The sequence below is a fragment of the Cutibacterium nasicola genome (assembly GCF_051303185.1).
In the GTDB taxonomy this organism is placed as follows: domain Bacteria; phylum Actinomycetota; class Actinomycetes; order Propionibacteriales; family Propionibacteriaceae; genus Cutibacterium.
This window is the reverse complement of the sequence record NZ_JBPPGE010000003.1, coordinates 1-115,343: the sequence shown is the minus strand read 5'-3', so window position 1 is coordinate 115,343 and position 115,343 is coordinate 1. Positions and strand designations below refer to the sequence as shown.

Below are 115,343 nucleotides of genomic sequence, written 5' to 3'. Positions count from 1 at the left end.
TTGGGGTCGAAGGCGTCCTGTGCCGCCTCGCCGAGGAAGATGAACGCCAGCACCGCCAGGGACAGGAACAGTGACGGGAACAGCAGCATGAAGGGTGCCGACCGGACATAGCCCAGACCGGAGGCGTCGGAGATCGACACACCCCACGAGATGGCCGGTTCCTGCAGGCCGATGCCCAGGTAACTCAGCGTCGCCTCGATGGCGATGTAGGCGCCCAAGTTGATGGTGGCGACCACGACGACCGGTGCGATGGCGTTGGGCAGGATGTGCTGACGGATGATTCGCCACGACGAGGCACCCAGCGCCCGAGCGGCCTGGATGTAGTCGTGGGGCAACACCTGCAGCACCGACGACCTCATGAGTCGGGCCAGGGACGGCCAACCCAGGATGACGATGGCTCCCACCACTTTCAGCACCATGACGAAGTATGGGGTGCCGGGCTGGTTGGGGAAGGTGTACAAGATGATGATCCCGCCGAGCAGTAGCGGGATGGCGTAGAAGACGTCACCGGTTCGGCTCAGCAAGGTGTCGAGCCAGCCGCCGCGGAATCCGGCCACCAGGCCGATGAAAGCACCGAGGAGGGTCGTTCCCACGGTGGCGAGCATGCCGACGAGGATTGACGACCTGGCTCCGTAGACTGTCCGGGCGTAGACGTCACACCCTTGGATGTCAGTGCCGAACCAGTGCACCCCCGAGGGGATGTGTCGGGCTGTTGACAGGTTGCAGTCGCTGGGGTCCTTTGACGTGAAGATCGACGGGGCTGCCGCCATCAACAGGAAGATGACGATGAGGGTCACCGAGATCCAGAACAGCGGGTTGCGTTTGAGGGAGTCCCAGGCGTCATTCCACACCGAGCGCGGCTTGGAGCTGTCCATGACGTCGTTGTCGCTGGGGGAGGGCTCGGTCAAGGCCTCTGGCCCGCCCGCTCCCAGCGGCGAATCGGGAAGGTTCGTGCGTGGTTCAGTCATGGCTGATCCTTGGGTCGAGCACCCCGTACAACAGATCGACGAGGAGATTTGCGAGCAGGTACACCAACACCAGGCAGGTCACCGAACCAACCACTGACACACCGTCACGCTGGTTGATCGACCGGTAGATGTAGTTGCCGATCCCGTTGATGTTGAAGATTCGCTCGGTGACGATCGCGCCGCCCATGAGTGCACCGAAGTCGTACCCGATGAAGGTGATGACTGGGATGAGGGAGTTGCGCAGGGTGTGCACGGTGACGATGCGCGACGTCGACATACCTTTGGCCTTGGCGGTGCGCACGTAGTCGGCACGCTGGTTCTCCAGCAGGTTCGACCGGGTCAGACGTGCCACGTAAGCCACTGACAATGCCCCCAGTACCAGACCGGGCAGCACCAACTCGCCCCAGGAACCGGCACCGGCGGTCACCGGGAACCAGCCCAGTCGCAGGCCGAGGACCAGCTGGGCCAGCGAACCGATGACGAAGATCGGGATGGAGATGACGATGAGGGAGGACACCAGGACGAAGTAGTCGATGAACTTGCCGCGTCGCACGCCAGCCCAGACACCGGCGACGATGCCGACCACGATCTCGACGGCGATCGCGATGAGGGCCAGCTTGATCGTGACGGGGTAGCGGGCGCCGAGTTCGGAGACAACGGTGTTGCCATAGTAGTCAACGCCGAGATTGCCGTGCACCAGCTTCTCCAGGTACAGGCCGTACTGGACGAGGAGGGGCCTGTCGAGGTTGTACTCGGCTCGGAAGGCCGCGACATAGGCGGGAGGACAAGGACGTTCACCGCATCGACCGGCCGTCGGATCGCCCGGCAGGGCGAAGACCAGACAGAAGATGATGAACGTCGTCCCGATGAGCACCGGGATCATCTGAAGTATGCGTCTGACGATGTATCTGAACATGGTGTACCTCACGACACCGTCGGTCCGCTGGGCAATTCCAGCGGACCGACGGATGCGTCATCAGGGATGGATCACTTCACGCTGACCGACTGAAGATCAATCGTGCCGAACGGGGTGAGCTTGACGTTGGCGACCTTGTCGGACCACGCGAACGGGGTGGAGGTCGTCCACAGCGGGATGGTCGGCGGGTTCTCCGCCAGCATCTTCTCGGCCTCCTGGTAGAGCTTGTTGGCCTCCGGGGCGTCCGTGGCGGCAGCGGCTTCTTTGAGCTTGGCGTCGAAAGCCTTGTTCGAGTAGTCGTTGTCGTTGCTGGAGGCGCCGGTGGCGTACATCGGGGTCAGGAAGTTCTCGATGGACGGGTAGTCCATCTGCCACCCGGTACGGAAGAAGCCCTCGAGGGAACGCTTGTTGACCATGTCACGCAGAGTCTTGAAGTCCGGGGTGACCTTGAGCTGGCACTTCAGACCGAGGTCGTTCTTCCAGCCGTTGCAGATGGCCTGCGACCAGGCCTTGTGGTCGCCGTCACCGTTGACCGCAATGGTCAGGGTGCCCTGATAACCACCGGCTTTCTTGTAGAGCTTGAGGGCCTTGTCCTTGTCGTAGGTGCACATGTCGCCGCACTGGTCCTTCGTGTACCCATCGACGACGGGGGAGACCCAGCCGTCAGCGGGGGCGCGGGAACCGGCGAAGATCTGCTTGGTGACCGTCTCGCGGTCGATGTCCATGGCAAGGGCCTTGACGAGGTCCTTGTTGTCGGCCAGCTGCTTGTCCTTGCTGGAGTAGGTCAGGGTCTGGGTGACACCGGACTGACGGATGCCCCAACGGTTGGCCAGGTCGTTCTTCCACTGGTCGTTGGTGAGCTGGTCGGTCGGGATGAGGTCGTTGATGTCGAGGTTGTTGGCGACGGTGTCGTTGTAGGCCGGGCTGGCGTCGTTGTAGATCTTGAAGGTGACCTTGTCGACGTGGCCCTTGTACTTACCGGCGTAATGCTCGTTCTTGGAGACGGTGATGGCCGTGGCAGTGTTCTCGGTGACCTTGTACGGCCCAGCGCCGACCGGCATCTTCTCCCACTTCTTGGCCGTCGGATCCCTGAGGAAGGCGTCCGGCAGCGGTGCGAAGGCGGTGTAACCCAGACGCACCTCAAGGTTCGAGATCTTCTCGGTGGTCTTGATGGTGAAGGTGTGATCGTCAACGACCTTGAGACCGCTCATCGTCGTGGACTTGGGTGTGGTCTTGCAGGTCTCGTCATCACACTGCTCGTCGGCGTAACCCTCGATCGGCTCGAAGAAGTAGCCAGACTGCTGGGCGTTCGGCCCATAGGCTGCCCAGTTCCAGCCGTCGACGAAGTTTTTCGCCTTGACCTCGGTGCCATCGGAGAACTTGTATCCCGGCTTGATCTTGACGGTGAAGTTCTGGTTGTCCTTGGTCTCGATGGCCTCGGCGATGTCCATCTCCGGCTTGGCGGTGTCAGAGTTGTAGTGGATGAGACGGGCGCTGACGGCGTCGAGGACGTTTCCGCCGCAGGTCTCGTTGGTGTTGGACGGAATGAGCGGGTTCTGTGGGGTACAGCCGCGAACGGTGATCGAACCACCGTCCTTGGCGGGGGCGCTGTTGTTGGCCCCGTTCCCCGACGAACCAGCGGCCGATTCATCCTTGGCCGCAACGTCCTCGCCGCAAGCTGACAATGCCATCAAGCCCGCGAGGGACAGCGCAATGAGTGGCCTCATTCGACGCATGGTGTCTCCTTCTCACGTCACGTCGGCAGGTACCCGACGATCCCAGGTTGTTCGGGACACCATGCCACTGTTCAGAAGCTTTCGTCACTCGTCTCAGGGGGTTGAGACGACATTGTGATCAAACTGCAGCATATGTAAAGCCGTCATCGTGGGTGGACATTGGTCTCACGATGTGGAGATGCCTGGGTGTGTGCGGCCCATCCTGACGCGGTTTCGGGGCGTCGCGGTGCTCTCGGAATGAACGCAGCAAGGGCTCTCCCCCGAGGGTGAGAGCCCTTGTCATGACGCTGATGCGAAGGTCAGGCGACCTCGTCGACCAAGGCCTTGGTGAAGGCCGGGAGGTCGTTGGGATTGCGCGAGGTGATGAGCACCCAGTCATGACCCGGGCAGCGGACGAGCTCCTCGTCCACCCAGGTGGCCCCGGCGTTCTCAAGATCTGGACGGATTGAGATGTAGGAGGTCATCTTCTTGCCCTTGGCCACGCCGGCGTCGATGAGAACCCACGGCCCGTGGCAGATTGCTCCGAGTGGCTTGCCCGCGGATGAGAACTCCCTGACCAGACGACGACCGTCCTCGTCGACACGCAGGGTGTCCGCGTTGACGGTGCCACCAGGGATGACGAGCAGGTCGTAGTCCTCGGCCTTGACGTCAGCCAGCGTGGAGTCGGCGTCAATCCTGGACGCCCAGTCCTTGTCGCCGGTGACGGTCTGGATGGCTTCGCCGCTGTTGGAGGCGACGGTCACCTCGATACCAGCCTTCTTGAGGGCGTTGATGGGCTCGACGATCTCGGCCTCCTCAACTCCGAAGTCCGTGGCGGCGATGAGCGCGCGTGCCATGATGATTCCTCCTTCGATGGGGTTCGGTGGTGTAACGGCATCCACGGTCGAGGTATTCCGGACATGCGGCACCTGGGGCGCACGGATCTGGCGGCGTCGGCCCTGGTTCCAGCGCCGTCACCGTAGATCTTGACGGTATTGGAGGTCACGGTGATGACACTGTTCGTGGGGCTGCAGACTGCCGCACTTGACACCGCACCGTCGTCGCTGTGGGCATGGTCCTATACACATCAGATCAGCCTGGTGTGTGCTGTGACACTGGCGACAACCGCCATGTGAAGAACCGAATGGTCGGGGTGACAGGATTTGAACCTGCGACCTCCTCGTCCCGAACGAGGCGCGCTACCAAGCTGCGCCACACCCCGCGACCACGGTTATTTTCCTCAACGGAAGGATCGACGGACACTTTAACGCAGCTTGAGCGAAAGCGCCAAGCCGCCCCTGTCATGGCCGTGGGACCAGCGTCAACAGTGTCACTCCCGGTCGACAGAATGTCCGGTACGGGGCGAAAGGAGAGGACCCTAATCCGGCCGAGACATGTAGCCATCCGGTGCGTGCACCGCTGCTGTGCTGTGAGAGCCCCTTGACGCGGTCGGTGTCGAGATCACAGTTGGTGATGATGGCTCCCTTGACGGGCAGACACACCTGTCCGCCATGGGTGTGGCCCGCGAAGATGATGTCCATCCCGTCCCCGACCATGGCGTCAAGGATCTTGCGGTAGGGCGCATGGGTGACGCCGATGTTGAGGTCTGCGTCATCATCTGCAGGTCCAGCAACCTCCTCATAATGGTCACGGTCGTGGTGGGCGTCGTCAGTACCGCGGAACGCCACTTGCTGGCCAGCCACCTCCAACGTCCCTGACTTGTCGTTGAGGTCCAACCACCCCGCCGCGGTGAACGCTTGGCGCAACTCCTCGTGGGGGAGCTCCGGTATCGGCTCCTCCGACGCGTGCGAACGGCCCCGCAGCAGATACGAGAACGGGTTCTTGAAAGCCGGCACCAGGTAGTCGTTCGACCCGAAGACGAAGGCTCCTGGGCGCTTCAGCAACCCGGCCATGTCGTCAAGGAGGGGTTGCAGGGAGTCAGCCGAACAGAAGTTATCACCGGTGTCGATGACGAGGTCCGGCTCGAGGTCGGCGAGTCCACGGATGAACTCCCGCTTGGCCCTCTGGCGAGCCAGCATGTGGAAGTCCGAGATGTGCAACACCCTCAGCGACGAGCTGCCGGGCTCAAGCACCGGCACCTCGACGCAGCGGACAACGAACCGACGCGCCTCGATGACGCCATAGGTCAGCCCGGCGACGCCGACTCCAACCAACCCGGCGGCCGCCTTCATGAACGCCTTCATGTCAGCGAGGCCTCGTCGTGCCAGGTGGGTTCTGCTGGCCGCCACCATGTCCTCGGCCAGCGTTGCCACCGGTGTTGCTTTCGGGCTGATTCTGAGCGCTCGGCGCGTTCTGCTGATTCCCAGGCTGGTCGTCGCCCGGGTCGTTCGGCTGATGTTGTTGCGGTGGCAACGGAGCATAGGTCGGCTCGGGCTCGGGTTCGGGACCCTTCGAGATCTTGAGCACGACTGCTGCTCCGGAGCGAGCCGACCCTTCCGGGTCGGTGCCGAGATAGGTGCCGGGCTCGGAGTCGTCCCAGACGTGCCACACCTTTGTCCGGAATCCGGCCTTGCGAATGGCGGCCCTCGCCTGCGAGTAGGTCATGCCGTCAGTCTTCGGAATCTTGATGAGTTTGCCGAAGCGGGTCTCGTCGGTGGGCGACACGAAATCTGTCCTGGGCTTGTCCTTGAGTGCGCCTGCCATAGCGGCGCGATAGATCTTGCCGGCGTCGCTACCACCGGAACCATTGAGGTACACCCCGGTGGAGGTTCGGATTCCTCTGATGGAACGCGACCTGTCCCCGCGGAAGTAGGCGTTTCCGCCGTCAGCAGCGATCATCGCCACGCCAGCGGCCTGCGGGGTGTAGCCGTCGAACCACGCGGCCTCGTGGGCGTCGGTGGTACCGGTCTTGCCAGCCTGCGGATATCCGCCGGGGATGGTTGCGGGGATACCAGTGCCGTTCATGACCTCCTTCAGCACCGAGTTGACGCCGTCGGCGACCTTCTGCGGCATGACCCGCTTGCAGTTGCCGGTCGGCACCTTGATGGCAGAGCCGTTACGGTTCTTGATCGATTTGAGGATGATCGGATCGCACCGGACACCTCGAGACGCGAAGGTTGCGTAGGCCGTGGCCATCGACAGCGGCGAGACATAGGCGGTACCCAGGGTGAACGAGGGGACGTTCTGGAAGGCGGTCACGATGTCCTTGCCGCTGGAGAGCTTGACTCCTGCGTTCTGGGTCATCTTGGTGACGTCACACAGGCCGACGTCCTGTTCCAACTGGACGAAGTAGGTGTTGACCGACCACTGGGCGGCCTCGCGCATACCGATGTCCCAGGAATGGCCGTCAGCGTTCTTGACGCGGAAGGGTCCTGATTTGAAGGCACCCTTGCAGTTGGTGAACCTCTCACCGGTGAAATCCATCGGGGAGGAGGCGACGTAGTGCTTGTTGATCGGCACACCGGAGGCCAGGGCCGCTGCCGCCGTGAAGGCCTTGAACGTTGAGCCTGCCTGGAACCCGGTGGCACCACCCATCGAGGCGGGAGCCATGTAGTTGTAATAGGTTTGGCCGGATTTCGCGCCCATGACAGGACGCGACTGGGCCATCGCCAGGAGCAAGCCGGTGCCAGGCTGGATGATCGCGGTTCCGGCGAGAACTGGATCCTTCGGGCCGACGACGTCGGAAACAGCCTTCTGGGCAGCGTCTTGGACCTTCGGGTCGATATTCGTCTGGATCGTCAGTCCGCCACGCTTGACCATCTTGGCTCGCTCGGAGGGGTTCTTGCCCAGGCTCGGCATCTGCAGCAGGCTCCGGTAGGCGTAGTCGCAGATGAACGGATACTTTGAGGAGATGCAGCCGTTCTTCGGGTAGACGACCTTCGACTTGTCGAAGATGACCGCCTCCGCCTTACGGGCCTGGTCAGTGGTGATGAGGTTGAGTTGAGCCATGCGGCCAAGCACGATGTTCCGGCGGTTCATGGCGGCCTCAGGATGGTTCACCGGGTCATAGGCGACTGGGTTCTGCACCAGGCCGGCGAGCATCGCCGACTGTGCGAGGTCGAGGTTGGCGGCCGTCGTCCCGAAGTAGTGACGGGCCGCGGACTCGACGCCGTATGCGCCGTCACCGTAATAGGCGATGTTGAGGTACCGCTCCAGGATTTGCTTCTTGGAGAGCTTCTTCTCCATCGCCACCGCGTAGCGCAGTTCCTGTACCTTTCGGGTGATCGTCGGCTCCTGGGCAGCTTGCGCGCCCGCCTCGTTGCCAGCTGCGACGGCGGCCTCGATGCGGATCTGCTTGACGTACTGCTGGGTCAGGGTCGAACCGCCCTGACGAGCTGATCCGGCGACATTGCCCACCAGGGCTCGCGCGGTGCCCTTGAGATCGATCGCGCCATGGGAGAAGAAGCGGTTGTCCTCAATGGCCACCTGGGCGGTCTGCATCTCCTTGGAGATCTTCGACAACGGGACGTACTCGCGGTTCTCGTCGTAGAAGGTGGCCAGTACCGACCCATCTGCCATGAGGATGTGGGACTTCTGGGCCTGCGGGGTACTCATCAATTCCGCAGGCAGGTCGTCCATGCTGTCAGCCACCATCGTCGCGGTGCCACCGGTCAGAGCAGCGACGGGCACGACGAATCCGGCTACCAGCAATCCGGCCAGGATGCTGACGATTCCGAACATGGCCAAGGGATAGAGCTTGCCGTGCCTGTCTGAGCGCATGGTCCCAAGGATACGTGAGGGTCCGGACATACCCGAGCGGCACAGGCCGTGGCGGTGGTGTTGACGATGTGGTGAGGCTGTGAATTGTGACGTTGCGGACTGCATTGGAGGGGGGCTTGGGACACGATGCCGCTCCACAGGCCGGTCCTTCGCTGGTTTTCCCCGCGCCCCTACTATCGTGGCAGGCGCGCCTGACGGTCCCGGTCACGTCACGGTGTCCAGCAACAGGCCGGGGTGCTCCCGTCCTGACCACGGACGGGTCGCCATCTGACGCCGGTTAGACTTTGGTCTGCCGAACCTGGCAGGAGGGTTGATGACGCGAGTCGTCCAGAAATTCGGTGGGTCCTCGGTGGCCGACGCCGCATCGATCAAGCGCGTGGCGCGCCGGATTGCCGCAACCAAGCAGGCCGGCAACGACGTCGTCATCGTCATCTCAGCCATGGGTGACACCACTGACGACCTCATGGACCTGGCTCTTGAGGTTTCCCCGCAGCCGGCACCGCGAGAACTCGACATGCTCCTGACGACCGGTGAGCGTCAGTCCGCGGCCCTGCTGGCCATGGCCCTGTCCGACCTGGGTATCCCAGCGCGCTCGTACACCGGGTCCCAGGCTGGCGTCATCACGACCGCCGCCCATGGCAATGCCCGCATCATCGACATCACCCCGGGACGCATCGAGAAGTCCTTGGAAGCCGGGGACGTCGTCATCGTCGCGGGATTCCAGGGCGTTTCGCAGACGACGAAGGACGTCACCACCCTCGGGCGTGGCGCCTCCGACACCACTGCGGTCGCGCTGGCGAGCTCCTTGGGTGCTGACTTCTGCGAGATCTACTCCGACGTCGACGGGGTGTTCACCGCAGACCCACGCATCGTCCCGGGGGCTCGCCGCATCCCCGAGATCTCCTACGAGGAAATGCTCGAGATGGCCGCCTGTGGCGCCAAGATTCTCCACCTGCGGTGCGTCGAGTACGCCCGCCGTGAGGATGTGCCGGTCCACGTGCGCTCCTCGTTCTCCGACAAACCCGGCACATGGGTCAAGGACCTTGCCGACATCACGAAGGGATCTGACATGGAAGAGGCCATCATCTCGGGTGTGGCCCACGACCGCTCGGAGGCCAAGATCACCATCGCCGGGATCCCCGACGCGGTGGGTCGGGCTGCCCAGATCTTCGACATCATCGCGCGTGCCGACATCAACATCGACATGATCGTCCAGAACGCCTCGCGAGTGATGAACGGCCGCACCGACCTGTCCTTCACCCTGCCCATGAGCGATGGCCCGACCGCTGTCCGTGCGCTGACGGCTGTCAAGGACGAGATCGGCTACGAGCAGATCCTCTATAACGACCAGATCGGCAAGGTGTCGGTCGTCGGCGTGGGCATGAGGTCCCACCCCGGCGTCACCTCGACCTTCTTCCGTGCCTTGGCTGATTCCGGCATCAACCTGCAGATGATCTCGACCTCCGAGATTCGGATCTCTGTGGTCGTCGATGCTGATCAGGTCGACGCGGCCGTCCGCGTTGCTCACACTGCTTTCGGTTTGGACGCTGAAGGTGAAGCCGTCGTCTACGCCGGGACCGGCCGCTGAGGCGACGATGCCCAAACCCCAGGACGACGACGTTTACGACCTCCTTCACCTTCCGGAGGGAGCCCCACCAGTCGACGTCTACGACTCCCTCGACATCGATGCCGTCACCTTCGGCGTAGATGTCTCGGCCCATGCGCTGACCTGTCTGGATGCCGACGAGGACTTCGATCGCACTCGGGTCATTTCTCGGGTCGACGCCCAGGTCCCCCCTACCGCTGGCAATGTCCCCGCGGAAGGGTCGCTTCGTCGCGCCAGCATGGTGATGGCGACCGGAACGATGGTCTCGCGAATTCTCGGATTCGTGCGCACCTACCTGCTCACTGTCGTCGCCGCTGGTACCTCACTGGCCCTTGACGCCTTCCAGGCCGCCAACACACTGCCGAATGTGGTGTTCATCCTGCTCAGCGCGGGAGTTCTCAACGCCATCCTCATCCCGCAGATCACCAAGGCCATGAAGCAGCCGGACGGTGGCCAGGAGTTCGTCGACCGTTTGTTGACGGTGTCATTCGCGTCGGTCCTCGTCGTCACAGTGTTGGCAACCGTGGCTTCGCCGTGGCTGCTGGATCTCTACTTCTCCTCCAGCGGGGCGACTCGTCACCTGACGGTCTTCTTCGGCTTCATCTGCATGCCGCAGATCTTCTTTTACGGCCTTTACGCGATCCTCGGACAGGTCCTCAACGCGCGAAACCAGTTCGCCGCGTTCATGTGGAGTCCGGTGCTGGCGAACGTGGTACAGATAGCCGGTCTGGTGTGGTTCCTGGTGCAGTTCGGTGCTCACCCGGATCCGGCCACCTGGACGTCGGAGATGGTCTGGGTGCTGGCTGGTACGACGACCCTGGGCATCGTCATTCAAGGGTTGTTCCTCATCGTGCCGCTGCGCCGTGGCGGTTTCCGTTGGCGTCCTCGCTGGGGTATTCGCGGTTACGGCCTGGGAGCGGCCGCGCGCATCACGGTGTGGACCTTCACCGCTCTGGTGATTGCCCAGCTGGCTGGCATCATCATGAAGAAGATGCTCTCCCACGTGCGTATGGTGCACCCCGAGGTCTCGTCGTCGATCAGTGCCTACGACAACGCATTCCTCATCTTCATGCTGCCGCAGAGCTTCATCACGACGTCGATCCTCACGGCCCTGTTCCCGCGAATGAGCCGGGCCAACGCCGACGGCGATGACAGCGCTATGAGGAAGTTGCTGCGTCAGGGCCTGGAGACCCCAGCCCTGGCCATCATCCCGTGTTCCCTGGCCATGGTGGCGTTGGCTCGTCCGGGCGTTCAGACGATCTTCTCCCTGAAGAACGGTCAGGTCGACGCCCTTGCCTGGGCTGTTGCCATCATGGGCCTTGGCCTGTTGCCATTTGGGGTGGCAACCCTCCAGCAGCGCTACTGCTTCGCGCGTGAGGACGGCAAGCTCAACCTCATCATGCAGTCGATCACCACCGGCACCCAGCTTGGGGTGCTGGTTACGATGTTCGTCCTCCCCCCAGAGTTCGCCCTCCTCGTCGTCGCTGCTGCCCAGACCATCGCCAGCACCGTTGGAGCTACGGCGTGGTTGTTCGTCGCATCACGACAGCTCGGTGGCCTCGGCATGGGGAAGGTCAACCGGCTGTGGATCAAGCTGATCGTGGCCTCGCTGGTCGCCGCCGTGCCGACCTTCTTCGCCGGTCACGCCATTGACGCCGCCGGGAACGGGGCCTGGATGGGGCACGCCGGTGGAACCTTCGTCGGTGGGGTGCTCTTCGTCGCGATCTTCCTGGTCATGGCGAAGCTGCTGTGCATCGACGAGGTCATGGGTCTGGTGCGCCCCATGGTCCGAAAGGTGGCGCGGCGCGGCTGACTGACCCGACGGGCACCGGGCTGGGAGCATCGACCGGGTTCGTGGTTTCCTTGATCAGGAAGCTTCGCAGCCGATTCCGCTCTGGTTGACGGCAGTGCCGCGGCAGTAGGTCTTTCCGGCCTCCATGCCACCCGTGTTGAGCGTCAACTCGGAGACCGTCACCAGCACCATGCCCTGCTCGTGGAGTCCCTCGATGAGGTTGGTCGTCGCATCGGCGGTCGAAGGGTAGGTGTCATGCAGCACGATGATTGGCTGGGTGTACGTGGTCGCGAAATCCGTCACCGTGTCGATGATCTTGGCCGCGTTGCGGTCCTTCCAGTCGTTGGAGTCTGCAGTCCAGTTGATCATTGCCAGATTGTGCTTGGCCATGGTTGCGTCGACGTTCTCGTTGTGCGCGCCGTAGGGAGGACGGAAGAGCATGGGCGGACGACCGGTGAGCTTGGCCAGCGAGGCGGCAGCTTCGGTGATCTCGGCGGCACGTCCCTTGGGGCCGAGCTTCGTCAACGTCTGATTGGTGGCCGAGTGACTGCCGACCTCAAAGCCTGACCCAGCGAGCAGCTTGGTGGTTTCCGGATGGGTGTCAACGCTGGTCCCGAGCTGGAAGAAGGTAGCCGCCGCCCTCGTCTTGGAGAAGCCCTCGATGATCTTCGTCGTGGTGTCGGCCGGGCCGTCATCGTAGGTCAGCGCCACGCACTTGTTGACGATGCAGTCGACGCCCACCGCGGTCGACGGGTGAGCGGGTTTGCCATGCGACGTGGTCGCCGGATCGCCTGGCAGCGGTTTGGTGTTCGGGGAGTCCGACGCCTTGGGGCTGGTCTTGAGCTTGGCGAACCATGTGACGTCCGTGGACGGGGTACCGGTGAAGGAGGTGGGGTGAAGGGATGCACCCAATGCCTTCTGGCCGAGCCCGCTGAGCATCGGTGAGATGGTGGTGGAATCAATCATGACGGTGCGCTGTACGGTGTCGATGGCTCCCGCCGGGAAGCGGACGAGCATGTCTCCCTTGCTGTCGAAGGACAGCGCCGGCCCGGTGCCGTAAGGCGTTTGGGGCTGCTGGAGGGCGGCCTCGGCCTTCTTGGCGTCGAGCCCATCAGCCTTGGCGGTCTTGACGACCTGCTGGCTGAACCGTGGCCAGCCGGGCCACGAGATGAGGGCACTGGCGGAGAGGGTCTGCTTCATCGTGGCGTCGTACCACAGGGTCGTCGTCGCTTTGGAGGACTTCTTGTCCTTGGTGACCTCAGCCTGGAGCTCCACCCCGAGTAGGTCGGTCGTTGACGAGGTGAAGTGGCCCGTCATGGCGACCTTGGTGGCTGACTCCCATGCGGCACCGCGCAGGGTGCGTTCGCGGACGACCTCGATGGCCTGGGTGAGGTTGCGCTCGGAGGTGATGGTGGGCACCGTGACGGAGATGTCAGAGGGTTCCTGCAGGGACGTCGACGTCATGGAAGCCCCCGACACGTTGCCGGAGGGAACTGAGGTGGACTTCAGGTTGGAACGAATGTCCGAAGGGGCGGCGCCGGGCGCGTCGTCATTGTGAGAGCAGGCTCCAAGAGGGAGCAGGGCCACCAGGACAATGGCCAGGGCTCGGATCGAGCGACGCGGGGAGACACTCACAGTCATAGGGTAAGGCCGTACTCACGTGGGAACGAAGCACAACGCCGGGTACGCCTGACATTCTGGGCGACTTCTTCGGATTCTCAGGAGAGGGCCGGATGGTGCACAGCTGGACAACGCAGAGGGAGTGGCATGGGCATGGGTGTACGCCGTTCATGAGGAGAGCAGCAGGCTCCCGACGAGCAGGGCCGAGGCGACGCAGCAGCATGCCGCCAAGGGCACGAATCGCTTGAGGAATCCGACTCCGAAGGCTCCGCCCTCCATTGCCATGAGTTTGACGTCGACAACCGGTCCGATGGCGAGGAAGGCCAGCTGGGCGGTGGGGGAGAAGTTGGTCAGGGAGACTGCCATGAAGGCGTCGGCCTCCGAGCACAGCGCGACGATGACGGCCAGTAGGCTCAGCACGGCTGCTTCGAGCAGCACGTTGCTCGTCAGGGCCTGCATCCAGGCGGTCGGGACGAAGACCTTGACGGTGGCGGCGATGGCGGCGCCGATGACGAGGAATCCGCACGACTGGATGAAGTCATGGGCCAACTCGCTGCGGAAGGTCTCGGTCATCGTCGACAGTGTGCGACGTTCCGGGGCATGGCCATGGATTCCGCAGGAGGCTTCCTCCACAGCTGATCCTGCTGACCCGTCGTCGACTCCGCGTAGTGGACGTCCCAACCAGATCCATCCCAGGCCGATGAGGACGGCAGCCAGCAGTCCGGCCATGAATCGAGCCAGGGCCATCTTGGGGTTGACGGTGTAGGCAATCGCGGTTGCGGTGATGACCACTGGGTTAATGGCTGGGGATGCCACCATGAACGTCAGCGCCGCCGCCGTCGGGACCCCTGCCCTCACCAGGGATCTGGTTGTGGGTACGGAGGCGCACTCGCAGGCGGGAAGGGCAATGCCAGCCAGACCGGCCACCGGCACGGCCACAGCGGTGCGACGTGGCAGGAAACGGGCCAGGGCGCGAGGTGTGAGGAAGGCCGTCAGAGCTGAGGAGATGATGGTCCCCAGCAGCAGGAAGGGCAGCGCCTGCAACCAGATACCGACGAAGACGACGAGCCAGGCGTTGACCTGGGGCGGCAGCTCGCTCATATGTAGGGGTCTTCCGGGACGGGGATCTTCTGAATGTGATCCACCTTGAAACGAGTGTCACCGTTGGCCGAACTGGGCAGATAGGTGCCTGTGACGCGAATCCACGAGCCGCCGACGGGGCGTGACGAGGTGTCGACCATGGTCGTCATGAAGGGCAGGGCGTCGGCCACGCAGCACCACATCTTGAGCCGGGCGAGGACCCAGGCGTGGTCGGGGTCCTCAGGTGCGGCGCTGACGAAGCCGATCATCGTCAGTTCGCGACCCTTGAGAGTGGCGATGCCGCGAGAATCGTCAGCCCGTTGCACGTAGTCATAGATTGTGAGCTCGGCCGGATTGCCCTTGAGGGCAGGCCAGTGCTGTGGCGGTGGGCCCATCGGACCGTTACGGTCCGAGCCGATGTTGTCGCCGCCGTTGTCGTGGCCTCCGACGGTCTTTCCGGTCTTGGGATCGATGGCCACCGGGGACACCGATTTGGGTGCCTTGGGTGGTCCGTCGTTCCACGAGTCCGAGAAGTCTTGGTCCGGGGACGGGCTGGCACCGCGGACTGCCGGACGGTAACTGGCGGCCCCCAGCAAGGACAGCGGCTGCAGCGGGACGAACATCCCCAGCGCGACGGGGGCGACGATGAGTATGCCGATCCGATTTCTGTGGTGCCCGGCAGTGTTCGGGTGGCGCACTGCCCGGGCGAGGGTCCACAAACCCATGATCGTCAGGACGGGGCATGCGATCCACAGCAACGTGGTGATGATGGTGCCCACGAAGAGGTGCACCCGGCCACTGATGAGCAACTGGAATCCGAGCGCGGCACAGGCTAGCAGGGCCAGACCCTCCCAGAGGACACCCGCTCCCGGTCGGATCCTCATCCCTTGCAGTTGTAACCGTCCTGGGCAATGATCGTGCCGTTGCAATAGGCATGGCCGGCCTGGTAACCGCCCGAGTTCAGGGACAGCTCGCTGGCGCTGACGATCGTTTTGCCCTTGGCCTCCAGGTCCTTGTAGATCCTCGGGGCCGCGTCGATGGACGCCTTCTGGATGTCATGCTCGAGGATGAGCGGAGCATGGTACGGCAGGGCCGTCATGACGAGACGGTGAGTCTCGTCGGGATTGCGGTTCTTCCAGTCCTCGCTGTCGATCTGCCACTGCATGATCGCCATGCCGTTCTCCTTGGCGATCTCGTCAACGGTGTCATTGTGGGCACCGTAAGGAGGACGGAAGAGTAGCGGGGTGGCCCCTGTGAACTCCTTGATGAGCTGGGAGTTGTGTTCCAACTCACGACGAATGCGGTCAGGAGTCTTCACCGGAAGGTTCGGGTGGGTCACTGTGTGGTTGCCGATCTCCATGCCAGCGGCGGCCACCTTTTGTGCAGTTTCCGGGAAGGTCTTGATGCTGTTGCCCATCTGGAAGAAGGTGATCGAGAGCTTGAACTTCTTGATGGTGTCGAGGAGCTCCGGGGTCATCGCGCTGGGGCCGTCGTCGTAGGTGACGGCGACGCAGTGCAGTACCCGACAATCTGGGCCGACGGCCGTAGAGGGGCGAGTCGAGGTGTCGGTGGACTTGAGGGACTCGTCGACTGGCTGCGACGTCGTCCCAGTGAACTTGCCGGGATTCGTCGATGCCTTTTGGGCCTGGGTACCGAAGCTGCTGAGCATTCCTCTGGCCTTGTCAGACGGTACGGCGAGGGTGATGGGATGGTCGCTGAGGACGCCCGAGGCGAAGGTGGCCAGGAGGTCACCGTCATGGTCGAAGCCGAGGGCGGGGCCGTTGCCGTACGGGGCGGACTTGGCCTTGGCGGCCGCGGCGATCTTGCCGCCGTCGAGGGACTTGTCCTTGCCAGCATTCTGCAGGGCCGTCGTCAGGTTGGCCCACTGGTCCGCCTTGACGAGGGCTGGGGAGGAGTACGACTGCTTCGCCGCCGTGGAGTACCAGACGGTCGCCGGGATCGTCTGCTTCTTCCCCCCGATGGTGGTCGTGTTGGTCAACAGCACGCCCAGGACTGCATCGCTGGAAGCGATGACCTGAGAGGTGACGCTGACGTCAGAGGCATCCTGCTGCCACGAGTCGCGAAGCATACGTCCCTTGACGACCTCAACCGCCATGCTGAGGTTTCGAGCGTTGGCAAAGCGCGGGAAGGTGGCCTGGACCTTCTCCGGGGTGGCCTTGAACGTGATGTTCGTTGCTCCAGCCTGGGCGACGGGGACCTTCGTCAGGGTGGTGCCGATCGCGCCGGGGCCCGAGGAGCCACCTGACTTGTCGGATCCCTTGGGGCCGTCATTCGAGGAGCAGGCGCCAAGCGCCAGACAAGCCGTGAGTGCGACGGCTGCGACTCGCCGAGGAAGGTTAGGCTTCAGCAACATGAGGGAGACCTTACCTTGTGTGTTCGGCTCTCCGAAAACGAACGTGCCGGCTGGGGGAGGCAGCGTTCGGGCCGCGCTGTGAAGCCACTGTGGTGGCGGCGAGGCGAATGTGATTCGTGGTTCTCCTGGCAGCGGCTGCCATCCTGACGGTGTGCGGACAGGTGCGGGGCAAGAACGAACTACTGGGCCGGGGAATTCATCCCCCGGCCCAGTAGTTCACGGATGTGTGGCTCACTTGTTGTGGGCGTCAATCCAGTTGATGATCGTGTCGTCGACCTGATCCTTGACGGGCTCGTTGATGGTCTCGTGCATCAGGCCCTTCCACTGGATGACCTTCTTGTCCTTGGAACCAATGGCGTTGTACCAGTTGGTGTCGAAGTAGGCCGGGACAATGCCGTCATTCGCGCCGTGCATGATGAGGGTCGGCTCGGTGAAGGACGGGGCGTTGAAGGCGTTGTAGGTCTGGGCGACGCCCATCTGCTTGACCATGCCGAGGCTCATGTACTTGTTGTTGTAGGGATCCTTCTTGTAATCCTCGACGACGGCCGGGTCAGTGCAGACGCCGCCCGACAGCGGGTTCTTGAACTGGATGAAGGCCTCGCTGACGGTCGAGGGCAGATGAATCGCCTTCGGGTTGCGCACCGCCTGGGTCAGCAGGATGCCGTTGAAGCTGGTGAGCTTGTCCATCGGCAGCTTCTGGCTGATGGTCGGGTCGGCGTTCTTCTCGGCCTCGGTGAGATCGTGGGCCGTGATGATTTCGGGCTTCTCGGTGTCACGACCCCAAGGGTTGACGGCAATGCCGCCACCGTTGCTCACGATGCCGTCAACGGTTCCCGGGTACTTGGAGCCGTAGGACTGGACGGCGAAGCCACCCATGGAGTGACCGAAGAGGAAGACCTTCTTGCCGTCGTTCTCCTTGTGCGCGATATTGACGAACTGGTGAACGTCATTGACAAGGTTGTGCCAGTCGTCAATGTTGCCGCGCGGGATGGTGTTGCTGACGTACGGGCGAGCGCTGCGTCCGTGTCCGCGGTGGTCGAAGCGGTAGGTGGAGTAGCCGGCGTCATTGAGACGCTTGGCAAGGTAGTCATAACGGCCGGAGTGCTCAGCGGCGCCATGAACGATGACGACAGCTCCCTTGGCGTTCGGGACGATGTTCTTGCGGAAAAAGAGTTTGGTGCCCCAGTGATCGGTGCTGGTGACGTATCCGGTGACCAACTTCGGCTGGGCGGAGACCGCAGCAACCGGTGCCGAGGCGTTGTCGGAGGCGAGGGCGGGAGACGCCGCCATGGAGACTCCGGTGATGGCCATGGTGCCGGCGATGGCCAGTGCGCTCACTTTCTTCGTGAAGATCATGTTCAAGCTCCTTTGCTCTGAAATGGCTAGCCGTACGGCTCGTGTCGTGAGACTAGGTGAGTGTGGGGCCAGTCGGCAGGCATATGGGCGTGTGTACATCTGGATCTGGTCAGATGCTCGCGAATCGAGAAAGGTGCCTGCACAACTGTGCGGACATCGGAAGGCTGACCTCGGGGGCGAGGTTGCGGGTCGACGATGCTGTCCGAGTGCGTCAATGGGGCTGCAGGACAATCCTGCAGCCCCATCCGTGCCAGACGACATGATTCACACGGTGGCCTGGCTCAGATCTGGTCGGATTCAGCGGACCTGGCTGGCGGGAACCCAAGCGGTGGTCGGAATGTCACCGAGGTGGCCGACGTGCCCAGTCTTACCGGGCAGGCCGGGCAGGTTGATGGTGAAGCAGACCTTGGCGTCCTTGAGGTTGGCGACGATCTCCTTGGCCAGCGGCTTGAGGTCGCCGAGGCCGGAGGTGTCCTTGAAAGCCTTCCGTGCGTTGTCGGAGACGATCTTGACGATCTTGGTGACGAGAGCTCCCTTGTCCGCCAGCAGGGCCGGGTTCTTACGGACGGTGTCAATGATGTCCTTGGCGGACTGAACGGCGACGGCCTTGGTCTTGGCGGTGCCATCCTCAATGAGGATCTTCGCGATCTTGCGCTCGACCTCGCGACGCTGCTGGGCATTGTTCTTGAGGCAGTCGAAGTCGATCTGGATCGGGAGCTTCGAGGTGTCGATGGCGGGGGCGGACGGAGCAGGGGTCGGGGCGGGGGTGGCGTCGGCCGCGTGGGCTGGGACGGCCATGAGGGCGGTTCCGGTGGCGAGGGCCGCGGCTGCGCCAGCGGCGACGAGGCGATTCTTGATCATGGGGGGGTTGTCCTCCTTGTAGTGATCGGCACCTGGTGGGGTGCTTGTGCCGGCTGAGTCCGGCAGACACCAAAAAGGTAAGGAGTCTCGTCCTGGCGGGTCCACCTCGCGGCGTGGTTGTTGTACTTTCGTCTGGTGATGGGAAACGAATGGGCATCGAGATGGGTGGAGAGCCTGGACAAGTGGCCGTCAGGAAGGATCCTCCGACCCTGAAACGAGAGCCGCAAGGTGTGCCTGGCCAATGGGTTCGCTGGCGAGGGCTGGTACGACAGCCCAGCGGGCGGCCTGTGCGGTCACGTTCTCAATCTGGGCCACTTCGTCTCGGGCTCGACGTCCCAGGAGGGCGCTCGTGGGGTGGGCGGCTGCCAGCGAGTTGTTGACGACCCATGCCCAGGGGCGGATGTCGGCGCGAGCAAGATCCGTCACGAGAGATGTCGCCTCGAGGACAGGTGTGGTGTCCGGCAGGGTGACGATGATGATCTTGGTGTGCTCTGGATCCTGCAGGCACATGAGTGGGGTCGTCGTATGGAGACGCTGGGTGGAATCCATGTGACGCAGGACATCCCGGTGGTACGAGCCGGTGGCGTCCATGAGGAGAAGGGTGTGGCCGGTTGGGGCGGTGTCCATGATGACGAACTGATGACGGGCCGTGTTGACGGCGTGACTGAACTCCTGGAACACCGCTATTTCCTCGGTACAGGGGCTGCGTAGGTCCTCGGCAAGTGCGGCTCGTCCCTCCTCGTCGAGGCTGCTTCCTCGGGTTGCCATGACGCGCTCGCGATAGGCCTGCGTCGCCCTTTCTGGGTCAATGGAGTCAACCGTCAAGCCAGCCGCCTCTCCATCCAGTGTCGCGGCAAGGTGAGTTGCTGGATCACTCGTCGTGAGAAGGACCTTCTTCCCGCGACGAGCCAGTTCCGTCGCGATGGCGGCAGCGATTGTCGTCTTTCCGACACCGCCCTTGCCCATCGTCATGACGAGGCCGTGATCCTGGTCGGCGAGATCGTCGATAAGTTGGTTGAGACTTGGCTGTTCGGGCAGGTCGACGATGACGTCATCGTCACGGTGATCTGCCTCGTCCCCGGCAAACATGTGGGACAGGGCATCGACGCCGATCATGGTCGTTGCCTTGAGGGGTATGTCGTCGCGTCGAAGGGCAGCGAGGTCGGCTGGCATGGCCTCCAGGGCAGCGTGTTCGCGTTCCTCAATGGCGCGGTGGAGGGGGTCAGCGTCGTCGGCATGGGGGAGAAGGCCGTTGATGACGAGGTGAGAGGCCTGGATGCCGGTCTCGGTGAGCTCTGTGAGAGTGCGGTTCACTTCGTGCAGGCTCGACGGCTGGGCCCGTGCCACGAGAACGAGTCGGGTGACATCGGGGTCCGTGAGGGCTTCGACTGCAGCTCGGTAGGTGTTTTTGCTTTTGTCCAGACCAGACATCGGGCCCAGGCAGGAGGCATCGCCCTTGCCGGCATCAAGGTAGGCGGTCCAGTCGCCGGGTAGCTGGAGGAGGCGAATGGTGTGACCGGTGGGTGCAGTGTCGAAGATGACGTGGTCGTAGCCGGCGGTACGAGACGGATCAGCCAGCAGGTTGGTGAACTCGTTAAACGACGCGATCTCGACAGTGCATGACCCGGAGAGCTGTTCGGTGATCGTGGCGATCTCGCTGGGGGGAAGGATGGCGCGCACCGGGTCAATGATCCGATTGCGGTAGGCCTCGGCCGCTTGCTCCGGATCAATCTCGAGGGCGTCGAGTCCGGGGACGGCGTCGATCGGGGTCATGCGGTTGCCGATCGTCTGGCCAAAGACGTGACCGACATTGCTGGCAGGGTCAGTGCTGACGAGGAGGACTCGTTTGCCGCGGCGCGTTAGTTCGACCGCGGTGGCACACGCGACGCTCGTCTTTCCCACCCCGCCCTTCCCGGTGAAGAAGATGTGACGAGGGGCATCGTCGAGGAACTGGACCATCGTGACCTCCTGACGTTCTGGTGCGGTCAGCAGCAACCGGAGGACTGCTGGGAACCCCCGCAGCAGGACGTCGATGCGCCTTGATCTGAGCAGCAGTCCTCGATGACGGGAAGCTCGGTACGCGGCGAGGCGTCGGTGCGACCGGCCCATCGCAGCATCTCGTCGCGGCTGGGGTGACGGCCGGTGAGGACGGTGACATCGTCGACGAGGGTGAGGGGGAGGGCCTCGGAACCGGCGGTCTGGAGGAATGCGACGACGACCGGGTTTTCGGCGAACCGGGTTGGGTCGGTGGCGAGGTTGGCTCGCTGGACGTCGATTCCCTGCGCTTGGAGAGCCCTGGCGTCGGAGGTGAAAGTGACGAGTTCCTGGTCGACGTCGGAGCCGCAGACCCCGGTGTTGCAACACAGTGCGGGCTCGTAGACACGGATGGTGGACATCTGGACCTCCTGCGATCACATTGATGAGCGTCTATACGTTGATAGTAGGAGGTCGTACTGATGGGCGTCAATATGGCGACGGTAGGATTATCGGCATGAAGACGACGCTTCCAGTTGTGTCGGCCGATGATGAGTGCGAGCCTGACTCGTCACCTCTGCCGGTTTCGCGTGCCGAGGAGCTCTCCGTCGTGGCAAAGGCGTTGTCGGATCCAGTGCGGTTGCGGGTCTTCCACCACATCGCGGCGAACAGCGGCGCCAGTGTGTGTGCCTGCCATCTCGACGGCCTGTTCGGGGTGAGTCAGCCGACGCTGTCCCATCACCTCAAAAAACTCGTGGAAGCGGGACTCGTCGACAGGGAAATGCGGGGACGCTGGGCTCATTTCACGGTGCGGCCAGAGGGGTTGGATGCCTTTCGTGCCTTTCTGGCTGATCTTCCCTGATTCGGCTCCCGGCTAGGCGCGAGTCACGCTGGCCTTGGCTAATCTCGTTCGGAAACGCTTGGGTTCGCTTGCAAGCTGATCTCGATCTCACCGAAGCCAGGCGCGTGCGTCGTGATGCCGTAGGCGACAAGCCTGTCTCCGGCAAACACTGTTGAATCCATGCCCAGCAGACACGTGCCGTTCGGCACGTTCAGGAGGTTGGCTGTCTCGTCGCTCGCCTGCACGATTCGAATCGTAAGGTCGTTTCGAGTCAGCAGGATGTCATGGGCGGAGCGCAGGTAGTCGAACAGGCTCGCGTCGGTGAAATCGTGCTGGGCCACATCCCCGAACGTGACGGCGTCGAGCCATGTGACCACATGTTGATGCAGTTGCTGGTTGACGTAGCGCAGGCGTTCGAGGCGAACCAAGGGCTGGCTTGGTGCGAGTCTGAGGAGTTCAGCCTTACGGATGTCAAAGACCACTTCATTGCTCACCACTGTGGAAGTCACCGAATGGCCGAGTTCGGTCTGCTGTCTATGAAACCCGGTCACATGCTCCGACAATGTCTCGCGAAAGACTTGGGGTAACGCGGGGCGGGAGGCGAAGGTGCCCCGGCCCTGTTCGCGGACGATGAGGCCTTCCTGCTCCAAGTCGGCCATGGCTCGCCGGACGGTGATTCGGCTCACGTTGAGTTGTTTGCACAACTGCGCCTCGGTTGGCAGCCGGTCGCCGGGGGACATGCGCTCGATCTGTTGAGCGAGCAGATCGTGGACGGCTACATGCTTGATCGTCCCAGCAGTCATGCGTTCGCCTCCTCGTGCCTGCTTCAGGCTAGACCCGTGACGTGGGGGCTACCCACCCCAGGGGGACGCAGGCATAGTATGCTGAAAATAGGTCATAACAACATGATGAATGTGGGGATGTATGACTACCGGCAATGAAGCCACGGGGCTAACCCCTGAACGCATTCAATTCACCGCTGAACCTCTGCAGTGGACTGAGGCCATAGCACGGGTCGCAGCTCCGTTGATCGCCGATGGCTCGGTTGAGTCCGGCTATGTCGACGCGGTTGTCGAGACGGCCCGCAAGATGGGGCCGTACTTCGATTTCGGTAAGGGCATTGCGGTGCCGCATGCCCGTCCCGAAGCCGGGGTCAATCGCATTGCCCTGTCGTTCTTGCGCACTCGGACACCAGTCCTGCTGCTTGACGATGAGGAGCACCCGATCGATCTGTTCATCATGTTGGCCGCAACGGATTCCTCGTCGCACCTGCAGGTGCTCCAGGGACTCGCCACGGTCCTGACCGACAACGCTGCGGTCGAGGCCCTCAAGGCCGCGCAGCACCCCGAAGAAGTACTCGCCATCTTCGGCGAGACAAACAAGTCCTAGGAGTCCAGATGAAGTTCATGGCCGTATGTGGATCGGGGCTGGGTTCCAGCTTCATGGTCCAGATGAATATTGAAAAGATCCTCAAGGAGCTGGGGGTCTCCGGCATCGAGGTCCAACACTCTGACATCTCGTCTGCCAGCTCGAACGATGCCGATGTTTTCTTCCTCGCGCGCGACGTCGCCGAGGGCGTGCACTACGACACGAAGACCGTCGTCCTCAACTCGATCATCGACATGGACGAGCTGCGCGAGAAGGTCACAGCGACCTGCCGCGAGCTGGGTCTGATCTAGGAAAACGGAGGCAACCATCATGAAGTCCGTTTTGGATCTGCTGCAGTCGATTGCAGCTACGCCTGCGCTCCTAGTTGCGCTGATTGCCTTGCTGGGCCTCGTGCTGCAGCACAAGTCTGCTGGTGACACCATCAAGGGCACCGTCAAGACGTTCGTCGGCTTCTTGGTTCTGACTGCCGGTGCCGGCGTTGTCCAACAGGCGCTCGCTCCGTTTGGCGCGATGTTCCAGCAGGCCTTCGGCGTGCGCGGCATCGTCCCGAACAACGAGGCCATCGTCGCTGTTGCGTTGAAGCAGTACGGCGTTGCCACGGCGTGGATCATGCTGCTCGGCATGGTCGTCAACATCTTGATCGCGCGTTTCACGCGGTTCAAGCACATCTTCCTGACCGGCCACCACACGTTGTACATGGCTTGCATGTTCGCGGTCATTATGGCCGTCGCTGGCTTCCACAGCTTCTGGCAGATTCTCGTCGGAGCCTTGGCGCTCGGCGCCATCATGTCGCTGTCTCCGTGGATTCTGCAGCCCTTCATGCGAACCATGACCGGTAGCGACGATGTCGGCCTGGGCCACTTTGGTGGCGGCGGTTACTGGCTGGCCGGTGCCATCGGTCACCTGGTGGGTCGCAAGGGTGACAAGAAGCCCACCTCCACCGAGGAGATCAAGTTCCCCAAGGGCATGGCATTCCTGCGCGACTCCACTGTCGCGATCGCTCTGACGATGATCGTGCTCTACGTGATCGTCGCCCTGTTCGCCGGCCCGCATTTCGTGGCCAGCAAGTACCCAGACGCGGGTAACTACATCATCTACGCGATCACCCTCGGCGGCACCTTCGCCGCTGGTGTCTTCATCATCCTCGCCGGCGTCCGCCTGATCCTTGCCGAGATCGTCCCGGCTTTCAAGGGCATCTCGGAGCGCTTGGTCCCCAACGCGATCCCCGCTTTGGATTGCCCGATCGTCTTCCCGTTCGCTCCGAACGCGGTGCTGATCGGCTTTCTGACGAGCTTCGTCGGCGGCCTCGTCTCCATGCCGATCATGGCGCTCACCAAGCTCCCGATTGTGCTGCCCGGCGTGGTGCCGCACTTCTTCTGTGGTGCCACCGCCGGTGTCTTCGGTAACTCGCGTGGTGGTTGGAAGGGTGCGGTGCTCGGCGCCTTCGTGCAAGGCATCGCGATCAGCTTCCTGCCGATTGCTCTGATGCCGGTGCTCGGCTCGCTCGGCTTCGCTGACACGACGTTCTCCGACTTCGACTTCACAACGATGGGTATCTACTACGGCCTGCTCGGCCGCCTGGGCCAGGTGGGTGTGATCATCGGCCTCGTCGTGATGTACGCCGTCACGTGGCCGGGTCGGTGGTCCTCAGCCGCCGCGCGAAGAAGGCGGTCGCGGAGGGTGCGCCCACCGGGTCCGGATCGACTGGCGCCACCAGCGTCGGCGCGCACTAATCCAGTGAGGGGGGGAGTCGCATGGCTCAGGAACGGGATCTGAAACGACTGGCACAAACGATCAGACGTCTGACCCTGATGGAGTTGCTTCACGCGGGGTATGGCCACTTTGGCGGCAGTTTGTCGATTGTGGAGGCTCTGGCGGCCCTGTACGGGCACGCCATGAAGGTCGATCCGGCACATCCCGATTGGGAAGACCGGGACTACTTCGTCCTGTCCAAGGGCCATGCGGCCCCTGCTCTCTACGCGACGCTGGCCGCTGTCGGGTTCTTCCCGGCCGAGCGTCTCGACACGTTGAACGCGAACGGGACTAAGTTGCCTTCGCACGCCGACCGCAACAAGGTGGAGGGCGTCGAAATGACCACGGGGTCCATGGGGCAGGGAATCTCCGCTGCTGCCGGGATGGCCTACGGGCTGCGTGTCGCTGGCAAGTCGAATCAAGTGTATTGCCTGGTCGGTGACGGCGAACTCAATGAGGGACAGTGCTGGGAGGCGACCCAGTTCATCGCGCATCAGCAGCTGACCAACTTCGTCCTCTTGGTCGACGACAACAAGCGTCAGTTGGACGGCCCGACGGCCGACATCTGCCAGACCTTCGATCTGGTGGCCAAGTTTGAGGCTTTCGGGCTTGCCGCCGAGCTCGTCCCGGGGCAGGACGTCATGGCTATCGCTGCGGCTCTTGACCGGGCGCGCGAAGCGAAGCGGCCCACGTGCTTGGTGCTCGACACGATCAAGGGCGCCGGGGTGGATTTCGTCGCTAACGCGAAGGACAACCACCACCTCCGGTTGGACGGTGCTGGCAAGGAAGCGATCGCTCAGGCGATCTCCCTGCTGGAGGCGGAACTCAATCTTGACGTGGCGGCCGTGGAAGAAGGGACCGATCGATGACGTCGCTTGCTGGTTTGGAGATGCGGAAGGCTTACGCCGCCACTGTCGAGGAGCTCTACCACGAGCACCCCAATGAGGTCTTCGCGTTAGAGGCGGATCTGTCCAGCTCCATGAGCACCCTCGGGCTCAAGCCGATCATGGGCGGGCACTACCTTGACGTCGGCATCATGGAAGCGCACATGATCGGTACCGCAGCGGGTCTCAACGTCGTTGGAGGGTACGCATTTGTGCACTCGTTCGGGCAATTCCTGACGCGTCGCGCCATGGACCAGATCTTCGTGTCCTTGGCCTACGCGAAGCTGTCGGCTTGCCTGGTCGGCTCCGATGCTGGCGTCACCGCGGAGCACAACGGCGGCACTCACATGACCTTCGAGGACATGGGAATCGTCCGAGTCATCCCGGGCATTCACGTCTACGACGTCTGCTCCCCGGTGCAGTTGGGGTACGTGTTGCGTCAGGCCTACGACCGCAAGGGCCTGACCTACATTCGGACGCAGCGCAAGAAACCTGCCGCTGACGTCTACGAGGACGGTATGGATTTTGGTGCCTCCGGGGCGCACGTGCTCCGCGAGGGCTCGGACGTCACGCTGCTGGCCTGCGGCATTGAAGTGCCGGAAGCCCTGGTGGCGGCTGAGCAGTTGGCCGCCCAGGGGATCCAGGCGGAGGTGGTGGACGTCTTCCGGATCAAGCCGCTCGACGCCGACGTCATCCTCGGCAGCGTGGCCAAGACCGGATGCGTGGTCACGTGTGAGAACCACAATGTGGTCAACGGCCTGGGGTCCGCCGTGTCGGAACTGTTAGCGGAACAGCTGCCGGCGCCGCTGTGGCGTGTGGGCGTCAGGGAGGAGTTCGGGCAGGTGGGTGCCACCCGGTATCTCATGGAGCAGTACGGTTTGGAGGCCGACTCCATCGTGGCAGCGGCGTCTGCGGTCGTTCGGCGCCGGAAATCGCGATAAGGGCGGGGGAGGAGCGCCTCAGCATCTTTCCGGGTTGGTTTCGGAGGTGTTGAAGCACTGTTGTGGGCGCTCGTCCCCCCATCTACTCTGGGCTCACAGATCACGGCTTGCTGACGAAACGGCTTCGGGGGGCTCTTCGTGGCCATGATTCCGGCCATTTCCCGTCCTCCAGCTCGTGCTGGATTTCACGTGCCCACGCGCCGGTGTCAAGGTCTTATCACCCACTACGTCGTCCGGCCCCTTCTCGAAGCCGGCGGGCTCAGACCCCAATTGCACCTTCGATTGCGAAGAGCCCCCACGCCAACCGTTCACAGGTTCACGATCATCTTTCCGGTGTTGGCGCCATCGAGCAGGTCGATGAAGGCCTGAGCTGCGGCGTCGAGGCCCTCGCGAGCGGTCTCGTCCCACTGGACGGAGCCGTCGGCGATCCACCCGGCCATGTCCTTCTCGAAGTCCGCTCTCGCCTGCTCGGCGTACTTGGCGATCACGAAACCACGCAGCGTCAGGCGCTTACCGATGGCCAGCGCCAGGTTGTGCGGCGCGGGCGTCGGCTCGGTCGAGTTGTACTGGCTGATCGCCCCGCACATCGCAACCCGGCCGTCGGTACGCATGTTTGCGATCGCTGCCTCCAGATGGTCGCCGCCGACGTTGTCGAAGTAGACGTCGATGCCCTCGGGGGCGGCCTTCTTGAGCTGCCCGGTGACGTCGCCGTCGTGGTAGTTGAAGGCGGCGTCGAAACCGAGCTCTTTCAGACGGGCGATCTTCTCGGGGGTGCCGGCCGAACCGACCACTCGGGAAGCACCCTTGAGCCTGGCGATCTGTCCGACGGCCGAGCCGACCGCTCCCGCCGCGCCGGAAACGAAGACCGCGTCGCCCTGGTGCATCTCACCGGCCAGCAGCAAGCCTGCGTAGCCGGTCAGGCCCGGCATGCCCAGGACACCGAGATAGGCGCTGTCCGGCACGCCCTGAGCGGTGAGCGGACGCACCGCGTCACCAGCCAGGATGGCGTGTTCGCGCCACCCCAGACCGTGGGTCACCTTGGTGCCCACAGGAAGTTGCTCCACACGCGACTCGATCACCTCGCCGACGGCTGCGCCGTCCAGCGGCTGGTCAATCTGGAAGGGGGGCACGTAAGACTCGACGTCGTCCATCCGGCCGCGCATGTACGGGTCCACCGACATGATGGTGTTGCGGACAAGGATCTGGCCGTCGTCGAGATCGGGTAGGTCCACCTCAACGGTGCGGAAGTTGTCCAGGGTGGGTTTCCCAACGGGACGGGATGCGAGGTGGATCTCGCGGGTTCGGGTGGTCATGTTTCTCCTTCTGCTAGGCAGAGCGCTGATCAGTGGGTTAACAGGTCGAGGAGTCGTTGGGCGGCATCAGCCGACGAGGCCGGGTTTTGCCCGGTGACCAACGTCCCATCCGTGACGACGTAGCTTTCGCCGTCGGCGCCCTTGCTGTAGCGGGCGCCCGCCTCCGTGAGGGAGTCCTCGACCAGGAACGGGACGACGGAGGTCAGGCCGGCGGCTTCCTCCTCGCCATTCGTGAAGCCGGTCACCGAACGGTCGACAATCAGCGACGTTCCATCCTGCTTCTTGACGGCGTGCAGAACACCGGGAGCGTGGCAGACCAGCCCCAGTGGCCTGCCGGCAGCGTCACTGTCGAGGATAATCTGCTTCGAGGCGGGGTCGTCGACGAGATCCCACAGCGGGCCATGGCCGCCCGGGTAGAAGACGGCGTCGAACTGGGCCGGGTCAACCTCCGACAGACGGACAGTGGCCGCCAGCGCGGCCTTGGCGGCATCGTCGGTCTCGAATCGACGGGTCGCCTCGGTCTGCATCTGTGGCAGCGCGCTCGTCGGGTCGACCGGGGGCTGTCCGCCCTTCGGCGAGGCCAGAGTGATCTCGTGTCCGGCATCACCGAACACGTAGTAGGGAGCGGCGAATTCCTCAAGCCAAAAGCCGGTCTTACGGTCTGTGTCGCCAAGCTGATCGTGTGACGTGAGGACCATCAGGATACGGGCCATGACGGGTGTTCCTTTCAACATGGGTTGTTGCGCTGGACATGGCGGATTGACGGATCGCCTCCGATCCGAGGCTGAAAGTCAGTGGGCGCCCGTCACCGAATCGGACACGCGCACCAGGCGCTTGTTGACGAATTCGTCAACGCCGTAGCTCCCCAGTTCTCGGCCGAAGCCGGAGCGACGGACGCCACCGAAGGGCAGCCCGGCGAGGCTGGTGCCGTGCTCGTTAACGTAGGCCATGCCTACGTCCAGACGTCGCGCTGTCTGCTCGGCAAGCTCGAGGTCGTCGGACCACACCGAGCCGCTCAGCCCGAAGTCGCTCTCGTTGGCCAGCGCCACGGCTTCATCAACATTGGCGGCCCGGTAGACGACCGCGACCGGCCCGAAGAGTTCCTCTGACCACGCGCGCATCTCACGGGTCACGTCGGTCAACACTGTCGGTTCCATGAAAGCGCCGCGTCCGGAGCGAGGATGTCCGCCCATGACGACGCGCGCACCGTGGCTCACAGCGTCGTCAACCAACGCCATGAGTTCGTCACGGGCTTGTGTGCTTGACATCGGGCCCACGGTGGTGGCCTCGTCGCGGGGGTCCCCGACCACCGCCGCCGAGAATGCGGCCGACAAGCCGTCGACGAAAGCGTCGTAGAACTCGTCCAGAACGATCATCCGTTTCGGCGAGTTGCAAGCCTGTCCGGCGTTACTCAACCGAGCTTGGGCGGCGCTGTTTGCCACCGCGTCGATGTCGCCACCAAGAACGATCAGCGGATCGGAGCCACCCAACTCCAGCACAGCCTTCTTGAGGTGCTTGCCGGCTGCGGACGCGACCGAAGCGCCAGCCCCCTCACTACCCGTGAAGGAGACGCCGCGCACACGCGGGTCGGCGATGATGCTCTCGATGTGGGAGCTATCCACGAGAATCGTCTGGTACACACCCTTCGGCAGACCGGCCTCATCGAGGATTTTGGCCATCTCAAGCGCCGAGGCGGCGCAGATCGAGGCCGGCTTCAGCAGTAGCGTGTTGCCCAACAGGAGGTTGGGGGCGATGAAGCGAGCGAGCTGGTAATAGGGGAAGTTCCACGGCATCACGCCGAGCAGTACCCCCAACGGCTCCTTCTCCACATGGGAGGAGTTTGCGCCTTGCTTCGGAAGGATGTCGCCGGCCATCAGCTCGTCGGCGTGCTGGGCGTAGTAGTCGAAAATCTGGGCGACAAGTTGCGCCTCGGCGACGCCCTGGGCGACGGGCTTACCCATTTCGGTGGCGGCGATCACGGCGAGTGTGTCAGCCCTCTCCTCGAACAGGCGCGCGGTCCGAGCCAAGATGTCGGCCCGCTCCCCGACGCTTCTGTGTCGCCAAGAAGCGAATGCCTCGTCAGCGGCGTTGATCACACCGCTTACCTCGCTGGGGTCGAGAGACTCCCAGCTGTCGATGAGTTCGTCCGTCGAAGGGTTCTGGGTGCGGTACGTATTCGTGGATGCCTCCATTGTCGTGACTGCGGTCGTTCAAAACGGCGAGACGGTGACGTCACACCGCAGTGCCGGCTAGGGGATCCCCCTAGCGCCGCGTTGGAGTCAGTCGTCGACGACAGTGACGTCGACGCGGATGTTGCCGCGGGTGGCGTTCGAGTAAGGGCAGACCTGGTGGGCCTGGTCGGCCAGTTGCTGTGCCTCGTCATGGGGCAGGGCGGGGACGACGACCTCCAGGGCGACGGCCAAGCCGAAGCCCTTTCCTGCCTGGCCGATCGAGACTCCCGCGCCCACGGAAGAGTCGCCCAGGTCCTTCTTCGCCTGACGAGCCACCATCTGCAGTGCAGAGTGGAAGCACGCGGCATAGCCGGCGGCAAACAGTTGCTCTGGGTTCATCCCCTGGCCGCTGCCACCCATCTCGACCGGGACGGCCAGGTCCTGGGACAACCGGCCGTCAGCAGTTTGGACGTGACCATTGCGGCCAGCTCCGGTGGCGATGGCCTCGGTGGTGTAAACGGGCTCGATCTCAATCATGGTGCCTCCTGGCTGGCGTGATGTAGCTGCGAGACCACTTGTGGTTCGCGGACGTACCAACAACGTAGCGCACAACTAAATTGTGCACAATCCCCAATCCTCGATACTCTTGGGACGTGAGCGACCCGACCCTCGACCTTGATCATCAGCTCTGCTTCTCCCTGTATAGGGCCAGCAGGGCAGTGACGCGCGCCTATCGGCCACTGCTTGAGGACATCGATCTCACCTACCCCCAGTACCTCGTCATGCTCGTCTTGTGGCGTGCCGACGAGCCCGTCGGCGTCAATGACATCGGAGCTCGGCTACACCTTGACAGTGGCACCCTGACCCCCTTGCTGCGGCGGTTGGAGCAGGCTGGCTTCATCACCCGTAAATGGAGTGACAATGACGAACGACGTCGCCTGATCAGCCTGACGCAGGAGGGGCGATCCTTGCGTGTCAGGGCAACCAGAGTTCCCGAACAGGTGCTCGCGCTGTACCCGGCTCCACCAGAACAACTCGCCCAGGTCAAGGCATTCCTGGACGACCTGTCCACCCAACTGGAGTGACGACTGCCGCTCCACCATCCAGAAGGGCCATTTCCATGTCCACATCCCCACGCCGCTCCCAGACCCTCGCACGACTCGGGCTCGGAGGCCTGATGGTCTACGCCGGTGTCTCCCACCTGTCTTTCAAGCGTCAGGAGTTCCAGGCCCAAGTGCCCGACTGGTTCCCCGGCGACAAGGACCCCGTCGTCATTGGTTCTGGCGTCGTCGAGATCCTTCTCGGGGGCGCGATGCTGGTCTTGCCGCGTCATCGCGAGCTGACTGGCGTTGCCCTGGCCGGTTTTTACGCCGCCGTCTTCCCCGGCAACATCGACCAGTATGCGGCGCGTCGAGACGGTTTCGGCCTCAACACCGATGGCAAGCGCCTCGCACGGTTGTTTGGCCAGCCCGCTCTCATCGCCGCCTCGCTCTGGTCCGCTGGGGTGCCGCGATCGTAGCACTCGCCGCAGTGTGCTCGATCGTGCATGGGACGGCCTTCGCAGGGAAGGCCAACTCTTGATGAGTCCGCTCTGTTTCAACCCATGCACCTACCGATGAACCGTGCACGAATGTCCACTGATTCCTGTCCATTGGTGCAACCGATGACGTCGCCGGGGAGGTTTGCCCCCCGGACGGCAGACTCAACCCCCGGCAAAGTCCTTGGTGGATTGGAGGGGGCGAGAATGATCGCTGCGGTTGGAGTGTCCAAATCCTTCGGTGTTGGTGCGGGTCGGGTTGAAGCACTTCGAAGTGTAGATATTGAGTTTTCGTCGTCAGGTCTACACGCCCTCATGGGGGAGAGTGGATCGGGGAAGAGCACGCTGATCAATCTGCTCGCCGGTCTGGACGTCCCCGATGCCGGGGAAATTGAGGTGAACCGTCAACGTGTCTCCGAATTGGATGAGGCGGCACGGGCTCGGTATCGACTGGAACACGTGTCCGTCATCTTCCAGGACAACAATCTCATCGCGGAGATGACGAACATCGAGAATGTGGCATTGCCACTGTGGGCGCGTGGCCAAAATCGTACCCAAGGTCGCAGGGCGGCTGAGGATGCCTTGGTACGCGTCGGGATTGACCAACTGGGTGACCGTCGCCCGTCGGAGGTGTCGGGAGGCCAGCGCCAGCGCGTCGGCGTCGCGCGTGCGTTGGCTGGCGGGCAAAAAGTTCTGTTGGCTGACGAACCAACCGGGGCGCTGGACTCGGCTAACTCGCAGGAGCTCTTCAAGCTCTTCGCCGCTCTGGCGCACGAGCAGTCGATGTGCGTGGTGGTTGCCACCCATGACCCGATCGCGGGCCGATTCTGCGACTCAATGACAGTGCTGCGCGATGGGCAGGTCATCAAGTGAGTCACAGTCTGAACATCGCACTGTTGAGGATTTGGAGTCGTAACCGCAGCCGCTTCACCGCGGCCGTACCGTTGCTGGCTGTGGTGGCAGCGTTCGTGGCGTTGTACATCGCTGTGTCGTCTTTCGCGCTCAGTGGTGCTCAGGTTGCGGATCGCGAGCTTGGCCCAAGTGGCGCCTCCGTGGTCGTTCATCAACAGCAGGCCACCCGCTACCCGGATCGCGCCGTTCTGGAGGCGATGACGGCAGCCGGTGCCAAGAATGTGCGCGTTGCCGTGTACGGATCAGATCTCCAGATCGACGGCTTTCGCTCCACGGGTCTGTCCACCGGTCCGCAGGATCGTCTCGAATACATGGAGTGGCAGCAGGGGAGCAAGCCCTCCCGCTACGCGCCCGCGGCGGGACGGTGGCCCAGTCGATCCGGTGAAGTCATGCTGTCGGAGACGCTCTCGGTGCGTCTTGGTAATCCCTCCACCATCAGGGCCTTCAGCAACTCCACTCGTCTCGCCGTGGTCGGAACCTTTCGGGATGTCTATGCCACCAAGGGGCTGGAGGTTGTGGGCGCACCGGGGACTTGGCGGCAGATGTCGGCCGCCGCGTCAACGGGGTACCCCGACCTCACCTCTACAACCCAGTACCTGTGGGACGGGGTTGAGCTGGACGCCATGATTCCTGTGATCGCACAAGCGTCTGGTACGCCAGTCGATGACCTGCATGCGGGGGCTTTGGATCGTGCCTTCCTGCAGGGCCGCGCCCAGCGGTCCTTGTTCGCGCATAGTTCATACCTGATCGTGATCCCCTGTCTTCTCCTGTGTGGTGCCGTTCAGCTGACCACGACCACTCGACTATCGAGGTCCCTCCAGGTAGAGCGTGCCGCAATGCTTCGCATGGGTATCCCCATGTCGGCGACCCTGCTCCCCACTCTCGGTGTCGTTCTACTCGTCTGTCTCGGAGCCTGCTTGATTGGCGTCGGGATCGGCTGGCTCGCCGGGCAAGTGATACGGTCCGCAGTTTTGCCGCACTTCATGACTCAGCCACTCAGCCCCACAGTCCCGGTGATTCTTCTGGGATTGTCACTTTTGGGGCTCACCGTCATTCTTTCGCTGCTGAGTATCGCCATCTTCCAGAACGTGTCGTGGCGTCCGGGACAGGGGTCCGCCCGATTTGCCTCGCTCTTGAGTTGGGGCCGACGGATTGGGGCGGTGGGCCTGCTGATGGCTGCCTTGATCACTGTCTATGGTGCACGTCAGCTCGATGGTGCCGTCAAAAGCGTTGTCCTCAGCGCCCTGGGTCTGGCTCTGGTCGTGCCCGACATCCTCACAGGACTCATCGCCGTGCTACATCTGCCATCCCTGTCCGGGCGGCTGGCGCTGACCAATGTGCGCGCCGATCGGCCCAGGGTCCGGGCCCTGGGATCAGCTCTGTGCATGTGCCTTGCGATCCCAGCGAGCGTCACTGTGATCATGGCGTCCTACCTGAGCTCCAGCGCCGCGCTCAGCATGGCGATCCCCGGACAGTTGGTTGTCCAGTCTCCCAGTGGCCAACCGTTGCCAAAGAATCTGCCGCAGCGGATACAAGCCGGTGCGGGGCTCCCTGCACCCCTGGCGGTCCACATCCTGGAGGGCCAGATTTCCCCCACCGGAACTCCGGGGGCGCAGGGGGTCATGGTAGTTACCCAGCCATCAGAAGCTGAACGTGTTCTTGGCATCACGTTGGACCAAGGGCAACGCGCCGCATTGCAGGACGGTACGATGTTGGGCTTCGATGAATTCCCCGACACCGTGGAACTCTCCTTGGACAGCGGGCGTCGCGTTGGCGTGCCGACTCGGCATGTGGCGGTTCCCCCGACATGGAGTTTCATATATGGCGGAGTCTTGCTGGAGAGTTCTGCCAAAGCACTGCATGCAGCATCCATGCCCGACCGGTGGGTGTATGCCGGTGTTGACGAGGCCCAGATCGCGAAGGCAATCGAGTTCGTTCACACTCAGAAGTTGGACCCGCGTGTTCTGACTTACTACAAAGTCCCGCCGAAGCCGGAACTTCCACCCAGTTTGTGGGCGGTGTGCTTGGCGCTGCTTGTCATCGGAGTCACCATCACCATGGGTGTGTGTTCTTCCTTTGGCGAGACGGCGCGTGGTCAGAGTCGACAGCTCCTGGCCATCGGCCTGCCACCAAAGTTCTGCCGTACGGTTCCCATCATCCAGAGCCTGCTACTGGTGGTGACCTGCGGACTTCTTGCGAGCCTCGTAGCTGTTGGCCCCGTGATCCTCGCGCATGGCATGTCCCACTCGCTTCACTTGTCGGTCCCACATGACTGGGTCCTGGGTTGGGTGGCTGTCCTCGGTCTGCTGGCATTGATCGGTCCGTTGACGGGGTTACGGGGTATCCGCGCCAAGGATCGCCTCGCCGATGACTTGGCATGATGTGCGTGCGCAGGGGTCGGTCCCCTTGGTGGGCGGCGACCTCCCCAAGTGAGCCTGCGCCCCCAGATCAATGGTGGAGGTTTCGGTGAACAGAAAATCCACCCAGAACGCGAAAACTCCCGGTCAGATGATCTCTGGCCGGGAGTTGCGTGAAGCAATCGGGCTCACGTGCGTGAAGCACCTGTTGTGCGCGAGAGAGGAGTTGAACCTCCACGTCCCAAGGGACACTGGCACCTGAAGCCAGCGCGTCTGCCATTCCGCCACTCGCGCATCAGGCCCCTTCGGTGGACCCAACTCGTTGACGATAGCACGGTTGGGGCATCTAAGTGAAATCGAGGGCTTTGAGCCGTGTCATGACGGGCCATCACATGCGTACCGAGTAGCCTGTCCCCGTGCTGTCCTTCCTCGCCGCGGCCTTCGCCCTGGGTATTGCCGGTTTCGACCCGCTGGGTTCCTTCGTGCTGCTGGCAGCGCTGGGACTAGGGGTGCGACGTCGCGGCGTTGTCATCCTGGTACTCACCTCGGTGGGAACCTCCGCCATCTTCGGGGTTGCCGGAGTGCTCGGTCTGGGAGCCTTGCTTGCCCGGCTGGGCATTCATGGACTACATGTTCCTCATCTGGTCTGGGTGTGGCTGGTGGCCATCTTGGGTGTGGCTTTCGTGAGCTGGGGGGTATGGCGACTGCGTCCAGGGGCAGCGACGAAGGAACTTGACGAGAACACCTCGGCCGCTCCCCGCTCGACGGAGCCCGGTGCGCTTGCCGTCAGTGGTCTGCTGGTGGGACTGTCCTCCCTCGTCGACCCGGCATTCTGGGCGATGCTCGTCCATGCCGCCCACCTGCCGCACGCCAGCTGGGCCGTCGTCGAGTCCCTCATCTGGGTGGCCTGCAGCCACAGCCTGCTCATCGTCCTTGTCGCTGCCTACCTCGTCGGCGGGCCTGACCGAGTCACTCGGGTGGTGACCAGCATTCGCGAGGACCACGCCGTCGCAGCCCATCGCGGGATCTCTGCGCTGCTGGCGGCCTTCGGGGTCCTGCTGCTCGCCGACGTCATCGGCGTCCTTGCCACCGGGCAGTGGTTCTTCGAGCTTTGAGTACTCAGTGCCAGTGATGGCGACGCTGACGCCGTTGCCCGGTTCGGCCGAGGAACCACCCCAGTGCCAGACCGAGCACTCCGGCACCGACGGCGACGCCGATCTGCAATGGACCCCACTGGCGAGTCGACACCGTCACCGGCTGTCCGTGGGGAAGTGGCGCGCCCTTGGCCTCGGCGGCGCCCACGGCATTGGCGCGCTGGGCGATCCGGTCCAACGAGGCGTCCAGGATGGTTCGGGTGTACCCCATGTGGATGGGGCGACCCTGGTTGAGCTCGTCCTGCCAGGTTGACTGCAAGGTGAGGATGCGCGTCAGGGCGGGGGCGGCGTCGCAGACCGGATCGCCTTTCATGCACACCGAATAGGTCTCGGGATACGCCTCCGCGGGGATGGCCGCGCCGACCTTGACCATGTCGGCGTCCAGGGCTTCATGATCGATGGACTCCTGGCTCAGGCCGAGGGCGGCCTTGATGACTGCCCGCATCTGAGAGTCGCGATCGGCTCCGGGAGTCGCGTTGGCTCGTTCACGCAGGTAGTAGAGCATCGCAGCCATTCCGATGGCGGACTGGTCGGCATCGCCGCTGAGCTCCTGAACGTTCTGTCCCGGGTAATGGTCCGGATTCCCGGCCAGGAGGGCGCCTGCCAGACGTTGCGGGGTGTCGGTCTGGGCGAGGGCCTGGGTGATGGCCTGGGACCCCTGCGAGAATCCGGCGAGCACCACCCATTCCTTCGGGCACTGTTTCTTCTCCTCGTTGAGGAGGGTGGTGAGTTTCTTCGCTCCCAGAGCCGCCGAGTCGAAGTACTCGGTCGACGGCATGGTCGCGTCAAAGAGGAGACTGCTCATCGATGCTCTCTGCAGGGTGTGAGGGTCAGCGGCGGGGTAGTCCAGGTAGACCTGACGAACTGTTCCCCTGCCCTTCCACTTCTGGGCCAGGGCGTCACGAACCGACGTGATGGTGCTGCCGAACGGAGGGGTCTCGCCCGACCCTCGGACGCCGACGAACATCACCGAGGCGCAGCCCATCCGAGAGGCCAGCTCCGAGGACACCGGGTCCGAGTCCCAGCCCATTCCTGCCCCTGGGGTGAGGGTGGCGGCGGACGTGAGCGTTGTTGTGGACCCGCTGGCGTAGCCGGTGCTGGCTGTCGTCGGGGTGGGCGCTGATGGCTCGGCGTTGGCAGAAAGCGGCAGCGTCACCAGGCCGGCGATGACGAGGAGGATGAGCAATGTCTGCCGAAGCTTCACTACGTCAGTCAAGCAGGGGTCGCCGACACCGGACGGCTCGTGTGTCCGTGGTCAGGACTGCTTGAAAGTTCCGGTGATCGACGCGGAGTCCAGCTCGCTGGTGTGGATGACGAAGCGGACCTGGACGTTGGCGGCGTCGTCAGGAATGTCGAGATGCTCGCTCGGCATGGCATGGACGGTGTGGATGTAGCGGTGGGCCGGTCCGGGCGGCGGGCAGGCTCCGGAGTAGCCGTCCTCCTGGTAGTCATTGGTCCACTCGCGCACACCGGAAGGCAGCGGGCCGCCCTCATCGAGGGAGGTGACGTCGGCTGGGATGTCGGCGAGGATCCAGTGCCAGAAGCCGGAACCGGTGGGGGCATCGGGGTCGTAGACGGTGATCGCGTATGACGCGGTGCCCTCCGGGCCGGGCGTCCAGCTCAGCTGGGGGCTGATGTTCTTGCCACCCGCATCTGCATGGGCGTGGGCCAGGTCAATCGGCTGGCCGTCGGTGATCGACGTGCTGGTGATCTCCATGGGTTGTGTCCTTTCCCTGGGTGTGTGTCCATGATGCCAGCCTGATGCGCGATCCGAAGGGGTGTCACGACCGGTTCCGAACGCGGGGAAGCCCACCCCTGATGACGAGGTGAAGGGGTGAGTGTGCAGATGTGATGAGATGCGTATACCCTTCATCTTGTGCTGGTTCTCATCGCCAGACACCAGATGTAGGGGTTGTATCCACATCTGGTGGCGATGGGAGGAAAGAGGGAATCCGGTGGGAAACCGGAACTGCCCCGCAGCGGTGACAGGGAACGACGGCGACATACGCACTGGCCATCCGGTTGGGAAGCGTCGCTCGGTAGGAACTCGTCTGACGGCGAAACGCCCTGAAGTCCGAAGACCTGCCAGCGCCCGGGTCGGCGACCCGGTACGACAACGGGCGTGCGAGACGGCCCGGGGTGAACCTGCCCCACTCGTGCGCTGCTTCGAGGAGAGAGCATGTCGACGATTGTCCAGCCAGACGACCTGACCACCCCACGCACGGTTCCCACGTCCATCCGCAAGAGGGACGGCAGGGTGATCCGGTTCGACTCGACGAAGATCGTCGAGGCCGTCCGCAAAGCCTTCGTCGCCTGTGGCGGCGACGCCCCCGAACTGTTGGCCTCCGAGGTTGCCCTCGAGGTGCTCTCCCGACTGAGCGAGATGGGTGAGGACACCCCTGATGTCGAGGCCATCCAGGACCTCGTCGAGAAGACCCTCATGGATCAGGGACACGACGGCGTCGCCAAGGCCTACATCCTCTACCGTCAGCGTCGCACCGTTGCTCGCGACCAGCAGTCCGCCCTCATGCGTACCTTGCGTGAGATCACCTTCGCCACCGCCGAGGAAGCCGACGCCAAACGGGAGAACGCCAACGTCGACGGCAACTCCGCGATGGGGTCGATGCTGCGCTACGGAACCGAGTCGGCCAAGCAGTTCAACCTGCTCGAGGTGCTCGACCCCTCCCATGCCGCCGCCCATCGTGACGGGGACATCCACATCCACGACCTCGACTTCCTCACCCTGACGACGACCTGCTGTCAGATCAACCTCACCGACCTCTTCGAGCACGGTTTTTCCACCGGCCACGGCGTCCTGCGATCCCCGCAGTCCATCGGTTCGTACGCCGCCCTGGCCTGCATCGCGATCCAGTCCAACCAGAATGACCAACACGGCGGCCAGGCGGTGCCGAACTTCGACCGGGACATGGCCCCGGGGGTCGCCAAGACCTTCAGCAAGGCTGCCCAAACCGGTTTGACGAGGATTTTCGAAGTTCTCGGTGGCGACGAGGACCGTCTTGACCAAGTGCGCCAGGTGGCGTCGGGATGGGTGCTGGAGCCGGACGCGGCCGCGCTGGTCCATGAGAAGGAGCAGGTGGCGGAACTGTTTGCCGGGCTCGTCGACGACACCGACCGGGTCGCCGACAGAATTCGTCGCCAGGCCGTCGAGGAGACACGTCGTCAGACCTACCAGGCGATGGAGGCCCTCATCGCCAACCTCAACACCATGAACTCGCGAGCCGGGGCACAGACCCCGTTCTCCTCGATCAATTACGGCACCGACACCAGCCCGGAGGCGCGGATGGTGATGCACTGCCTGCTGGAGGCCACCGAGGCCGGTCTTGGCGGTGGGGAAACCGCGATCTTCCCGATCCAGATCTTCCGGGTGCACAAGGGCGTCAACCTCGACGACGGTGACCCCAACCATGACCTGTTCCGGCTGGCCTGCCGGGTGAGCGCCAAGCGCCTCTTCCCGAACTTCTCCTTCCAAGACGCCCCGTTCAACGCCGAGTACTACGTGCCCGGCCATCCCGAGACCGAGATCGCCTACATGGGCTGCCGCACCCGGGTGATGTCGAACGTCCACGACCCCTCGCGGGCACAGACTTGGGGACGCGGGAACCTGTCCTTCACCTCGATCAACCTGCCGAGGTTGGCGATCGAGGCCAACCACGACGTTGATGCCTTTTTCGCCTCCTTCGACCGGATGATCGACCTCGTCATCGACCAGTTGCTCGACCGGCTCAAGATCCAGTCCCACAAGCTGGTGCGAAACTTCCCCTTCCTCATGGGCCAGGGGGTCTGGATCGACTCGGAGGACTTGGGGCCTGACGATGTTGTCGCCGAGGTACTCAGGCACGGAACCCTGTCGGTGGGGTTCATCGGGTTGGCCGAGACCCTGACGGCCTTGATCGGCGTCCATCACGGCGAGTCGGAGGAGGCCCAACAGCTCGGTCTGCGGATCGTCGGTCACCTGCGAGAGAGGATGGACGAGGCCGCCGAGCGCACCGGGTTGAACTTCTCGGCCCTGGCCACCCCGGCCGAGGGGCTGTCGGGGCGGTTCGTGCGGATGGACCGTCAGCGTTACGGGTCGATCCCGGGAATCACCGACCGGGAGTACTACACCAACAGCTTCCACGTGCCCGTCTGGTACCACATCGGTGCTGCGGACAAGATCCGCATCGAGGCTCCCTACCACGCCTTCACCAACGGCGGTCACATCTCGTACGTCGAGCTGTCGGGGGATCCGGCACGCAACGTCGACGCCTTCGAGGCCCTCGTGCGGCACATGGCTGCCAGCGGAATCGGGTACGGGTCCATCAACCATCCGGTCGACCGGGATCCGCAGTGCGGCTACACCGGGATCATCGATGACGAGTGCCCCAAGTGTGGCCGTCATGAGGATTGTGGGCCCTTCGACCGGATTCGCCGCATCACTGGTTATCTCGTCGGTGGGCTGGATCGGTTCAACGACGCCAAGCGTGCCGAGGTCGGCGACCGCGTCAAGCACGGGTGAGATCGGAGCGAGGATGAGGGTTGCCGGGCTCGAGCCGGAGTCGATCGTCGATGGCCCCGGCATCCGCTTCACGGTCTTCGCGCAAGGATGCCCGCTGGGGTGTCCCGGGTGCCAGAACCCTGGAACCTGGGACCCCTGCGGTGGCCACGAGATCGACGCCGAGGAGATCATCACCGCGATGAGGTCGTCGGTGTTGGCGTCTGGACTGACGCTCTCGGGCGGTGAGGCGAGCCGTCAACCTGGCGATTGTGCGAGGCTGGCCCGTGCTGCCCACGAAATGGGGTGGGACGTCTGGGCATGGTCCGGATTCACCATGGATGCCCTGCTGCGTCAGGCCCGTCACAACCCAGAGCTGGCCGAGATGCTGGACCAGGTGGACGTCTTGGTCGACGGACCTTTCCAGCTGGCACGACGCACCCTCACCCTGCCATGGCGGGGAAGCGGAAACCAGCGGATCATCGACGTCCCTGCGACCCTGCGCGAGGGGCGAATGGTGGAGTGGGTCAATCCAGCCGGCTGAAGGCCCTTGTCCGAAGTACCAGGTCCTCGGCCTCGTCGCACTCGTCGAGGTCGACGGTCGCGGTGATCGACCAGTCGTGGTTGCCGGCAGGGTCGTCGATGATCTGACGGACCAACCAGATTCTGTCGTTGCGGCGTCCCGACTCCTTCTCGATCAGGAACAGACCGGGGGCGCGGGCGTCCGGGCCGTCGTTGATCTCGTCGTGCTCGTCCCAGTAGTCGCCCAGGGTGTCCTCCCAGGCATTGGTCGTCATGGCAGAACTGTCGGGCTCGAGGGCTCCCAGGGCCTCGAAGTCGTCGTCTGCGGCCAGGATCACCTTGCGGAACATGGCATTGCGCACCATGACGGTGAAGGCCCGCTGGTTGGAGGTGAAGGTGCGTACCGGACGGACCTGTTCGGGTTCCTCATCGACGGGATGGGTGAGTTCTTCCCATTCGTCGATGAGGGAGGAGTCGGTGGAGCGGACGACCTCGCCAAGCCAGGCGATGACGTCGGCAAGCTGCTCGGTCCGCTCGGACTCGGGGACCGTCTGACGCAGCGCACGGTAGGCGTCGGTCAGGTAGCGCAGCACCAGCCCCTCGCTGCGTTGTACCTTGTAATGAGCGCAGAACTCGCCGAAGGTCATGGCGCGTTCGTACATGTCGCGCACGACCGACTTGGGCTGCAGGGCGTCGCAGGGAATCCACGGGTGGCTCGGGGCGAAGATTTCGAACAGGGCGTCGAGGGTCTCCTCGAGCGGGCGTGGCCACTCGATCTCCTCAACGGCGGCCATTCGATCCTCGTAGTCGTAGCCGTCCTCCTTCATGCGCGCTATGGCCTCGCCACGCGCGGCATGCTGCTGGGCGATGAGGATGCTCATCGGGTTGTCGAGGGTGGCCTCGATGACGCTGACGACGTCAAGGGCGTGGGTGGCAGACTCCGGGTCGAGGGTTGCGACGGCCTCGCTGGCGAAAGCCGACAGCGGCTGGTTGAGGGCGAAGTCGTCCTGCAGGTCCTCGTTCATGGCGAACCTGCGGCCACCGGGGGTGGGCTCGTCGAGACGGTGGACGACGTCGGAGCGCAGCAGGGACAGTCCGATTTGCACGGCGCGACGGTAGAGGCGACGCCGCTCGGCGACGACCGGGGTGGCGGAATCGACGAGGTGCTGGACCGCCCGGGCGGTGTCCTCGTCACGCTGCAGCAGATTGAGCAGCATCGCCTCGGTGATCCTCATACGTGCGTGCAGAGTTTCCGGGGTGGACTCGACGAGTTTGGTGAAGGTCTCCTCGGAGTAGTTGACGAACCCCTCCGGTGGCTTGTGACGCTGCACCTTGCGACGCTTCTTCGGGTCGTCCCCAGCCTTGGCAAGAGCCTTCTCGTTGGCGATGACGTGCTCGGGTGCTTGGGCGACGACGTAGCCGACGGTGTCGAATCCGGCCCGACCCGCGCGACCGGCGATCTGGTGGAACTCACGGGACTTCAGGACTCGGGTGCGTCGACCGTCGAACTTCGTCAGGGAGGTGAACATGACGGTGCGGATCGGCACGTTGATGCCGACCCCGAGGGTGTCGGTGCCACAAATGACCTTGAGCTTGCCCTGTTGGGCGAGGGTTTCGACGAGGCGTCGGTACTTCGGAAGCATCCCGGCGTGGTGGACCCCGATGCCCGAGGTGATGAACTTGCGCACCGTCGAGCCGAATCCCTTGGAGAAGCGGAAGTCGGCGATCTCGGCGGCGATGCCGTGACGCTCCTCGGTGCTCACCAACTTCATCGACGTCATGGACTGGGCGCGTTCCAGAGCCTGCTTCTGGGACGGATGGACGATGTAGACCGGGGCCTTCTGCTCCTCGACGAGCTCCTCGATGGCCTCGTGGTCGGGTTTCATTGACCAGGAGTACTGCAGCGGGACGGGGCGGACGACTCCGGTGATGACGCTGGTGGGGCGTCCGGTGATGGTGGTGAGGCCCTCGGACAGGTCGGTGACGTCACCGAGGGTTGCGCTCATGACGATCTGCTGGGCCTGCGGGAGTTCGGACAGCGGCACCTGCCAGGCCCAGCCCCGGTCGGGGTCGCCGATGAAGTGGAACTCGTCCATGACAACCTGGTCGACGTTGGCATGGCGACCCTCGCGCAGGGCGATGTTGGCAAGGATCTCGGCGGTGCAGCAGATGATGGGGGCATCGGAGTTGACGGAGGCGTCGCCGGTGACCATGCCGACATTGGTGGCTCCGAAGATCTCGCAGAGGCTGAAGAACTTCTCGCTGACGAGGGCTTTGATGGGGGCGGTGTAGTAGGAGCGTCCTCCCGCAGCCACGCAGGCGAAGTGGGCTGCGGTGGCGATGAGGGATTTCCCGGACCCGGTCGGGGTAGTGACGATGACGTGGTTGCCCGACAGGATCTCGAGGATCGCCTCCTCCTGGTGCTCGTACATGGAGATGCCGTCCCGGGCGACGGCTCGCTCGATGTGGTCCAAGGCCATGTCGGCGTCGAGAGGACGGGCACCGGGGGAGTCCCAGCCCGGTTGGCGCTCCCCGCGGTCGGTGGTGACCGGGGCACGACCGTCGACCATGCCGTCAAGGGCTTCGGCCAGGTGCACGGTGTCTCCTCGTATCGGGGCGGCCAGAACGGTTTCCAATGTAGTGGTGGGCTCGGACGTGACCGGTGTTGGTCGTGTTCGCCCGTGGTTGATTGGCTATTGCTGTCGTCCCAGCTGCGCCAGCTGTGTCTCACCCGCATGGATGGCCAGGACCGCTGATTCACACCCCCACATGACACACATCACCGCGGGCCCCGAGATCATTTCGGGGCCCGCGGTGTGTTGAACGATGGATTGTCTGGAAGAGAACCGACGAATCAGCGCGCGGACGGGGTGCGGGTCTCGGCGCTGATGAACCAGGCCTGCTGCTCGAGCTGTTGGATGAAGCCGTGCAGGATGTCGGCAGAGGTGGGATCCTCCTCGTCAATCTGGTCGTGGACCTCGCGCATGGTGCCGGTCACGGCCTCAATCGAAGCGGTGATGACCTTGATTGCGTCATGGGTCAGGACCTCTCCCTGGGGGGACTCAGGAAGGGTGGTGCTGGCAGCGACCACGGCGGGACGGCCGTCCGGGGAAGCGTGGAGCGCACGCATGCGCTCGGCCACCTCGTCGGCACCCTCGCGGGCGATCCCGACGACTTCGTCAAGGTTCAGGTGGAGGTCACGGAAGTTCGGGCCGACGATGTTCCAGTGGGCATGTTTGCCGACCAACTCCAGCGCGATGAAGTCGACGAGAACCTTCTGGAGGTTCGCGGAGAGGGTCTTGGAGGCCTTGAAGCCGGCCTCGGCGTTCTCGAGCTTGGTGGTGGTCTGCCCGGCAGGGGCTGGAACGTTCACGGTGTCAGCCATGCGAAATCTCCTTCGTTCATGGTGACCGAGTGACGGCCACCGGCGTACATGTGGGGAACAGTCACCGAACTTCAGTTATTCCACAGTGGACGAAAACCTGTCGGTACACCTGGACTCCAGGTGTCCTGTCGGGCGGTGGGCGCCGGGCCGACGCCGACATGCGGCATGATGTGACCCATGAGCGCAGAGACTGACGAGTCTGGTCCCATCGATGCCCCCAGCGATGGTCGGCTGGTGTTCCCGAACGAGGTGCTGTCGTCCAAGGTCATCGCTGTTCTGCCCGACGTTCCGGCATCGGATCTTATGGCCCCGATCGAGGCCATGATTCAGGAGAAGGTTCGCGTCTTCACCCTCCCCGTCGCCGACGCAGACCGCCGTCGCGCCGTGCTCAAGATCTACCGTCGTCGTGCCGTCATTGGTGTTCATGGCGTCATGGCCGTCGACGACGTCCAGGGCCTGGTTAATGACAGGGTTGCCTTCGCCCTCCCGGTGGCCGCCACTCCCGACCTGCTCGACGCCCTGCGTCAAGCTGGCATCCCAGCCGCCCCTGACGCCCTGACGCCCACTGAGGTCCGGGCCGCATGGGGTGCCGGAGCCGATGCCGTCCAGGTCGCCCCGGCTGACATGGGTTCTGCCAGTTACGGCGACATCCTCACCCGGATGGCACCCGGGGCTGCCCTCATCCCGCGTGGCGGAATCGGGTCCTATGCGATGCGTCGCTGGCTGGCAGCTGGTGCCTTGGCGGTCTGCCTCGACGACGTCCTCGTCGGAGATGCCTGCGAGGACGGAGTCGTCTCGGCGCTGCGCGAGCGCTGCCGTTCGGTTGTGCAGGTCGTTGCTGACGCGGACGCCTGAGCCGTCTCACGCCTCGAGAACCCTTGAGGCGACACTCACCCTCAGCGCCGGTCTTACTGATCCCAGTCGTTGAAGAACGAATCGGCATCGTCATTGGTCTCATGACGGCCCTTGTCCCGTCCGCCGTGATGGCGAGTCATCGATCCGACGAGGACGCCGAGTACCAGGACGCCGAGAACCGCTGCGAAGATCAGTAGTGGCTTGCGCCCGCCGAAGGAATCCAGAAGGTTGCGCTGCGCGACGGGGACTGGACTGGTGGACATCTGCGGAATCCGGCCGTCCTGCGACTCCCCGCTCTCGTCGGGAGTGAGAGCCGGTGTGGGAGACGGGGTTGGGGAGGCAGATGACGGTGTCGGAGTTGGAGTGGGGCTGGGGGTTGGAGTGGGCGTCGATGCGTTCACCTGAACCGTCAAGGTCTTCTGAGAGGTCCCATAACGGGAGTCGACGAGCTTGACTGTGATCGTGAAAGGCCCATTCGACACATCCAACGGCACCTGGATTGTGGCCTGGAAGTTGCCGTGCGGATCGGTGGGAGTGGTGAGAGCGGCATCGCCGTCATTGCCGAGCCAGATCGCCACCTGGCTGTCGGTGACGGGATGACGATGTGAAAGGGTCACCGTCCCGTTAACGTTGAGCAACGCTCCGGGAGCCGCCACCGTCGGTTTCACAGCCGCTGTCAGGACGGTGGCCTGCGGGGTGATCGAAAAGGTGCCGCGCGCCGATGCTGCCCCGACCCCTCCAGTACCATCGAACGTCGCGGACAGCTCATGGTCCCCGCCTTGGACCGAGGACGGAAGCCGCAAGGTACTGGACCAGGTGCCGTTGTTGTCCGTCACCGCGACGGCGAGCAGCTTCCCATCCACCGCAAGATTGATGAGAGCACCTGAAACCAGTTGTCCGGTCTGGGTACGCAGGGTTCCCTTGGTCTTCACGGTGTCTGAGCGGTCGAGGGTCGCGCTCATCGACAGGTCGCCGGGTGGGGTGGCTCCCGGAGGAACGGCGTAGGCCGTTGACGTCGACCAGGGTGTTTGTATCGGACATGCCGATGGGGTCAGCATCGACATCATGGAGGCGACGAGAACCGACGTCAGGGCCAGAGCCCGACAATGCTTCGCGGTCACGCGTCCTCCTTCGGTCGATCGCGAACATGATAGGCGAGACCTCCTGATGACAGGCGGCGATGACACGGGTTCCACCCCATCTCCTAGGCTGGGAACATGCAGACTCCCATTGATGCCACGAGGACTCCCGCTTGGGGAAAGCTCACTGATCTGAGGTCCACCTTCGCCGACGGGCCGCACAAGCTGCGCCGGTTGTTCGACGCTGATCCGAAGCGTGCCGAGCGCTACACCCTCGACCTGGCCGACTTGCACGTCGACCTGTCCAAGAATCTCCTCACGGACGAGATTCGTGACGCCCTTCTCGACTTGGCCGACCAGACCAAGGTTGCTGAGCGTCGCGACGCCATGTACTCCGGAGAGCACATCAACGTCACCGAGGACCGCGCCGTCCTCCACACCGCCTTGCGTCGCCCGGAGTCCGACTCCCTCACCGTTGACGGTGGGGACGCCGTCGTCGACGTTCACGAGGTCCTCAAGAAGGTCTACGACTTCGCCGACAAGGTCCGTTCCGGGGAGTGGAAGGGAGTCACGGGCAAGCCGATCCGCACCGTCATCAACGTTGGCATCGGTGGTTCCGATCTCGGCCCCGTGATGGCCTACGAGGCCCTCAAACCCTACGTCCAGGAGGGCCTGGAGTGCCGTTTCATCTCCAACATCGATCCGACGGATGCCGCCGTCAAGACCGCTGATCTCGACCCCGAGACGACCCTGGTCATCATCGCCTCCAAGACCTTCACCACCCTCGAGACCCTGACCAACGCCCGGTGTGTGCGTGCCTGGCTGCTCGACGGTCTGGTCGGCGCCGGTGCCATCGAAGACACCGAGGAGGCCCGTCGCGCAGCTGTCGCCAAGCATTTCGTTGCTGTCTCGACCGCTCTGGACAAGGTCGAGGAGTTCAGCATCGACCCCGTCAACGCCTTCGGATTCTGGAGCTGGGTCGGTGGCCGCTATTCGGTGGATTCCGCCGTCGGTACCTCGCTGGCCGTGGCTGTCGGGCCGAAGGGATTTGAGAACTTCCTGGCCGGATTCCGCGCCGTTGACGAGCACTTCGCCACTGCTGCACCGGAGCAGAACGTCCCGCTGCTCATGGGCATGTTGAACATCTGGTACGTCAACTTCTGGAAGGCCCACTCGCACGCCGTGCTGCCGTACGCCCAGTACCTGCACCGTTTCCCGGCGTACTTGCAGCAGCTGACCATGGAGTCCAACGGCAAGTCGGTGCGTTGGGACGGCTCGGCGGTGACCACAGATACTGGCGAGATCTTCTGGGGTGAGCCGGGAACCAACGGCCAGCACGCCTTCTATCAGCTCATCCACCAGGGCACCCGCCTCATCCCCGCCGACTTCATCGCGGTGGCCAACCCGGCTCACCCGGCCAGGGATGGCGAGACCGATGTCCACGAGCTGTTCCTCAGCAACTTCTTCGCCCAGACCGCTGCGTTGGCGTTCGGTAAGACTGCTGATGAGGTGCGCGCCGAGGGCACCGACGAGGCCATTGTGCCAGCGCGGGTCTTCCCTGGAGACCGTCCGACGACGTCGATCATGGCCTCCGAGCTGTCCCCGAAGGTCCTCGGAGAGCTCATCGCTTTGTACGAGCACATCACCTTCGTGCAGGGTGTCGTGTGGGGTATCGATTCCTTCGACCAGTGGGGTGTCGAGCTCGGCAAGAAGCTCGCCCTCCAGATCGCCCCGGCCGTTTCCGGTGACGAGAAGGCCCTGGAGTCCCAGGATTCCTCCACGGCCTCCCTGGTGACCTGGTACCGGGATCATCGGCGGTGATCACTGCGGGGTGGTGTTTGGCGGCAGGGATACCGTCAAACACCACCCTAAGAAACGCTGTACCTTCGTATAGGTCGTGAACGTTTCGTTCGATTTCTGGATCTCTCTGTAAAAGACTTTAACGCAACAGCTAAGCTTACATAATAGGGCGAACTAGATCGTCGTATGTTTATGAAAATTACTGCTGGGTTGCTAGCTGAAGAGAAGGTCTAGCGCGTGGATGTATTATTGATGTCGAGTGAGTCTTGGGTTATCTCGATATTGATCGTCGCCGTCGTTATTCTTGTGGTCATTATTGGCCTTCTAGTGGCCATCCTCCGCAAAGGCGATAAGCGGTAGGGATAGCGACAGAGTTTTGGATAGGCGACGTGGTGCTGTGGTGACTTCTTTGTGCTTTCACGCACCATTGCAGTCGCTGGACGCCGCGAGTGAAACACGGGTTATACAGTGGGAGTGTGAGTTCGTACCGCCGACACCCGATTCGCACTGTGATCGTGTCGACATGCATTGCTGCCCTTGTTGCACTGTTGGGACCTTGGGCGCTGGCTGGGGCACTGTCATACGGCAGGGTTCATGACGTCGCTGACACCGAACCGCGCGACGTCGCCATTGTCCTCGGTGCCCAAGTCCTGCCCTCGGGTACCCCGTCGGCCTATCTGCGAGGACGCCTCGACGTTGCTGCGGATCTCTACCGCAGCGGCAAGGCCAAGGTCATCCTGGTGTCGGGAGACAACCGAGAGACTCACTACAACGAGCCCAAGGTGATGAAGACGTACCTCGTCAGCAAGGGAGTTCCGGCGGCCAGGATCGTCGAGGACTTCGCTGGTCTCGACACCTACGACACCTGTGTTCGGGCTCGACGGATCTTCGGGGTCGACCGGGCCATCATGGTGACGCAGGACTACCACGAGATCCGTACCGTCGCGACGTGCCGGATGACCGGTCTGGATGCCACTGGCACCCCTGACCGCTCCCAGATTCACGACAAGGTGTGGTGGAAGGGATGGGCCCGCGAGTTCGGGGCGCGCGGAAAGATGATCATCGACGTCGTCTCCCACCGCGACCCGGTCCTGGGCAAGCCCGAGGACGGTGTGGAGAAAGCCCTCAAGGCAGCCTGACGCGGAACCGTCACATGCGGAACCGCCGCGCTGATAGGTCTACCAACGACAACGACGCGGGGATGAATCGTTCCCGCGTCGTCATGTTCCGTGTCGTGGCGGATCAGAAATCGGCGGTAGCCGGGTCCCCGCCAATGCGGTTGCCACGATCCAGACCGTCGATCGCGGCGATCTGATCGTCAGACAGCTCGAAGTCGAAGACGTCGAAGTTCTCGACGATGCGCGACGGGGTCACCGACTTCGGGAACACGATGTTGCCGATCTGCAGGTGCCATCGGATGACGACCTGAGCCGGGGACTTACCGGTCGCCCTGGAGATGTCGGCGAGCACCGGGGTGTCGAGGTCCTTCGACTGGCCGAGCGGGCTCCACGCCTCTGGGTTGATGCCGCGGTCAGCTAGCACCTTGCGGAAGCTCGCCTGGTTGAAGGACGGGTGCATCTCGATCTGGTCGACGCTCGGGGTGGCTCCCTCGATGGCGTCCAGGTGCTCGGTGTTGAAGTTGGAGACGCCGATGGAACGGGTCAGTCCCTCGGACTTGAACTCCTGCAGGGCATTCCAGGCCTCCACGTAGGCGTCACCGTACTTGACGTTGGCCGGCCAGTGGATGAGGTACAGATCGACGTGATCGAGGCCGAGCTTGGACAGGCTGGTCTCGATGGCCTTGCGGGCGTCGTCGGCGTGGTGGGCGTCATTCCACAGCTTGGTAGTGACGAAGAGGTCCTTGCGATCCAGGCCAGAGGCGGCGAGAGCACGACCAACCCCCTCCTCGTTGCCGTAGATGGCGGCAGTGTCGATGTGACGGAAACCGGCCTCCAGGGCGGTGCTGACAGCCTTTTCAGCCTCGTCGGCGGGAACCTGCCAGGTGCCGAAGCCGAGCTGGGGGATGGTAATTCCGTCGTTGAGGGTGATGGTGGGAACGCTCATGATCCTCCTTGCGATTCGGTGCTCGCGTGCTTGGTCACCAGGGACAACGTAGGAACCGTCTCATCTGTTCCCCGGCGCCACCGCCCATGCTGACCCCTCTCCAAGCCGCCTCGCGCCGGGTGGAGAAGCTGATCGACGCCGTGGGAGAATAGCGCTATGTCGTCTCTTCCTACTCAGCTCGCTGCCCGGATCCAGGCCGTCACCGGCACTGATCCTCAGTTGCGCCCCGCTACGAAGCCACAGTTCGGGCATTTCCAGTCCAACGTCGCACTGCGGCTGGCCAAGGAGGAAGGACGCCCGCCTCGCGACGTCGCTGCCGATATCGTCGCCAAGCTCGATGTCGAGGACCTGTGCGAGACCCCTGACATTGCCGGCCCGGGGTTCATCAACCTGCGTCTGCGTTCCGACGTGCTGGCCCGCGTCGCATCCGACCTCATCACCGACCCCCACGTCGGCATCGTCCAGGTTGAGCAGCCGCAGCGGGTCGTCATCGACTATTCGGCCCCCAACGTCGCCAAGCAGATGCACGTTGGCCATCTTCGTTCGACCATCATTGGCGACTGCTTCAATCGGGTGCTCAGCTCTCAGGGCCACACCGTCATTCCACAGAACCATCTGGGCGACTGGGGCACCCAGTTCGGCATGCTCGTCGAGTACATCGTCGAGAATCGGATGGACGTCTCCGAGTTCGACCTGGCCGAGGTCGAGCAGCTCTACAAGGATTCCAAGAAGACCTTCGACGCTGACCCCGAGTTTGCTGACCGCGCCCGTCGTCGTGTCGTCAAGCTGCAGGGTGGGGACGAGGAGACCCTGCGCATCTGGCGCACCCTCATTGACGTTTCTCTAGAAGGGTTCAACGTCAACTACGCCCGCCTGTCGGTGTTGCTAACTGACGAGGACCTCGCCGGTGAGTCCACCTACAACGACGACTTGCCGAGGGTCGTTGACGAGCTCGAGGCCGACGGCCTGGCCGTCGAGGACAACGGGGCCCTGTGTGTCTTCGTCGAGGATCAGGACGCCCCGATGATCGTGCGCAAGAAGGATGGCGGTTTCGGCTACGACGCCACTGACCTCGCCGCGATCCGTCGTCGGGTTGGCAAGCTCAAGGCCGATCGCATCATCTACGTCACCGACGTCCGTCAGAGCCACCACTTCGAGGTGCTGTTCAAGGTCGCTCGGATGGCTGAGTTCCTGCCTGACGATGTCGAGGCCCAGCACGTTGGCTACGGGATGGTTCTTGGCCCTGACGGCCACCCGTTCAAGACCCGCGAGGGGGGCACGGTCGCCTTGGCCAGCCTCCTCGACGAGGCCGAGACCCACGCCGCGCCCAACATCGCCCTGGCCGCCATCAAGTACGCCGACCTGTCGAATGGCCTGCAGAAGGACTACGTCTTCGACGCCGAGCGGATGGTTCGGACCACCGGTGACACCGGCCCTTACCTGCAGTACGCCCACGCCCGCGTCTCCCAGATCCTGCGCAGGGCAGCCGCCGAAGCCAACCCGAACGTCGACTCCGAGGCCGACCTGGAGTCCATGGTGTGGGGTCGCATCAGCGTTCTCGACGAGCCGGCCGAGCAGCAGCTGGCCCTGCTGTTGTCGCGCTTCGGTGAGGTTGTCGAGGTCGTCGCCAACGACCTGACCCCGCACAAGTTGTGCACCTACCTCTACGAGCTGGCTGGCGCCTATTCAGTCTTCTACGAGCAGTGTCCGGTGCTTCGTAGTACCGGTGAGGTGCGCGGGTCCCGCCTGGCTCTGTGCGCCGCCACCCGTCGAGTCTTGGGGCGCGGTCTGGACTTGTTGGGTATTGACGCTCCCGACCGAATGTGATCATTGTACGTTCTGACGATGTGAATGCCGCGGCCCATTGTGGCCGCGGCATTCACGTTTGCGGTGCGGTGGGAAAAGGTATGTATTGCGCGGTATATGGGCTTTTCACAGATGAGGGTGTCGAGGCCTTCAATCCGCGAGTACCTGCTAGTCCTCCTCGGGGCGAGCGAAGAACACTCCCTCCGCTGTGGTACGTATGACCCGCGCCGCCCGCACAAAATCTGGATACGAATCATATATGTCTCGACGCGCATAGTTCACCGCTGACACAAGAGCATCGTCGTCAATCATCGGCTCCGCTTTCGCGTTCCCGCAGTTGACATACTCAGGCGAAAAAATGCGACAGGCCATCTCTGTCATCATCATGGCCACATCCTCATCATTCTCGTCCCCATTGGCCGGTGATCTCCCCATTGCCACAAGGCGAAACAAATTCTTCTGCTTGGCGTACTCATCCGCGCTGACGTCCACGCGGAGATGACCCTGCGGGGCCCAGATAGAGGCGATACCCCCGTCGGCCACGAGACTTCGGACCAACTCATGCTCGGTAGCCAATTGTGTGGCTAACGCCGCCCGTTTCGAGTCTGCGGTGAATCGCCATTCGCTCAACTCAGGATAAAGACCACCCACCTGGCTACACCACTCAACCACGCGCGCAGCAACATCCTCCATCCCCGGAGAAGATGGCCGCCAAGCACACTCTAGTGACCACATCAAAGATCATCTCCTTTTCACGGAAACGTGATTATCGAATACAAGGATATGACTGATCTTAATCTTCATAGGAACCAACCGACGCGCCGCCTCAGCAGCCGTCAGCCCGGCCTGCGATCTGCAGCTCATAGGCGCGAGAATCCGCGGGTCGATATTGCGAGTGCAATGGTGGATAACGCCCGCAGTATTGGGTGGGCATACTCGATCAAGTCGCGCATAGGAGTTGAGCCCTCACACTGTTCCCAGGGGGTAGTGTGAGGGCTCAGCTACGCAAGGTCCATCTCATCGTCGGGCTTGGAACTCCTTGTACGGCAGAGCACGTGTCCATCCGTGATTGGCGCCAGACGTACAGGCGGTCCAAGGGCCGATGATGGGCAATAACAAAAGGCGTCGACGGTCCAGCGGGCCGCCGACGCCGAGTAGCGTGAGGTGCGTCGCTCAGGCGCCGCCGCCAGCAGTGAAGATGTCGCGAGAGATCTTCTCCAACTGGGCACGCAACTCCTCGAGTTCCTGCTGGGCCTTGTCAAGGGCGGACTTGGTCTGCGGCCACGTCTCTGAGCGGAACTGCTGGGCCAGGGGGCCGTCCCAGACATTCGGCTGGCTCAGGATCTGGCCCTGGACGTCGAGCGCCTGGATCTGGTCGTTGAGACCACCCTGGATGATTCTCTGGATCTGGCTGATGGCCGACTTGGCCTCTTCCGTAGAAAGAACTCGGGACATTCTTTGCTCCTGGGTTAGATGGCCGTGGGGCCGGGGCTAATGATGTACGTCTAGCGGAGGGCCTACCCGGTAGGAAAGCCAACTGCGTGAGACAAGCAGGACGTTATCAGGGAGATGGTTCAACCGGTTCGCCTTCCCCAATAACTACCCGTTAGCCGCCTCGAGGGACGATCGCAAACTCAGGCGACGTGAGGTCAGTGAAGTTACCCACGCTGGCTCGCACCGTACACTTGGGATTCGGGTTGACCGCTGTGACGACGAGGCCATCGGCGGAGACGTTGACAGCCCCGCCACATCCATCCACAAATCGAACAGTGTTCTCGCCGCCCACCGTCTGGAGCATCGTCGAGGCCTCCCCCATTGCGGGACTGCGATAGAGCACGTTCAACTGGTCAGGTCCGCTCGGCCACACAGGCACTAGACTGATGCGGATCGTCTCGCCTCCAACCGCGCGTTTCGGGACGATCAATTGGATATCAGTGAGGCGCTGGACAGGGTAGGCCACCGACTTGGTTTCCGCGTCAGTGATCGCTTTCTGCGTAGCCGTAGCCTGATCATCGAGCCACTTTTGGAGGTCCTGAGCTGAGCCATTCTCCGGTAGGATCACCGCCTTCACGGTGACGCTGGCCCCTTTATGGATGGTGAGATCATCGATACTCCAGCCGCACGTGGCCTGGATGCCAGTAGTTGACGCCTTGTGGGGGGTCGCCTTGACATCTCCCTGCCATGACAGGGTCGGGCAGGGCTTGCCCTGTTCTAAAGGTCCGATGACTTGGAGAATCGGTCCGTGCAGTTCAGCCTTCTGAGCGGAGAAGGTAAAAGTGAGGACGGCCCCACCAGATTCATTGGACTCAGCGGACCGCTGCACGGTCAGGCCGCTGGGTAGCGTGGTATCGACGGAAGCCGCCTTCGCGCTGACCGTGTTGGTCGGCTTGTCGCCATGATTGTTCATGGTCATTGACAGCCACACAAGACCACCTACCACCAGCACAGTCCCGAGAATCACGCTGATGAGTTGCTGTGGCTTCTTGTACCAAGGGGCTTCGTTGTCCTCGAGTACCAGGGCGGGTTCTGGCTGGTCAGCGATGGGCTCCGGCGCTCGGGTTGGGGTCATAGACCGAAGCATCGTTGCACCCTCGGCGCGTCCGACATCGGGTGCCTCTCCCATTGTGATGGGCGCATGCGACTCAGCGGGCCGCTCCGTGACGATGCCACGAACTGCGGTTGCTGGCCGTTCTTCCATCACGAAGTCTTCGGGGCCACTTATCGGCGTTAGCGCAGGTTGGTTCTGGCAGTGGGCCGAAGCGTTCCGCAGCGCCGCCGCAGCCTGACTGGCGGTGGGACGGTTGGCGGGCGCCTTGTCAAGGAGCCCGGTAAGAAGAGACGCCACCTCCTCAGAAACCGGCAAGGGCGGCACGAGGGCACTCACATGCCGGTATGCGACGGCAAAGTCTGTTCCGGGCCCGGCGAATGGGGTGCGACCCCCCAGTAACTCGTAGAGCATGACGCCAGCCGCGTAGACGTCTGCTGCTGCGCCACCTTCGCCCGTCGTTATCATCTCAGGTGCCATGTACTCCGGCGTCCCGAGGAGGCCTGTGGTAGTGCGAACACGAGCAGTCAGGATGCTAGCAATACCAAAGTCGCTGACCTTGATTGCGTCGCCGGGGAGATCTTCCCAGCCCTTCTCCAACAGCACGTTGTCCGGCTTGATGTCGCGATGAATTATGCCTTGAGCGTGAGCTGCTGCCATGGCGTCAAAGACCTGCGACATGACAACCAGAGCGAGTGCCGGGGGAAGGATTCGACGATGCTGTAGAACATCGCGCAGGGAGCCGCCGTCCATGTAATCCATCACGATGGCCAACTGCTCGCCCTCGACGACAAGGTCGTGGATCGCGACGACGTTCGGGTGATGAAGATTCATGAGCAGCGAACGCTCTCGGACAAAGCGCTCAACCAACTTAGGGTCCTGCGCATGTTCGCGGTGTAAGAGTTTCGCCGCCAACACCTCGCCAGTGCGGGCGTCTTGGGCTAGCCGTACCTCACCAGTCGCACCACGGCCCAGTGTGTCCCCGAGGCGGTAGTTGGCCCCCAACGGGGCAGTGAACTCCATGCTCTTCATCCTCACGATGCCGACGCCGGCCCGAAATCCTGTCGCGCCTCAGACTATCGTGTGGCGGTGAACCTCCAGGGCCTATGCTTTAGCGGGGATTTTGGCATCTGGAAGGGACCGGTATGACTTCACAGGACTCTGGACGATCATCGCTACGCAGCAGACTTGTCGCAGGTGCTGTAGCAATCGCGTTGATGGCCGCAGGTACTGGGTGCGGTGCCAAGGATGTGGGTCAAGGGCCGGTCCACAGAGTCCTGCAGTCAGTTGAGGTGGGAATGCGGGCTGATGCGTCGATCCAGACCATCGGCAGCACCACCGTGTCGGTTGCCGATGATCCTGCCAAGGCCACCACGGTAACAACGTCCTTCCCTCCACGCGAGGTCGTAGGTGACCTGCCAGTACGCGTTCAGACCGCCTATCGAACGAAGGATAGGTCGGGCACCAATCTTGACGAGCTCAAGGGCTACAGTGGCCGAATCGAGATTGATCTGGCCGTAGAGAACCTCACTGTCAAACCCCGCGAGGTCGCCTACGACGTCGCAGGCGTCCGTAAGACCCGCACTGCGCTCATTGGCGCTCCGATGACAGTCGTCGCTTCCACTGTCTTGAACAACACTCCTGCGGGTGGCGTTGTCACAGGTGACCTCACCGACGCCAAGGTTACAAACGGGCTTCTTAGCCGCAACTCGCGGGGAATGGCCACCGTGCAGTGGGCGACCATCCTGGCGCCGCCACAGTTGAATGCCAACGCCACTTTGCGCATGGTCGCCGACGTCAAGGACTTTGAGATCCCCACCTTCAACGTTTCGGTCCAGCCTGGCCTAGTCACCGATCCTTCTGTCGCCGCTCTGCTGGACTCGTCGTTTAATCAGGACACCGGTTCTGAGATTGAGTTGCAACGCAAGACCATCGAACTCATCGGCCAGGTCAATGAAGTTCTGGCGCGCTCGTCTAAGACCATCGGCGATGTTCGCTCTAATCTTGATGCCTCGTCCAAGACACTGGGCGACAAGTCCATCGCCGAGTTGAACAGGTCGACGACGTCTGTCGCGGCATCGGTCAAGTACCTTGACCAGCAACTCAAGAGCCTCAATCAGCAGTTGTCTACGACTCTCAATAGCAGCCGCTCTATGCTGCTCTCCAAGATGCAGTCGACGGTGGCCATGATGGACGCCATGCTCGGCGATACGACAGCTACGCCGCCCACCCCGAGTGTCGACTCGAAGGGCTGCGCGTCGACCGTGGCAACTCCTCACGCCGCCACGAGCGTCTACGGCAACCTCATGCAGGTTTCTAGCCAGTTGAACGGCTATGCGACCGCAACTGATCAATGCCGGGCGCAGGTGGTCAGACAACTGTTGCTGACCGTCGGTCCGGCTACGCCGACTGTGGAGCAGTGCATGGACCCTCGTGCGTCGGGCTCGGTCACGTGTGACCTGCGCATGACCCAAATGACGATGGACAACTCGCTGCTCAAGATCAACGAGGAGGGGCAGAAACTCGTCGCTAGCCTGGACCCAACGGCCGTAAATGATGCGATAACCGGCTTTCAAGAACTTAACAGTGGTGTGAAGGACTTGGAGAGCCTCGCTGGTCATGGTGGAGTAATGGATGGTCACTACGCTGAAGCGTTGTACGACCTTCGAACCGCGAAAGGCCGCATTGAGGATGGCATGACTACCCTCCACCGCCACGCCGAAGGTCAAAAGTCCGACGTGGATGTGGCATTGGCAAGGCTGCGAGCCCAGAGGACCGAGATCGCCGACCCCGCCACCGGCATGCTGGCTCAAATGGAGGCCATCGCCGACGGCGTCTGCGAGTTGGGGCCCACCGCCAGCCTGACGAGCAGCCCCAGCGCCTCGGCGTCGGCCACCCCGGACCCCTCGGCTAGCCCTGATCCGACCCCAGCTCCGACAACCCCAACCCCGGCTCCGGCAGCCCCCTCTGCCCCCTACACGCGCGACCAGTTGCGCGCGATGTCGACAGGGACGACGTGCACTGGCCGGAGGACCCGCGCGTCCCAGCGCCCGGCCAAGTGGAAGGCCACCGATGACATGCGGACGCGCTTGACCGATCAGCTGGCAGGGATTGATGCGGCCATTAGCCTGCTCGAGAAGCAGTCTGCAGCATGGCAAGAGGTCATCAACTGGACTGTGGTAGATGCTCCGGATGACGATTCCACCACTTATCACGCCTTTAACCTCGACATCAAGTGGATCGACGATGGCATCGCTGCGTTGAAAGAAGGCCACACCTTCAGCGATTCGTATAGTCAGGAACTGAAGGCGGCGGTTGCCAGCCTGGCTGAAGGCCGGGATCACATGGGCCCCCGTCTGACGGCGCTCCAGGCGCAACAGGAAGGTCTGAGCGCCGCAATTACGGAAGGCTTCAGTCGCGCCACGGCAAACGCACGCACGGACCTTGCCAAGTCCATGACCCAGACTCAGCGACGCGTGGTCGAGGACACCTTGGTTGATGCATCAGGCGTCAGCAGCATGTTCGTTGCGTCGGTTAAGGGCCTCAACTCCGCCAGCGTGACTATCTCCCGCAACGGAACAAAGAGTATTAGGGAGGAAGACGCCCAACTGGCTGGATCCAGTGCCAAGTTGGGAGAAGCCATTGACGAGATGGTCGAAACCAATCTGGCTGACATCGCGTCAAGTTTCTCGCGTTCTTCGCGTGACTTGTCTGGCGCTGGTGCTCTACTTCAGGCTGACCTGAACAAGGTGTTGCTGGACCTCGGCGATCGCAAGGTCAAGGGTCGCGGTCTGCTCGGTGCCATGGCTACTAGTTCAGCCAAGGTCGGCTCTGCCGACTACCAGTTAGCCATGGCCTCGGGGGCGGCGACGGAGTATGCCTCGGTGCGAGGCCGCGACATCGATACACTTCTGTTGCGTCAGGCCCAGTTGAAGGCGGCTACGGAGTCTCAGGGCGAGCTTCCCGCATTCCGTGCCAAGGTTCCTGCTGGCGCCGACGCCCAAACGGTTTACAACTTCACGATCGGACCCACCAAGTGAGTAAGCGTCTTTACGCCCTTCTCATCGCAGCAGCAGTTCTTGTTGTCGCCGTAACCGGTTGGGGGGTGTGGAGCATGCAGCACCGGGAAAAGCCGCAACCACCGGCCGCTTCAGTACCTGTTCAGTTGCATGCCGACGTGCCGAAGGACACGAGCATTGCGCTGATCTTGACGCTGTCCTCTGATCCCGGGCAAGGCAGCGAGTGGCGCGATGCTGCCGCTGGCGCCGAAGTTGCCATCCATCGGTTCGCGATGTCGGGGACAAAGATCAGTCTGACGGTTTTCGACGATCACGGGACCGCGTCAGGCTCGGCGGAGGCTGTCGCGAAGGCTCGCAAGGCCCGCGTCAGCGGCATCGTATATGCATCAACCGGCGATCATCTCCTTGCGGGTGTGAAGGCTGCGGCTCACAGCGGCACCCCAGTGCTCTTGCCGTACTACTCCGATGTAGCGTCGTTGCCGACCGGCGCGTGGAGCACCGGGCCGAGTGACGAGGACATCGCTGCGGTGATGGCCAACTTGATCACGCAGCAAAAGTTGGATCCTCTGCTGACTATCAATGCCGGCGGGAAGATCCCGCAGGGGATCGAGGGTGCCCGAATGCTGCCGCTCGACCCGAAGATCGACCGCAGCGTTTCTGCCAAGGTCCTATCAAAGACTCTCGGCCGGAGTAAGCCGCAGGGGATCGTCGCTGCGGGCCCGGCTCTCACGCTGGGCCAGACCGTCGCACTAATCCAGGGCGTCGGCTCCCACGTTCCCGTCGTGCTGACGCCTGAGGCGCTTAGCCCCGGCTTCTACCAGGGGCTTGTGAAGGCCAATGGCACTGCTTCTACCGAGCTCTTCTCCGTCGGAGCGGCGAGCGGTGACGCACAGAGCCTGGGCACCGACGAAGCGGCCCGATCCATGTCAGCTTATCTCGCCGGACTGCGCTTGCTGGCTGCCGACCCCGGTGCCAAGAACCCGGTAGGGGATGACTCCTTCAGCACTGTCGCCGCAGTAGCCGATAGCCGTAGCCACGACGCCGTCGTGGCGTTGGTTCGCGCAGTGGAGAAGGCACAGGTGAAGGACTCTGGGGCAGTGTCGGCCAGTCTTGCCAACATGACCGTTGGATATGACCAGGGAATTACTGGGAGCCCGCTGGACTTCACGCGCCCGGCGGCGTTCCCGAAGGACCGCGTAGTTCCCCTCAGTTCCGGACAAGACACACTTGGGCTACGGCCAGCTCCGGCGTCGGGGGTGGCTCCGCTTGTGTGGTTCCCTGCTCGGCCATAGCGTTCGTAAGCGTCCCTCGGGGTCGAGCTCCACCATCTCTGACAACCATGTAGAAGGAGTAGGCGTGCGCCTTCAGTTCAATCTCGACTCAGTCCAGCGCGACCTAGATGTGGCTCGCTTCTCCGCGAAGGCTACCCTGGCTGACTTGGTCGAGAATGTGACCGGCACACGTCCGGCTGCGGATAGTACTCTGTGGCTTGACGACCGAGAGGTCCGCGCCGACAGTTTGCTTGCTCGGCTGGAGTTGCTCGATGGCATGCGTATCTCTCGCGAACCCTTGCGTCCGGCGCTTCCTCTGAAGGGGTGGAGTATCACCCAGGCTGGAGGCATGGAGGCTGGCAGTGTCTTGCAGCTTCCCGTTGACCGACCGTTGGCCATCGGCCGTTCTCCTCATGCCGACCTCTCGATCGCTTCCGCCAGCGTTTCATGGGATCACGTCCACATCCAGCGTGACGATGTTGGTCTTCGAGTCATCGATCAGGGTTCTACGAACGGCACCTTTGCGTATTCCTCGGAGGCCGACGGACTTAAGGTGGACTCATCCGCAGGGCAGTCTGTCGCCGTCGATACCACGTTGGCCGTGGGCGGCTCGACCCTGCTGTTGCGCGAGAGCCTTCAGGAGAATCCCGCGCCGCGCGCTGGATCGCTGCACAATGTCACCCCAGCAGGTACGGCGCCGTTTAACCGGCCTCCGCGCCCTGGCCAGCCTCCACGGCCGGATCCGATTGTCTGCCCCGAGCCCAAGGAAATCCCTGACGGCGCAAAGTTCAACATCATTGCGGTGGTCGTGCCGCTGGTCATGGCGGTCGCCATGGTCGTGGTGATGAAAAACCCCATGTACGCCATGTTTGCGGTTCTGAGCCCGGTGATGGCCGTCGGCTCGTGGTATGAGCAGAAGTCGCGCCGTAAGCAGGAACGCAAGTCTGAGGACAAGCGCTTTGCGCTCGCCCTCGAGACGCTGCGTCGGGACCTGGCCAAGGCTGCATCCGAAGAAGCCGCGCGGCGGCGCGTCGAGTGCCCAGACCCAGCGACGACACTTCGTGTTGCGGCGATCCCCACCACCCAGTTGTGGCAGCGCCGCTTTGGTGCCCACGACTTCCTTAGTCTCCACGCAGGGATGGGCGCTGTGCCATGGGATCCGCCCGTTGAACGCTCTGGGGCAGGCAGGCCTGATGAGCGAGTTCGCAAGGTCATTGCGGCCAGCATGATTCCGTGCTCGCCTGTCGAGGTCAACCTCAGCGACGCCGGAGTCGTCGGCATCGTCGGCGACCGTGACGGAGCTCTCGCTCTTGCACGCAGCCTCGTGTGCCAAGCCGCGGTTCATTCTGGCCCGGCTGATGTCACGATCGGCGTCTTCTGCGACCAGGGCCGTGAAACCGATTGGGAGTGGACAACATGGCTGCCGCACACGCGGCGCCTCGGCAACGCCTCGGCTGATCGCTGGTTTTCGCACGCTCGCCAGCGTTCCAACGAAATGCTGCGTGGCTTGCGTGACGAGATCCAATCCCATCCGACGATGTCGGTATTGCTTGTCCTCGACTCCGATGTCCTCACGGAGGGCCGCGAGTCTCCCGCCCGATCGCTGCTGGGGTTTGGGCGTCATATGAATAAGCAGGCTTCTTCCGCACGTGAGATGTCCCGGGAGGTTTCGGGGATTGTTATCGCAGCGGCGGAAGATCAACTTCCTGCGGCCTGTACGGTCGTCGTGACTGTGGCTGATGACGCAGCCGCGACAGTGACCCGCCCGGATGATCTCAAGAAGGTCGACGACGTGGTCCTCGCAGGTGTGACCTTGGAACGCGCCCAGCGCTGCGCCCTCGACCTTGCGCGTTTTGAAGACCCTGAACTCAAGACTCCGGGTGCCGCCCTACCCAGCCTGGTGCGACTACCGCCCCTCATCGACCTGGAGGCCCCGACGGCCGGCAAGATCCTCCACGCCTGGGAGACTTCCCGGGGAGTATCCACCCCGGTGGGGGTTGGCGAGAACGGCGTCTACAGCCTCGATATCGTCAAGGACGGCCCGCATGGTCTGGTTGGCGGAACGACGGGTTCCGGCAAGTCGGAGTTCCTTCGATCAATGGTAGCTGGCCTGGCAGCCTGCAACGCGCCGACGAAACTCACCTTCATCTTAATCGACTTCAAGGGCGGTGCGGCCTTCGCTGCCTGTGAGCGCCTGCCGCACACCATCGGAACGATCTCCAACCTCGACGAGCAGTTGGCCAACCGTGCCTTACGGGCCCTTGAAGCTGAAATGGAATATCGCCAGCGACTGTTCGCTGCGGCTGGCGAGGGAGTCGACAACCTCGACGCTTACATCCGGGCTAAGCCTTCAGAGCCGCTTCCGCGCCTTCTGCTCGTCGTCGACGAGTTCGCCATGCTGGCCAAGGATTTTCCGGAAGTACTGAGTTCACTGGTGCGCGTCGCCACGGTCGGGCGAACTCTGGGCGTCCACATGATCCTTGCCACTCAGCGCCCTGCCGGGGTTGTCAACGACGACATCCTCGCTAACACCAACCTTCGCGTAGCGCTGCGTGTGCAAAGCCGCGAGGACTCTAACAACGTTATCGGTGTTCCCGACGCTGCCGCTATCGCCAATGCGCAGAAGGGGCGCGCATACGTAAAGCTCGGCCAGGACGACATCACTCCGGTCCAGACCGCCTTGGTTACAGGTGCGGCGCAGAATGACCAGGACAACGCGATCGAGATCCAAGAGCTACGCGACGGTGTGCCGATCCCCAACCCTCCCAAGCCCACGCGCAAGGACGCTAAGTCCGATCTGGACTTGCTGATCGACGCGATTGTCGAGGCGAACGAGAAAGCTGGCTACGCCCCACCGCGGCCCGTGTGGCCCGAGGCGCTGGGTGAACGAGTCGATCTAGCAGGCTTTGAGACAGGGCCAATTGAGGGACGCCCGCCCCTCCCAACGGCGGGCGAGGTCGTTGGAGAGCAGGTCAACTTCGCGGTCTCCGACGACCCGGACCGCCAGCGCCAGATCCCTGGTGGTTGGGATATGGCCGGTGGAAACCTCATGCTGGCCGGGATCCCGGGGTTTGGCACTACGACGGCCTGCGCGACAGTCGCGCTGACCTTGGCGCAGCATTACGCCCCGAAGGATCTTGACCTGATCGTGCTCGACATGGGTGCCCGCGACCTCGAGCCCCTTGAGAAGTTGCCCCATACGTCGGCCTATGTCGGCTCCGGAGCAGGCGGACGTGAGAAGCAGATGCGCCTCCTGCGCTTCCTCCGGCAGGAGCTTGAGACCCGTCGGGCCACCTCGGGGCCGTACCGGCGCATGGTTGTCATCATCGACGGGTTGGCCGCCCTGCGTGACGAGTACCAAGATTTCGAAGGCATGGCTCTGCTGGAGGGGATGTACCGCGCCTACGCTGACGGCCCAGATCTCAACATGCACTTTGTCATCACGACCAGCCGGGCACGCGCTATCCCTTCCGCCATCGACGAGGTCACCACTCAGAAGTGGATGTTCCGCCTAGCTGACCCCTATGACTACAGCACAGGTGGCCTGAAACCCGCTGAGGCCCCGTCGCCGGTTCCCGGCCGCTGCGTGCCTAGTGTGACCAAGCTGCAGACGCACGTCGCAACCCCTTCTGTTCCGCTGTCTGACGCGGTGGCAGTCATTGCGAACCGCTGGGGCGCACCCAATAAGGAGCAGGTGGTTCGGGAACTGCCCGACCACGTCAGCGTGACTGAACTAGACGCGGTAGCGCACTTGGGCGATGAGCCCTGGCGGATCCCTATCGGTCTCCGGGAAGCAGACATGGCCCCGCAGTATCTCGAGCTCTACGAAGGTGAGCACATGCTCATCGCCGGCCCCGCTCGATCGGGCAAGTCGACATTGCTGATGGGCCTTGCCGAGTCGCTGCGTACGAGCGCGGTGGCAGAAGGGACCGACCTGGCTGTGTGGGGTATCGGCTCCAAGCGTTCCCCCATCGCTTCTTCCGATCTTGACAACGTGGCGGTTGGCCCCGACGAGATTCCGGCGCTGGTGGCGGCCGCGCGTATGCGGACAGCGCCGTTAGTCCTGCTCATCGATGACGCCGAGCGCTTCGACGATGCAGATCAATCCATCACGGACCTGGTGGGATCAAATCTGCCGCACGTCCATGTGATCGCCGCGGGACGTTCAGACGACTTGCGTAGTCTGTACTCGCATTGGACGAAGGTCGTGCGTAAGTCTCGTTGCGGGGTCTTGCTGGTCCCCAATCGTGACTACGATGGTGAACTCTTGGGCATCACGGTCCCACGCTCGGCCCCGGTGCGGATCAGTTCTGGCCGAGGCTACGCATGCATGGGCGGCCAGGGGGCACTTATCCAGGCGATGTCGCCTACCGGCAGCACCTTCTGACATCGATAACCTCAGGGAAAGCCTGCTGGCGTGAGCTTCTGAGGCGTTAGATTGCTTCCTGGTATTTCGTCAACACTCTAGTGTCCCACCCGAGAGGCTGAACCATGGCCAATTCCGACGACTACGATCTCGACAAGTTGTCCGGCATGTCGCCCGTCGCCTATGACTTTGGCGTCGCGTCTGAGACTCGCTCGGTGCTGCGTGCTGCCGCATCGGCGCTCCGCGGCCAGCGGGGGGCACGGGCAGCTGCGCGTAACAAGGGTTCTGAGGGCTTCGAAGGGTATTACGCAGAACTTTTCGAGGCCAACGGGACCCAGCAGTTGAATGACCTCGACGAGATCGCTAGCAACCTCGACGATGCGGCTACTAAAATCGATACCTTAGATCAGGCGGCCCGCGACGAAAACAAGCGCCGTGCCGACGCCGCCGCTTGGGCGCAGCGTCGCAAGGACCGAGGCGACTTTGCCCAGTTCTTCACTGATGTTCTCCACACTGACGACATGCCTGAGCCTAACTTCTCTGAGAAGCTGGACGGTCCAACGGCCTGGGCGCCGGCTACGCCGCCGCCGCCGCGAAAGGCGCTTGAGGGTCAACGTAGTGCATATGGGACATCTGCGGGTAACACCGACAATTTGCAGTCCTTTAGCAGGCAGACTGCCAGCCTGAATGACTCGATGCTTCCCCACCCGGGGAAGGTAGATGCGGCGCTGGCCGCCTTTGCACGATCCTGCTCGTGGGTGACTTTTGATGCTTCTAGTGTCGCCGCCGCTCTTACCGCGTGGAACAAGGCGAACGTTGACGAGATCACGTGGGCCGACAGGGTGCGCGAGCTTTTTGTGAATGCTGGCGGCACGGGCATGGCGGTGCCCAATAGTGCGCTGGATGCGGCTCTGCAGGCTAGCGGCATCTCGTCGTCTCGCGACGACATCGTCGTCGATCCTCCCACCGCTATGGGTGGCCAGCCGACGTCGGGGTTTGCTGATGATCCGGTTAATGCGGCGACGGGGAATTTTGTTGAGCCGCAGGTGGATTTGGGTTTCACTGGTGGGTCGGCGACCCTTGAGTGGGGCCGTGTGTATAACTCTATGTCGCAGGTGTGTGGGGCTTTTGGTCCTGGCTGGTCGAGCCTGGCTGAGTCTCGCTTGGTGGTTACGGACGAGTCGGCGCGTTGGGTCCAGGCTGACGGGCGTCATATCGTGTTTGGTCGCATGGGTGAGGGCTGGGGGCGCGCCCAGTGTGAGAATTTGTGGCTTGAGCAGCCGACTGGCATGGGTGGCGTGGCTTTCCTTATCCGTGACAATGATGGCGGGAGTTTCGCGTTCAGTCAGGCGGGTCGGCCGGTCTTCCAGGATCGGGGTCCTGGCTCGCGTGTTGCCTTCACTTATTCCGAGGATCGCCTCGTTCGCCTGGAGCATGAGTTCGGTCGGGCAGTCGAACTGGTGTGGAGCCAGGATGGTCGCCGCGTTGTCGAGGCATTGGCCAGTGATGGTCGCCGGGTCGGCTATGTCTACGATGAGCAGGAACGGCTGGTTGAGTCCACTGGTGATACCGCTACGCATCGGTACGAGTGGAACGAACAAGGCTTGATGTGCCGTGTCGTTGATGCTGATGGTGTGGTCGAGGTGGACAACACCTATGACGGGCAGGGCCGTGTTGTCACTCAGCGTTCCCCACATGGTCGCCTCTCGCGCTACTCCTATTTGGGGGGCCGGGTGACTGTGGTCTGTGACGAGGACGGTGCGCGCGCTAACACCTATGTCCACGATGGTAAGGGTCGCCTGGTCGGCGTCGTTGACGCTGAGGATCACCGCCAGTCGGCGTCGTGGGATCGCTTTGGTAATCAGGTCATGGTCACTGACCGTGAGGGTCGTACCGTGGTGCGTAGTTTTGACACTCGGGGACATGTCATCGCTGAGCAGACCGTGTCGGGTGCCCGCATCGAACAGGACTTTGACGAGCAGGACCGCCTCATCGAGGTCCGCGTCATCAACGACGATCAGGTTTCGGTGACCGAGATGGTCTATCAGGGCGATAACCGGAACCCGGCGCGTATCGTTGACCCGGTCGGCGGGGTCACGGTGCTGGAATGGGACGGTTCGCTGCTGACCAAGGTTGTTGATCCCACCGGTGTGACCTTGACGATGGGCTACGACGCCCACGGTGACCTGGTCTCTACTACGAATGCTGCGGGTCACACCGCACGGTTGGAGCGCGACGAACAGGGCCGGGTCGTGGCGGCGATCACGCCGCTGGGGCATACCACCCGTTACCGCTACGACGAGCGCGGCATGTGCGTCGAGCGCATCGACCCCGACGGCGCGGTGTGGCGTTTCGAATATTCCGCTGGTGGCCGGCTGTTGGCGACGGTCGATCCGCTGGGTGGGCGTGTGGAGGTTGAGCGTGACGAGGCTGGCGAGGAGTCGGCCACGATCGACGAGCTGGGACGGCGAGTGGAGCGTCGGGTTGACGATCTGGGTAACTTGACCAGGGTCGAGTTGCCGGATGGTTCGGCCTGGCAGTTCTCCTACGACGCGATGTCGCGGATGCAGTCCATGCAGGATGCTTCTGGTGGGGTGTGGCAGTTCTCCTACGACGCTGAGGGCACGTTGAAGGCCACCACCGATGCCACTGGCGGTGTGCGGCGCTATGAAACTAACCAGATGGCCCTGCCGACCGCCTACCTTGATGACGGCAAGCGCGAAGAGGCGGTCTATGATCGTCTCGGGCGCATGGTCTGCCATATCAACGCCGATGCCACGTCCACTAAGACCCGCTACGACCTGGCGGGTCTACCTGTCGAGATCATTGACGAGGCGGGCGGTGTCACCTCGATTGAGCGTGACCTTGCCGGTCGTCCTGTAGCCGTCACCCAGCCGATGGGCCAGACTTTCCGTTACGAGTACGACGAGTGTGGTCGCTGGGCTGCGACGATCTCGACTGGCGGTGACCGCTACGAGATGATCTACGACGCCGACGGTCGTATCGAGGGTGAGGTCTGGCCGACTGGTGAGCGCGTCACGACAACCTTCGACGAGTGTGGTCGTGCGGTGGCGCGTCGGGAGCCAGGGCGCGGCTTGACGCGGTTGAAGTACGACAAGCTGGGCCGGGTCGTGTGGTCGCAGGATTCCTGGTACGGCACGCGTCGCTTCCGCTACGACGCGGCGGGCCAGATGAGTGAGGTTGTTAACGCCGCCGGTGGTGTGACCCACTTCGCCTACGATGAGCTGGGCCGCATCGGCGAGGTCACCGATCCGATGGGCGGGGTGACCCGGCACACCTACGATCCGATGGGTCGTCTGCTGACCAGCACCGATCCGCTGGGGCGGGTCACGCGGTACTCCTACGATGCGGCTGGCCGCGTCACTCGGCGTGTTGATGGTGCGGGGGCGTCGATGTCGTGGGTCTACGATTCGGCTGGTCGCCAGGTCGAGGAGTGGGTCAATGACACGCTGCTGGCTGCCACCACCCGTGATTTCGTCGGTCGTACGACGACGATCGTGGAGGGTGATGCCCGCCACGAGTTGCGCTTCGATGTCCGCGGTAACCTGCTGTGGCGTGGTCGCGGCGACCAGGGGGTGCGCTGGGAGTATGACCAGAATAGTCGTCGTACCTGCATGATCCGCCCGAATGGGCAGTCCACGTCGTACGAGTATGATGCGAACAATCGGGTCAGCGCCTTCATCCAGGAGGGTCTGGGTCGGGTGGTCATCGACCGTGATTCGCTGGGACGCATCGTCAGCGTCTTCGCTGACGGCCTGTATGCCTCATGGGAGTATGCCGACGGCGCAGTGGTGCGCCAGCGTGTAGAGCGCAACGGCTTCATCAGCGAGTCGGTGATCACCCGTGACGAGAACGGTCGGGTCGTGGCAGACAAGACTGACGGCATCACGACTTTCTACTCCTACGACCAGACCGGTCAGCTGGTTCGGGCCCAGACCAGCGAGGGCTTGGTCACCACGTGGGAGTATGACGCTAACGGCCGGATGGTTGTCGAGGATGCGGCTGGGACGGTGTCGCGGTTCACCTATGATGCCGCCTCGCAGCTGGTGTCGGTGACCAATTCTGACGGCACGACCACCTACGCTTATGACGATGCCGGTCGTCGTGTGCGTGAGCAGGGGCCGGCAGGTGAGCGTCGTTTCACGTGGGATCCGCGTGGTTTCTTGGATTCGATCACGCAGATCAACCATGACGGCGACAAGGTCGCCGCGCAGACACAGCGGCTGTGGGTCGACGCGCTGGGTGAGCTTGCTCGCGTCGATCAGGACAGCGTGTGGTGGGACTCGTCGTCGTTCATGCCGACGCTGGTCCAGTACGGGGCGCGCTCGGTGGTTACCGAGGCTGGTGTCACTGGCATGGTCGATGGCCCTGACGCCTCGTGGCTTCCGCCGCAGTGGTCGGCGCGTGACCACGGCGGCAACCCGATGGATCCGTGGGCGGTCGCGACGAACGTGGGGGTGTCTGCTCAGGGGTCGTTGCTGGTCCAGGGCATGGAGTGGATGCAGGCGCGTGTCTATGATCCGGCCACGCGTGGGTTTTTGTCGACTGATCCGTTGCCGGGTGTGGCTGGTGCCGGCTGGTCGGGTAATCCGTATGCGTTTGCCGGTAATGATCCGGTTAATTTTTCTGACCCGTTAGGGCTTCGCCCGCTCACTGATGAAGATCTTAAGGGTTATCGCGATGCGGCCCGGTCTCCGTTGGCCAAGGCTGCCGATGCGGCTGGTGGCTGGTTGAAGAACAACTGGGAATACGTTGCTGGTGGCGCGATGGTTGCTGCCGGTGGTGTGCTCATGGCCACGGGTGTGGGCGGGCCGCTGGGCGGTGTCTTACTGGGTGCTGGTATCGACACGATCGCGCAGAAAGCTACCACGGGGTCTGTCACGTGGGGCGAGGTTGCGGTCTCGGGTGCTGCCGGCCTGGTCGGTGGCGGGTTGGGGGCTGCAGCTGGCAAGTGGGCCGCCGGTAAGGCGGCGACGTGTCTGGGTAAGAACGTGGTTTCTGGTCTGACGGAAGGTGCTATCGACGGTGGTATCGGCCAGGCTGGGGCCTACTGGGCCGGCCCTGGCCCCCATACCCTGCGTGGCGGTTTGAAGGCTGTGGCGGTCGGTGCTGCTGGTGGGGGCCTGGTGGGTGGTGGCGCGGGTGCCCTGTCCACGGTGACCGATGTGTCCCGGCACGGCTGTTTCGTGGCCGGTACCCAGGTGTTGATGGCTGATGGCACCTCGAAGAACATCGAAGATGTTGTTGCCGGTGACATGGTCGCCGCGTACAACCCGGAAACGGGCCAGGCTGAGCCCGGTGAGGTCACTGACACCTACATTCATGACCAGGTCGCGACCTGGCAGGTGACGACTGAGTCGGGCACGGTGACCACCACCGCCGTGCACCCGTTCTACGTCGATGGTAAGGGCTGGGTCGAGGCCCAGGATCTACGTGCCGGCGACCAGCTCTACGACGAGACTGGTAGTCTCGTGACGGTCGTGTCGATCCAGGCCACCGGCGAGATCGCCACGGTCTACAACGTCACAGTCAAAGACCTGCACAACTACTACGTAGCCGACGACAGCAGCTGGGTCCTAGCACACAACGGAACCGCTACCGGTTGTGGTCTCGGTGGGCCTGGGGAGTGGGGGCCATCGAAGAATCACGGCAGTGCGAATGCTCGAGCCTATGAGTTGCAGATCACGGGTCGGCCTGAAGGCTACTATGTCAATGGTGTCGAGTTTGACGGTTACCAGGATGGAGAACTCCTTGATGCCAAGGGGCTCGGATATGCGAAACTACTACCCGCGGAGTGGAGTACGGCTGATGAACAGCTCAGGGATGCTGCTGACCGCCAGCTAGAGGCGGCGGGGTCAACGCCCATCCATTGGATATTTGCCGAAGAAGAGGCTGCTCGGGAGGCGAGTGAGATCATTCCTGCGAAGATTAAGATCAGTCATGTGCCTTTTCTTCGGTAGTTTCGTTGTTGTGAACAGGAGATGATGTGTGATGTGGTCATTGAGGTGTGGTTGGCGGCCGTCTTCGTGGGAGATGGAGGATGTTGCTGCGCGTGTGGTTGAGTGGTGTAACCAGGTGGGTGGTCTTTATCCTGAGTTGAGCGAATGGCGATTTACCGCAGGTTCGAAGCGGGCGGCGTTGGCCACCCCAGTGGTGACCGAGCATGAGTTGGTCCGACGTCTCGTGGCTAAGGGGGGTATCGCCTCTATCTGGGCCCCGCAGGGTCCTCTTCGCGTGAACGTCAGCGCGAGTGATTATGACAAGCAGGAGAACTTGTTTCGCTTCGCGGCAGGGGGGAGGAGATCACCGGCGAACGTGGATGAGGATGATGAGGGTGTGGCCATGGCGATGGCGGAGATGGCCTGTCGTATTTTTTCGCCTGAGTATGTCAACTGCGGGAAACAGGTGGGATTGGGGCCGATGCTTGACGACGGATCTCTTGTGAAAGCAGTGAACTATGCGCCGCGGGACACATATGATTCGTATCCGGATTTTGTGCGGGCGGCGCGGGTCATACGTACCACAGCGGAGGGAGTGTTCTTCGCTCGCCCCGACAATGACTAACAGGTGCCCGCAGGTCGAGGGCCTCGACCTGTCTTGAGCCCACAGAGGCCATTGCGACAATCATCGTTTCGGCGCGGTGGCCGTCCCTGCTCGCTGCTCGGCTGTGAATAGTTCCTCATGATTCGACCGTGAGAAGTCGTTATCCCGGGTGGATATTTACCGAAGACAAGGCTGTTTCAGAGGTGCGTCGGCTGGGTCCTGAGGAGATTAAGATCAGTCATGTGCCTTGTATTCGGTAGTTTCGTTGTTGTGAACAGGAGATGATGTGTGATGTGGTCATTGAGGTGTGGTTGGCGGCCGTCTTCGTGGGAGATGGAGGATGTTGCTGCGCGTGTGGTTGAGTGGTGTAACCAGGTAGGTGGTCTTTATCCTGAGTTGAGCGAATGGCGATTTACCGCAGACTCGAAGCGGGCGGCGTTGGCCACCCCAGTGGTGACCGAGCACGAGTTGGTCCGAAATCTCGTGGCCGACGGGGGCTTGGCCTCTATCTGGGCCCCGCAGGGTCCTCTCAGCGTAGACGTCAGCGCGAGTGATTATGACAAGCGGAAGAATTTGTTTCGCTTCGCGGCAGGGGGGAGGAGATCACCGGCCAATGTGGACGAGAATGATGAGGATGTGGCCATGGCGATGGCGGAGATGGCCTGTCGCATTTTTTCGCCTGAGTATGTCAACTGCGGGAGGGCAGAATTGGAGCCGATGCTTGCGGGTGGCTCTCTTTTATCGGCGGTGAACTATGCGCCGCGGGACACATATGATTCGTATCCGGATTTTGTGCGGGCGGCGCGGGTCATACGTACCACAGCGGAGGGAGTGTTCTTCGCTCGCCCCGACAACGACTAACCGGCGCTCACAGGTCGAGGGCCTCGACCTGTCTTAAGCCCACAGAGGCCATTGCGACAATCATCATTTCGGCGCGGTGACCGTCCCTGCTCGCTGCTCGCTGCTCGGCTGTGAATAGTTCCTCATAGTTCGACCGTGAGAAGTCGTTATCCCGGGTGGATATTTACCGAAGAAAGAGCTGCTCGGGAGGAGTGGCGGTTAGTTTCTGAGGAGATTAAGATCAGCCATGTCCCTTGTATTCGGTAGTTTCGTTGTCGTGAACAGGAGATGATGTGTGATGTGGTCATTGAGGTGTGCGTGGCAGCTATCTTCTCCGAGAATGGAGGAGATCGCTGCACGTGTGGTTGCCTGGTGTAGCCAGGTGGGTGGTCTTTATCCTGAGTTGAGTGAATGGCGATTCACTGCAGACTCGGAGCGGGCAGTGTTGGCCACACCAGTGGCTATTGAGCAAGAGTTGGTCCGACGTCTCGTGGCCGAAGGAGGCTTCGCCTCTATCTGGGCCCCGCGGGGTGATCTCAACGTTCACCTCGACTTGGATACTTATGCGGAGCGGGAGGACCTGTTTCGCCTTGTGGCAATGGGAAGCTTACCGGGCGTCGTGGACGAGGACGATGAGGATGTGGCCATGATGATGACAGAGATGGTCTGTCGCATTTTTTCGCCTGAGTATGTCAACTGCGGGAGGGCGGACTTGGGGCCGAGGCTTCTAGACGGTTCTATTTTATCGGCGGTGAACTATGCGCCGCGGGACGCATATGATTCGTATCCGGATTTTGTGCGGGCGGCGCGGGTCATACGCACGACAGCGGAGGGAGTGTTCTTCGCTCGCCCCGACAATGACTAACAGGTGCCCGCGGGTCGAGGGCCTCGACCTGTCTTGAGCCCACAGAGGCCATTGCGACAATCATCGTTTCGGTGCGGTGACCGTCCCTGCTCGCTGCTCGGCTGCGAGAAGTTCCTCATAGTTTGACAGTGAGGAGTCGTTATCGCGGCATGTGGAGTCGTGGGCACCGGTTGAGGCGTTACCAGACACGGTTCGGGTCACAGCCTGTCCTGGGTCACGCCACCCAGATGACGTGTTTCGGCTCGTTCTCGGAGGGCACTCCTGAGCAGTGTGGACACGGCTATTGAGATGAAAACTGCGGTCGAGGCTTTCTTGAGCGGATGCCCTGGTGCTGGTCTGCCGGTCCAAGCCACTGGTGAGGTCGCCACGGTCTACAACATCGCAGTCGAGGTCCTGCACGACTACTACGTTGCCGGCGACGGCGGATGGGTGCTGGCGCATAATGCGTCCTTGACGGGTTGGATCCGCCCGGACTTACTGCTAAGGGATGCTGAGGGCAACTTCATTTTCGTAGAGGTGAAGAATGGCCTCAAGGCACCATTCACGAAAAATCAAAGAAAGGCGATTCCGACGTTTGGCTCAGATACCGAGTTTCGGGTCTTTGTTGATGCTGCGCGTGCGCTGGGTGAGGACCAGGCAGCGGAATGGGTGCAGACGTGTTCACTTGGGGAACAGGCTGCGATGTGTGTTGTGTCGTCATGGTTGCAGTTGGATGTGTTGGCAGTGGGGGTACAGGTGCCTCACTGGCTGGCTGAGGGCTTTGCACCAGTCTTTGTCATGGAAGGTGTGCCGCGCACGCTGGCGCGGAAGCGTAGGAAGAAGATCGAGCGCAGTGAGTTCGAATTAGCTGATCGTATGTGCGGTGGCAAGATGGTCGCTGCTGTGCCGCAGGACAGCGTGATCCCCCCCGCAGTTGCGAGATTTCTGGATGGGGGCTCGGTGAGTTATGTAGTGGCCTTTTGACCAGAAGGTCTGTGCGACAACGGGCCGGACGCCGATTGGGCGGCTTGCTACGAACGGTTGAAGGGCACTCAGCGTGGTCCTGCTGGGCCTGTGGTTCGTGCGTTCCCGGCAGAGGTGACGGCGGAGCTGCCGGAGCGCGATGACGAGAGTTGTATGTGGACGGCGATGCCGTTGCTGGCGGAGGCTTCGGGAGAGTTGCTGCATGTGGCTTTGGGGAACAGCCTCATGCAGGAGTCGGTACCCGTGTTGCAGGAGATGGCAGAACGCCATCGTATGGTGTTCTTCGACCCTGGTTCCGGGATGCGGGTGCTCGGGTGGACCAGATTGGCCTTTTGGCCTAGCCGGGCTGGGCGACTTATGGAGGGGCGTGGGGAATACGGACGGATGGTCTGCCGCGGAGAAGATCATTTTTGCGCGGAGACTTGAGAAAGATGGCGGCTGGCTAAATACAATTCACTCTATATATAGAGTATGAGTCTAATTCATGCTGAGGCTGTTGCGCATGGTATAGATATTCTCGAGAAGAACGGTTTGGAGAATTTTCTTGGTTGAGCAGATGAATTATGAAAAGGGCTTTGTTCCCCATGCTGGGGATGTGACCGCGATCTGTGTCGGGGAGCAGGAGTTCTTGGGTCGAGTCATTGATCCTGATCTGGAGATGGTGAAGGCCCCGGTGGTTCTGATGTATCAGTTCGATGCTGATGCCAGCCAGGTGGATCTTGGGGATGATCGGTCGTGCTTGCAGGCGTCAAGGAGGCTTGGCTCCTATGTCTTGGTGAACAAGAAGGAGTTTCGCCGAAAGTGGTTCCGCAGGGTGGCGAGTTTGGATTTTGAGCCCGGTGAACGTCTAGCGGTCCATCACTTCCGCATGGAGAACCGGGTTGTGGATGAGCATGGTCATCTCCTTGACTCGCCAGTGGAGCCGCTTCCGCGTTACGAGATGCTGAGTTCGTGGGGTCTGGCTTTGCAGGTTGCCGATGCCCAGGGTTGGCTGCTCGTCGATCCTGGCAGTGGGGGCGCTGCGGGGGCTTCTCGCATCGTGACCATTCATCGAGGCGAGTTGAAACTGGACCTGGCCCGAGCGGCGGCTGTGCTGGGTCCCGCCCTCGAAGGTATGGGGATCGTGCCAGATGCGGCGTGGTGGGCCTCGATGGTCTCATGGCTTGAGCCGACCCGTAGGGGGCATCTGGAATTCCATGTCGATGCTACTCACCTCGTGGCGACTGGGCCTGGACCTGACTTGCGCGCTGTGGCTGAGGGGATGGTGGAGCTAGTTGCGCATCCCGTATCAGCTCGGGAGGCGCTCCGTGCGGCGCTGGAAGCCGGGATCGATGTGACAGATCCCGCCACTGATTCCCCGTCTCTTCAGTAGGCTGCGGCTGCTATGGCCGATCCGCGTAATCTTTCGAGCGGGTTGGCGCTAGGAAGGCGTGGCTGAGAGCGGAAAAGTTCCAGGGATGGGTGCGCGGTCTCGGATTTGCGGTTGTTTCTTACTGATGTGGATCGGGAGCGGGCGTGGGAGGAGGTGCGTTCGCGTGTGCCGGGTACGAAGTTGCTGGATAACCGCTTGATTTCTTTGCCGATGCCTGCGGAGGCGATCGTTGATTCGCCATCCCAGATCGCCGGGCCGATGTTGGTGTTGTGGTCTCCGGAGGTGGATCCGGGGTTGGCTACGCGGACAAGCCCGAAGGACCCGGATGAGCCAGAAGGTGGGACCATTGCATGGGTCAAGTTGGCTCGGCGGCCTGATGGCGCGGTGCAGCCTGATCAGGTATCGGCGGTGTGGGATCCGGAACTTGAGTCGATGACTCGGTTTTTAATGAGGTGGCGAAGGCTTTGCGGGCGGTGACGCCGTTCAGGGTGACATATTTTGATGGGACGCCGGTGCCGTCGGTGCGGGTGGGTGCTGATGCTGCCCAGAGGTCGTTGGCTGGCGAGATTGCGCTTGGTGAGGCCATTGCGCGCTATCGCGTTGCCGAGGAGAAGGGCCGTACCAAGAAGTAGCCCGGATACCGATTGGGGGACTTCTTCGTTTTGAAGCTGATCGGGCTGGTACCGGGCGGGCTGGCGGGCCAATGCTCATAGGGCGGGGCAGCGCTGCTGTTGTGTGTTGCGTCTGGGGTCAGGGGTTGCTGGCGACCAGCTTTACGACGAGTCGGGTAGTCTCGTGGCCGTCGTGTCGATCCAGGCCACCGGCGAGATCGCCACGGTCTACAACTTCACAGTGGAGGGCCTGTACAACTACTTCGTGGCCGACGACAGCAGCTGGGTCCTAGCACACAATGCGACTCGTAGGCTCCAATACGGTGTTGAGGTGGATATACCTGATGATGCCGATTCGCAAACAATTGTTGGGGCGGTAGCGCGGGGCATTCGATCGCAGGGTGCCGACGATTTAGAAAAGAAATTCTCCAAGGAGATGGCGCGCGCGGCTAAGAGAAAGCCATGGCTAAGGAAGGCTTTCCTCGGTAGTCAAGTTCACTATGAAATCCGCGGTGAGCTGAATCTGTTATATCCAGGACGATTCGAATATCGAAGTGTGGGGCCCGATTACAAAGACAAACAAATGAATGACGCATTAGTGGAGTTAACTACTACAAATCCGCACACCATTAAGGCGCACACTGACAAGGGTGGAGATTATTTGACGTGTGCGTTCGCTGGCTACGATCCGTTTTAGGAGGGTGATATGACTACTGGGTTTTTGACGGACTCTGGTATCCGAGTCTGGAGCCAGACGGTGAACGACGAGACCTTCGATGTAGCACCTCATGGGCGATTGGCGGTGCGCGGAGCCAGGCTGGATGGTTGTATTTTTTCTGGTCCCCATCTGAAAGAATTTATCTTTCAGGGGTGCGAACGTTCAGTGTTTTCCGGGTGTCGCTTTGTGAACTGCCGGATTGATGAGTGGCACCACACATTCATGGACTTCGTCGACTGCGAGTTTGAGAGCGTCAAGATTAAGAAGTGGCGGCTGGACGAGGGTGACGTAGTGGATTGTCGGTTCGAGGGGGCTATCGCTGACGCCGTGATCTGGGGAGACACGGCAGCGAAACCCGGGATTGAGTACCGCCGCAACCGTTTCGAGCGGAACGACCTATCGGGCGTCGATCCTTGTTCGGTCGACTTTCGTTCGGGTGTGGACCTTGCCACCAACGTCCTTCCGGGGTCCGGTGGCTGTGCGCCACTGTTGGTCTTGGGGTGTGGTCCTCAGGTTGCTCAGGCTGCATTGGACAGGTTGGGTGAGGTCCCCGAGGAGTTGCGCGCAGCAGCGGAACAGTACCTGTCGGTGTCGTTGTGGGCTATGCATCTTGGCTCAGGGCAGAAGGACTGGTTCGGGTGGCCATTGCGTTCGACATCACCGGAGGTCTGGGCTGAAGTGTTGGGATTAGTACGAACGGTCGAGGCCGAGATGGGCGGAGAACACTGATGGGTGTCTTGTGTGATTACTTCGTGGTAGCTGAAGGCGTTGACCCGGCTGTGGTGCTGGACGAGCCTGGGGGCCCATCTCCATGAACAGCGGGCAACTGCGTGGTCTGGTGGAGACCAAGGGTGTCGATCCAGCGGTGGAGGCGTCATGTCTGCAATCGGCGTTGACGGGTGAGGAGTTGTCGGCGCTCCTGGTGGATCCTGCCGCTGGTTCCCTGGTGGCGATGGTTGATGATGGCGAGCGCATGGTCCTGGGGGTTCACCCGGGCTTGGTCTCCGCGTTGGCTGGACTAGACCTGGCGCAGGCTGGGGAGGTGGCAACGGCATGGGCTGAGGTGTCGCGGCAGGATCTGGGCCTGCAGCTTGCTGATCGGGTACGACTTGTTGAGGGTCTTGCTGGGCTGGCTCGGGCCGCTCATGACGTGGATGAGCGAGTTTATTGCTGGGTGTGCGTCTAGGCTCTGGCGCGATGTCTGCGAGGTCGAGGTCGTGACCCTCCGCTGGGTCGACTTCTGTAACCGGCTGCTATTCCTGGAGACTGGACGACCTCCCCCTCACGCAGGCCGAACAGCTGCACTACCATCGCCTTCAGCCCACCGACTGAAAGCATGAATCAAGCCTCTGGACACGCTAGGGGCTTCACTGTGGTGGAGGGGTTCTTGTGGGTGCTTTTGGCGTGGGTGTTTTTGAGTCTGATGTGCGTGGTGATGTTGAGGAGTTGTTGGAGGAGGGTGGTAAGCCTGCGGTGGTGAAGGCTGAGACTGTCCCTGCTGTGTCGCCGAAGGCTTCGTCGTCGAAGCTGTCTCCGATGGGTCGTGGTCGAAAGGACAAGGGCGATGACATTGATGGGGATGTGTATTGGCGTGATGTTCCCAATGGCGGGTACATGATCGCTCAGATTGTGGCGCACAGCAAGTTGTTGGTGGCGTTGGTGGTTTTTTGATCGGATTGTCGATGGTGAGCCGAGACATGAGGATGTGGTGGAGGTCACCAGTCAGGGGTCCCCGCTACTGCAGGGGACTGTTTCGCGTAATGCTGTGACTTTGGGTCAGGACGGTTGGGTGTATGCGGGTAAGACGGCGTATGAGGGTCGGGTGCCATTGCGGATGTTCCGACAGGTCTCGTCGAAGAAGCCATCGGGTTATGTCGAGTATGTGAGTGGACGTACTAAGAATGCGCTGGCGGCAGGGGATTGATCACCGCGGTGTTCTCGCATGGATGACACATTGGCATCCCACCGACGTGCAGGTCTTCGGGGGAATAGAGTCTTGTTAGTAGAAGTCATTACCGGTATGGGGGTTGCACGAGTCCATGATTGATCGGGTGCTGGTTGGGTCGGCTGGTAGCCGGGAGTTGGTTCGTGGTGAGGTTTTCGAGTTGAAGAACCGAACGTGGTAGGCGCTCGCGGCTGATGTAGAGGACTGCTCCTTTGAGGGTGCCCGCTGCAAGAATTTCGGCGCAGGGAGTGGTTCAGAGCCAACGATTTACCGGCGTTGCTCTTTTCGGGACGCTTGGTTGACGTTTTCGCCGGGAGGTGTGGCTCGTTTTGAGAAGTGCGATTTCACGGGCGCCCGCTTGAAGGATTGGTCGCTAATGTCTGGTGAACTGATTGATTGGTACGTTTACTGGACGTTTGCACCGCTGCCTTTTTTCTCGCCCGCGTGAACTTGATTCAGCAGCGCGTTTTCAATTTTTCGGCAATGATTTCTCGCAAGCAGAGATGATCGACTGCGACTTTCGATATGGGATCGATTTGTCGCGTCAGAAGCTCCCGCAGGGGCCCGGGTACTTCTATGCCGAGAACGGCGCGCAGGCGATCGAGCAAGCGCGGGAGCGTGCGCGGGCTGACCGAGACGACGATGCGATGATGATTCTTGACATCATCGACAAGAACCTTGTCGGACAGCAGCAGTTGTTTGACTCGGCGGCGACGTGGCCCGATTTGGGGCTTAAGCGTTGGCGTCGGATGTGGGGTCTTGTCTAATCCCCGGTCGGGGGTTGGCAGGCGGTCGAAGGGACGGGTGAAAGATGGGTATGGATCTGACTTTTTTCGTGGCGGCGGATGATGCGGCCGCAGCTGAGGTGTTGGAGCCCGGGGTGGTGTCTGGCTCGTGGGCCGCTGCCGTCGAGCACGGGGTGGTGGCTGGCGAAGAGGTCTTGGCGTTGCTGAACGCGTCTGATGACGCGGCTGATGGCGGCGCGATGGGTGAGCCTTTTGATCTGCCGGTGGCCGGTTTTGAGGAAGCCGTGATCGTTCCTGTGAAGGCGTGTGTGGTTGATGCGTTGGTCCGGCTGAGTGACGAGGATCGTGCAGCGGCTCTCGAGCAGTGGGCCGAGGAAGCGATGGTCCCAGCTGATGCGATCTCCGAGGGGCGTGACCTCCTAGACCGCTTGTCGGGTCTGGCTCGCGAGGCGCGAGAGGCTTGCCAGGGTCTGTACTGTCACTGGTCTGCGTAGGGCTTCGTCGCGAGAGCCATGACCCGGATGGGGTGGTCGCTGACGGTCGCGGAGATTCCGGGGGACGGCTACGTTCTGGTTGAAGTGGGCGACGAGGGTGGTAGCCGGTCCAGTCTGGGAGCTGCCTGTCCATCTTCGCGTCGCTCGGCGGAGCTGGGGTGTGAGTAGTTCGGGTCTTTCTCGGAGGTTGCTCCTGAGCAGTGTGTCACGGCTATTGAGATGAAGGCTGCGGTGGAGGTCTTCTTGAGCGGATGCCGTGGTGCCGAGTTGCCAGGAGGCTGGGGGCAGGGCTGACGGCGTAGCCCGAGTGTGACTGGGTGTTTGCTGTGGAGCGCTGAGTTGGAGCCGGTCATCGACCGGCCAACGATCTTCCGGGACCAGGCGGCAATGCGACGGTAATTGCTATCAATAAGCCACCTAGTTGTACTGACCGGGTACGTTGGTCAAGCGTGAGAAGGGCGGCTGGTTCCCGCAAGCGGTGTGGGGCCGGTGGTGGTTGTAGTAGTGCAGCCAGCCGTCGAGTTCTCCGCGGCGTTCGGTCTCGCTGGTGTAGCAGCGGGCGTAGGCCCAGCCGTCGGCCAGGGTGCGGTGGAAGCGTTCGATCTTCCCGTTGGTCTGCGGCCGATAGGGCCTGGTGCGCTTGTGCCGGATGCCGAGCTCGTGGCAGGTGTCTCGCCACAGGTGTGAGCGGTACGCGCCGCCGTTGTCGGACAGGACCCGCTCAACGGTCACCCCGCGTGCGTTGAACCACTTGACGGCCCGAACGAGGACCGCGGTGGCGGTGAGGGCGGTTTCGTCGTCGTGGATCTCGGCGTAGGCGACGCGGGAATGGTCGTCGATGACGGTGTGGACGTAGGCCTTGCCCATCAACGGGTCGCTGTACTTGTTCTTGGGCTTGCCCGGGGTGGCGGCGCGGTTCTTCTCGCCCTGCTGGCGGCCGACGTAGCGCCAGCCGCCGCCGTCGGGGATGTTGCCGAGCTTCTTCACGTCGACGTGCAGCATCGCCCCGGGGTGGTCGTGCTCGTAGCGGCGGACCGGCTCCCCGGTTGCCCGGTCGACATGCGAAAGCCGGTTCAGGTGCGCGTCGACGAGGATCCGGTGAACCGTCGACGGAGCGATCCCCAGCCGGCAAGCGAGCTGCACGGGTCCTTCTCGAAGACGGAGACGGAGCTGGATGCAGCGCTTCGTCGTCTTCGCGTTGGTCTTGTTCGGCGAGTGATGCGGCCGTGACGAGCGGTCCTGCATCGACTGGCCGGCGCGATAGCGGTCGGCCCAGCGCTTCACAGTGGGCCAGGAAACCTGGAACCGGGCGGCGACCTCGCTGATCGGCCAGCCCTGGTCGACCACGAGCTGGCCGACGATCAAGCGGTGGCGCGGGGTCAGTGCTGCGTTGGCGTGGAGCAAGAGCGTCCCCTTGGAATAGACGGAGGGGGCCGATAGCTCGACCCCCTCACGGTTGTTAGCGTGGATTCCTCTGTGGACCGCTGGCCCTAGGCCAGACCCTTTGCCAGCTCGATGGCGGTGAAGTGATGTACGGCGCTGGGCTGCTCGAGCTCGTCGAGCACCGCTAGGGCCAGGTCCGCAGGGGTGATCCGCGACGTGCCATCGTGGTTGATGAGGAGCGTGTCACCGCTACGGCGATAGGCGCCGGTTCCCTGTCCGGGCTCGAAGACTGCCGACGGACTCAGGTAGATCCAGTTCTGGTTCGGATGTTCGGTACACGCGTTGAACTGGTCGAGGCTGGCCGACGCGACGTCACGCCACTGGGTCGGCACGAAGGCGGGGTCGTCCAGGACGAGCAACTCTCGATCGTGAGGTGAGCGCAAGGGCGCTGCTCCTCCCACGACCAAGACCCGGACCCCCGCGACGGCGGCGTGGTCGAGGACACGGCTGGTCAGCGGAGCCACACGGCTTTCGTCGCCGGGGGCCATGCGCACGGCGAGCACGACGGCGTCTGCGTCGTTCAGGACGGGCTGCAGGGGTGCCTCGAGGTCTGTCAGATCGAGACGAGTGACGGTGGTATGCGGGTCGTTGGTCTCCTGTGGGTTCCGCGATACGGCAGTGACGTGGTGGCCGCGGCGTGTGGCCTCCTGCGCGATCGCTGCGCCGGCCATGCCGGTGGCTCCGAGAACCGTGATGTTCATGAATTGTCCTTTCGACGATGGGTGGGTGCGGGGAGCTGGCCACAGACCATGGCGGCCAGGGCGATCGCGAAGCCGAGGTACTGCTCGGCTCCGAGGTGTTCGTGCGCGATCAGGGCGCCGAGCAGGGCGGCGACCAACGGCGAGAGAAGTCCCAGGAGGGCTGTGGACGTGACGGGCAGGCGTCGGATGCCGGTGAACCAGAGGCTGTAAGAGACCAGTGCCCCGACCAGGCCGAGCCAGGCGTACCCAAGCCAGCCACGACCGGAAATCACTGCCGGTGGCCCCTCCACCAGCAGCGCCGGGATCGCCAGCAGAAGGCCGGCGGCCGTCAGCTGCCAACCGGCCAATGCGATGGGCGAGACACCTTGGGGGAGCTTCCACTTCTTGGTCAGGACCACGCCCGTGGCCATGGCCCCTGCGCCACCGAGTCCTGCAGCCACACCCACCGGGTCCAGGGCGGCGCTCGGCCCAAGGACCACGAGAGCCACCCCCACGACACCCACGACACCCCATCCCAGGCGCCAGCCGGAGAGTTGCTCGTGGAGGACAGCCACGGCCAGCAGGGCAACGATGATGGGCTGCACCGCACCCAGCGTGGCCGCGACCCCGCCCGGAAGACGCTGCGCCGACAAGAACAGCAGGGGGAAGAACGCGGCCATGTTCAGACCGCCCAACACGAAGCTCTTCCACCACCACGAGCCGCGCGGCAGCTGCCTCGACAGGCCCACCGCGATGATCCCTGCCGGCAGCGTCCTCATGAACGCGGCGAACAAGGGGTGTCCGGCTGGGAGGAGGTGGGTGGTCACGATGTACGTTGTCCCCCACGTAGCGGGGGCCAGCGCCGTCAGACAGGTCCACAGCAACGAACTGCGGGCCCCATGGGAAGAAGTGTTCACCGATCCATCGTCAGTCGCCCACCAGCGGTGAGTCCAACACATTGTTCTCACCCAAACAATGACCTGCAATCATGGTTTAGTGGAACTCCAACAGCTCAGGTACGTCGTGGCGATCGCCGAGGAGCGCAACTTCACGCGAGCAGCAGAACGCTGCTTCGTCGTGCAATCAGCACTGAGCCACCAGATCAAGGCCCTCGAACAGGAACTCGGCACGGCACTGTTCGTGCGCTCATCCCGTCGGGTGGAGCTGACCGCCGCCGGCGAAGCCTTCCTCACGGAAGCACGCGCCAGCCTCGCAGCCGCCGACCGTGCCGTGGCGGTCGCTGCCGAGGCCGTGGGCCAGGTCCGCGGAAGCCTATCGGTAGGTGTCATCCCGACGGTCACAGCCGTCAGCGTGCCCGACATCATCGCGGCCTTCCACGCCAGCCATCCCCACGTGGACCTCACCGTGCGGGGCGGGGGAAGCAATGAGTTCATGCGCGACCTCGGCAGCGGGAGACTCGACGTGGCCTTTCTCGGCGTGGACGCCGACGTCGCCCCAGCGTCCGGACTCACCGCGCACGAGATCGCCCGAGGGCGTCTCGTCGCCGTCATGGCGTCACAACACCGGCTAGCGCACACGGGCACCCTGGCCCTGGCTGACTTGGTCGACGAGACGTTCATCGACTTCCCGGCCGGGTCACCAGGCAGACTCCAAGGCGATCGGGCATTCGCTGCCGCAGGCCTTCAGCGCCGCGTGGGCTTCGAGGCGATGTCGACCGAGTTCATGCTCGCCCTCGTCGAACGTGGGTTGGGCGTCTGCCTGCTGCCCGTCGAATGTGTGCCGGCTAACCCAGCGCTGCGAGCAGTTCCCGTGGCCGATGGCCCCTGCCGGGCCGAGTACGTCGCGTGGGGCTCTTTCAATCCGAGCCCCGCGTCTCGGGCGTTCATCGAACAGGTCAAGGAATCAATCGCCCTGCACATGGTCGGCTGATGCCGGTCCCATCGATCAACGTCTCCGGTCCGTACAGCTAGCCAGGTCGGACCGCAAGATTCCTCTACCGAAGCACTCGCATCCCGGAACCAGGACCGAAGAACACCATTTGCCGCTCATGGCGCAGACTAGCGACGTGCGGCCGCCCGCGAAGCCGGGGACTGCCGACTCTCGGCGGCGCGCCGCAAGAGTTCGACCATCTGCCGGGACCACCCAGCCTGACGCCCGGACTGTTCAGGGAAGAACCACTCCGACTGACCAGTCGCAAGATCCTCACGCGCAAACCGCAACGCCTGCTCACACCGCGCAGCGTCGCCCTCAGCCAACCCATCAGCGACAGCAAGTAGCTTCTCGGCAGCCTTCACGACAGCGGCCCGATCATCGGTCACAAAGGCCGAATCGGCGAAGCGATTACCGACCACAGCCAGCCCAGCCCGCTGCGAGCACGGCCCCGAGAACTTCAACTCGGTGAGATCATTACCGTCGATCACCCCCGCACCACCGCCGACAGCAGAACTCTCGCCCCACCACAGCACATCCTTCGCCGTTCCCTGGACCCGGCAGCCCCGCATCGCGGCCCGCTCAAAAACCCACTTCTTCACCCGCAGATTTGTGAACTCACAATCGACAAACTCAACGTCCTGACACATCCAGCTTTCAACGGCCAGCCCGTCAAAATGGCAACCGACATAGCGCACCCGCTCGCCACGAGGAAAGCCCGGATACCAGTCGGCAATCTTGCGGCCACCCAGCGACCACCCCTTGACCAAGCCCTCGCTAAAAGCCATCACCCGATCCATGTCCCCCTGAGGGACCACACCGCCCGGAACCTGCACCTCCACCTGACTTGGCGGATCCGCCTGGGATGGATTGAACAACATCCTCACAACTACCTCCTAGCACCCAGGCTGCGCGTAGGTTGGGTAGGCACCTGCATCCTTTGGGTATCCGTCCTTCATTGTATGGAATAGAATCCGCTTAACTCCGGATTCAAGCCGACTGGATTTGAGTTTGATGGGAGTAGTCTCGATGGACCTCAGTGAGGCATGGGCGCAGTTGTGTGCCGCCAACGAGCGGTGGACGGCGTCTGATCTTCGGCCCATGTGGGAGCATGAAGGTCCTCGGCCTGGCTTGAGTGAGTCGGAGTGTTGGGATGTCCGTCGTCATCACCCAGAGGTGCCCGAAGCCTACGTGGAGGTTCTCCGGCTTGCTGACGGATGGCCTTCCTTTTATCAAGACTGCGTACTATTTGGGCGGCCTGAATTACGTTCTCGCCCGGGCATGATTGCCGAGGCGGCCAATCAGCCGGCGACGGATACCCCGTCGCCGGCTGACTGTTTTCTGGCTGCAGCTAGTCGCTCTGACGTGGATCAGTTCTTCCTCGAGACGGATCGTGGGCGGCCAGGCCGCGTGTTCTGGTACGCAGGCTCGCTGGTAGACACCTTCGACGACATCCCGTCGTGGCTGGCCGCGATGGCGGTCTACCTCGATGAAGAGACGCAGGAGAATCTGTAGGCCTGATTCCTGCAGGAGAACTGTGAAGCCTCCCGGTGTGGAGCTGTCCGTGAGCGAGTGCGAACGGGGCGTGATGGCAATATCAAGACCCATGTTGAGGCCCATTCTCGAGCTTATGAGTTGCAGATCACGGGTCGGCCTGAAGGCTACTATGTCAATGGTGTCGAGTTTGACGGTTTCCAGAATGGAGAACTCCTTGATGCCAAGGGGCTCGGATATGAGAAATTACTAACCGCGAAGTGGAGTACGGCTCGTGGCCCGCTCAGGGATGCTGCTGACCGCCAGCTAGAGGCGGCGGGGTCAACGCCCATTCATTGGATATTTGCTGAAGAAGGGGCTGCTAGGGTGGCGAGTAAGTTCATTCCTGAGGAGATTAAGATCAGTCATGTGCCTTTTCTTCGGTAGTTTCGTTGTTGTGAGCAGGAGATGATGTGTGATGTGGTCACTGGAGTGTGGTTGGCGGCCGTCTTCGTGGGAGATGGAGGATGTTGCTGCGCGTGTGGTTGAGTGGTGTAACCAGGTGGGTGGTCTTTATCCTGAGTTGAGCGAATGGCGATTTACCGCAGGTTCGAAGCGGGCGGCGTTGGCCACCCCAGTGGTGACCGAGCACGAGTTGGTCCGAACTCTCGTGGCCAAGGCGGGCTTCACCTCTATCTGGGCCCCGCAGGGTGATCTCAGCGTGGACGTCAGCGCGGATGATTATGCGAAGCGGAAGAATTTATTTCGCCTTGTGGCAATGGGGAGCTTACCGGGTGCCGTGGACGAGGACGATGAGGATGTGGCCATGGCGATGGCGGAGATGGCCTGTCGTATTTTTTCGCCTGAGTATGTCAACTGCGGGAAAGAGGAATTGGAGTTGATGCTTGACGGCCGTGCTCTTGTGTCAGCGGTGAACTATGCGCGGCGCGGCAGATATGATTCGTATCCGGATTTTGTGCGGGCGGCGCGGGTCATACGTACCACAGCGGAGGGAGTGTTCTTCGCTCGCCCCGACAACGACTAACGGTCTATGAATCGCCCCGGGATGTCCGGAGATTCTGAGCTTTGAGAAGGTTGGAGTCATGGCAGGCAATACGAACGAGCGCTATCCCGCTGAGCTGAGGGCCCGGGCGGTGCAGATATATTACGAGACCTGCCCGAACTATGACAGAGATTGGCCGCCCGTGTGTCTCGGTGGCGCCGGACCGGTTGTGGGTTGGCTGGCCGGGACCGAGTTGATCAAAACCCGGGGCAGTCCAATGCGTGTGGAGGTGGTTCATTCGTCCCGCCGTTCGATCCCACCCAGGAACGGACTCAATAATGACTGTTGGGGAGTTTTGTACTCCTGCCCGTGGCGCGATCGGATTGAGGCTTAGACTGAGCATCAACACAATGTCAGCGTCTGGACGAATTACCGCTCAGACAAGTTTGGGAAAGGATGGATTGTCGTGGCATTCAATTTGAAGAGTCGTCATTTGTTGTCGCTGGCACATCACAGCACCGAAGAGATCGAATTCCTTGTCCGACTCGCTGCGCAGCTCAAAGAGGCCAAATACTCCGGGACCGAGCAGCCCATGCTCGAGGGGAAGAACATCGCTTTGATCTTCGAGAAGGCGTCGACGCGGACTCGGTGTGCGTTCGAGGTGGCGGCCCATGATCAGGGTGCGCATGTGACGTACCTCGGCCCGAGCGGATCCCACATCGGTCACAAGGAGTCCATGAAGGACACTGCCCGAGTGCTGGGACGCATGTATGACGGCATCGAGTACCGCGGATTCCACCAATCCGTCGTGGAGGAGTTGGCCGAGTACGCTGGCGTCCCCGTCTTCAACGGCCTGACCGACGAGTTCCACCCCACTCAGATGCTCGCCGACGCCCTGACCATGCTGGAGCACGCTCACAAGCCCTTCCATCAGATCAAGTTCGCCTACGTCGGTGACGGCCGCAACAACATGGGCCGTTCCCTTTTGTTGCTGGGCGCCAAGCTCGGCATGGACGTCAGGATCGGAGCCCCGGAGGGTCTGCAGCCTGACTCGGAACTCGTCGAGCAGTGCCAGGAGTGGGCTGAGGAGTCCGGTGGCAAGGTGCTCGTCACGGCATCTGCTGAGGAAGCCGTCCGTGACGTGGACTTTATTCACACCGATGTGTGGGTGTCGATGGGCGAGCCGGTGGAGAGTTGGGGGGAGAGGGTTGACACCCTCATGCCGTTCCAGATCAACGATGACCTCGTCGCGGCTGCCAACAACCCACGCGTCAAGGTCATGCACTGTCTGCCGGCATTCCACAACAGTGAGACGACGGTGGGTGCCGAAATCGCTGAGACCTACCCGCAGCTGGCCAATGGCATCGAGGTCACCGAGTCGGTCTTCGAGTCCCCGGCATGCATCGCCTTCGACCAGGCCGAGAACCGCATGCACACCATCAAGGCGGTCATGGTCGCGTCGCTGGCCTGACGGTAGTGACTGGAGGAAAATCAATGAGGATTTTGGTTGCATTGGGCGGTAACGCTCTGCTGCGACGCGGTCAACCGATGACGGCGGAGAACCAGCGTGCCAATGTGAGGATCGCGGCCGAGCGGATCAAGGAGGTCGCCGTCGACCATCAAGTCGTCGTGGCCCACGGCAATGGTCCGCAGGTGGGTCTGCTGGCCTTGCAGTCGACGGCGTACGAGGAAGTCGGCATCTATCCGCTGGATGTGCTGGGGGCTGAGTCTCAGGCCATGATCGGCTACATGATCGAGCAGGAGCTGGGTAATGTCATGCCCAAGGAGCAACAGATCGTCACCATGATCACGATGACGGTCGTTGACGCCGATGATCCTGCATTCGACAATCCCACCAAGCCGATCGGCCCGGTCTACGATCGGGAGACCGCGGAGAGGTTGGCTGCTGAGAAGGGGTGGTCCATCGCCGCTGACGGTGAGTATTTCCGCCGGGTGGTGGCCTCCCCGCAGCCGCGCAACATTGTCGAGCAGAAGGCCATCCGTCAGCTGGTCGATTCCGGTGTCCTCGTCGTGTGTGCTGGTGGCGGTGGCATTCCCTGCGTCTTCGACAATGAGGGCAGCCTTCACGGTGTTGAGGCTGTTATCGACAAGGACTTGGCTTCGGCTGAGTTGGCGGTACGGGCGGAGGCTGATCTTCTCGTCATCGCCACGGACGTTGACGGCGTCTACGAGAATTGGGGCACTCCCGACCAGAAGTTCATCAAGGAGATGCGCGCCGAGGATGCCCTCAACGCGGAGTTTGCGGCGGGGTCGATGGGGCCGAAGGTACGGGCAGCCTGCAATTTCGCCCTGGCTACCGGAAAGCGTGCCGTCATTGGCTCCCTCGAGGACATTCGCGGGCTTGTTGACGGCACCTGTGGGACGGCGATCGTCTCTGACTCACCCGGAGACGTCGAGCTTCACTGATCAGTTCACGCACGAGTGCCGCAGACGTGGATGTCTGCGGCACTCGTGACAATTATGGACGTTCCTCGATGGTTCGGGCGTCGACGAGGTTGAGTCTCATGATCTTTCCGATCAGGCCACGCGCAGTGAACAACACCGAGATGGCCTCGACGACCAGGACGGTTGTTCCGATGCTTGCCAGGATGCTGAATCTGGTGTTGGCGAGCTGGGAGCACATGAAGGCCACACCGACGACGAGGCTGTGGCGTCGACCTGCGGGCAACCCCAGGGTGTTCGTCCAGACAAGGTGGGCCGTTCCCATTCCGGGGGAGACCCCGAGGCGCCCCGCCATGGCGACGATGACGTAGACGAGGTTGATCGCCATGAGCAGCGGTGTCCCGTAGGTCTCCATGAAGTCCCCGATCGCCGTCTTGCTCTCGGGGTTGTTGTACAACATGGTCATCTCGATCGCGACTGCCACGGCCAGGGCGACGAGGTCGATGATGGCCACCCACCAGGCGTCAATGAGGAGGGCGAGAAATCGTCGTCCCTTGGTCACCTCACGCGGCTCGTTGGCCTGTTTCTCCATCTGCTCCGGGGCTTGCGAGAAGTGTGGGGCAAAGGTCGTCGTGAGCACGCCGAGGATGCCACCGAGGGTATTCGTGATGAGGTCGTTGACGTCGGCGGCGCGGTACTGACAGTTGGAGATGAACCAGTTGCCCGTGTACTGCGTGAGCTCGATGAACAGGGACGTGCCGAAGCCGAGCAGTATCGCGGCCCAGGGGCGCATTCGGAGAAGACGGACGGCATAGAAGCCCAACGGGACGAAGAGGGCGACGTTGAGCACCATTTGCATCATCGAGAAGCTGGTGAGCACCTCCATGACGGGTGCGCCGGCGAACTGGTGGGCCATGTCTCGGAAGTACTCGGTGGGGTCGAGGATGAAGTAGCGCGGATGAGCGGCGCAGTACTTGTCGGACAGCGGCGGCACCGGAAAAATCGTGTAGGCGATGATCGCTGTGACGTACACGAAGTTGGAGAAGACCAACACCATTCGTCCGAACGAGGGCGCCCCGAACCGCCTGAACTGGTGAATGAGCACCGGGACGAATGTGACGACGCTGATGCCTGCGCCGATGAGGATTGAGATGAGTGCCTTGTCGAGCATGAGTCCTTCCAACTGTGAGCCATGACCAGGATGGCAGGTCAGGGCGCCGCCGGGCATCCTCCCGCGGGACGAGAACCGCGTCAACCGCGAGTTTGAGAGCCTGGCTCGACGGACCGTCAAGGGAATGCGAACCGGTACCATCCACATCGCGCTCCAAGGCTCGTCAGGACTGAACTGGTGCAGGTACCCCGGCGACGACCGGGAATGACGATCGCCCGTCCCCTGACATGGGGGCGGGCGATCTGCGTCCTCATTCGTCAGCGAGGATGCTGCCCTCAGTGGAGATGCTGTGAGCTGCTGAGGGTGCGGGAGTCGACGAGCTGCAGGTGCATGAGCTTCGCGATGATGCCGCGCTCGTCCCACAGCACCGAGATCGCCTCGACGAAGAGGATGAGGATGCCGATCGACGCGAAGCCTCCGACCACGGTCTTGCCCAGAATGGCCAGGATGAAGGCCAGACCGATGACGAGGGTGTGACCTCGTCCGGCGGGGCGACCGTTCTCGTTGACCCAGGCCAAGTTCCGGGAGCTCGTTCCGGGGGAGACGCCGAGGCGTCCGAGCAGGCAGACGAGAACGTAGCCGATGTTGACGCCGATCAGGAGGTCAGTGCCGACCGCCTGGATGGCCTGCTCGATCGCGGGCTTCTGGTCGATGGTGTTGGCCTCGTAGGCCAGGGCGGAGCCGAAGTACAGGCCACGTGCCAGCATGCTGAGGACGACAACCCACACCGCATCGATCGCCAGGGTTCCGAATCGACGCTGCTTGGTCACGGGTTCGGGGGAACCGGTCGGGCGCCTGCCTTCCTTGCGGACCTTGTGCACCAGGGTTGGGACAAGGAGGACCAGGGCAATAACGACGGCGATGATGGTCAGGATGAGGGCCTGGGTGCTCATGGTGTCCTTCCATGTGGGGTGGGCATCCACCCTGCCCGCTGTGAAGTCGTCGCACATCGTGCTCGAGTATGAAAACCGAGTCATCCGAGGGTTTCATCGTGGTGAGGTGCCTGGGAACGACGATCGCCCGTGCGGGATGGACGGGCGATCAGTAGGGATGTGTGATCCGGCGGGAGGTGTGAGACGACCTCAGTCGTCGTTTTCGGCCTCCTTGGCAGCCTCGGCGACCTGCTCCCCGGTGACGTCGGGGTGCTCCAGGCGCCACTGGGCCTGCCATGCCGCGCCGATGATGCCGGCACGGTTGAGCAGCTGGGCCGGAACGATCGGGGTCTCCAGGTTGAGGTAGTGGAAGAACTTCTCGTGATCCTTGGAGACGCCGCCGCCGACGACGAAAAGATCGGGGGAGAACAACATCTCGACGACCTCGTAGTAGCGCTGCAGGCGCTTGGTCGCCCAGTCCTTGTAGGACATCTTCTTGCGGTCCTTGACCGAGGAGGCGGCGCGTTTCTCGGCGTCGTGGCCGTCGATCTCGAGGTGTCCCAGCTCGGTGTTCGGCAACAGGATGCCGTTGTTGATGACAGCAGACCCGATGCCAGTGCCCAGGGTGGTGAGGATGACGACGCCCGGGACACCCTTGGCTGCACCGTAGTGGACCTCACCCAGGCCAGCGGCGTCTGCGTCGTTGAGGACGGTCACGGGGCGGCCGAGGGCATCACTGATGTAGTCCTCGGCGTGCAGGCCGGCCCACCCCTGGTCGAGGTTGGCGATGAAGGAGATGACACCATGGCGTGCCGGGGCGGGCAAGGAGATGCCAACCGGTCCGTCGCCAATGGTGGGGGCGAAGTTGTCGACGATCTCGCGCAGCACGGCGACGACATTCTTGGGGGACGACTTCTCAGGGGTGGGGATGCGAAGACGCGATTCGGCGAAATCCCCGACTTCGAGGTCAACCGGGGCTCCCTTGATCCCGGAGCCACCGACGTCAATACCCAGCACGTTACTCATGGGGGCAAGCGTAACGGGTGGTGGCGGAGCTCGGGGGGGGGGAGACAGTGAAGCGCGTCAGTGCGGTTGCCACGTTGAGGCGGCAGCGGACAACCCGAACGTGCAGTCCCTCTTGGGAGGTGACGTTCCCAGCCACCAGCGCTGTGCCGAGGTGACTCTGCATGGCATTGAGGTGCGCAGACAAGGCCTGCAGGCCCCCTCACCTTGCGTATTCGCAGCGACGGCCGGTATCCGCGAAAAATGCCATCCGGTGAAGACCAGACCGACCACCGCAGCGATGGCACCGGCCCACCAGGTGACGAAGATCCCCAGCACGGCGGCGAGGACGACCGTCAGAATGCCTCAGGTCAGACAGACCATGAGCCTCGTGACGGTCACGCATTTCGCAGAGACCGGATGCCATTAGCCTCCGGGAGGGCTGAAGAGGTCGTCCACGTCATGTGGCTCTGACAAGGGGCGATGTCAGGTCCAAGGCATCCTTTGGGGGTGACATCACCCACGTGCGTGGCATTGGTCGTGGTCTTCCGGCCAGGAGGTATCGTTGATGAGGTCGAGGGCCACGACTGGTTCGGCATCGAGTGCCTCGGACCGGGGCCTTTCGATGGTCGCGGTGCTGGTGTCGCGGCGTACTGCGGTGGCGAACCCGCGACGAGGACCGTTGCGGTGCCCGGTGGCTTTGTTGGCCGCCGTCGTCGACTGCCCGGCGGTGTGACGGGGGAGCATGTGGAGGTCGTAGGTCGTCTTGACACCCATCCGCCACGCAGCGGTGTAGAGGTCCTCCATGTCACCGATCGATCGGGAGGCCAGGTAGATGTTGCGGCTGATGGCCTGGTCCACCCACTTCTGCGCCCTGGCGGCCACGTTGAGGCAAGCCATTGGATCCAGGGTGAAGGAGGTGCGGTACAAACGTCGCAAGGATGCCGGGATGGCCTGGATCCCGCTGGGATCTCCCTGACGACGCAGCAATTCCTCGCGCACCTTCTCCCACAGCCCGAGGTCCTTGAGGTCGGCCACCAGGTTGCGATTGACCTCGAGGAACTTCCCGGCTGAGGTGGCTCGGGAGAGCACCTGGGACAACTGCGGATCCAGGCCCGGCGTCGTGCCAGCGACCAGACCGATCGACGCCGTCGGGGCGATGGCCAGCAAGGTGGCATTGCGCATTCCTCGGCTCACCTTGGCGCGCAGCCCGTCCCAGTCCATCCTCGTCGTCCGGTCGACGTCAACGGGAATGCCACGGTCGCGCTCCAGGAGGGCGAGGGTGTCGACGGGGACCATCCCCTTCGACCAACCAGATCCTTCGAACATCGGGTAGGCCCCGCGCTCGGCGGCCAGATCGGCGGAGGCGTCGATGGCGTGCCAGCTGATGAATTCGATGACTTGGTCGACGATGTCGTAGGCATTAGGGGAGTCGTAGGGAATCCGCACCTGCTCGAGCATGTCCGTCAGCCCCATGATGCCCAGGCCGATGGCCCGGTTCTCCACGTTTGATCGCTCGGCCTGCGGCGCCGCCGAAGCGGTGATGTCGACGAGGTCGTCGAGCTGACGTATCACCAGTCGGGTGGTGGCGGCCAGGTGCTCCCAGTCGATGCGACGCTTCTTGCGCGGCCCGACGAGGTGCCCGGCAAGGTTGACCGACGCCAGGTTGCACACCGAGGTGTGGTCGCGATCTTGGGGTAGGCAGATCTCGGTGCACAGATTCGAGGCGTGGATCGTCCCGGTGTTGTTGTTCAACGCGCGGGTGTTGACGCTGTCCTTCCACGTCAGCCACGGGTGCGACGTCGTCTGCAGGCTCACCAGGATGGCCCGGAACTGTTCTCGAGCCGTGGTGCGATGGAACCTCTTGATCTTCCCGGCGTCGGCCTGTGTGACATAGTACGCATATCTCTTCGAGAACTCAGACCCGGTGAGCTCGGTGAGATCGGGGGTCTCGGCGGGGTCGAAGAGGTACCAGTCCTCGTCCTTGGCGACCCGCTTCATGAACTCGTCGGAGATCCACACCGCGGTTCCGGCGGTACGAGTGCGTCGGTACGGGTCACCGGAGTTCTGCCGCAGGTCGAGGAACTGCGGGAAGTCCATGTGCCAGTTCTCCATGTAGAAGCACAGCGCGCCGAGCTGTTTGCCTCCCCGGGAGACTGCCCGCAGCGTCGAGTCGATGGTGTGCATGAAGGGGATCGGACCGGTTGACGCAGTGGTGTCGGAGCGGATCGGTGACCCTTGGCAGCGCAGGTCCGACATCGACAGCCCAATACCTCCGGTGCCCCTGGTGATCCGCATGACGTCGCGGATCGTCCGGGCGATGTGCTCGAGGTCGTCCTCGGTGCGCATCACGAAACAGGTGGACAGCTGGGCGGACGGCGTCCCGGCGTTGGCGAGGGTGGAGTCGGCGGCAAGGTGACGTAGGTTGCTCATGGAGTCGTAGAGGGCGAGGGCGGAGGATGTGGGGTCGTCCTCGGTGAGGCTGAGACCCATCGCCACACGCATCCAGAAGTACTGGGGCACTTCCAAGGCGCGTTGGTCGGGGGTGCGCAAGAGGTAACGGTTGACCACGGTGCGCACACCAGTGAATCCGATGAGGTCGTCACGGCTGGGATCGAGGGCTGATGCGAGGACGTCAAGATCGAAGATTCGCCCCAGGCGCTCGTCAAGGCGCCCTGCTGCGACGAGTCTTCCGATCGTGCGCGGGAAACAAGCACGGTGCAGGTTGCGCACGCGTGTCGGGTCGACGTCACCCAGATCGTCGTGGGTGTTGCCAAAGACCTCCTTGTACAGCTTCTTGACGGCGATCCGGCTGGCGATGGTGTCAAAGGCAGGGTCGTCCTTGGCATTGCCCAGAGCCACCTGGATGACGGCCTCGTCAAGGGCATCGGTGGTGATGCCGTCGAAGAGTGTGATCTCCACCTCGGCCTGCAGCAGAGTCGCCCGGGCGACGGCATCATCGAGCCCGCGGGCTGAGTCGATGATGGACGCGGCGACTTCGTTGCCGTCGTAGGGAGCCAGCGATCCGTCACGTTTGCGGACGCGAATGGTTGAGATGGGGTCGGCGCTCATTGCAATTCCTCCGTGCGATGCCGTGGGCACGCGACCGGGCGGAATGCGGCAGGGACACTGGTCCCCATGAACGCTGCGATACTTCCCGCGAGATCGCGAACCGGGCCCCGCGGTTGCGGGACCACACCTGGCAGGTCTTCGGGCTCACGAGCACTTGTTGCCTACTGGCCGTCGCTTCCCATGCCGGAGCACAGTGCGTGATGACGGCGGTCGTTCTCGTACACCGCTGCGGGGCAGCTCCGGATTCACACCGGATTCCCTCTTAGCCCGTGCGAACACGGGAACCACGTGCACTTGTCACTATATGAACGCTGATCAAGGCGAGTCAACGCGAGGCCTGGAGAGCCTTGGGTGTGTGTGGCTGTCCTAGACTTGCGACGTGACGATTCCCGATGACTGGCGGATTGGTGACGCCGAGCGCGCCCGGGCATCGGACATCCTCGACGAGGCATGGACGTTGGGAAAGCTGACTCGCGACGAGCATGCGGAGAGGGTGGAGGCTGCTCTGCAGGCCCGTACCTATGGCGATCTGGGCGGGTTGCTCTCTGACCTTGGCGCGACGGTCGGGAGTGTGGCCGTCCCCGCTCATCCTGGCCACGGCGAGGCGGTGCGGATCGTCCCCGGTCCGGAGGCTGACCACATGACCTGCATCATGAGCGACACGGTCTGGGCCTCGGGACGGACGATGGCCAAACTCACCACCGTCACCGGGTTCATGGGGGATCCGTGCTTCGACCTGACCTCCATGCCGTGGGCAAGTCGTCACATCACCATTGACCTGACGATCGTCATGTGTGACGCGACTTTCCTGGTGCCCGACGGGGTGCGCATCGAGGACTCGATGTCGCGAGTGCTCGGAGACCTCACGGTTCGCGGACTCTCCCAGCCGGGGCTGGATGGCCCTGTCCTCACCTTGCGCGGGACGAGCATCCTCAGCGATGTTGACATCCACGGCCCTGGATCCAAGAAGTACGCAAGGCTCAGGAAGAAGTGGAATCGCTGACGGTCGACCGGCGACGGGATCGTCAGTCGCGTCAGCGCCACGCCCCACGGAACCTGGCCGGATGCCATGGGGCGTCCTCGTTGGGAACACCCAGCTCATGGGCGGCACGCAACGGCCAGTTGGTGTCGCGTAGAGCCGCCCGTCCCACCATGATGGCGTCGGCGCTGCCCTTCTCCAGCAGCTCCTCGGCCAGCTGTGGGGTCCAGATCATGCCGACGGTGGCTGTGGGAATATCCGCCTCGGCGCGCACCCGAGCCGCCAGGTCAGCCTGGTAGGCCGGGGCGACGGGGATGGGGGCCGACGAATTGCCTCCTGAGGAGGCGTCGAGCAGATCGACCCCGGCTTTCGCGAAGCGCCGCGACAGTTCGACGGAGTCCTTCACCTGCCAGCCGTCGTCCCGCCAGTCAGTGACCGACAGGCGCGCCAGCAAGGGCATGTCTTCAGGAATGGCCCCACGCACAGCCTTCGCGACCTCCAACGGCAGGCGAACACGTCCGTCGAAGTCACCGCCCCAACCGTCGGCGCGGGTGTTGGACAGCGGTGAGTAGAACTGGTGCAGCAGGTAACCGTGGGCGCTGTGAATCTCGACGGCGTCGAACCCAGCTTCCACGGCACGTGTCGCAGCGGTGCGGAAGTCGTCGATGACCTTCGCGATGCCGTCCTCGTCAAGGGCAGTGACGGGCAGACCGACGTACTGCTTGCCGTCAGCAGGCGCGTCAGTCGGGCCGACCGGAATCCAGCCGCCGCGCTCGGGAGGCACCACACCACCATGGAATCCCGGCCACCACTTCTCGGTGGAGGCCTTGCGACCGGCGTGGCCGAGCTGCACGGCGATCTTGCCGCCCAGCTCGTGAACGGCGTCGGTGACCGTGCGCCAGGCCGCTACCTGATCGTCATTCCACAACCCGGTGTCACAAGGGCTGATGCGACCTTCGGGATTCACTGCGGTGGCCTCGGCGACGATGAGACCGAAACCACCCACAGCGAACGAGCCGTAGTGGACGAGATGCCAGGTGCCTGGGATGCCATCCATGGAATCCACGGCGTACTGGCACATCGGCGGCAACCAGGCACGGTTGCGAATCGTCAGTCCACGAAGGGTGAGAGGCTGGAAGAGCTTCGGTGATGTCATGACTCCATGACACCACGCCGGTCAACCACGGTCCGGCTCAGAAGCTGAAATTGGGCGTCCACTCACGGACGGAGGTCACCTGGACAGCCGTCTTGGGATAGGGGTCAGCCTCAAGCAGACGGTCGAGGGCACCACGGTCAGGCACGGTGTAGATGAGGACCGCGCCGCTGCCGTCGGCCAGCGGGCCTGCGTTGACGAGTTGGCCACGCTCGCGCATCACGTCAAGATTCTCGAGGTGGGCCGGGCGCGCGGCCATGCGCTCCTCGGAATGGGCGGGGTCGTAATGGGTTTCGACGATGAACACTGCCATGGCCCAATGTTATTGGGGCCTGGACCAGGACTGAAGCATGGAACACGTCGTCGGGACCTGACGCATCATCGAGTGGCTCAAGGCCCTGGAACACCACGTCGGTGTCGGGCCTTGTCAGATGACGTTTCGAGAGGTCAGGACGGCAAACGTGCGCGGAGCCGTCCCGAGGCGGGAACGTTGGGCGCCCAAAGCTGGTGACGCCGGTTCAGTCAACGATGCATCGGCCGGTCGATGCCGCGGTGTTGGCGTTGACCCCACCACGAATGAACGTGCGAGTCTGGTTGTTCGACAGCGCATATCCGGTCTGCGGCTGGGTCGTGGACCGGGCGAAGATCGTCCCGGCAACCTTGCCGTCGGTCGTCAGCAGCGGTCCACCCGAGTTGCCCGGGCGCACCGTACCGCGCAGGGAAAGGATCTCGCGAACGACGGCGCCAGTGCCGTAGATGTTCTCGCCGCGAGCCAGCATTGACCCGCGTACCGTCACGGCCTCGAGGGTGTACGGGCCGTCGAGAGGGAATCCTGCGACGATCGTCGACTCTCCGTCGCCCACACTCGACGCCATCGTCAGGGCCGGGGCGTCGAGATCGGGAACTGCCAGTATCGCCAGGTCCGTGTCGGGGTCGTAGGAGACGACGCGGGCCCGCAGCCGGGCGCCGGCCCCGCCGACCTGCACGGTGACGTGCTCGGACCCGGCGACGACGTGGGCGTTCGTCACCACCCGGTGACGGGAACTCACCCACCCGGTGCCCTCGGATGCCCTGTCACACTGTGGCGCCCGCGACCGCACCTTGACAATGGATTGGGCTGCGCGCCGCACCCCAGGAGTGGTGACGGCGTCATCGGCAGGAGCCGATGCGGGCAGGCTGGGGGCGTCACCGGCGAAGACCCTCGGGAAGGTGTCTGCGGCCCGTCCCACCAGTCGGGCCGCGGCGTCGTTGACCCTCTCCGGGATGACGCGGTTGGTCTGAGCAATGACGGACGATTCATCGACGGCCTCGGTCCATGGCGGCGGCAGGATGGGGGAGAGGGTGGTCGCCGCCACCGTCACGACAAGGGCTGTTGCGATGACATTGAGCACCGAGCCGCCGAAGCGGTCCACGTTGCCCAGTCCAACTGAGTCGGATACGCGGCGCAGGCGTTGGGCGGTGTGGACGCAGATGGCATGGATGAGTTCGACGGCGACGACGATGATGCATATGCGTACCGCACCTGCGGTCAGCCAGGTCCAGTTCTCGTCAAAGAACTCATCAGCGACCACGCCGGAGGTCCACAGGCCGGCCCACACCCCCAGGACCAACCCGATGAGACTGGCCATTCCGACGATGGTCCCGCGTCTCCACCCGGCGACCGCACGCATGGTGAGGCCAGCCATGAGGATGACGTCGAGGATGTGCGGCATGGTTCTCCCATCGGAGGTGGATGATCGGCGAAATACAGCATCTCAATGGTGCCTTCGCAGCTGCCTTGTGCCAACGTCGAGCTCCCTGGGCGCATTTGACCTCGCGGAGTCGCTGTTGTTGGTAGCTTGACGCCATGAGTCATCATGGTGGCGAGAATGAGGGCGTGGCCTCCTGCGGCACGGATTCCGTTCACGACGATCTCGTCATCTTGCTCGACGACGATGCCAACCACGTCGGAACCGCTCCTCGGGCGACCGTCCACAGCCAACACACCCCGCGACATCTGGCCTTCTCCTGCCACGTCCTTGACGTCGGCGGGCGGGTGCTCCTGACCCGACGATCCCTGACGAAGGTGGCCTGGCCGGGAGTGTGGACGAATGCTTGCTGTGGGCATCCGCGGATCGGCGAGACGATCATCGACGCGGCGGTGCGTCGTACCCACCAAGAGCTCGGCCTCGACCTCGATCCGTGCCGGATGCGCGTCGCCCTACCTGACTTTTCCTACCGCGCCACCGACTCCAGCGGCATCGTTGAGGACGAGCTGTGCCCGGTCGTCGTTGCCCGCTTGTCCCTGCCCGAGGAATTCGTTGAGCTCAGTCCCGACCCCGACGAGGTCGAAGAGGTCATCTGGGTGGGTTGGCAGGACATGGGGCGACGTGGCGAGGACGGCGCGGGCCAGAAGAATCGGGTTGCGGGCATGACGTGAACAACACACTGCTCCGGCACACCCGTCACCGGTCATCACGGCGGCGTCAGTCTCAACCGTCCCGTTCGCGGTGAGGGCCCCACCTCGTCCGGCATTGAAGAGCGGGTGGTCCTCCATTGCCACGACGGAGGCTGTGACGGCGTCAAGGGCTGGCCCACCGGCGTCAAGAACGTGCTGGCCAGCGTCGAAAGCGTGGCGTAACAACCACCGGAACCTCTCGGCATCCTTTCCCGATCGCGGTGGAACATTGCCTGCTCCACCGTGGATGACGAGAGTGGGACGGAGCTGATCGACGACGTGACTGATCGTGCACGCAGCGTAGATGCCGAGGTGGTGTCACGGGGGGATTGAGGACTCGTCCACTGGTCTCAGACCCTGCTGTGGGAAAAACATCGATGTGTTTTCCCCAGCCACGACGGTTGTCCACAGGTATTCTGTGGACAACTCCCAGTTCGAGGCAGGTGTGGATGAGTAGCGTTACCACTGACCTTCCTAGTTGCTGGCCACGATGGTGAGGGACCTGAGCGGCCAAGGCGAGCCAGGTCGTCAGGAGGCCGTCGGCTCCTCAGCCGGGGGTTCCTGACGCGGTAGGTACATGGTGAACATGGCACCACCACTGGGGGCTCGCGACGCCTTGATCCAGCCCTGGTGGCTGGTGATGGTGTGCGCCACGATCGACAGGCCCAGGCCGGTGCCGGGGGTATTGCGGGCTCGGTCGGAGCGGTAGAACCGGTCAAAGATGTGTGGCAGATCCGCCTCGTCGATACCCGGCCCCTCGTCGCTGACGACGATGGTGTCACCTTCCATCGTGACCGTCACGGTGCTCCCGGTGGGGGAGAACTTCACCGCGTTGTCGAGCAGGTTCGTCACCGCCCTCTCGAGAGTCGCCTCGTCACCAAGTACCGGATGGGACTCCAGGTGGACGTTGAACTCTAGGTTCGGGCCGCGTCGGCGTCCCCTCTCAACTGCCTTGGACACCGCATCTGACAAGTCGAAATACTGCGGCCGCGGGGGAGGGGCGTCCTCACGTGAGAGCTGGACGAGGTCGCCGATGAGGCTGGAGAACTCACCGAGCTGAGCGGCGACGTCGTCAAGGATCTCGCTGCGGGCCTGATCGGGGAGCATGTGGCTGTTCTGGTCAGCGATGAGCAGCTCGACATTGGTGCGCATGGACGTCAGCGGGGTGCGCAGCTCGTGGGAGGCGTCAGCGATGAGCTGCTTCTGGCGTTCCCGCGAGTTCGACAGGGACGACAGCATGGCATTGAAGGAGAGGGCGAGGTCTCCCAGCTCGTCATGGGAGCGAACCGGGATGGGGCTGAGCTCGTCGGTTGCCGTCACTCGGTGGACGGCCCGGGAGAGGTCGCGTAGTGGTCGGGTGGCAGAGTCTCCGGCCACGTATCCGGCGATGGCCGTCAGCACGATGCCGACCAGGCTGGTGCCGACCAGGACGATCCACAGTGATCCCAGGGTGGCCTTGGTGCCGGTGAGGTCCTGGCCTGTGACGAGGGCGTAGTGCACCCCGTCCGAGGTGAACGGGATCGCGACAATGCGGACCGGAACTCCGTGGGAGTCCATGACGGTGCGGGCCTTGACACCCGTTCCGGTACGGGCGACGGCAAGCTCCTGGGCCCCGGTGGTGACGGTGACCTCAGCCCCAGGGGCTGTAGCTACCTGGCCGTCAGCGCGCACCAGGATGAGAGTGGTGTTCGTGGCCGCCAGAGAGCTGGCCTCCAAACCACCAAGGTTCTGAGGATCAGCGGCAACGCTCGGTGAGATGGTGGTGGCCATCCGTGTCAGTTGTTGGTCCAGCTCGCTGTACAGCGAGATGCGCGTCATGAGCCAGGCAGACAGGGAGGTCAATGCCACCGCGACGACGACCGAGATCGACACCAGGAGGCTGACCCGGCGCCCCATCGTCATGCGAAGCGGACGTGGACGCCAATCCAGCAGCCTCCGCCACCACCGACGGATCACGAATTCGCTTCCCGCAACACGTACCCGACGCCGCGCACGGTGTGGATGAGACGCGGCTCACCATCGTGCTCGGTCTTGCGGCGCAGATAGCCGATGTACACCTCGAGGGAGTTGGCGGTCGTCGGGAAGTCGAATCCCCACACCTCGTGCAGCAGCCACGAGCGTTCCAGAACCTTCTCCGGGTTCTGGAGGAAGACGGTGAGCAGGGCGAACTCGGTGCGCGTCAAGCTGATGCGGCGACCGCCGCGGGCGACCTCGCGAGTCCCTGGGTCCAGGGTGAGGTCGGCGAAGGACAGCTGCTCGGGAGGTTCAGCGGTTTCCGGCTCGGGGCGGGAACGGCGAGTCAGGGCCCGTAGACGGGCCAGCAGCTCGTCCAGGGCGAAGGGCTTGACCATGTAGTCATCAGCACCGGCATCCAGGCCATCAACACGGTCGTCAACGGCGTCGCGGGCGGTGAGGATGAGGATCGGGACGTCGTTGCCGTTGCTGCGCAGCATCCGGGTGGCCTCGAGACCGTCGAGGCGCGGCATCATGACGTCCATGATGACGGCGTCAGGGTGGCTGCCGGACAGGTGTGCAAGGGCCTCGACACCGTCACCAGCACTGTCGACCTCGTAGCCGCTGTACTGCAGGGATCGAGCGAGGGATTCCCGCACCGCGCGGTCGTCATCAACGACGAGAATGTGCATGCTCATGGCTTGACGTCCTCCGCCGTCGGCTGTGAGGCGGGGGTCTGCTCGGGTACTGACTCGGGGGCCTGGGTGGTGCCTGCGGATGCAGGTGCGTCCTCGGGGATGGCGGAGTCCTCGGAAGTCCTGGTCTCGTCATCAACAGACGTTGACGTCCGCGCGCGATGTCTCTTCTCGGCACGCTGCCGGGCCGCCTTCTCGCGTTCTTCCTTGTCGTGGGCGGCGCGGGTCGCCGCGGCCACCTTTGCCAGACCCTCGAAGCGGGGCTTGTGGGGAGCCGGAGTCGTTTCCGGGGGGACGGGGCGCTGGGAGCGGACGAGAACTCCGTTGACCTCGCGGGTGAACCATCGAACCAAGCCACGTCCCATCACCTTGGTGTGGCCGGTCGAGGCGTCGATGCGCAGGCAGGTGGCCTCGTCGACGGCAACGGCGTTGGGGAGCAGGCCGGACTCGACGCCCGAGATGATGAGGCCATCGCCGGACAGGGTGTCGTTGTGGGTGGATATGGTCAGGCTGACCAAGCCGAGGCCCTCCATGACGGTGACGTCGTCGAAGCCCTCAGCACCTGCCTGCTGGCCGACCTGGCGTCCCTGCAACTTCCAGCCCCCTGCCAGAGCGGTGACGCACGGGGCCATCGCACCGGCCGAGAAGCCCAGCCACGGAGCACCGCCGCGCACCAGCGTCGAGAGCTGCTCGGCGGCTGGTGCAAGACCGTTGATGTAACTGGGGACGGCGCCTCCGCCGACGATGATGCCGGCAACGGTGTCGAGATTGTCGGGGAGCTGGAAGGACTCGTCCTCGGCCCACACCGGGGTGGTCGGATCGCCCATCGTCGGAGCGGTACCCGGGCCATCGAGGTGGATGGTGAGGATGTTCGCGTCGACCCACCGGGAGGTGACGATGTGCGTCAGTTCGGCGGCCTCGGCGGCGGACTCGGCGGCGGACTCGGAGGCCGGACCGGTCACGACTACCGCAATCGGAGCGTCAGCATTGTGATGGCGGGCTTGGGAGACGAACTCGTCGTAGACCTCCACCAGTGAGTCGTCGTATCCTCCGCCGACCAAGAACAAACTCATGGGGACAGCCTATAGTGCAGCGTCGATGGGTCTGTGGCGACCAGCGCGATGGCGGAGAACTGATCAGACCAGTGAGCGCACCTCGTCAACGATTCCAGGCATTGCGGCCTCAATGGCATCGAGGGTGTTCTCGAACCCGTCGGTCGAACCGTACCAGGGATCCGGCAGGGAGGTGCCGGGGCTGCAGTCGGGGTCGTAGTCGCGGATGAGACGGAGGTTGTCAGCGTCGGGGACCATCTGCTTCATCATCTGGACGTGGCGCGGCTCGGCGGCGATGACGAGGTCGGCGGACATGATCTCGGACTCGTTGATCTGGTGAGCGCAGTGGCCCGAGCAGGGGTAGCCGTGGGACTTCAGGACGGACCGGGCCCGCGAGTCCATCGGACCGCCGTGCTCCTCATCGCTGACACCTGCGCTGGTGATGCGGGCGGCCAAGGCCTCGTCGGCAAAGACCTTCTTGGCAACGAATTCGGCCATCGGAGAACGACAGATGTTTCCCCAGCACACGAAGATGACGGAGGGTGTGTTCTGGTTGCTCACAGGGGTTCCTTCCATGATCGGTGGGTCCAGTCTGCCTGGTGCGGGGAGGAGTCTGCGGGGGTTTGTACTCGCGGCGAACCAGGAAATGCCAGGACATGCCTCGATTCGATGGTGTGAACGCTAGCAGCGCCATTCCTGGCAGCTCCGTGATGCTGAGCGGAGTAGGTCATATCAGCCAAATCTGCCAAAAATCGTCCCTCATGTGGTGATGGCAACGTCACCATCCTCAATTCTTGGCAGATTTGGCCGATCAGCGGGAGGTATCGGCTCTTCTTGTCTCGAATGCCAGACCAACACGTGAACCTGCAATGTCCTCGAACCATGAATTCCTGAGTGAGGTGCATCTCAACCCCGTCTTTCGAGGGTTGAACCAGTCCGCCAGAACCAGCTCACCGCGATGGTGGTCTTCGCCTTCCTGCCGACGGTGGAGACCGTCGACCGGGTACTCGTGTTGGAACACGGCCAGATCCAGGAGGACGGATCCCCGGCCGAACTCGAGGCCCAGGGCGGACGCTACGCCGAGCTCCACGAGGTCTGGCAGGAGTCGCGAAGCGGGAACACACAGCAACCCCGGCCCGGGATCTCTCCCAGACCGGGGTTGCTCAGTGCGAGGTTGTGTCGATCCGTGTCAGACGCCAGTGCTCGGCAGGCCCGGCTTGCCGGTGCTGGGGGCGTCACCGGATCCGGGCGTTCCCGAGTTGACGTCGTGGCCCGAGGTGCCAGGCTGACCCGGCTTCGGGGCCGGGATCACAGCGCCACCAGGCTGATCGCCGGACGGTACTGACAGCTTGGCGGCGAAGCGCACCGTGGTGCCGGAATCCGGGAAGGTGAAGACGATGGTGGCCTCACCGCTGACCAGGCCTTTGGCGGTCGGCACCTTGACGGTCACGGAGGACGAGCCGTCCTTGACTGGGACGGTGGCGACGTCGACGGTCTTGTCACCCTGAACGATCTGAGCCCTCATCGTCTTGTTGACGACGGAGCCCTTCGAGGTGAAGTCGACGGTGTCGGGGGCAACTGCCTTGTCAGCCGGCTTGCCAATGGTGAAGGTGGCATCCTTGGACATGCCCTCCTTGAGGGAGGTCGTCAGGGAGACGGCACGCTTGGCGAAGTCAGGTTTGAGGGTCTTCTGAGCCTTGATCCAGTCAACCCAGGCGGACAGGTCGATCTTTCCGGTGTCGACCGGCTTGGATCCCTTGGCGAGTTCGGTGAAGTTGTCACCACCGGCGATGAGGAAGGAACCGGAACCCACGGTGTAGGTGCCTTGGGGATCGATCGGCTTGCCGTTGATCCAGACGGAGGTGATGCGGTCACCTTCGTTGCGGGACTCGTCGTAGGTGTAGGTGACGTTCTTCGAGACGCCGAGCTGCAGGTACGGACGCGACGGGACCTCGCCCTTGCCATCACGCTGCCACTGCTGCTCCAGCGTCTTCTTGAACTGGGCGCCGGTGATCTTGGTGGTCATCAGCGTGTTCGCGAAGGGGAGCACCTGGGCGGCCTGCTTGTAGGTGATGTCCTTCTCGAGCAGGGAGGCGCGGGTTCCACCGGGGTTCTGCAGACCGATGAAGTTGGGGTCGTCCTTGCCGAGGGTGTCCTTGAACATGTCAGCGACCATATTGGTCATCGTCGATTCGCGGTCACGGACGTTGGCGCCGAACGTCTGGTCGGTCTCGTTCGACGGGGTGGTGATCGGAGCGGTCTCGTGCCCGATGACGGTGGCGCCTACCTGATCCGACTTGGCCTTGGCGTCCTCGTAAATTGAGGTGATCTTGGCGATGGTCGGGTCATCTGCTGGGGCCTTGGCCGGATCGATGAGCGAGGCATCGGTTGAGCAGAGCTTCTTCTGCTCGGAGTCCCAGGCCACCTTCACCTTGGCCAGGTGAGCGCCGTAGGAACCGGCCTGCAGCAGTGGGGCGCCGGCCTTGTCCTTCCACGAGTACACCTGGTGGGTGTGGCCGTTGAAGACCAGGTCGACGTCGGAGGAGGTGTCGGCGTAGATCGGGGCGAAGTTACCGCCCTGGCTGGCCGGATCGGCGGAACCGTCAGCAGCGCCCTCGTGGTACTCGGCGACGACGACGTCAGCCAGGCCCTCGCTCTTGAGACGCTTGGCCTCGGCGTTGACGGCCTTGACCGGGTCACCGATGGTGAGGTTGGAGATGCCGGCGGGGGAGACCAAGGAGGGGAGGTCATGAGTGACGGCTCCGACGATGCCGATACGGACACCATCCTTGACGATGACGGTCGACGCCTTGAGGGGAGCGGCAACCTTCTTGGTGCCCTTCTCGTAGACGTTGGCACCCAGGTAGGGGCTCTCGGTGTGCGGCATGATGCGCTCGGCGAGATCCTTCCAGCCCTTGTCGAACTCGTGGTTGCCGACGGCGTTGGCCTCGACGCCCGCAGCGTTCAGCATGGCGATGGTCGGCTCGTCGTTGAGGGAGCCGGACTCGAAGGTCGAGCCACCGACGTTGTCTCCGGCGCTCAGCAACAGAACCTTGTCAGCTCCGTTGGCATTGCGCGCCTCAACGACGGGGGTGAAGAGGTTAGCACCCGTGGCGATGCGACCGTGGAAGTCGTTGAAGTTGAAGATGTCGACGTTCTTGTCGCCGTTGCATGATGCGACCGGCGCGGCCGGGGCGCCACTTGCGCTCGGTGCGGCAGAGGCCGGGTTGGCAATGAAGCTGCCACTCATCCCGACCACACACAGCACCGACAGGCTGGTAATTCGGGCCCTGCGTCGGTGATTCATAGGTTCTCCCTGGGGTTCGTCCGAATATTCATGTGTACCCAAAGGCATACACGCCTAGCCTCGCCCATTGTTGGCCGGGCTCGCAAGGGGCCTGAGGAACTTCGTCATGAGGAATTCATCTGCCCGATACGTCGCCACGGCGTCTCGCTCATGGACATGTCCTGGTCAGACTCTCGGAAGTCCCTCGACGGGTACCCCCTCCGGCAGCTCTCCGTGGTAGCCCGGCGGCACGTAGGCGCAGGACGGATCGGAGGCCAGATAGTCCCCGGTCATGGCGTAGGCCGTCGAACGAGATCCACCACAGAAGTGGTTGAAGTTGCAGGCTCCGCACTTGCCGGAGAACCCGTTCGGGTTGCGAAGTCCCTGGAACACCGGGGAGGTCCGGTAGATCTCGGGGAAGGGCTTCTCCTTGATCGACCCGCAGTGGATCGGCAGGAATCCCGACGGGTACACGTCGCCGGTGTGGTCGATGAACGCGAATCCGGACCCGGAGTTGATGGCCAGTGGAGTACGCGGGGGGCGTGGGTCCTCGATGACGTCGCCGAGCAGCTCGTTGGTCTCGCGGGTCAGCCACTCGTAGAGCTCGCCGTGGCGAACCGGTCGCTCCTTGCCCTGACGGACAGCCTCGCGCTGGAAGGCGATGCGTCGATACTGAGGCGCCTCGGTCGTCTTGATGGCGATGCGCGTGGAGTTGTCGTGCAGCCAGTACAGGACGTCCTCACGCTCCAGCGGTGACAGCATGTCGAGCTGGGCGCCGCGTCCGGTCGGAACGAGCATGAACGTGTAGAACATGAACGCACCGAGGTCGATGGCGTTCTTGAGCATCTGCGGTGCTTCGTGGATGTTCTTGGCGGTGAACACCGTGTTGAGCTGGAAGCGCATGCCGAGGTCGTTGAGCATGTGGCAGGCCTCGACGGTGCGCTCGAAGGTTCCCGGGAAACCGCGGAAGGCGTCGTGGGTGGCAGGGGAGCCGCCGTCGAGGGACATCGACATCATCGAGACGCCGGCATCCTGCACGGTCTTGACCCGGTCACGCGTGAACAGTGGGGTCACCGAGGGTGAGATTGACACGTGCAGGCCCTTGCTGACGCCGTACTCGATGAGGTCGACGAGGTCGGGACGCTCGAAGCAGTCACCACCGGTGAGGATGAGCATCGGGTAGGGACGCTCGTAGCTCGTCAGCTGGTCGATGAGTTCGTGGCCCTGGGCGTTCGTCAACTGGCCGGGGGCGGCGTGGTGCTGGGCCTCGGCGCGGCAGTGCTGGCAGACCAGGGCGCAGGCGCGGGTGACCTCCCAGATGACGATGAAGGGCTTGTCGTTGAGGTCGTGCTTGATCTCGCGGACGAGCGGGCCGTGGCCGGGATGTCCACCTGGGTGGCCACCGGGATGCCCGGCAGGATGACCCGCGGACGCACCCGGATGTCCGGGCTGCACTGGCCGCTCGGGTTGATCAGTGGTAGTGGTCACTTCTCCTCCTCCTTCGAGGTGATCTGACGGGCAAGACGTCGGCCGGCGACGATGGCGGTGCCGACTCCGGCACCGTCGATCCCGGCCCCGCCGACGTGGAGTCCGGTGTCGTCAAGGACGGTGGCGAGCGTGGCCATGCGCTCCCGGTGGCCAGGGGCTGGCTGCGGCATGGCGCCACGGTGACGCTCGATGACGTGGTCGTGAGGGTGAACACTCAATCCTAGACGCTCCAGTTCAGCCATGGTCATGGTGACGAGGTCGTCGTCGGAGAGGTCGTCGATGGGGGTTCCACCGTGACGCCCCATGGCGATCCGGAGAGTGGGCTCGGAGAGATGCCACTTCGTCGAGAGATTCGTCACCTGGCGTACCAACGGGGACCATTCCGAGCCGATGAACCACGTCTGAGCCGTGGCGATCGGGTGATCCACCTGGTCAGTTCGCACCACGAGCGTGGCAACCGTGGTGCTCTCACACCGGGACAGCAACTCCGAGGCATCGGGGTGTGCGGTGGACAGCAGAGCTGCAGCGACCCTGGCGGGCGTGGCGATGATGACGTCGTCGGCGGCAACTGATCCGATTCCTCGCGGTCCTGTGACGGTGACGACCCATTCATGGCCAACCTGCCGGATTCCCGTGGCACGGGTGTTCGTGTGCACGGTGAGGTCCCCAGCCAGCGCCTCCGGCAGCGTCACCAAACCGCGTTCCCATGTCGCGGTGGCAGGGGTGCGGGGTCCGGAGGGCTGAGGACGATGACGAATGCGCGACCATGTTGCGACCGCATTGCGTTTGAGGGTCCCCGTGACGAGGGACTCACCCTTCCTGACGGTCTGCCTCAAGGCCGGAGCCGCGACCGCGAGGGAGAAGTCGTCGACGTCGGCGGCGTGAATGCCACCCAGCAGGGGATCGACGACGGCTCGGCCGACCTCGTCACCAAATCGTTCCGCGATGAACTGGCCGACGCTGACGTCGTCAGGGTGTGGGCGGGAGGTGAAGGGCTCCAGGCCGGCTCGCAGCAGGCCGATGGGAGAGAGGATCCGCGAGGTGATCGTCGGTAGGAGTTTCGTGGGGCCGACCGGCGTCACTCCGGCCGGCATCTCCACGACCCCGCGTCGGCTCGACAACAAGGTGCCTCCGGGGGCGGGATGACGCGTCGAGTCCGTCAGCCCCAGTTCCGACACCAGATCGGAGACGCCTGGGGCACGCAGCGGTACGGCCTCGGCTCCCATCTCGACCATGTCGGCCCCAAACCGACGGGAACTGACCTGTCCGCCGACACTCGGTCCTGCTTCCAGGACGACGACTCGGCAACCGTGGCTCCGCAGCTGGTGTGCGGCTGCCAGACCGGTCATCCCGGCACCGATGATCGCCACTGTTTTGCTCACCAGTTGAGAGTACGCAAGAGCTTGTGAGGGCCGATGGCCGGGGTCGAAACCGTGGACACAACCTACGGAACGGTAACCTCATACTTGTTGGCTCCCTACGGAACGGTAAGTTCTGTTTGGAACTGGGCTAGTCGGCGTTCAGAATGAAGCACGGAACACTCGACCAGGAGGAAGATGTGACCGAGAACATCAGTGCCGACGAAGGCGATGCGGACCCATTCGTCCCGCCGGCAACACACCATCCCGTCAGTCGTCCGGATCCTGCAATGGTGCGGATCCTCGACGACCAGGGACGCCTCACCCCCCACCCTGATTTCCCCGTCGAGTTGAGCGACGAGGACCTCGTCAAGGCCCTCGAGATGATGGTCATGACCCGGCGTCTCGACGTCGAAGGTACCGCCCTGCAGCGTCACGGAGAGCTCAGCCTGTGGCCCCCGCACATGGGCCAGGAGGCCACCCAGGCGGGTGCGTGGCTGGCGCTGGGTGACGAGGACCAGGTCTTCCCGACCTACCGCGAGCAGGGCCTGGCTCATGCGATGGGGGTCAGCATCGCAGACATCCTCGACTCGTGGAGTGGCAAGGCGCACTGCGCCTGGGACACCGTCGCCACACACTTCAGCGCCTACCCGGTGATGATCGGGTCGGGCACCCTGCACGCCGTCGGGTACGCCATGGGTATTCAGCGCGACGTTGAGTCCGGAAGCGCTCGGGCTGCCGTGTTGGACTTCCACGGTGACGGGGCGATGAGCGAAGGGGACACGAACGAGGCTTACGTGTTCGCGGCCTCGATGAACGCTCCTGTGGTCTTCGTGTGTGTCAACAACCAATGGGCCATCTCGGAGCCGACAACGGTGCAGTCCCCGACGTCCCTGTTCCGCCGCGCGATCGGCTTTGGCATTCCGGCGGTGCAGGTGGACGGGAACGACGTCGTCGCCATGACGGCCGTGCTGCGATCGGCCCTCGACCATGCCCGCAGTGGAAAGGGGCCAGTATTCGTCGAGGCGTGGACCTACCGCATGGGTGCTCACACCACCACCGATGACCCCACCCGCTATCGCACCGCGGAAGAGGAGTCGACGTGGGGTAAGGCCGACCCCATCGTCAGGCTGCAGACCTACCTGCAGGATCGTGGGGTCATCGACCAGGAATGGCTTGACGGTCTGGCTGAGCGCGAAGAGGCCTTCGGGGCCGAGGTTCGCGCCGCTGTCCACGAGAACCCCGCGCCCGTCATGGCCGAGCTCATGTCGGACGTCTACACCGAGCCGACCCCCGACGTCCTGGCCGACGCCGAGGAGATCGCCTCGTGGGAGGAGGACAACTGATGAGCGACAACGGTGCACGTCCACAGGGGGAGACCACCCTGGCCAAGGCCCTCAACGCGAGCCTGGCTGACGCCCTCGCCGCCGATGATCACGTGGTGATCATGGGGGAGGACGTCGGAACCCTGGGCGGCGTCTTCCGCATCACCGACGGCCTCAAGACCCAGTTCGGCGGCCGTCGGGTCATCGACTCCCCGCTGGCGGAGTCGGGCATCGTCGGAACCGCCATCGGCATGGCCATGCGTGGGTACCGTCCCTGCGTCGAGCTGCAGTTCGACGGCTTCAACGCCCCTGCCTTCGACCAGATCGTCTCCCAGCTGGCCAGGTATCGCGCCCGCGTGGGCGGACGGTGGTCCCTGCCGGTGACGATCCGCATCCCGTTCGGCGGTGGTGTCGGCTCTCCGGAACACCATTCGGAGTCCCCGGAGGGGTTCTACGCGAACACCCCAGGCCTCAAGGTGGTCAGCTGCTCGAACCCTGACGACGCCTACTGGATGCTGCGTCAATCCATCGAGAGCCCCGACCCGGTGATCTTCTTCGAGCCGAAGCGTCGCTACTACACCCGCGGCGAGGTCTCCGAGACCCCTGAACTCGGCCTTCACGAGGCGCGTATCGTCCGTACCGGTGCCGACGCCACCCTGCTGTGCTTCGGGCCCCTCGTAGAGACCTGCCTGGACGCTGCCGAGGAAGCTGCCCAGGAGGGACGCCAGCTCGAGGTTGTCGATCTGCGCAGCCTCTCCCCGCTTGACATGCAGACCGTCTATGAGTCGGTGCGGCGCACGACGAGGGCGATTGTCGTCCAGGAGGCACCGCGCACCCAGGGCATTGGCGCGGAGATGGCGGCACGCCTGGGCGAGGAGCTCTACTACGTCATGGAGGCCCCGGTTCTGCGTGTGACCGGGTGGTCGACCCCGTACCCGCCAGCCAAGGCCGAGGGTGAGCACATCCCCGACGTCGACCGAATCCTCGACGCCGTCGACCGCTCCCTGGCCTACTGACCACCGTCCGTCCGACATCGATCACGAGGTATTCACGTGAAGAACTACTGCATGCCCGACCCAGGCGAAGGGCTCACCGAGGGAGAGGTCGTCTCCTGGCGGGTGTCTCCCGGTGACACCGTCAAGATCAACGACGTGCTGTGCGAGGTCGAGACGGCCAAGTCGATCGTCGAACTCCCCAGCCCTTTCGCCGGGACCGTGGCGAAGCTGTGTGCCGAGCCCGGCGAGACGGTGGCTGTGGGAGAGCCACTGGTGACCATTGACGACGGTTCCGACGACCAACCCGAGGAGGAGCCGGAGTTCCTCGTCGGTCACCTGACCGCGGAGTCCGGACGTCGACGCCGTCGTCGCAGGGGAGCCGCGGTGTCGGCTGAAAGGGCACCCGAGAAGCCCCCCCAGACGCCGACCCTCAAGACCGGTCCAGAGACTGATGTCGAGCCCGTTCCCGAACCTGTGCAGCCGACACAGCCCAGGCGCCAGGATCCGCCGCGCATGGACCGCGCCGGGCATGTCCTCGCCAAGCCCCCGGCTCGACGTCTGGCTGCCGACCTCGGCATCGACCTCTCGACGGTGACGGGCACCGGCCCGCAGGGGGCGGTGACGAGGAGCGACGTCAAGGCGGCAGCGGAGGCCGGTCGTCAAGCCGCGCCTGAACCACCTGTCGTCGGTGCCTCTGCTGGCGACGCTGAGTTCGCGACCCTGTCGGTGATGTCTCGTCGTCTCCTCGGCGGTGCCCCGACCGAGCCTGACGGCCACACTCGCAGGGTCCCGGTGCGCGGCGTCCGCAAGGTGACTGCCAAGGCGATGAAGGATTCCCTGGACACCAAGGCCCTCGTGACGGCCTTCCTCACCTGCGACGTCACCCCGACGATGGACCTCGTCGCCCGGCTGCGCGCCGACCGTAAGTTCAAGGGACTGCGCGTCTCCCCGCTGACCGTCTGGTGCAAGGCGGTGTGCCTGGCGATGGGACGCACCCCGGTCGTCAACGCCCGCTGGGACGACGCCGCCGACCAGATCGTCTTCCGCGACCAGATCAACCTCGGCATCGCCGCGGCCACCCCGCGCGGCCTCATGGTGCCCGTGGTGCGCAACGCCCAGGACATGACGATGCTCGAGCTGGCCGAGGAGATCACCCGCATCGTCGCCATCGCCAAGGAGGGCAAGCTCCAGCCCACCGACTACACCGACGGCACCTTCTCGATCACCAATGTTGGGGTGTTTGGCCTTGACGCAGGGACTCCGGTCGTCAACCGCACCGAATCGGCGATCCTCGTTCTCGGGACGATCGCTCGACGTCCGTGGGTCGTCGGGACCGGTGATGACGAGGATGTCGTGCCCAGGTGGGTGACGACGATGAGCCTCGGCTTCGACCATCGCCTCATTGACGGCGAGGAGGGCTCGACCTTCCTCCATGACGTTGCGGAGATTCTCTCGGACCCGGCCTCGGCAATGCTGTACTGATCGACCTTGGCCGCTGGTCGAGGATGCCAGTGCGGTGTTTTCACCGCGGACGAGGTTGTTTTTCGGGCGTGATCGTCTCGCGCCGTGGCGCCGGTTGTGTGCATCGCTGTGGTCGGAATACCGGTCCTTGTCAACGAGAATCTCTTTGCCAACACCGGGTATGGCTCGGTGGCCTTCGCGTGGTCCATGGACATGGCAGAGCCGAGTGGCAACCACACCGCCACGGCCTCGGCCGTGACCATGCGCACCATCTTCTTTTGCATCGTCTTCGTCTCGTGCATCCTGGCTGCCAGCCGTTGGTCCACGGTTCGCTCCGGCGGTTTTACGTGGCGTCGGGTGGTGCCATGTGTGGCCCTGGTCGCCCCACCGCTCATCATCGCTGCCCTGGGGGTCGTCATGCCAGTGCCGTTGTTCCGCGATGCGCCACTGGCCTTCGAGTGTTCGTCACACGAAGACGTACGGGTGTGCGTCATGCCGGCACATCGCAGTCTCGCCTTGTCCTACGCGCAACCCGTTCAGCGCGTCGTGTCCGTCATGCCGCCTACGGCGGTACCGCACGACGTCCTACTTGCTGAGCCTGAATACCACGCACGCAGCAAGCAGTTCGTCATGGATCTCGGACATGCGACCGTATATGATTCTGCGCAACAATTATCGGATATGACGGCTCAGGGTCTGGCTCAGTCTTTTTCCGGTCAAGACGCATGTACTTTCTCTACAGAGATGACACCCCAGCAGATCGAGGCCTTCGACGGCGTTAATTCCGTGGAACGCACCATTCTTCGGCTGGCTGGATTTCAGTATGATGATGCGCCAAGTTCGGAACGAAATGACCTTGACGGCATGGATGTCACCGCATTTCGCCAGTGGTACACGCACCATCGTCAGGCGATCGAGGGGTGTTCGTTGACCTCCAGCGATCTGCACCGATGATGAGCATGGTGACTTTCCTGAAAGGGCGCCATGCCGTAGCCCTTGTTGCCGTGCCGGTTGCGGCCGTTGTCGTGGCCTTTTTCCTGTGGAAGACGCGTCTGTTGGTGGCATCGGGGGACGTGTGGGATCGCCCTGTGACAGGTCTCGAGCTGACCAGTCTGGTCGGTTGCGTCATCATCATGTGGTGCGTCTCGTCGGGCATGGGGTGGGTCGAGAGAGCTTCGATTCGCTCCCGGGCAATTGGGTATGGGTCAATGGGGCTGTGGATATGCCTGTGCGCCGCTGCCCTTCCACTGCTCACGGGGTGGATACTGCGGTCGCTTCCCGTCGAATTAATACCCGATGGTGATTCCGTGTTAGTACCGGAAATGACCGCGCGGTTTCAGCGGACGTGGTCTCCATTCATCGGGCTCTCGGTCACCTGCCTGTTGTGCACCGGTGTCGCATTGTTTGCCACGGGGGTGCTGTCGCGCAAAAGTGGGCCATTGTGCGGCCCTCTTGCCTACCTGATCATGGTCGTCGCGCAGTCAAACACCTTCCTGCGATTTCTTCCCGGCGGCTATCTAGGTGTAACCACCACACAGGTTAGGTACATCGGGCTGGTCAGAGACAGCTCTGGCTGGACACGGGCGAGGGCCTCTGGGTGAAGTGTGTTGCTACCACACAAAGCACGACTCCCAAGAGGCCCTCATGACCCACCGTAATGCCCCGTTGTCCGAAACCGGACGTTTGCGCCTGGCCTGCTGCATCGTCGAGGATGGCTGGCCCCTGCGTCGGGCCGCCGAACGCTTCAACGTCAGCGTCACCACGGCCCAACGCTGGGCACAGCGCTACCGCGCCCACGGGCCGGCCGGAATGCGTGATCACTCCAGCCGACCCCACCACCAGCCCCGACGGGTCTGCCGTCGCACGCAACGACGGGTGGTGGGATTGCGCATCACCCACCAGTGGGGCCCAGCACGCATCGCCTACCACCTACGCCACCAACACCTCAGCGTCTCGACCGTCGGCAAGATCCTGCAACGCTACGGATGCCCACCCCTGACCTGGATCGACAAGGCCACCGGCGCCCGGCTACGCGCCCAACCCACACCCGTCCGCTACGAACACGACACCCCCGGTTCACTGGTCCACCTCGACATCAAGAAGCTGGGCCGGATCCCCGACGGCGGCGGCCACCGCATGGTCGGACGCGCCCAAGGAGTACGCAACCGTGGCCGATCCGCCAGCGGGGGTGGGTATCACTACATCCACAACGCCGTCGACGACCACTCCCGCCTGGCCTACGTCGAGGTCCTCAGCGATGAGCGCAAGGACACCGCCGCCGGGTTGTGGACCAGGGCCCAGGCCTGGTTCGCCAGCCAGGCCATCACCGTCAAGCGGGTCCTGACCGACAACGGCTCCTGCTACCGGTCCAAAGCCTTCAACAAGGCACTCAAAGACACCCACATCACGCACAAGTACACCCGGCCCTACACGCCCAAGACCAACGGCAAGGTCGAGCGGTTCAACAGGACCCTGGTCGCCGAGTGGGCCTACGCACGGCCCTACGCCAGCGAGACCGACCGCCTGGCCGAACTCCCCGGCTGGCTGCACCACTACAATCACCACCGCGGACACACCGCGCTCAAAGGCAAATCACCCGCCGACCGCGTACCTAACCTGTCCGGCGATTACACCTAG

Annotated in this window: 91 protein-coding genes, 2 tRNA genes, 4 pseudogenes and 2 riboswitches (1 of these 99 running past the window's edge); of the genes and pseudogenes, 48 read left to right on the top strand and 49 right to left on the bottom strand. The window is 63.1% G+C overall.

The window, feature by feature from the left end:
- The 4 genes from ACSJJT_RS06200 to ACSJJT_RS06185 all read right to left on the bottom strand — a co-directional run.
- On the bottom strand, window positions 1-968 hold the 5' portion of the coding sequence (locus tag ACSJJT_RS06200; protein WP_435917468.1) for an ABC transporter permease. The gene continues 10 nt to the left of window position 1, outside the view; 968 of the gene's 978 nt are visible here — the first part of the coding sequence; its start codon is at window positions 966-968; its stop codon lies off the left edge, out of view.
- A complete protein-coding gene (locus tag ACSJJT_RS06195) occupies window positions 961-1,884 on the bottom strand; it encodes an ABC transporter permease (RefSeq protein WP_435917467.1) in 924 nt (307 codons plus the stop codon). The genes ACSJJT_RS06200 and ACSJJT_RS06195 overlap by 8 nt, the downstream gene beginning before the upstream one ends.
- Window positions 1,885-1,955: 71 nt before the next feature.
- Window positions 1,956-3,620 (bottom strand): peptide ABC transporter substrate-binding protein, encoded by a 1,665-nt coding sequence (locus tag ACSJJT_RS06190; RefSeq protein ID WP_435917466.1) that lies wholly within the window; start codon window positions 3,618-3,620, stop codon window positions 1,956-1,958.
- A gap of 299 nt (window positions 3,621-3,919) precedes the next feature.
- Window positions 3,920-4,459, bottom strand: coding sequence for a type 1 glutamine amidotransferase domain-containing protein (locus ACSJJT_RS06185; protein ID WP_435917688.1), 540 nt, complete (start codon window positions 4,457-4,459; stop codon window positions 3,920-3,922).
- A gap of 147 nt (window positions 4,460-4,606) precedes the next feature.
- On the opposite strand from ACSJJT_RS06185, the gene ACSJJT_RS06180 reads away from it, so the two are divergent.
- Entirely contained in the window at window positions 4,607-4,735 is a 129-nt protein-coding gene (locus tag ACSJJT_RS06180; RefSeq protein ID WP_435917464.1) for a hypothetical protein, read from the top strand.
- 9 nt (window positions 4,736-4,744) lie between these two features.
- Here the strand turns inward: ACSJJT_RS06180 and ACSJJT_RS06175 are convergent.
- The 3 genes from ACSJJT_RS06175 to ACSJJT_RS06165 form a co-directional block, all read right to left on the bottom strand.
- Window positions 4,745-4,821, bottom strand: a tRNA-Pro gene (locus ACSJJT_RS06175).
- Window positions 4,822-4,900: 79 nt separating this feature from the next.
- A complete protein-coding gene (locus ACSJJT_RS06170; RefSeq protein WP_435917463.1) occupies window positions 4,901-5,803 on the bottom strand; it encodes a metallophosphoesterase in 903 nt (300 codons plus the stop codon).
- Window position 5,804: 1 nt separating this feature from the next.
- Complete coding sequence (locus ACSJJT_RS06165) at window positions 5,805-8,309, bottom strand: transglycosylase domain-containing protein (protein WP_434285586.1); 2,505 nt, start codon at window positions 8,307-8,309, stop codon at window positions 5,805-5,807.
- A 283-nt stretch (window positions 8,310-8,592) separates the two neighbouring features.
- Here ACSJJT_RS06165 and ACSJJT_RS06160 point away from each other — a divergent pair, with 283 nt between their 5' ends.
- The gene (locus ACSJJT_RS06160) at window positions 8,593-9,867 is read left to right on the top strand and encodes an aspartate kinase (RefSeq protein ID WP_435917462.1); all 1,275 of its coding nucleotides are present in this window, start codon (window positions 8,593-8,595) and stop codon (window positions 9,865-9,867) included.
- Between the two features lie 7 nt (window positions 9,868-9,874).
- Window positions 9,875-11,698 carry a murein biosynthesis integral membrane protein MurJ gene (murJ, locus tag ACSJJT_RS06155; RefSeq protein WP_435917461.1) on the top strand — a complete coding sequence of 608 codons (1,824 nt, stop codon included), beginning with the start codon at window positions 9,875-9,877 and terminating at the stop codon, window positions 11,696-11,698.
- A 54-nt stretch (window positions 11,699-11,752) separates the two neighbouring features.
- On the opposite strand, the gene ACSJJT_RS06150 is transcribed toward murJ, so the two are convergent.
- The 8 genes from ACSJJT_RS06150 to arsD form a co-directional block, all read right to left on the bottom strand.
- A complete protein-coding gene (locus ACSJJT_RS06150) occupies window positions 11,753-13,312 on the bottom strand; it encodes a polysaccharide deacetylase family protein (RefSeq protein WP_435917460.1) in 1,560 nt (519 codons plus the stop codon).
- Window positions 13,313-13,465: 153 nt separating this feature from the next.
- Window positions 13,466-14,398: a permease gene (locus ACSJJT_RS06145; RefSeq protein ID WP_435917459.1), complete on the bottom strand. Its 933-nt coding sequence runs from the start codon at window positions 14,396-14,398 to the stop codon at window positions 13,466-13,468.
- Window positions 14,395-15,261: a TIGR03943 family putative permease subunit gene (locus ACSJJT_RS06140; RefSeq protein WP_435917458.1), complete on the bottom strand. Its 867-nt coding sequence runs from the start codon at window positions 15,259-15,261 to the stop codon at window positions 14,395-14,397. Before ACSJJT_RS06140 ends, ACSJJT_RS06145 begins: the two co-directional genes overlap by 4 nt.
- Window positions 15,258-16,751, bottom strand: coding sequence for a polysaccharide deacetylase family protein (locus ACSJJT_RS06135; protein WP_435917457.1), 1,494 nt, complete (start codon window positions 16,749-16,751; stop codon window positions 15,258-15,260). The genes ACSJJT_RS06140 and ACSJJT_RS06135 overlap by 4 nt, the downstream gene beginning before the upstream one ends.
- A 231-nt stretch (window positions 16,752-16,982) precedes the next feature.
- Entirely contained in the window at window positions 16,983-18,107 is a 1,125-nt protein-coding gene (locus tag ACSJJT_RS06130) for an alpha/beta hydrolase (RefSeq protein WP_435917456.1), read from the bottom strand.
- A 297-nt stretch (window positions 18,108-18,404) separates the two neighbouring features.
- Window positions 18,405-18,968: a hypothetical protein gene (locus ACSJJT_RS06125; RefSeq protein WP_435917455.1), complete on the bottom strand. Its 564-nt coding sequence runs from the start codon at window positions 18,966-18,968 to the stop codon at window positions 18,405-18,407.
- 189 nt (window positions 18,969-19,157) lie between these two features.
- Window positions 19,158-20,927: an arsenical pump-driving ATPase gene (gene arsA, locus ACSJJT_RS06120; RefSeq protein WP_435917454.1), complete on the bottom strand. Its 1,770-nt coding sequence runs from the start codon at window positions 20,925-20,927 to the stop codon at window positions 19,158-19,160.
- 26 nt (window positions 20,928-20,953) lie between these two features.
- Window positions 20,954-21,364 (bottom strand): arsenite efflux transporter metallochaperone ArsD, encoded by a 411-nt coding sequence (gene arsD, locus ACSJJT_RS06115; protein WP_435917453.1) that lies wholly within the window; start codon window positions 21,362-21,364, stop codon window positions 20,954-20,956.
- A gap of 95 nt (window positions 21,365-21,459) precedes the next feature.
- On the opposite strand from arsD, the gene ACSJJT_RS06110 reads away from it, so the two are divergent.
- A complete protein-coding gene (locus ACSJJT_RS06110; protein ID WP_435917451.1) occupies window positions 21,460-21,804 on the top strand; it encodes an ArsR/SmtB family transcription factor in 345 nt (114 codons plus the stop codon).
- Window positions 21,805-21,842: 38 nt separating this feature from the next.
- On the opposite strand, the gene ACSJJT_RS06105 is transcribed toward ACSJJT_RS06110, so the two are convergent.
- Window positions 21,843-22,586 (bottom strand): GntR family transcriptional regulator, encoded by a 744-nt coding sequence (locus ACSJJT_RS06105; RefSeq protein WP_065673871.1) that lies wholly within the window; start codon window positions 22,584-22,586, stop codon window positions 21,843-21,845.
- Window positions 22,587-22,707: 121 nt separating this feature from the next.
- Between ACSJJT_RS06105 and ACSJJT_RS06100 the strand changes: the two genes are divergently transcribed.
- From ACSJJT_RS06100 to ACSJJT_RS06080, 5 genes are read left to right on the top strand one after another with little or no spacing between them, the layout of a single operon-like run.
- A complete protein-coding gene (locus ACSJJT_RS06100; protein ID WP_069102324.1) occupies window positions 22,708-23,172 on the top strand; it encodes a PTS sugar transporter subunit IIA in 465 nt (154 codons plus the stop codon).
- An 8-nt stretch (window positions 23,173-23,180) separates the two neighbouring features.
- The gene (locus ACSJJT_RS06095; protein WP_065673873.1) at window positions 23,181-23,462 is read left to right on the top strand and encodes a PTS sugar transporter subunit IIB; all 282 of its coding nucleotides are present in this window, start codon (window positions 23,181-23,183) and stop codon (window positions 23,460-23,462) included.
- Window positions 23,463-23,481: 19 nt separating this feature from the next.
- Window positions 23,482-24,948 carry a PTS ascorbate transporter subunit IIC gene (gene ulaA / locus ACSJJT_RS06090; protein WP_435917450.1) on the top strand — a complete coding sequence of 489 codons (1,467 nt, stop codon included), beginning with the start codon at window positions 23,482-23,484 and terminating at the stop codon, window positions 24,946-24,948.
- Window positions 24,927-25,793, top strand: a complete 867-nt coding sequence (locus tag ACSJJT_RS06085; RefSeq protein ID WP_435917449.1) for a transketolase — start codon at window positions 24,927-24,929, stop codon at window positions 25,791-25,793. The genes ulaA and ACSJJT_RS06085 overlap by 22 nt, the downstream gene beginning before the upstream one ends.
- Window positions 25,790-26,749: a transketolase family protein gene (locus tag ACSJJT_RS06080; protein WP_117189466.1), complete on the top strand. Its 960-nt coding sequence runs from the start codon at window positions 25,790-25,792 to the stop codon at window positions 26,747-26,749. The genes ACSJJT_RS06085 and ACSJJT_RS06080 overlap by 4 nt, the downstream gene beginning before the upstream one ends.
- A gap of 308 nt (window positions 26,750-27,057) precedes the next feature.
- Here ACSJJT_RS06080 and ACSJJT_RS06075 read toward each other — a convergent pair whose 3' ends face one another.
- From ACSJJT_RS06075 to ACSJJT_RS06060, 4 genes are all read right to left on the bottom strand, one after another.
- Window positions 27,058-28,062, bottom strand: a complete 1,005-nt coding sequence (locus ACSJJT_RS06075) for an NADP-dependent oxidoreductase (protein WP_434286165.1) — start codon at window positions 28,060-28,062, stop codon at window positions 27,058-27,060.
- Between the two features lie 29 nt (window positions 28,063-28,091).
- A complete protein-coding gene (locus ACSJJT_RS06070) occupies window positions 28,092-28,775 on the bottom strand; it encodes a type 1 glutamine amidotransferase domain-containing protein (RefSeq protein WP_435917448.1) in 684 nt (227 codons plus the stop codon).
- A gap of 78 nt (window positions 28,776-28,853) precedes the next feature.
- The gene (locus ACSJJT_RS06065) at window positions 28,854-30,254 is read right to left on the bottom strand and encodes an NAD-dependent succinate-semialdehyde dehydrogenase (protein ID WP_435917447.1); all 1,401 of its coding nucleotides are present in this window, start codon (window positions 30,252-30,254) and stop codon (window positions 28,854-28,856) included.
- A gap of 87 nt (window positions 30,255-30,341) precedes the next feature.
- The gene (locus ACSJJT_RS06060) at window positions 30,342-30,770 is read right to left on the bottom strand and encodes an organic hydroperoxide resistance protein (protein WP_435917446.1); all 429 of its coding nucleotides are present in this window, start codon (window positions 30,768-30,770) and stop codon (window positions 30,342-30,344) included.
- A gap of 116 nt (window positions 30,771-30,886) precedes the next feature.
- Here ACSJJT_RS06060 and ACSJJT_RS06055 point away from each other — a divergent pair, with 116 nt between their 5' ends.
- From ACSJJT_RS06055 to ACSJJT_RS06040, 4 genes are all read left to right on the top strand, one after another.
- On the top strand, window positions 30,887-31,318 hold the full coding sequence (locus tag ACSJJT_RS06055) for a MarR family winged helix-turn-helix transcriptional regulator (protein ID WP_016666334.1): 432 nt from the start codon (window positions 30,887-30,889) through the stop codon (window positions 31,316-31,318).
- Window positions 31,319-31,353: 35 nt separating this feature from the next.
- Window positions 31,354-31,752: a DoxX family protein gene (locus ACSJJT_RS06050; RefSeq protein WP_435917445.1), complete on the top strand. Its 399-nt coding sequence runs from the start codon at window positions 31,354-31,356 to the stop codon at window positions 31,750-31,752.
- A 333-nt stretch (window positions 31,753-32,085) separates the two neighbouring features.
- Window positions 32,086-32,643: an ABC transporter ATP-binding protein gene (locus tag ACSJJT_RS06045; protein ID WP_435917444.1), complete on the top strand. Its 558-nt coding sequence runs from the start codon at window positions 32,086-32,088 to the stop codon at window positions 32,641-32,643.
- Window positions 32,640-35,063, top strand: coding sequence for an FtsX-like permease family protein (locus tag ACSJJT_RS06040; RefSeq protein ID WP_435917443.1), 2,424 nt, complete (start codon window positions 32,640-32,642; stop codon window positions 35,061-35,063). The genes ACSJJT_RS06045 and ACSJJT_RS06040 overlap by 4 nt, the downstream gene beginning before the upstream one ends.
- A 187-nt stretch (window positions 35,064-35,250) precedes the next feature.
- Here the strand turns inward: ACSJJT_RS06040 and ACSJJT_RS06035 are convergent.
- Window positions 35,251-35,333, bottom strand: a tRNA-Leu gene (locus ACSJJT_RS06035).
- A 122-nt stretch (window positions 35,334-35,455) separates the two neighbouring features.
- Here ACSJJT_RS06035 and ACSJJT_RS06030 point away from each other — a divergent pair.
- The gene (locus ACSJJT_RS06030; protein WP_435917442.1) at window positions 35,456-36,154 is read left to right on the top strand and encodes a hypothetical protein; all 699 of its coding nucleotides are present in this window, start codon (window positions 35,456-35,458) and stop codon (window positions 36,152-36,154) included.
- 4 nt (window positions 36,155-36,158) lie between these two features.
- Here the strand turns inward: ACSJJT_RS06030 and ACSJJT_RS06025 are convergent, their stop codons facing one another.
- On the bottom strand, window positions 36,159-37,223 hold the full coding sequence (locus ACSJJT_RS06025) for a cutinase family protein (protein WP_435917687.1): 1,065 nt from the start codon (window positions 37,221-37,223) through the stop codon (window positions 36,159-36,161).
- A 225-nt stretch (window positions 37,224-37,448) separates the two neighbouring features.
- Window positions 37,449-37,910 (bottom strand): YbhB/YbcL family Raf kinase inhibitor-like protein, encoded by a 462-nt coding sequence (locus tag ACSJJT_RS06020; RefSeq protein WP_435917441.1) that lies wholly within the window; start codon window positions 37,908-37,910, stop codon window positions 37,449-37,451.
- A gap of 194 nt (window positions 37,911-38,104) precedes the next feature.
- A riboswitch (cobalamin riboswitch) is annotated at window positions 38,105-38,297 on the top strand.
- A gap of 75 nt (window positions 38,298-38,372) precedes the next feature.
- Between ACSJJT_RS06020 and ACSJJT_RS06015 the strand changes: the two genes are divergently transcribed.
- Both ACSJJT_RS06015 and ACSJJT_RS06010 read left to right on the top strand, forming a co-directional pair.
- On the top strand, window positions 38,373-40,709 hold the full coding sequence (locus ACSJJT_RS06015) for an anaerobic ribonucleoside triphosphate reductase (RefSeq protein ID WP_435917440.1): 2,337 nt from the start codon (window positions 38,373-38,375) through the stop codon (window positions 40,707-40,709).
- 13 nt (window positions 40,710-40,722) lie between these two features.
- The gene (locus ACSJJT_RS06010; protein WP_435917439.1) at window positions 40,723-41,229 is read left to right on the top strand and encodes a 4Fe-4S single cluster domain-containing protein; all 507 of its coding nucleotides are present in this window, start codon (window positions 40,723-40,725) and stop codon (window positions 41,227-41,229) included.
- Here ACSJJT_RS06010 and ACSJJT_RS06005 read toward each other — a convergent pair.
- Both ACSJJT_RS06005 and ACSJJT_RS06000 read right to left on the bottom strand, forming a co-directional pair.
- Entirely contained in the window at window positions 41,213-43,804 is a 2,592-nt protein-coding gene (locus tag ACSJJT_RS06005; RefSeq protein ID WP_435917438.1) for a DEAD/DEAH box helicase, read from the bottom strand. The genes ACSJJT_RS06010 and ACSJJT_RS06005 overlap by 17 nt on opposite strands.
- A 257-nt stretch (window positions 43,805-44,061) precedes the next feature.
- Window positions 44,062-44,592 carry a Dps family protein gene (locus ACSJJT_RS06000; RefSeq protein ID WP_021108007.1) on the bottom strand — a complete coding sequence of 177 codons (531 nt, stop codon included), beginning with the start codon at window positions 44,590-44,592 and terminating at the stop codon, window positions 44,062-44,064.
- Between the two features lie 177 nt (window positions 44,593-44,769).
- Here ACSJJT_RS06000 and ACSJJT_RS05995 point away from each other — a divergent pair, with 177 nt between their 5' ends.
- Complete coding sequence (locus ACSJJT_RS05995) at window positions 44,770-45,447, top strand: bifunctional 4-hydroxy-2-oxoglutarate aldolase/2-dehydro-3-deoxy-phosphogluconate aldolase (RefSeq protein ID WP_435917437.1); 678 nt, start codon at window positions 44,770-44,772, stop codon at window positions 45,445-45,447.
- 53 nt (window positions 45,448-45,500) lie between these two features.
- Here the strand turns inward: ACSJJT_RS05995 and ACSJJT_RS05990 are convergent, their stop codons facing one another.
- Window positions 45,501-46,568 carry a hypothetical protein gene (locus ACSJJT_RS05990; RefSeq protein ID WP_435917436.1) on the bottom strand — a complete coding sequence of 356 codons (1,068 nt, stop codon included), beginning with the start codon at window positions 46,566-46,568 and terminating at the stop codon, window positions 45,501-45,503.
- A 96-nt stretch (window positions 46,569-46,664) separates the two neighbouring features.
- On the opposite strand from ACSJJT_RS05990, the gene pgi reads away from it, so the two are divergent.
- Together pgi and ACSJJT_RS05980 are read left to right on the top strand one after the other, a co-directional pair.
- Window positions 46,665-48,347, top strand: coding sequence for a glucose-6-phosphate isomerase (gene pgi / locus ACSJJT_RS05985; RefSeq protein ID WP_435917435.1), 1,683 nt, complete (start codon window positions 46,665-46,667; stop codon window positions 48,345-48,347).
- A 488-nt stretch (window positions 48,348-48,835) separates the two neighbouring features.
- Window positions 48,836-49,465: a SanA/YdcF family protein gene (locus tag ACSJJT_RS05980; protein ID WP_435917686.1), complete on the top strand. Its 630-nt coding sequence runs from the start codon at window positions 48,836-48,838 to the stop codon at window positions 49,463-49,465.
- A gap of 103 nt (window positions 49,466-49,568) precedes the next feature.
- Here the strand turns inward: ACSJJT_RS05980 and ACSJJT_RS05975 are convergent, their stop codons facing one another.
- Window positions 49,569-50,390 carry an aldo/keto reductase gene (locus ACSJJT_RS05975; RefSeq protein ID WP_016666319.1) on the bottom strand — a complete coding sequence of 274 codons (822 nt, stop codon included), beginning with the start codon at window positions 50,388-50,390 and terminating at the stop codon, window positions 49,569-49,571.
- A gap of 156 nt (window positions 50,391-50,546) precedes the next feature.
- On the opposite strand from ACSJJT_RS05975, the gene argS reads away from it, so the two are divergent.
- A complete protein-coding gene (gene argS / locus ACSJJT_RS05970) occupies window positions 50,547-52,217 on the top strand; it encodes an arginine--tRNA ligase (protein ID WP_435917434.1) in 1,671 nt (556 codons plus the stop codon).
- Between the two features lie 147 nt (window positions 52,218-52,364).
- Here the strand turns inward: argS and ACSJJT_RS05965 are convergent, their stop codons facing one another.
- The 3 genes from ACSJJT_RS05965 to ACSJJT_RS05955 all read right to left on the bottom strand — a co-directional run bounded on the left by ACSJJT_RS05965 (window position 52,365) and on the right by ACSJJT_RS05955 (window position 55,764).
- The gene (locus ACSJJT_RS05965) at window positions 52,365-52,889 is read right to left on the bottom strand and encodes a hypothetical protein (protein ID WP_435917433.1); all 525 of its coding nucleotides are present in this window, start codon (window positions 52,887-52,889) and stop codon (window positions 52,365-52,367) included.
- Window positions 52,890-53,369: 480 nt separating this feature from the next.
- Complete coding sequence (locus ACSJJT_RS05960; protein WP_004809539.1) at window positions 53,370-53,651, bottom strand: hypothetical protein; 282 nt, start codon at window positions 53,649-53,651, stop codon at window positions 53,370-53,372.
- A 151-nt stretch (window positions 53,652-53,802) separates the two neighbouring features.
- Window positions 53,803-55,764 carry a serine/threonine-protein kinase gene (locus ACSJJT_RS05955; protein WP_435917432.1) on the bottom strand — a complete coding sequence of 654 codons (1,962 nt, stop codon included), beginning with the start codon at window positions 55,762-55,764 and terminating at the stop codon, window positions 53,803-53,805.
- Window positions 55,765-56,345: 581 nt separating this feature from the next.
- Here ACSJJT_RS05955 and ACSJJT_RS05950 point away from each other — a divergent pair.
- The 14 genes from ACSJJT_RS05950 to ACSJJT_RS05885 all read left to right on the top strand — a co-directional run bounded on the left by ACSJJT_RS05950 (window position 56,346) and on the right by ACSJJT_RS05885 (window position 79,515).
- Entirely contained in the window at window positions 56,346-58,781 is a 2,436-nt protein-coding gene (locus ACSJJT_RS05950; RefSeq protein ID WP_435917431.1) for a hypothetical protein, read from the top strand.
- A complete protein-coding gene (locus ACSJJT_RS05945; protein ID WP_004809534.1) occupies window positions 58,778-60,052 on the top strand; it encodes a hypothetical protein in 1,275 nt (424 codons plus the stop codon). Before ACSJJT_RS05950 ends, ACSJJT_RS05945 begins: the two co-directional genes overlap by 4 nt.
- Before the next feature lie 64 nt (window positions 60,053-60,116).
- Entirely contained in the window at window positions 60,117-64,418 is a 4,302-nt protein-coding gene (locus ACSJJT_RS05940; RefSeq protein WP_435917430.1) for a type VII secretion EssC family protein, read from the top strand.
- A 104-nt stretch (window positions 64,419-64,522) separates the two neighbouring features.
- A complete protein-coding gene (locus ACSJJT_RS05935; protein ID WP_435917429.1) occupies window positions 64,523-70,378 on the top strand; it encodes a polymorphic toxin-type HINT domain-containing protein in 5,856 nt (1,951 codons plus the stop codon).
- A gap of 274 nt (window positions 70,379-70,652) precedes the next feature.
- Window positions 70,653-70,982, top strand: coding sequence for a hypothetical protein (locus ACSJJT_RS05930; protein WP_435917428.1), 330 nt, complete (start codon window positions 70,653-70,655; stop codon window positions 70,980-70,982).
- Between the two features lie 1,159 nt (window positions 70,983-72,141).
- Window positions 72,142-72,666 carry a hypothetical protein gene (locus ACSJJT_RS05925; protein WP_435917427.1) on the top strand — a complete coding sequence of 175 codons (525 nt, stop codon included), beginning with the start codon at window positions 72,142-72,144 and terminating at the stop codon, window positions 72,664-72,666.
- Window positions 72,667-72,954: 288 nt separating this feature from the next.
- The gene (locus ACSJJT_RS05920; protein ID WP_435917425.1) at window positions 72,955-73,629 is read left to right on the top strand and encodes a hypothetical protein; all 675 of its coding nucleotides are present in this window, start codon (window positions 72,955-72,957) and stop codon (window positions 73,627-73,629) included.
- A gap of 556 nt (window positions 73,630-74,185) precedes the next feature.
- A complete protein-coding gene (locus ACSJJT_RS05915) occupies window positions 74,186-75,001 on the top strand; it encodes a hypothetical protein (RefSeq protein WP_016666310.1) in 816 nt (271 codons plus the stop codon).
- A 488-nt stretch (window positions 75,002-75,489) separates the two neighbouring features.
- A complete protein-coding gene (locus tag ACSJJT_RS05910) occupies window positions 75,490-75,633 on the top strand; it encodes a hypothetical protein (protein ID WP_252909443.1) in 144 nt (47 codons plus the stop codon).
- A 163-nt stretch (window positions 75,634-75,796) separates the two neighbouring features.
- A complete protein-coding gene (locus tag ACSJJT_RS05905) occupies window positions 75,797-76,309 on the top strand; it encodes a hypothetical protein (RefSeq protein WP_021107986.1) in 513 nt (170 codons plus the stop codon).
- 60 nt (window positions 76,310-76,369) lie between these two features.
- A complete protein-coding gene (locus ACSJJT_RS05900; protein WP_435917424.1) occupies window positions 76,370-77,059 on the top strand; it encodes a pentapeptide repeat-containing protein in 690 nt (229 codons plus the stop codon).
- Window positions 77,060-77,141: 82 nt separating this feature from the next.
- On the top strand, window positions 77,142-77,516 hold the full coding sequence (locus ACSJJT_RS05895; protein WP_016666307.1) for a hypothetical protein: 375 nt from the start codon (window positions 77,142-77,144) through the stop codon (window positions 77,514-77,516).
- Between the two features lie 1,151 nt (window positions 77,517-78,667).
- Window positions 78,668-79,042 (top strand): hypothetical protein, encoded by a 375-nt coding sequence (locus ACSJJT_RS05890; protein ID WP_435917423.1) that lies wholly within the window; start codon window positions 78,668-78,670, stop codon window positions 79,040-79,042.
- 50 nt (window positions 79,043-79,092) lie between these two features.
- On the top strand, window positions 79,093-79,515 hold the full coding sequence (locus ACSJJT_RS05885) for a hypothetical protein (protein WP_237721787.1): 423 nt from the start codon (window positions 79,093-79,095) through the stop codon (window positions 79,513-79,515).
- A gap of 417 nt (window positions 79,516-79,932) precedes the next feature.
- Here the strand turns inward: ACSJJT_RS05885 and ACSJJT_RS05880 are convergent, their stop codons facing one another.
- From ACSJJT_RS05880 to ACSJJT_RS05870, 3 genes are all read right to left on the bottom strand, one after another.
- Window positions 79,933-80,919, bottom strand: a complete 987-nt coding sequence (locus ACSJJT_RS05880; protein WP_202726018.1) for an IS481 family transposase — start codon at window positions 80,917-80,919, stop codon at window positions 79,933-79,935.
- An 86-nt stretch (window positions 80,920-81,005) separates the two neighbouring features.
- Complete coding sequence (locus ACSJJT_RS05875) at window positions 81,006-81,659, bottom strand: NAD(P)-dependent oxidoreductase (protein WP_036316262.1); 654 nt, start codon at window positions 81,657-81,659, stop codon at window positions 81,006-81,008.
- Window positions 81,656-82,597 carry an EamA family transporter gene (locus ACSJJT_RS05870; RefSeq protein WP_200869978.1) on the bottom strand — a complete coding sequence of 314 codons (942 nt, stop codon included), beginning with the start codon at window positions 82,595-82,597 and terminating at the stop codon, window positions 81,656-81,658. Before ACSJJT_RS05870 ends, ACSJJT_RS05875 begins: the two co-directional genes overlap by 4 nt.
- A gap of 37 nt (window positions 82,598-82,634) precedes the next feature.
- Between ACSJJT_RS05870 and ACSJJT_RS05865 the strand changes: the two genes are divergently transcribed.
- Complete coding sequence (locus tag ACSJJT_RS05865) at window positions 82,635-83,528, top strand: LysR family transcriptional regulator (protein WP_031943895.1); 894 nt, start codon at window positions 82,635-82,637, stop codon at window positions 83,526-83,528.
- 128 nt (window positions 83,529-83,656) lie between these two features.
- Here ACSJJT_RS05865 and ACSJJT_RS05860 read toward each other — a convergent pair whose 3' ends face one another.
- Window positions 83,657-84,409 (bottom strand): hypothetical protein, encoded by a 753-nt coding sequence (locus tag ACSJJT_RS05860; RefSeq protein ID WP_435917685.1) that lies wholly within the window; start codon window positions 84,407-84,409, stop codon window positions 83,657-83,659.
- 400 nt (window positions 84,410-84,809) lie between these two features.
- Between ACSJJT_RS05860 and ACSJJT_RS05855 the strand changes: the two genes are divergently transcribed.
- The 5 genes from ACSJJT_RS05855 (at window position 84,810) to arcC (ending at window position 88,431) form a co-directional block, all read left to right on the top strand.
- Window positions 84,810-85,043: a hypothetical protein gene (locus ACSJJT_RS05855; protein ID WP_435917422.1), complete on the top strand. Its 234-nt coding sequence runs from the start codon at window positions 84,810-84,812 to the stop codon at window positions 85,041-85,043.
- Window positions 85,044-85,100: 57 nt separating this feature from the next.
- Window positions 85,101-85,448 carry a Tox-REase-5 domain-containing protein gene (locus ACSJJT_RS05850; protein ID WP_435917421.1) on the top strand — a complete coding sequence of 116 codons (348 nt, stop codon included), beginning with the start codon at window positions 85,101-85,103 and terminating at the stop codon, window positions 85,446-85,448.
- 31 nt (window positions 85,449-85,479) lie between these two features.
- The gene (locus ACSJJT_RS05845; RefSeq protein ID WP_435917684.1) at window positions 85,480-86,046 is read left to right on the top strand and encodes a hypothetical protein; all 567 of its coding nucleotides are present in this window, start codon (window positions 85,480-85,482) and stop codon (window positions 86,044-86,046) included.
- Between the two features lie 424 nt (window positions 86,047-86,470).
- Window positions 86,471-87,475 (top strand): ornithine carbamoyltransferase, encoded by a 1,005-nt coding sequence (locus ACSJJT_RS05840; RefSeq protein WP_117189735.1) that lies wholly within the window; start codon window positions 86,471-86,473, stop codon window positions 87,473-87,475.
- A gap of 23 nt (window positions 87,476-87,498) precedes the next feature.
- Window positions 87,499-88,431 (top strand): carbamate kinase, encoded by a 933-nt coding sequence (gene arcC / locus ACSJJT_RS05835; protein WP_435917420.1) that lies wholly within the window; start codon window positions 87,499-87,501, stop codon window positions 88,429-88,431.
- Between the two features lie 52 nt (window positions 88,432-88,483).
- Here arcC and ACSJJT_RS05830 read toward each other — a convergent pair whose 3' ends face one another.
- From ACSJJT_RS05830 to ACSJJT_RS05815, 4 genes and pseudogenes are all read right to left on the bottom strand, one after another.
- A complete protein-coding gene (locus ACSJJT_RS05830) occupies window positions 88,484-89,578 on the bottom strand; it encodes a VanZ family protein (protein WP_435917419.1) in 1,095 nt (364 codons plus the stop codon).
- A gap of 275 nt (window positions 89,579-89,853) precedes the next feature.
- Window positions 89,854-90,471, bottom strand: coding sequence for an RDD family protein (locus ACSJJT_RS05825; RefSeq protein WP_435917683.1), 618 nt, complete (start codon window positions 90,469-90,471; stop codon window positions 89,854-89,856).
- 189 nt (window positions 90,472-90,660) lie between these two features.
- A pseudogene (gene ppgK / locus ACSJJT_RS05820) lies at window positions 90,661-91,562 on the bottom strand (polyphosphate--glucose phosphotransferase).
- 406 nt (window positions 91,563-91,968) lie between these two features.
- Window positions 91,969-94,524: a ribonucleoside-diphosphate reductase subunit alpha gene (locus ACSJJT_RS05815; RefSeq protein WP_435917418.1), complete on the bottom strand. Its 2,556-nt coding sequence runs from the start codon at window positions 94,522-94,524 to the stop codon at window positions 91,969-91,971.
- Window positions 94,525-94,636: 112 nt separating this feature from the next.
- A riboswitch (cobalamin riboswitch) is annotated at window positions 94,637-94,828 on the bottom strand.
- Window positions 94,829-94,903: 75 nt separating this feature from the next.
- Between ACSJJT_RS05815 and ACSJJT_RS05810 the strand changes: the two genes are divergently transcribed.
- On the top strand, window positions 94,904-95,527 hold the full coding sequence (locus tag ACSJJT_RS05810; RefSeq protein WP_435917417.1) for a DUF1707 SHOCT-like domain-containing protein: 624 nt from the start codon (window positions 94,904-94,906) through the stop codon (window positions 95,525-95,527).
- Window positions 95,528-95,558: 31 nt separating this feature from the next.
- On the opposite strand, the gene ACSJJT_RS05805 is transcribed toward ACSJJT_RS05810, so the two are convergent.
- The 3 genes from ACSJJT_RS05805 to ACSJJT_RS05795 form a co-directional block, all read right to left on the bottom strand.
- Entirely contained in the window at window positions 95,559-96,659 is a 1,101-nt protein-coding gene (locus ACSJJT_RS05805) for an NADH:flavin oxidoreductase/NADH oxidase (RefSeq protein ID WP_435917416.1), read from the bottom strand.
- A 37-nt stretch (window positions 96,660-96,696) separates the two neighbouring features.
- The gene (locus ACSJJT_RS05800; RefSeq protein WP_435917415.1) at window positions 96,697-96,969 is read right to left on the bottom strand and encodes a YciI family protein; all 273 of its coding nucleotides are present in this window, start codon (window positions 96,967-96,969) and stop codon (window positions 96,697-96,699) included.
- A gap of 205 nt (window positions 96,970-97,174) precedes the next feature.
- Window positions 97,175-98,368: a MarP family serine protease gene (locus ACSJJT_RS05795; RefSeq protein WP_435917414.1), complete on the bottom strand. Its 1,194-nt coding sequence runs from the start codon at window positions 98,366-98,368 to the stop codon at window positions 97,175-97,177.
- 134 nt (window positions 98,369-98,502) lie between these two features.
- On the opposite strand from ACSJJT_RS05795, the gene idi reads away from it, so the two are divergent.
- A complete protein-coding gene (gene idi, locus ACSJJT_RS05790; protein ID WP_435917413.1) occupies window positions 98,503-99,075 on the top strand; it encodes an isopentenyl-diphosphate Delta-isomerase in 573 nt (190 codons plus the stop codon).
- Here the strand turns inward: idi and ACSJJT_RS05785 are convergent.
- The 8 genes and pseudogenes from ACSJJT_RS05785 to hemG all read right to left on the bottom strand — a co-directional run.
- Window positions 99,070-99,342, bottom strand: a pseudogene (locus ACSJJT_RS05785) (isoaspartyl peptidase/L-asparaginase); the annotation flags it as partial. The gene idi and the pseudogene ACSJJT_RS05785 overlap by 6 nt on opposite strands.
- Before the next feature lie 279 nt (window positions 99,343-99,621).
- Window positions 99,622-100,995 carry a HAMP domain-containing sensor histidine kinase gene (locus ACSJJT_RS05780; RefSeq protein WP_435917682.1) on the bottom strand — a complete coding sequence of 458 codons (1,374 nt, stop codon included), beginning with the start codon at window positions 100,993-100,995 and terminating at the stop codon, window positions 99,622-99,624.
- Window positions 100,996-101,045: 50 nt separating this feature from the next.
- The gene (locus tag ACSJJT_RS05775; protein WP_435917680.1) at window positions 101,046-101,738 is read right to left on the bottom strand and encodes a response regulator transcription factor; all 693 of its coding nucleotides are present in this window, start codon (window positions 101,736-101,738) and stop codon (window positions 101,046-101,048) included.
- A gap of 2 nt (window positions 101,739-101,740) precedes the next feature.
- Window positions 101,741-102,814: a type 1 glutamine amidotransferase family protein gene (locus ACSJJT_RS05770; RefSeq protein ID WP_435917412.1), complete on the bottom strand. Its 1,074-nt coding sequence runs from the start codon at window positions 102,812-102,814 to the stop codon at window positions 101,741-101,743.
- Between the two features lie 63 nt (window positions 102,815-102,877).
- Complete coding sequence (locus tag ACSJJT_RS05765) at window positions 102,878-103,354, bottom strand: low molecular weight protein-tyrosine-phosphatase (protein WP_445439686.1); 477 nt, start codon at window positions 103,352-103,354, stop codon at window positions 102,878-102,880.
- Window positions 103,355-103,982: 628 nt separating this feature from the next.
- Window positions 103,983-106,100 carry a bifunctional metallophosphatase/5'-nucleotidase gene (locus ACSJJT_RS05760; protein WP_435917411.1) on the bottom strand — a complete coding sequence of 706 codons (2,118 nt, stop codon included), beginning with the start codon at window positions 106,098-106,100 and terminating at the stop codon, window positions 103,983-103,985.
- A 165-nt stretch (window positions 106,101-106,265) separates the two neighbouring features.
- A complete protein-coding gene (locus tag ACSJJT_RS05755; RefSeq protein ID WP_435917410.1) occupies window positions 106,266-107,567 on the bottom strand; it encodes a TIGR04053 family radical SAM/SPASM domain-containing protein in 1,302 nt (433 codons plus the stop codon).
- Window positions 107,564-108,916: a protoporphyrinogen oxidase gene (gene hemG / locus ACSJJT_RS05750; protein ID WP_435917676.1), complete on the bottom strand. Its 1,353-nt coding sequence runs from the start codon at window positions 108,914-108,916 to the stop codon at window positions 107,564-107,566. Before hemG ends, ACSJJT_RS05755 begins: the two co-directional genes overlap by 4 nt.
- 299 nt (window positions 108,917-109,215) lie before the next feature.
- Between hemG and ACSJJT_RS05745 the strand changes: the two genes are divergently transcribed.
- The 6 genes and pseudogenes from ACSJJT_RS05745 to ACSJJT_RS05720 all read left to right on the top strand — a co-directional run bounded on the left by ACSJJT_RS05745 (window position 109,216) and on the right by ACSJJT_RS05720 (window position 115,343).
- Window positions 109,216-110,271, top strand: coding sequence for a thiamine pyrophosphate-dependent dehydrogenase E1 component subunit alpha (locus tag ACSJJT_RS05745; protein WP_435917674.1), 1,056 nt, complete (start codon window positions 109,216-109,218; stop codon window positions 110,269-110,271).
- Window positions 110,271-111,266, top strand: a complete 996-nt coding sequence (locus ACSJJT_RS05740) for an alpha-ketoacid dehydrogenase subunit beta (RefSeq protein WP_435917409.1) — start codon at window positions 110,271-110,273, stop codon at window positions 111,264-111,266. The genes ACSJJT_RS05745 and ACSJJT_RS05740 overlap by 1 nt, the downstream gene beginning before the upstream one ends.
- Before the next feature lie 51 nt (window positions 111,267-111,317).
- Entirely contained in the window at window positions 111,318-112,727 is a 1,410-nt protein-coding gene (locus ACSJJT_RS05735) for a dihydrolipoamide acetyltransferase family protein (RefSeq protein WP_435917673.1), read from the top strand.
- A gap of 84 nt (window positions 112,728-112,811) precedes the next feature.
- A pseudogene (locus ACSJJT_RS05730) lies at window positions 112,812-113,660 on the top strand (ABC transporter permease); the annotation flags it as partial.
- Window positions 113,657-114,235, top strand: a pseudogene (locus tag ACSJJT_RS05725) (hypothetical protein); the annotation flags it as partial. The pseudogenes ACSJJT_RS05730 and ACSJJT_RS05725, both read left to right, overlap by 4 nt.
- 115 nt (window positions 114,236-114,350) lie before the next feature.
- The gene (locus ACSJJT_RS05720; protein ID WP_435916977.1) at window positions 114,351-115,343 is read left to right on the top strand and encodes an IS481 family transposase; all 993 of its coding nucleotides are present in this window, start codon (window positions 114,351-114,353) and stop codon (window positions 115,341-115,343) included.

Excerpts from the sequence above, each read along its gene's own strand:
- hemG (WP_435917676.1), bottom strand. The coding sequence starts at position 108,916 with ATGACCGGTCTGGCAGCCGCACACCAGCTGCGGAGCCACGGTTGCCGA.
- ACSJJT_RS06085 (WP_435917449.1), top strand. The coding sequence starts at position 24,927 with ATGGCTCAGGAACGGGATCTGAAACGACTGGCACAAACGATCAGACGT.
- ACSJJT_RS05860 (WP_435917685.1), bottom strand. The coding sequence starts at position 84,409 with ATGTTGTTCAATCCATCCCAGGCGGATCCGCCAAGTCAGGTGGAGGTG.
- ACSJJT_RS05935 (WP_435917429.1), top strand. The coding sequence starts at position 64,523 with ATGGCCAATTCCGACGACTACGATCTCGACAAGTTGTCCGGCATGTCG.
- arsA (WP_435917454.1), bottom strand. The coding sequence starts at position 20,927 with ATGGTCCAGTTCCTCGACGATGCCCCTCGTCACATCTTCTTCACCGGG.
- ACSJJT_RS05895 (WP_016666307.1), top strand. The coding sequence starts at position 77,142 with ATGAACAGCGGGCAACTGCGTGGTCTGGTGGAGACCAAGGGTGTCGAT.
- ulaA (WP_435917450.1), top strand. The coding sequence starts at position 23,482 with ATGAAGTCCGTTTTGGATCTGCTGCAGTCGATTGCAGCTACGCCTGCG.
- ACSJJT_RS05915 (WP_016666310.1), top strand. The coding sequence starts at position 74,186 with ATGAATTATGAAAAGGGCTTTGTTCCCCATGCTGGGGATGTGACCGCG.
- ACSJJT_RS06000 (WP_021108007.1), bottom strand. The coding sequence starts at position 44,592 with ATGGCTGACACCGTGAACGTTCCAGCCCCTGCCGGGCAGACCACCACC.
- ACSJJT_RS05830 (WP_435917419.1), bottom strand. The coding sequence starts at position 89,578 with ATGCTCGACAAGGCACTCATCTCAATCCTCATCGGCGCAGGCATCAGC.
- pgi (WP_435917435.1), top strand. The coding sequence starts at position 46,665 with ATGCAGACTCCCATTGATGCCACGAGGACTCCCGCTTGGGGAAAGCTC.
- ACSJJT_RS05760 (WP_435917411.1), bottom strand. The coding sequence starts at position 106,100 with ATGAATCACCGACGCAGGGCCCGAATTACCAGCCTGTCGGTGCTGTGT.
- arcC (WP_435917420.1), top strand. The coding sequence starts at position 87,499 with ATGAGGATTTTGGTTGCATTGGGCGGTAACGCTCTGCTGCGACGCGGT.
- murJ (WP_435917461.1), top strand. The coding sequence starts at position 9,875 with ATGCCCAAACCCCAGGACGACGACGTTTACGACCTCCTTCACCTTCCG.
- ACSJJT_RS05870 (WP_200869978.1), bottom strand. The coding sequence starts at position 82,597 with ATGTGTTGGACTCACCGCTGGTGGGCGACTGACGATGGATCGGTGAAC.
- ACSJJT_RS06015 (WP_435917440.1), top strand. The coding sequence starts at position 38,373 with ATGTCGACGATTGTCCAGCCAGACGACCTGACCACCCCACGCACGGTT.
- argS (WP_435917434.1), top strand. The coding sequence starts at position 50,547 with ATGTCGTCTCTTCCTACTCAGCTCGCTGCCCGGATCCAGGCCGTCACC.
- ACSJJT_RS06190 (WP_435917466.1), bottom strand. The coding sequence starts at position 3,620 with ATGCGTCGAATGAGGCCACTCATTGCGCTGTCCCTCGCGGGCTTGATG.
- ACSJJT_RS05995 (WP_435917437.1), top strand. The coding sequence starts at position 44,770 with ATGAGCGCAGAGACTGACGAGTCTGGTCCCATCGATGCCCCCAGCGAT.
- ACSJJT_RS05875 (WP_036316262.1), bottom strand. The coding sequence starts at position 81,659 with ATGAACATCACGGTTCTCGGAGCCACCGGCATGGCCGGCGCAGCGATC.
- ACSJJT_RS05735 (WP_435917673.1), top strand. The coding sequence starts at position 111,318 with ATGCCCGACCCAGGCGAAGGGCTCACCGAGGGAGAGGTCGTCTCCTGG.
- ACSJJT_RS06095 (WP_065673873.1), top strand. The coding sequence starts at position 23,181 with ATGAAGTTCATGGCCGTATGTGGATCGGGGCTGGGTTCCAGCTTCATG.
- ACSJJT_RS06080 (WP_117189466.1), top strand. The coding sequence starts at position 25,790 with ATGACGTCGCTTGCTGGTTTGGAGATGCGGAAGGCTTACGCCGCCACT.
- ACSJJT_RS06140 (WP_435917458.1), bottom strand. The coding sequence starts at position 15,261 with ATGAGGATCCGACCGGGAGCGGGTGTCCTCTGGGAGGGTCTGGCCCTG.
- ACSJJT_RS06110 (WP_435917451.1), top strand. The coding sequence starts at position 21,460 with ATGAAGACGACGCTTCCAGTTGTGTCGGCCGATGATGAGTGCGAGCCT.
- ACSJJT_RS05950 (WP_435917431.1), top strand. The coding sequence starts at position 56,346 with ATGACAGTCGTCGCTTCCACTGTCTTGAACAACACTCCTGCGGGTGGC.
- ACSJJT_RS05770 (WP_435917412.1), bottom strand. The coding sequence starts at position 102,814 with ATGAGTTTGTTCTTGGTCGGCGGAGGATACGACGACTCACTGGTGGAG.
- ACSJJT_RS05815 (WP_435917418.1), bottom strand. The coding sequence starts at position 94,524 with ATGAGCGCCGACCCCATCTCAACCATTCGCGTCCGCAAACGTGACGGA.
- ACSJJT_RS06160 (WP_435917462.1), top strand. The coding sequence starts at position 8,593 with ATGACGCGAGTCGTCCAGAAATTCGGTGGGTCCTCGGTGGCCGACGCC.
- ACSJJT_RS06065 (WP_435917447.1), bottom strand. The coding sequence starts at position 30,254 with ATGGAGGCATCCACGAATACGTACCGCACCCAGAACCCTTCGACGGAC.
- ACSJJT_RS06045 (WP_435917444.1), top strand. The coding sequence starts at position 32,086 with ATGGGGGAGAGTGGATCGGGGAAGAGCACGCTGATCAATCTGCTCGCC.
- ACSJJT_RS06050 (WP_435917445.1), top strand. The coding sequence starts at position 31,354 with ATGTCCACATCCCCACGCCGCTCCCAGACCCTCGCACGACTCGGGCTC.
- ACSJJT_RS06170 (WP_435917463.1), bottom strand. The coding sequence starts at position 5,803 with ATGAAGGCGTTCATGAAGGCGGCCGCCGGGTTGGTTGGAGTCGGCGTC.
- ACSJJT_RS06165 (WP_434285586.1), bottom strand. The coding sequence starts at position 8,309 with ATGTCCGGACCCTCACGTATCCTTGGGACCATGCGCTCAGACAGGCAC.
- ACSJJT_RS05720 (WP_435916977.1), top strand. The coding sequence starts at position 114,351 with ATGACCCACCGTAATGCCCCGTTGTCCGAAACCGGACGTTTGCGCCTG.
- ACSJJT_RS05975 (WP_016666319.1), bottom strand. The coding sequence starts at position 50,390 with ATGAGCGTTCCCACCATCACCCTCAACGACGGAATTACCATCCCCCAG.
- ACSJJT_RS06105 (WP_065673871.1), bottom strand. The coding sequence starts at position 22,586 with ATGACTGCTGGGACGATCAAGCATGTAGCCGTCCACGATCTGCTCGCT.
- ACSJJT_RS06100 (WP_069102324.1), top strand. The coding sequence starts at position 22,708 with ATGACTACCGGCAATGAAGCCACGGGGCTAACCCCTGAACGCATTCAA.
- ACSJJT_RS06070 (WP_435917448.1), bottom strand. The coding sequence starts at position 28,775 with ATGGCCCGTATCCTGATGGTCCTCACGTCACACGATCAGCTTGGCGAC.
- ACSJJT_RS05960 (WP_004809539.1), bottom strand. The coding sequence starts at position 53,651 with ATGTCCCGAGTTCTTTCTACGGAAGAGGCCAAGTCGGCCATCAGCCAG.
- ACSJJT_RS05740 (WP_435917409.1), top strand. The coding sequence starts at position 110,271 with ATGAGCGACAACGGTGCACGTCCACAGGGGGAGACCACCCTGGCCAAG.
- ACSJJT_RS06195 (WP_435917467.1), bottom strand. The coding sequence starts at position 1,884 with ATGTTCAGATACATCGTCAGACGCATACTTCAGATGATCCCGGTGCTC.
- ACSJJT_RS05775 (WP_435917680.1), bottom strand. The coding sequence starts at position 101,738 with ATGCACATTCTCGTCGTTGATGACGACCGCGCGGTGCGGGAATCCCTC.
- ACSJJT_RS06125 (WP_435917455.1), bottom strand. The coding sequence starts at position 18,968 with ATGATCAAGAATCGCCTCGTCGCCGCTGGCGCAGCCGCGGCCCTCGCC.
- ACSJJT_RS06130 (WP_435917456.1), bottom strand. The coding sequence starts at position 18,107 with ATGATCTTCACGAAGAAAGTGAGCGCACTGGCCATCGCCGGCACCATG.
- ACSJJT_RS06145 (WP_435917459.1), bottom strand. The coding sequence starts at position 14,398 with ATGAGCGAGCTGCCGCCCCAGGTCAACGCCTGGCTCGTCGTCTTCGTC.
- ACSJJT_RS06025 (WP_435917687.1), bottom strand. The coding sequence starts at position 37,223 with ATGGGCTGGGACTCGGACCCGGTGTCCTCGGAGCTGGCCTCTCGGATG.
- idi (WP_435917413.1), top strand. The coding sequence starts at position 98,503 with ATGAGTCATCATGGTGGCGAGAATGAGGGCGTGGCCTCCTGCGGCACG.
- ACSJJT_RS05845 (WP_435917684.1), top strand. The coding sequence starts at position 85,480 with ATGTGGTCACTGGAGTGTGGTTGGCGGCCGTCTTCGTGGGAGATGGAG.
- ACSJJT_RS05805 (WP_435917416.1), bottom strand. The coding sequence starts at position 96,659 with ATGACATCACCGAAGCTCTTCCAGCCTCTCACCCTTCGTGGACTGACG.
- ACSJJT_RS05800 (WP_435917415.1), bottom strand. The coding sequence starts at position 96,969 with ATGGCAGTGTTCATCGTCGAAACCCATTACGACCCCGCCCATTCCGAG.
- ACSJJT_RS06010 (WP_435917439.1), top strand. The coding sequence starts at position 40,723 with ATGAGGGTTGCCGGGCTCGAGCCGGAGTCGATCGTCGATGGCCCCGGC.
- ACSJJT_RS05965 (WP_435917433.1), bottom strand. The coding sequence starts at position 52,889 with ATGGAGGATGTTGCTGCGCGCGTGGTTGAGTGGTGTAGCCAGGTGGGT.
- ACSJJT_RS06075 (WP_434286165.1), bottom strand. The coding sequence starts at position 28,062 with ATGACCACCCGAACCCGCGAGATCCACCTCGCATCCCGTCCCGTTGGG.
- ACSJJT_RS06020 (WP_435917441.1), bottom strand. The coding sequence starts at position 37,910 with ATGGAGATCACCAGCACGTCGATCACCGACGGCCAGCCGATTGACCTG.
- ACSJJT_RS05920 (WP_435917425.1), top strand. The coding sequence starts at position 72,955 with ATGAAAACTGCGGTCGAGGCTTTCTTGAGCGGATGCCCTGGTGCTGGT.
- ACSJJT_RS05885 (WP_237721787.1), top strand. The coding sequence starts at position 79,093 with ATGGATCTGACTTTTTTCGTGGCGGCGGATGATGCGGCCGCAGCTGAG.
- ACSJJT_RS05795 (WP_435917414.1), bottom strand. The coding sequence starts at position 98,368 with ATGCCGCACATCCTCGACGTCATCCTCATGGCTGGCCTCACCATGCGT.
- ACSJJT_RS05825 (WP_435917683.1), bottom strand. The coding sequence starts at position 90,471 with ATGAGCACCCAGGCCCTCATCCTGACCATCATCGCCGTCGTTATTGCC.
- arsD (WP_435917453.1), bottom strand. The coding sequence starts at position 21,364 with ATGTCCACCATCCGTGTCTACGAGCCCGCACTGTGTTGCAACACCGGG.
- ACSJJT_RS05780 (WP_435917682.1), bottom strand. The coding sequence starts at position 100,995 with ATGACGATGGGGCGCCGGGTCAGCCTCCTGGTGTCGATCTCGGTCGTC.
- ACSJJT_RS06135 (WP_435917457.1), bottom strand. The coding sequence starts at position 16,751 with ATGTTGCTGAAGCCTAACCTTCCTCGGCGAGTCGCAGCCGTCGCACTC.
- ACSJJT_RS05955 (WP_435917432.1), bottom strand. The coding sequence starts at position 55,764 with ATGGAGTTCACTGCCCCGTTGGGGGCCAACTACCGCCTCGGGGACACA.
- ACSJJT_RS05855 (WP_435917422.1), top strand. The coding sequence starts at position 84,810 with ATGATTGCCGAGGCGGCCAATCAGCCGGCGACGGATACCCCGTCGCCG.
- ACSJJT_RS05745 (WP_435917674.1), top strand. The coding sequence starts at position 109,216 with ATGGTGCGGATCCTCGACGACCAGGGACGCCTCACCCCCCACCCTGAT.
- ACSJJT_RS05925 (WP_435917427.1), top strand. The coding sequence starts at position 72,142 with ATGGAGGAGATCGCTGCACGTGTGGTTGCCTGGTGTAGCCAGGTGGGT.
- ACSJJT_RS06060 (WP_435917446.1), bottom strand. The coding sequence starts at position 30,770 with ATGATTGAGATCGAGCCCGTTTACACCACCGAGGCCATCGCCACCGGA.